Genomic DNA, 115343 nt, shown 5'->3' on the forward strand with positions numbered 1-115343 from the left:
GGGGATCAGGATACCGGGGTCCGCCGATCCCGACCGGGCGGGCGATACACGCCGAGCGAGACGTCGGACACCTTCGCGCCGCCGGAAATCGTTACGATCCGTACTTCCTGTCACCAACGAAACTGAGGTACCACCAGTGCTGGGCGTAATCATCGATATCGTCATCTACGCGGCCAAGATCGTCTCGTACGCCGGCTCACTCGGCTGACGGAATCCATGCGAAACGGGTTCGGCCCGGCACCGAGAGGTGCCGGGCCGAACCCGTTATTGCTGGTCTCACGCGTAAGGCGTGGTTCCCGGCGGTGCCAGCAGGGTCTGGATCAGACCGATACCTGCAATGGCCAGAGTCGGACCGCCGACCACGATCGTGCCGATGACGCCACCGATACCCGCGCCCGCGACAGTACCCACAGCGGGCATCACGAACGTACCGACGACAGCGCCGACGATGGTGCCGAGCAAGCCGCCGACGGCAGTCGCGATACCCAGCTGGGAGGAGAAGTTGTTCTGGGCCTTCATGTTCTCGTCGGGCGACGCGACGTCCTGCAGCTTGAGGCTGACCGGCGTCAGGCCGGGAGCGACCTTGTCCTCGGGCGCAACCGGGGTGGCCTTGGACGGATCGGTGACCGGGGTCAGCGTGAGGGTCTTGCCGTCCTCGCTGATCTCCCGCTCCAGCGGGAGCTGGAGGTCGCCGAGCTGGATCGCGAGCGGCAGGCTGACGACGGCGTTGCCGTCGGCATCCTGAAGCTCGACGCTCTCCCCGTCGCCGGAGACCTTGAACGCACCCGCGTCGATGACGGTCACGACCGAGGTGCCGTCGATCTTCGACTCGTAGTTGATTTCGTCCTGCGCAGCTTCGGCGGGCGCCGCGTACGAGGTACCCGCCGTGATCCCCATCGCCGCGATGGTAATGGTGGCCACCGCTGCAAGCTTCCTGAGCTTCATTTGTTCCCGTTCTGTGACATGTGGCGCACGCCCCCGACGGACGCCCCCCTGGATGGATCAGCTTTGCACCGCAAAGTTCCACTCCCCATAGCGCGAAACCCCAGCGTGCAGGCTGTTGCTGATCATATCCGAAATCACACCCGACTTCGTTACCGGGTAGTGCCACAAATGTGCGCGAAAAGCCATGTGACGGTCGCCGATTCGAGACCGGAGAGGGACTTAGGTCATCCTGAGCAGTTGGGGTGAACGGTGCGACCTCTACCTTGTGGCAGAGAACCTCGGCAGTTCCGTCACAAGTTACCGGCGAGTAACTAGAATCAGCGAAGTTACCGGCGGGTAACTTGTGACGCGCTACGATGCTGGGGCTGATACCAGGCGGCCCGGAGCCGCCCCCGACACGAAAGGCCACGTATGAATGCCCTGACGATCACGTTGGGCACGATCGGCGTGCTGCTGAGCCTCGTGTGTTGGTACTCGTTCATCGGCGGCGCACTGAAGATGGTCAACACCGTCCGGATCGGCCAACCGGCCCCGGATCGGTGGCGTCCGTTCTTCCCGCGCTTCAAGCAGATGATCGTCGAGTTCCTCGCGCACACGCGAATGAACAAGTTCCGCACGGTCGGCTGGGCCCACTGGCTGGTGATGGTGGGCTTCCTGCTCGGCGCCATCGTCTGGTTCGAGGCATACGGACAGACCTTCAACCCCGAGTTCCACTGGCCGCTCATCGGTGGCACCGCCGTCTACCACTTCATCGACGAGATCCTCGGTCTCGGCACGGTGATCGGCATCGTCACGCTGATCATCATCCGTCAGCTGAACCACCCGCGTCAGCCTGGCCGGTTGTCGCGTTTCGGCGGCTCCGACTTCAAGGCCGCCTACTTCGTCGAGACCGTCGTCCTCATCGAGGGCCTCGGCATGATCTTCGTGAAGGCCGGCAAGATCGCCACCTACGGCCACGCGAATCCGTGGACCGACTTCTTCACGATGAACCTCGCGAAGCTGCTTCCGGCGAGCGCCGTGATGGTGTCGATCTTCGCGTTCGTCAAGCTGATGTCCGGCATGATCTGGCTGTACGTCGTGGGCCGCAACATCAACTGGGGTGTGGCCTGGCACCGGTTCGCCGCGTTCTTCAACATCTACTTCAAGCGTGAGGACGACGGCGGCGTCGCGCTCGGCGCCCTCAAGCCGATGATGTCCGGCGGCAAGCCCGTGGACATGGAAGACGCCGACCCGGACAAGGACACCTTCGGCGCCGGCCGCATCGAGGACTTCTCCTGGAAGGGCTGGCTGGACTTCTCGACCTGCACCGAGTGCGGTCGCTGCCAGTCCCAGTGCCCCGCCTGGAACACCGGTAAGCCGCTGTCTCCGAAGCTGCTGGTGATGTCGCTGCGCGACCACGGCTACGCCAAGGCCCCCTACCTGCTGGCCGGTGGCCGCAAGGACCTCGGCGGCGACGAGGTCGGCCTGGTCGACGGCGAAGGCAACGTGCTGGAGGAGAAGATCGCCGCAATCCCAGCGGCCGCCCGCGCCGAAGCCGACCGCAAGCTCGTCGGTGAAACCGCCGAACTCGTCGAAGCGGGCGAGCTCGCGCCGGTCATCGACACCGAAACGCTGTGGTCGTGCACGAACTGCGGTGCGTGCGTCGAGCAGTGCCCGGTCGATATCGAACACGTCGACCACATCATCGACATGCGCCGCTACCAGGTGCTGATCGAATCGGACTTCCCGTCCGAGCTCGCGGGTCTGTTCAAGAACCTCGAGAACAAGGGCAACCCGTGGGGCCAGAACTCCAAGGACCGCCTGAACTGGATCTCCGAGATGGACTTCGACATCCCGGTCTTCGGTCAGGACGCGGACAGCTTCGACGGCTACGAGTACCTGTTCTGGGTCGGTTGCGCCGGTGCCTACGAGGACCGCGCGAAGAAGACCACCAAGGCCGTCGCCGAACTCCTCGCCACCGCCGGCACCAAGTTCATGGTGCTCGGCGCCGAGGAGACCTGCACCGGTGACTCGGCTCGCCGCGCCGGCAACGAGTTCTTGTTCCAGCAGCTGGCGCAGCAGAACATCGCGGTCATCGACTCGGTGTTCGAGGGCACCGAGAAGTCCAAGCGCAAGATCGTCGTGACCTGTGCGCACTGCTTCAACGCGCTGAACAACGAGTACCCGGAGGTCGGCGGCCACTACGAGGTCGTTCACCACACCCAGCTGCTCAACCGCCTGGTGCGGCAGAAGAAGCTGGTGCCGGTTGCGCGTCTGGGCGAGGACGTCACCTACCACGACCCGTGCTTCCTCGGTCGCCACAACAAGGTGTACAACGCGCCGCGTGAGCTGATGGAAGCCTCCGGTGCCACGCTGCGCGAGATGCCGCGTCACGGCGAACGCTCCATGTGCTGTGGTGCCGGTGGTGCCCGCATGTGGATGGAAGAGCGCATCGGTAAGCGCATCAACATCGACCGCGTCGACGAGGCACTGACGACCGCGCCGTCGAAGATCGCGACGGGCTGCCCGTTCTGCCGAGTGATGCTCACCGACGGTGTCACCGCTCGCCAGGAACAGGGCCAGGGTGAAGGTGTCGAGGTTGTCGACGTCGCGCAGCTGATGCTGTCGTCGATCTCGCGGCTCGAGCCCAGCCAGCTCAGCGCGAACCTCGAGGTCGTGCAGGCCGAGAAGCGGGAGACCCCGGTCACCGCCGAGGTCGAGGCCGAGGAACTCGAGGCCGAACGTGTCGCCGAGGTCGAGGCAGCCGCCGTTGCGGCTGCTCCGGCAGCCACGGCAGCCCCGAAGGGTGGCGGCCTGCAGATGAAGGGCGGTCTGAAGGCTCCGGGTGGCAAGCCCGGTGGTCTGCAGATGAAGGGCGGCCTCAAGGCTCCCGGCGCGAAGGCCGAGGCCCCTGCTGCTCCGGCAGCCGAGGCACCTGCGGCTCCGGCAGCGCCTGCTGCCAAGCCGGGTGGGCTGGCGATGAAGGGTGGCCTGAAGGCTCCCGGCGCCAAGAAGGCCGCGGCTCCGGCCGCTGCCGCACCGGCGGCGGAAGTACCGGCCGCCGAGGCTCCGGCGACCCCGGCCGCACCGAAGGCCAAGCCCGGCGGACTGGCCATGAAGGGCGGCCTGAAGGCTCCCGGCGCCAAGAAGGCCGCAGCCCCGGCTGCACCGGCCGCACCGGCACCGGCTGCCGAAGCCCCCGCAGCCGAGGCTCCGGCCGCAGCCGCACCCGCCGCGACGGAACCGCCGAAGGCGAAGCCGGGCGGACTTCAGATGAAGAGCGGGTTCAAGGCTCCGGGCGCCAAGAAGGCAGCGGCACCTGCCGCTCCGGCTGCTTCGGCTGCTCCGGCACCGGCTGCCGAAGCTCCCGCCGCCGAGGCTCCCGCTGCTGAGGCCCCGGCCGCCGCGGCACCCACGGTGACAGAACCGCCGAAGGCGAAGCCGGGCGGACTTCAGATGAAGAGTGGCTTCAAGGCTCCGGGCGCCAAGAAGGCAGCGGCACCTGCCGCTGCGGCTGCTCCGGCACCTGCGGCGGAAGCGCCCCAGGCCGCCGAGCCCGAGGTCGCCGAGGCTCCCGCCGCCGAGGAGACCCCGGCTCCCGCCAAGCCGGCCGCGGACGTCCCGCCGCCGCCGAAGGCGAAGCCGGGCGGCCTGCAGATCAAGGGTGGCATCAAGCCGCCTGGCCGCAGGTAATCTCTCGACATCGAATGGCCCCCTCCGATTCAGGAGGGGGCCATTCGACATTCAGGGATCCTCAGCGTCCGGCAGCCGGAGAACCTTTCGAGCGTCGGCAGAGTGCGCCGATCGCACCGCCGATCACAGGCCGGAACTTGTGCAGACCCTCTCGGACAGCGCATCCAGCGCTCGGCGTACGACCGGTCCCACCGTCGCGAGCGCCTCGGGCGAGGTCATCTCCCAATGGGTCACGGGCAATACGTGATCGTGGACTTCGCCCGTGGTGGTGTCGGTCCAGCCTGTAACTCCCTGCCGACCGTCGGCCCCCGCGGTGAAATACAGAATGTCGCCGTCGAACACTCCGGGGCGGTGATGTTTCTGCAGCCTCAGGTTGTGTTCGGCCGAGGCAAGCAGTCGGCGCACCAACTGTTCGGCGCGTTCGACAGGACTCCCCGTCAGTTCGGCGACCGTCGTGACCAGACCCGGGATGTCCTGCGGTGCGCCGTCGGCAAAACCGAAGCCGGCGAGCACATCACTCAGGGACACCTCGGCACGTTCGGACGAACCACCACCGGCGAAACTGTCGAGCATCGCGAGCAGTTCGACCGACTCGCCCGCGGCCTGGAGTCGAACCGCCATTGCATGGGCGATCACGCCACCGAGCGACCAGCCGAGCAGACGATACGGGCCGTGCGGTTGCACCCTCCGGAGTTCGTCGACGTAACGCTCGGCCAGATCGTCGAGCGAAGCGGGCGCGAAGTCCGGTTCGGCGATGCCCGGTGACTGGAGACCGTGGATCTCCGTGTCCAGATGCTGAGCCAGACCCGAGTAGCACCAAGACAATCCGACGATGGGGTGCACACAGAACAACGGGGTCCCCGGGCCCTGGCTGCGCAGCGTTATCACCGGATCGAGGGCATTCCCGGTCCCGGCTACAGCACCCTGGTCCACCAGGCGAGCGAGCCCTTCGACCGTCGACTCCTGGAAAAGCCACTGCAGCGGTACCGGCGCATCGAACTCGGCGCGAAGCCTCGACACGACCTTGGTGGCGACGAGAGACGTGCCACCGAGCGTGAAGAAGTCGTCGTCCAGACCCACCCGCTCGGCACCGAGGACCTCGGCGAACACCGCCGCCACCACTTGCTCGACCGGGCTGACCGGAGCCCGGAACTCGCGCGCCTCGAACACCGGCTCCGGCAACGCCTTCCGATCCAGCTTCCCCGACGCATTGAGCGGCAGCGCCTCGAGCAGCACCACCTGCGAGGGCACCATGTACGACGGCAAGACCCCGCGAACGGCGTCACGCACGCCCACCGCATCGAGATCCATACCCGCAGCAGGAACGACGTACCCGACGAGATGCTCACCCAGATCACCGCCGCGTACCACCGCCACCGCCTGCGTGACACCGGCGACGCCGAGCAGAGCCGACTCGATCTCGCCCAGCTCGATCCGCTGACCACGGAACTTCACCTGGAAATCGGTGCGCCCCAGGTATTCCAGCTCACCGGACGCGCTCCACCGCACGAGGTCACCCGTGCGGTACATCCGGCCACCCGAACCGAACGGATCGGCCACGAACCGCTCCGCCGTCAGGTCCACCCGGCCGTGATAGCCCCGCGCCAACTGGACACCGGCCAGATACAACTCCCCCGCGACACCCACCGGCACCGGACGAAGCCGGGCATCGAGGACGACCACTCGCGAATTCCACTGCGGAAGACCGATCGGGACCGTCCGCCCCATCGCATCACCCGCGACGACCCGGCGATAGGTGATGCTCACCGCCGCCTCGGTCGGCCCGTACAGATTGTGCAGCGGCGCCGACGACAGGCGCGTCCACGCACGCACCGTCTCCGGTGGCAATGCCTCACCGATGACGAACACATCACGCAGCGTGATCAGATCCTCGGATGCAGCCTGCTCGGCGAACACCGTCAACATCGACGGCACGAAATCGGTGAGCGTCACTCGCTCCCGCGCCACCGTCCGGGCCACATACCCGGGGTCCCGGTGACCGTCCGGCGTGGCGACCACCAGATGCGCACCGACCTGCAACGGCATGAAGAAGCCCCACAACGACACGTCGAAGGTCGTCGCGGTCTTCTGCAGATAGACATCCGATACGGTGGGTGCGTAGCGATCCCGCATCCACGCCATCTGATTCGCGATCGCACGATGCGGAACCGCGACACCCTTGGGCCGACCGGTGGACCCGGACGTGTAGATCACGTACGCCGTGTTCTCCGGCCGCAGCGGCGACACCCGATCGGCATCGGTCACCGGCCGATCGGAGTAGGACGACAGATCCACCTCGTCGACGAACACCACGGGGGCCGCTCCCCCGCCGGCGAAGCCGTCTCGCGAAGTCGACAGAACCGCAACGGGCCGAGCCGAATCCAGCACGTATCCGGTGCGCTCGAGTGGATGGTCCGGATCCACCGGAACGTAGGCGCCGCCCGCTTCGAGCACCGCATAGATCGCGACCACCAGATCCAGACTCCGCCGGATCGCCAGCGCCACACGAGATTCCGGACCCACACCGATCGAGATCAAATGCCGCGCCAAGGCCGACACCCGAGAATCGAACTCGGCATAGGTGAGCCGGTCACCCTCGAAACTCACCGCGACCGCATCCGGCGTGAGCGCCACCTGCTGCCGATAGCGCTGCAACAGCAACTCGTCCTCGACCCGATGATCGGTGTCGTTGACCTCGACGACGAGCCGATCCCGTTCGGCGTCGTCGAGCAAGACCACATCACCGATCGACATCGTGGTATCCGCGACGAATGCCCGCAGCACCCGCAGATACCGTTGCGCGAACCCGGCGATCGTGCTGTCGTCGAACAGATCGGTGGCATAGGCGAAATCCACTGTCATTCCACCGAACTCGGAATCGCTACCAGGACGTTCCGCGACCGTGAGCTGCAGATCGAACTTCGCCACCGAGAAGTTCGGCTCGACCGCGCCGATGGTCAGGCCGGGCAACTCGAACGCGGTCGGGGCGAAGTTCTGGAAGAACAACGCCACCTGGAACAGCGGATGCCGCGCCTGCGACCGAACCGGATTGAGCACCTCGACCAGCCGCTCGAACGGCACATCGGCATGACCGAACGCCGCGACGTCCACCGAACGTGTCTGCCCGAGCAACTCCGCGAAGGACTGCCCCGGATCGACCTGCGTCCGCAGCACCAGTGTGTTGACGAACATCCCGACGATGTCGTCGAGCGCGCGCTCACCACGACCGGCAACCGGTGTCCCCACCGCGATGTCGCCGGTGCCGGACAACCGCGCCAGCAACACCGCGAGCGCTGCATGCATCACCATGAACACCGTGGCATCGTGCTTGCCGGACAGAACGGCCAACGCCTCGTGCAGGTCCGCAGGAACCTCCACCGTCAGGTTCGCCCCGCGATGGGACGCCACCTGCGGGCGGACCCGATCGGCCGGGAGATCGAGCTGCTCCGGAAGCCCGGCGAGCTGCCGCGTCCAGTACCCGAGCTGACGGGAGATCACCGACTCCGGATCATCCTCCGACCCCAGAACCTCCCGCTGCCACAACGCGAAATCCGCATACTGGACCTCGAGCGGCACCCACCCCGGCGCCTCACCCCGGCACCGAGACTCATACGCCACCATCACATCCCGTGCCAAGGGCCCCATCGACACACCGTCACCGGCGATGTGGTGCACCACGAACGCCAACACGAACTCGTCCACCGCATCCGAGATCCGGAACAACCGCGCCCGCACCGGCACCTCGACCGCCACATCGAACCCCGCCGAGATCACCTCCGACACCGCCGGCACCACATCCGCCGACGCGACATCGACCGGCACCAGATCCACCGGCACGTCCTCCACCCGGAGAACCTGCTGCCACCCGACACCGTCGAGCTCCGGATACACCGTCCGCAACGACTCGTGCCGCGCCAACACATCCCCGACCGCCGCGGCCAACGCCGCCACATCCAACGCACCCGTCAACCGCAGCGCCAACGGAATGTTGTTCACCGCCGACCCCGGATCCAAACGGTTCAGGAACCACATCCGCTGCTGCGCATACGACAACGGAACATGCTCCGGACGCTCCCGCGCCACCAACGCCACCCGACCGCCGGAGCCGACATGCTCCGATGCCCGTGCCGCCAATCCCTCCACCGACGACGCCTCGAACAACACCCGCACCGGAACCGATGCATCCAACGCCGCGCCCAGCCGCGCGACCACCTGCGTCGCCGACAACGAATTACCACCCAGAGCAAAGAAGTCGTCGTCCAGACCGACCCGCTCCACGCCCAGCACCTCGGAGAAAACCGACGCCACCGCCTGCTGCACCGACGTCACCGGCGCACGGAACGCCTGCGCCTCGAACACCGGCTCCGGCAACGCCTTCCGATCCAGCTTGCCGGACGCATTGAGCGGCAGCGCGTCCATCACGACGAACTGCGTCGGCACCATATAGCCCGGCAGCACATCGCTCATCTCGGCCCGCAACGTCGAGGACGACACGTCGCCGTTCGGGACGACATAGCCGACGAGCTGACCGGAACGCACCGCAACCGCAGCCGCGGCCACGTCGTCGAGGCTGTGCAGTACCGCCTCGATTTCACCGAGCTCGATGCGCAGTCCCCGCAGCTTCACCTGATGGTCGATTCGCGCGATGAAGTCCAGGCGTCCGTCCGGTCGGCGGTACACCAGGTCGCCCGTCCGATACATGCGTCCGGGCGCCACCGGGTTCGCGACGAACCGTTCCGCGGTGAGACGCTGCGCCCCCAGGTAGCCGCGGGCAAGACCCTCGCCCGCGAGGTACAGCTCACCGATCCCGCCGAGCGGAACGGACCGCAGGCGGTTGTCGAGAACGAGAGCGGTCGTGCCGGGGATCGGGCTGCCGATCGTGACCTGCTCGCCGACTTCCTCCGCCGTAGCCACGATGGTCGACTCCGTCGGTCCGTACGCGTTGATCATCGAACGGTCGGGCACCTCGGGATGGGACGCCCACTGCGCTGCGAGATCGGACGGCAGGGCCTCACCGCCCACCGCGACGACACGCAAGCCGTCGGATCGCGCGGGATCGAGGGACGCGAGAACCGTGGGGGTGGACAGGAAATGCGTCACCCGCTGGTCGATGAGGAACCGCTGCAGGTCCTCGCCTGCGAACGTGTCGTGCGGCGCGACGACGAGGCAGGCGCCGGAAGCGAAAGCAAGCAGCATCTCCAGCTGCGCCGCATCGAATGCCGGGTTGTAACTTTGCAGCACACGGGAATTCGGAGTCACTCGATAGGCATTCACAGCCCAGGTCGCGAGGGGCCCGAGGCCCCGGTGGGTGACGACGACGCCCTTGGGTTTCCCGGTGGAACCCGACGTGTAGATGACATAGGCCGCGTCGTCGACCGAAATCTGCGCATTCACCGGCTCCGCGGAACCGCCGAGCGAGTCCGCCGTGACCCAGTGGACCCACGAGCCCACGCCCGCGGGAGGCGAGTTCTCGCAGATCGCGACACCGACACCCGCTCCGCGAATTTCGTCGTCGACGCGGTGGTGCGGCTGGTTCGGATCCAGCGGCAGGTAGGCGGCGCCGGTCTTCGCGACAGCCCAGATGGCCGTCACGAGGCCGACCGAGCGTGGCATCATCAGCGCGACCACATCCCCGCGGGTGACACCGGCCGCAACGAGATCCTGCGCCAGCCGGTTCGATCGCTCGTCCAGCTCCCGGTAGGTCAAGGTGGCGTGGGTATCGGCCACCGCCGGCCGTTCGGGATGACGCGCCGCCGTCTCGGCGAGGATCCGAGCCAACGTTCTGGGGGCGTCCGGAGCGTCCCCTTCGAGGGGCGCACCGGATTCCAGCGGGATGTCCCGGACCTCGATCGTCGGATTCACAGCGACGGATTCGAGAATGCCCCCGAGCTGCCGCGCGATCGACGCTGCGAGGGATTCACCGAAAAGCTCTCGAACGAAGCGGATTTCGATGTCGATCCCCGCAGCCTCGGCACCCGACGACATTTCACGGAACGCGACGATCAGGTCGAGGTCCGCCGACGGGGACTCGTCACCGATGCCCGATATCAGCCCGACCTGGAGATGCCGTCCACCCAGGAGATCCGCGAGCTCGTCGTAGGGAACGTCCGGAGCTCGAAATGCCTGGGAGTCGAAATCCTTTGCCGCCCGCACCAACTCACCGAACCGATGCGCCGATTCGACCACGGTCCGAAGTGGGATCACGTTGCTGCCGGTTCCGGATTCGATCGGTGCTCCGATGACGACGTCGTCATCCTGCCCGAGTCGCGACAACAGCACCGCGAGCGCTGCGTGCACGAGAACGAACGTCGAGGCGCGCTCCTGCCGAGCGAGTACGAGGAGCGCACGATGAATCTCCGCCGGTACGTGGGCTGTGGTCGTGCCGAATGTCCGGGTCGAGCCGGACGCGGATGTGCGCTCGACCTGCAGCGGCGCAGGGGTTTCGACACCGTCGAGCGCGCGTCGGCGTTCGGCCGAGGCCGCTGATGCCGCGTCCTCGGGCTCGACCGGGCGGAGCCGATGTTCGTGATCCCAGTAGCCGAACCTGCCCTGGCGGTACATCCGGCTGCCGGGAGGACCCGCGGGGTTCGCAACGAATGTCGCTGCCGTCCAGCCGGCCCGTCCTTCGAAGCCCCGGGTCCACGCCGACGTCACCAAATAGATCTCGCCCATCGAATCGAGCGGTACCGGCCTGAGCCGCGTGTCCAGCAGGATCGCCGAGACGGGACTGTCCGACAGACCGGACCATTCCACCGCATCGGACGGATCGAGGCGACCGCCTATCTGGTCGATCAGAGCCGGACCGGGTCCGATGCGCTGCCGAGCGCCGTCGTCGTCGGGGCTGTTCGCGATCGCGAGGGTCCGGGTCAGATTGGCGGCGCCGAGCTGAGTCATTGTCAGGCTCGCCGGCGGTCCGAACGGGGTGGATACGTAGCCGACACAGGCCGCATGGTCGAGGCGGATCGCATGCCGACGCTCCGGGTCCGGCGGCGTGTCGGCATCGCGGGTTTCGTCCACGTCGATCCGGAGCACTCCGGCCGGGACGAGGAGCGGATCGGAGGCGATCGCGGCGACCACGCCGGCGTCCGCGAAGAAGAGGGCACGAACCGGTTCGGGAAGTTCCGGGTCGATCGGGACGAGGGTGGCGCCGCTGCGGATCACACCCCACGTCGCCGCGATCCGCTCGTTCGAGGGCGGCAGGACCACCGCGACCCGATCTTCCGCACCGAACCCGCGCTCGACGAGGTTCGCGGCGATCTGCCGGGAACGTTCCTCCAGGTCGTACCCGTCGGCGGTGCGCAGTCGGTTCGTGCGGTCGTCGGTGTCGTAGTCGTCCAGCACGTCGATCAGGGTTTGTTCGACGCCCGCTGCCGGTGTGGCGATCCGGGAGACGACGGCGTGCTCGGCTGCGGTGAGAATTTGGTAGTCGCCGATCGCGACGGTCGGCCCGGCAGTGACGAATGTCTCCAAATATCGCAGGAAACGTTCGTGGTGGCGTTCCAGTTCGTCCGGTTCGTAACGCGTGGGATTTGCTTCGAAGTCGATTCGTAGTCTGTTCGGATGAATTCCGGGGTAGATCGAAACGGACAAATCTTCGACCGGTCCGGTGCTGAGGACGTTGTATTCGCCGGTCACTTCGCCGAGCACAATTTCCCGGTGGAAGAGCATGATATTGACGAGGGGTCCGAAACCGGCGCTGCCGGCGGTGAGTCCGGACATTTCGCGGTACATGTCTTCGTATCGGTACCGCTGGTGCCGCAACGCCCCGGTGATCTCGGCCTGGATCGTCCGGACGAGGTCCTGCGGGGTGGCAGTGGGTTCGACGCGCATTCGTAGCGGCACCACGTTGGCGAGAGTTCCACCGGACCGCTTCGCGGCGGCCGTGGTGCGAACCGCGACAGGCAGGCCCAGCACGATGTCGCTCTGTCCGGTCATGCGGGCGAGAAACGCCGCGAACGCGGCGAGCACGATGGGCACGGCAGTGGTGCCCCAGTCCGCCGCTGCCGCGTCCACGTACCCCAACAGATCCGGGCTCATCTCGTGCCGTACGAGGCGGGACGGCATGCGCGGGGGTCCGGATCGGTCGGTCAGGCGCGCCGGGCGGGGCAGGTCCGCGACCCGCTCCGCCCAATAGGCCCGATCGTCCTCGAATCGGGCAGCGGTCCGGTACGCGTCCTCCATTGCGTACAGTTTCCGCAGGTCGACGGCCTTCGACGGGGGCGCCTCGGTGCCCTGTATCGCATGCGTGTACAGCTCGGCCACTCGATTCATCAGCGTCATCGCGCCGTGGCCGTCGAGCACGAGGTGATGGGCCACGCTCAGCCAGAAGTAGCGGTCTTCGGCGATGTGGAGCAGCTCGGTGGCGATCAGCCGATCCCGGTACAGATCGATCGGTCGGCTATACCGCTCGACCATGTAGTTCCGAGCCGCCTTTACCGGATCGTTGTCTTCCCGGAAGTCCCGATACCGAAGCGCGTCCTCGATGGTCGGATCCACGACCTGGTAGGGCTCGCCGTCCCGGTCGAGGATCAGCAGCCCGGGCGACAGCAACTCACGGGACGCCCGGTCCGCCGCAGCGACGAGCACATCGAATTTCAGAGGGCCGCGAACGTCCACGTACTGGGCAATTGTGTACGGAACATCGGGAGAAATCTGCTGAGCGACGAAGAGTCCCCGCTGTGAGGGTGCCAGCGGAAACGGCGACAATGATGTTGATTCGCCGTCGCCCGACTTCGGCACGCCCGACCCCTTTTCGACACTCGGTGATCCCCGTACGCCACTGCGTACGTACAAAGACTTATCCTAGCGGGGAAAGAATCGTTACCTTTCGTATACATGACTGCACCCAGAGAGCGGTCGCATGTGTTCGACATCCGGTTACCGATCGGCGGAGACGGAAGCCTAGGAGTTGCATTTCATGGATGATCGGCCCAGCACTGAGCCGACCGGCGCAGGCGCCCTCCGGGAGGGAAGGAACCTGCGACGCCCACTGCTCGTGGCCGGCGGTGTTGTCGGGGCTGCAGTGATCCTGTGGTTCGGCTTCTCCACCTGGAGGGTGTACGACGGCCTGCAGGACGCGAAGGCCAGCGCCGAGTCTGCCATCGACGCCGCACTCGGCGGGGACATGAGTGCCGCCGGCGACGCTGTTGACGCCGCAGAGTCGTCGGCAGCGAGCGCAGTCGACTCCTCCGAATCGGTTCCCTGGCGAGTCCTCCGCCTCATCCCTCGCGCCGGCGCGCCGTTCGAGACGGTGCACCAGATCGCGAAGGTGACCCAGGGGCTCACCGCAAATGTCGCAAGACCGACTGTCGAGGCCGGCAGCGCATTCTCCCTCGACACGCTGGTCGCCCCCGGCGGTCGGATCGACGTCGCCCTGCTGCGCGACGCGGAGCCGATCCTCGCCGACGCAGCGATCGCGACGCGCCCGCTCGCCGAGCAGGCGGCACGCATCCCCGAGGCCGGCTTGTCTCCGGTCGACAACGCCCGGGTCCAGGTGCGGGATCTGACCGCCCGACTCGCCGATGCGCTCGACGAAGGTGCCGACGTCGCCCAGGTTCTGCCTGCGATGCTCGGAGCCGACGGACCCCGCAACTACTTCATGGCCTTCCAGACGCCCGCCGAAGCACGCGGTACCGGCGGCCTGGTCGGCGGCTTCGGCGTCGTCAAGGCCGAGAACGGCGTGGTCGGGATCGACACCCTCGCATCGAACAACGACGTCCCCTACTGGGAGAGCTTCGAACCCCTGGATCTCGGTCCCGATTTCGCGGCTACGTACGCGTTCTCCGACTCCGTCACCACCGACATCCGCAACAGCAACTTCAGCTCCCACTTCCCGTACACCGGCCGGATCTGGCAATCCCTGTGGGAACAGCAGTCCGGTCAGCGCGTCGACGGTGCCATCGCCACCGATCCGATCGCCTTGAGCTACGTCCTCGAAGCGATCGGGCCCGTCACGCTGCCCAACGGGGACGTGATCGATGCCGGCAACATCGTCGACGTCACGCTCTCTTCCAACTACCTGCGCTTCGCCGACGACAACAACGCCCGCAAGCAGTACCTCCAGGACATCGCCGCCGCGGTCGTCGCGAAGATGACCGGTTCCATCGAGTCGCCCAAAGCGCTGATGGACGCGCTGTCGCGGGCGGTGAGCGAGAACCGCATCGCGGTGTGGAGCGACCGTCCCGAGGAGCAGGAGGTTCTCGCCGACAGCGCCATCGGCCACACGGTTGCGGACACCCCGGCGCCCTACGCCGAAGTCGTGATCAACAACCACGCCGGCAACAAGATGGACTACTACCTGCGCCGCGAGATCGAGTACCGGGCGGAGACCTGCACGGGTGACACCCGCAAGTCGACCGTCACGGTCCGCCTGCACAACGACGCGCCCGAAGAAGTGGTCGGCTATCCGCGCTACGTCGCCGGGATCATGGAGACCCGAACCGAGAAGGTTCCCATGGGATCCAACCTCCCGATGGTCAGCCTGGTCGCCACGCAAGGTGCCCGGCTCGACAAGGTCACCGTCGACGGCAACTCGGCGTTCCCGCTCCGCGGAACCGAAGTGGGGCATCCGGTTTTCCATATCCGCACAGCCGTCCCTCGGGGCGAGACCGTGGAGGTCGTGTTCGAAATGACCGAGCCGAGCGCACCCGGCGTCGCGCAGACGCCGATACAACCACTGGTCGACACCCCGACCGTGACCGTCGACGTCCCGGTGTGCAATGCGTGACCATTTGATGACCGAAGAAGGACGTTCGGTCGCAATCCTCGGCACGCGCGGCTATCCCAGCTACTACGGTGGTTTCGAGACCCTCGTGCGGAAGCTCTCCCCCTATCTCGTGGATCGCGGATGGGACGTGACCGTGTACGGACGCAACGGCACCACCGTGGTCGACGATCCGGGGCGCGATCGGCGCGTCAAGACGGTCACGACCGCCGGCGTCGAGTCCAAGGCACTGAGCACCCTGTCCTACGGGTTGACCTCGGTCGCTCATGCCACGCGGCGACGACCGGACGTCGCACTGATCATGAACGTGGCCAACGGTTATTGGCTGCCGCTGCTCAAGGCTCGCGGGATTCCCACCGTCCTCAACGTCGACGGCATCGAATGGGAACGTGACAAGTGGAGCACCTCGGCCAAGACGGTGTTCAAGGGCGGTGCTCATCTCACCGCCCGGTTCGCCGACTGTCTGATCTACGACTCGCACGAGATCGCCCGCCGCTGGCAGCGTGAATGGAAGCGGGACGGAATCTTCATCCCCTACGGCGGCGCCGTTCCCCCGCAACTGGCACCCGTGGACGGACTGCCGTCACGGTCGTACGCCCTCATGGTGGCCCGCTTCGTGCCCGAAAATTCGGTGCGCGAATTCTTCGCTGCGGCAGAGAAACTCAGTCGCGATTGGGATGTCGTGATCGTCGGATCGTCAGGGTACGGCGACGAACTCGACGCCGAGGCGGATCGGCTGTCCCGTTCCTCGGACCGCATCCACTGGCTCGGGCACGTCAGCGACGACGACAAGCTGTTCGCCCTGTGGCAGCACGCCGGCGTCTACTTCCACGGACACAGCGTGGGCGGCACCAACCCGGCCTTGGTGCAGGCAATGGCGTGCGGCGCGCCGATCGTGGCGCGGGACACGGTGTTCAACCGGGAGGTTCTCGCCGACTCCGCCCGCTTCGTTCGACCGGACGGCGACGCCATCGCAACGGAACTCGCAGCGGTCATGTCGGATCCCGAGCTCCAGTCGAATCTCGGTCGGCGCAGTCGCGAACGTCAGGCGAGCCACTACACCTGGGACGGTGTGTGCGCGGCGTACGAGAAGGCGATGATCTCGCAGATCGACGCTCGAGCAGCAACCGGCCGAAATGCCCACCTCTGAGAACGATGGACGAAGAATGAATCGACGAACCCTGTCACCCAAGGTCCGCGCGGCCGCACTGTCCTCGCTGCTCACCGTCGGCGTCGCACTCGCCAGCCACACCGCGGCGGTCGCGGATCCCGTCGGCGAGACCGGAACCGACGTGGCCTCCTCGACCTCCGCTGCCGATTCGAGACTCGAATCGGTCACCGACATCGACGACCGCCACCTCGTCCTCGAGGTCTATTCGGCGTCGATGCAGCGTGTGGTCCCGGTGCACGTGCAACGGCCCGCGGACACCAGCGTCGCCCGTCCCACCCTTTACTTCCTGGACGGCGCCACCCGCAGCGAGAAGACCGACGTCGAGGAGTTCCTCGCCGACGAGAACGTCAACATCGTCTCCCCCATCGGCGGCGAGAACGCCTACTGGACGGACTGGAAGAATCCCGACCCCAATCTCGGGGTGAACAAGTGGCGCACGTTCATGACGGAAGAGCTTCCCCCGATCGTCGATACGGCCTTGAGCACCAACGGGATCAACGCAATCGCCGGCATGTCGCGTGTGGGCACGGCCGCGCTGCAGCTCGCGATCGCGAAGCCGGGGCTCTACAAGGGCGTCGCGCTCTACAGCGGTTGCGCCAACATCAGCGACCCGCTCGGCTACGCGATCGTGACCCTGTCGATGGACGAGTACGGCCAGGGTGATCCCGCCAATATGTACGGTCCCGCAAACGATCCGGAATGGGCGGCAAACGATCCGTATGTGAACGCCGAAAAACTCCGGGGCACTGAGCTGTTCATCTCCACCGGCAACGGGCTCCCCGGCAGGTACGAAACCCTCGACGGCCCCCACATCGACGGCAGCGCAGCAACGCTGTTCCGTCAGGTCTACGCAGGTGGTTCGATCGAGGCGGTCACCAACTACTGCACCCACCGTCTCGCAGATCGCTTGAACGAACTGGAAATCCCGGCGACCTACAGCTTCCGCAACAGCGGAACCCATTCGTGGGGTTACTGGAACGATGACTTCCACGATTCGTGGCCGGTCCTGGCGCGGGCACTCGGAATCTAGGTAGTTGCACACCCAAGACGATGGATTGCGCGTCTACCCGTTACGACTTCTCCGTTCATGACTCGAAGTAGGAAACGTTGAGTACCAAACAAGCCCACGGCGAACTGACCGTACAACTGATCGTTTACCAGAACCCCACCCAGCCAATGATTCGGGCAATCGACGCGCTGACCCGATCCATCGAACTTGCGCGTCTCGAGGGACTCGTCTCACGCGTCGTCGTTCGTATGGGGGACTGTTCACCATCTGCTGTGTTCGACGGACCTACTATCGACAAGGTCACGACCATTCTCTCAACAGTCGAGGCTGAGTTCGACTACATCTTCTTCAACGAGAACATGGGCCACGGCGGAGGCCAGAACAGACTCTTCAAGAGTCTGGACACCGACCTCGTCCTGGTCTGCAACCCAGATGTCATTGTCTCGCCAGATACATTGAGCGCCCTGCTACGCGCCAAGAAGCCCGAAATCGGAATCGTAGACGCACGGCAGATCCCTCTCGAACACCCGAAAGACTACGATTCGGAGACCGGCGAAACGGGTTGGGCTTCTGGGGCCTGCATGCTCACCTCCGCCGAAGTCGTCGACGCCGTACAGGGATTCGATTCGGACTCGTTCTTTCTCTACTGCGACGATGTCGACTTCTCCTGGCGTGTGCGACTCGCCGGGTACAGGATCGTGACCGAACCCGCTGCTCGAGTCTTCCATGACAAGCGACTGGCCGCAGACGGAACCATCGAGGTGTCTCCGGCTGAGGAATACTATTCTGCCGAGGCTGCCATGATCTTGGCACACAAGTACTCGCGGCCCCGCCTCGCCTCAGACATCGCCGACAGCTTGACAGATTCGAAGGTCAGCGCGCATCGCCGGGCAGCCGCAGAGTTTCGCCGACGGAAACTGGCCGACGACTTGCCCACGCCAATTGACCCTGATCATCTGGTCGGCACGTTCATTGACGGCAACTACGCCGTTCACAAGTTCTAGCCAGCGCATCCAGATTCAAAGCGAGAGTCAAATGAACGCTCCCCAGCCAGAAATCGACGCCTTTATGGACGCCCTCGACACCGGTGCGCACCTCGACAGATCCCAGTCGGATGAGATCGAGCCCGATGCGCCATTCCTCAGCGTCCTGTTGCGCACTCAGGGCCGCCGACCACACACACTTCGCGACGCACTCCTGTGCCTCCTCGCCCAGACCGATCAAGACTTCGAACTCCTTGTCCTGTCGCACACATCCGACTCGGCACAGCATGAGTCGGTGGAATCAGCTGTCACGGATCTGCCTGCCAGCCTGCAGGACCGAACGCGGATCCTTCAAGTCACTGGAGGTGGACGCGCCCGCCCACTGAATTGCGGCTTGGACGAGGCGCGCGGCACTTACATCGTTGTCCTCGACGACGACGATACTGTGTTCGGGAACTGGATCGAGGTGTTCCATCAGCTTTCGAACAAGGCGCCCGGCCGGATTCTTCGTACGGTCACCGCATCGCAAGCGATCGAGCCCGAACAGTGGTCCGACGACAGGCCGGGAGTCCGGACGGTAGGACCGATCCTGAAGGAATGGCCCGATCATTTCAACCTGCTCCACCACATCGCCGCTAACCGAACGCCGTTCATGAGCTGGGCCTTTCCTCGCCGCCTCGTAACCGAATTCGGCATTCGCTTCGACGAATCCCTCGCCGTGTGTGAAGACTGGGATGTTCTCCTCAGGGGCGCAACCCTCTGCGGCGTCATAGATTCCCCCGAGACCACAGCCCTCTACAGACGATGGCAATCCGGAGACGGATCGTTTCGCGCACATACGGAGTCCGAGTGGGTCCAGGCGGCTCAGGACGTCATCGAGTCCATCGACAAGACCCCCACTCTGCTCCCCGCAGGGTCCCTTGCCCAGTTGCAGGAAATGCAACGTCGACTCGACAAGCTCGAAGCCGAAAAAGCGGCACGGTTCCATCCGCTGAAGTGGGTTCGAAATCAGAATATTGGTCCAGTGATAGTCGAGAAGACCACTCGAATTGCCCGACACCTCCGCAATGGAGAGTTCGACGAAATTGTCGCGAAGACGAGCGGGCACATTCACAGGTTCCGAGCGGCGCGGGATACCCGGGGTGACAAGTAAAAGCTAACGAGCGGACAACTCGGATCTATCTGTATCGGGCCCGTACCAGAGGTCACTGTACCTCCGAAGTGACGCGACGCCGGCACAAGATGAAGCTGTCGCCTCCTAAAGTGAGTTGCGTTGCGGCCGCCCGGAGTACGTCGCCGACTCTACGTGGTGACCGCCCGCCGCGATCGGATCACCTTGTAGATGCGGCGCAATCGATAGAACAACGCAGGATTTCGCGACTTAACTCGCGTGACCAGCAATCTCTGCACCTCGGTCTTCATACCGAATGCCGGGTACTCGGATATCCGTGCGAGATAGCGCCATCGCCATCGAAGATGGGAAATATCAACATCTTCGCGCGCTGTTTCGATGAGCAACTTGATTACGTCTCGGTTGTAGTCGTCCATTGTTCGCAGGCCTGAACCTTCAGCGCAACCGTCGGATGCCAGTGCAGCCTCGATGACAAGCGGTACTTCATCGAGCGTGCCGAAGTACCCGATGGAAACGGCCGATTCATAAAGTTCACCGATTTCCCGCGCCACTTCGGTATCGGCGAGCACGAGCGGCTTTCCGTGCCTGGCCGCCTCCGCAATAGGCAGACCGAATCCTTCGTATACGGACGGGAAGAGTACGAGCTTGCTGTTGGAGATCAACTCGTCGACAGCTTGATCCGAAAACCCGCCGGTCGGCAGTACATGAATATTCTGCTGGTCTCCACAGGAAAGCGAAGCAGGCCCCAAGATCAAGAATCGCTCTCCGAGTCCCTCCAGGTAGGGGACGATCTCTCGGATCATCTTGTGTGAGAAATCGTTCCCGATCAGGAGTACGTATTTCCCATCCTTCACGACTTCGGCAACCTGGCCCTGCAGATCAGATATTTCAGAGCCTCCGAACACGGGATCAGACTGAAATCCCTGGTGAAGTACAACTGTTTTCCCGGAAATCTCACCGACAGTATCACCGAAATAGTCAACCATGTCCTTCAGCGAGAAGTCGCTGATTGCAACGACTTTGTCGGCCATAGCAAGGGAGTCCTCGATTACGCTTCGGACCGCATAGTCGCGGGCCAGCATTTCGTTGCATCTCAGCGAAATAATGTCGAGGTGAGAATATGCGATTTTCAGACAGTACCTATTCATCACAGACAAGGACTCGCGGTGGAATATCTGACTGGGACAATACCCAACGTGAAACAGCTCGTCCACATCTCGCAGCTTGGTGACCTCGAATCCATAGGAAGCTAGATCGTGAAACCGTGCAGCATCGGGTTCGGCGGCAACGACAAACTGTACACCCTGATACTCGTCACGATTTTCTTTCAGATGCGCGAGCAGACTGACGGCGTTCCTCGAGGTTCCGTTGTAAATTGTCGGCAGATGGTGGAGATTGATCAGAACCTTGAGAGCAGACTGTGGCCGCGCGATTATGTCGGCGAACCAGTCGACAGGGTCTATGCGTGCTTCGATGTAATTCTCGACGTGGTGAAGATAATACGGGAAGCGCTCGAGGAGGATCTTCTCATTGCGCTTCTGCAGTCGAGCCTTCCTCTGGGATGAAAAACTCTTGCTCTCCATGTGGAGCACCATGGCGTGGTTCGCCATCACCGAAGAGAACCCGTATCTATTGATTCGGAGGCAAAAATCGTTCTCTTCGTTGTAGCCCGCGCCGTAGACTTCGTCGAATAGACCGAAGTTGTCGATTACGCGCCGCTTCACGAGAAAGCAGAATCCGGGCGTAACCGGCACCACGGTATACCAAGGAAGGTCGTCCCGGACGCGCTCGTAGACCTGCAGTGCATACTCGGGAGCCCGGTCAACCTGTCCGTTGCCTGAAAACCGGAAGGGGACCGACGCAATCGTCGCGTTGTTGCTGCGGGGACACACGCTGCCGTGTTTTTCAGACGCGTACAACACGGCGAGCATTTCCTCTGCGAAGCCGCTGGTGACCACCGTGTCGCTATTGAGCAGAAGGATGTCGTTACCGGTCCGGTCCAGTTCGAAGACTGCGCGATTGCACGTACGAACGAAGCCGAGATTCTCCGAGTTGCGCTGGTAAGAGAAATTGGACCACCCTGCGATGGCGTGCTCGATATTCGTCTCCAACAGTTCGACGTCGGGACCACAATCGTTGATCAGCAGCACAGAATGACGCGGATCAAGGTGCTCCTGTAGCGATTCGATGCATGCAGACAAAGACGCCCAGTCAGCGTAGACGGGAACGACGACGGTGATTCGCTTGTCCTGCAACGGCGCCTGACCCACTATTGCGCATCCTCTCGAGTCATGCGATACGGAGCACGCCGGGGTGACTGCCCCACCAGATTCGAACCACAGAAGCCAAGGTCAGACCCGAGGACGAACATCGGCACGCGAGGAACCCCAGGTCCCGCCCATCGCAACGTATCCGCCGGTGTCTCCGTGCCCCTCCCGGGCCACCGAAATCGACGCGACTGCGCGAACATGATCGAAGACGTGCTGCATCGTCGCATCTGAGATCGAGGCACTCAGCGAGAATTCGGCAGCTGCCAGAGGCAGCGCTGGTACCGTAAAGTCCACCGTTCCGGAACCACTGATTTCGTCCATGACGAAGTGTTCATCCCGGGTGTTGCCAGCCCAGAGAACGATGCCTTCCTTCGTTTCCAACGAGAATCCGAAGACCGGGCGCTCGATGCGTTCGGTTGCCTTGTAGTGCAACCGGAATGTCACCTGAGCTCCAGGGGGAATCGACCCGACGAACTTGTTCTTCGATTCGTCCAACACTTCGACCGTTTCCACCCGTACCTGACCTGAGCCCCAATGCACGTGGCCCTCGGCAACATATATGTCGTTGCGGGTGGAGTCGTGGTACTTCTCGATCACTACGTCGGCCGGGCCGACCTCCTTGAGCTGTCCGTGTTCGAGCCACGCGGCGTGATCCGACATGTTGCGAAGTTGCCCGAGCGAATGGGAGACGACGACCACTGTCCGACCCTCACGTCGGAATTGCGCGAACTTCTCCGCGCACTTCTCCTGGAACGCGGCATCACCGACGGCGAGCACCTCGTCGACGAGGAGCACCTCCGGGTCGACGTTGATGGCGACGGAAAAGCCGAGGCGCACATACATGCCGGAGGAGTAGTTCTTCACTGGCTGGTCGATGAACTCCTCGACGCCCGAGAACGCGACGATCTCGTCGAACTTGCGCTCGACTTCCTTTCGCGTCATACCGAGGATCGAGGCGTTGAGATAGATGTTCTCTCGTCCGGAAAGCTCCGGATGGAACCCCGATCCCACCTCCAGCAGAGCCGCCATCCGGCCGTGCGCAGTGATCTTGCCGGAGTTCGGATACAGGATCTTCGCGAGACACTTGAGCAGCGTCGACTTGCCGGAGCCGTTGTCCCCCACCAATGCAAATGTGGAGGACGCCGGGACCTCGAGGGATACGTTCTTCAACGCCCAGAAGTCTTCGTGCACGGACAGTCGCCGCCGCATCACCGCACTCTTGAGTGACTGGTTGCGCTCGTGATAGATCCTGAACTTCTTGGAAACGTCGTCGACCACTACCGCCGGCGTGCTCATAGCGCCTCCGCCAATCCCTTTTCGTGCCGCTTGAAGATCCAATACCCCACCGCGAAAGTGCCTACCCCCCAGGCCACACACGCCATGCTGGTCGAGAGGTCGGGCCACCGGTTGTCGTAGAGCAGGTTGCGGAACACCTCGACGAAGTGCCCGATCGGATTGAGCTGATACAGGTCCAGTACGGTGACCGACCCGAAGAGCGGACCGATCCGGTCGGACTGTTCGGCGACGAGCGAAACGGGGTAGACGATCGGCGTCAGATAGAACATCAACTGCAGTACGACCGTCATGATGTGGTGCGTGTCGCGGAAGTAGACGTTCGCGATCGAGAGCATCATCGAAATTCCGGTGGTGAACAACCACATGAACACCATGGCGACCAGAACAACAGGGATCCATGGCAACGGATTCGCGCCGATGATGAGCAGAACGACCAGCAGTACCAGCATTTCGATCGCCCACGTATAGAGCCATGCGATCGAGTTCGATACCACGAGTGCGATGCGGGGGAAGTAGACCTTCTTGACCAGGTTCTCGTTGCCGACGAACGCGATCATCCCGCCGTTGGCGACGTTGGTGAAGAACGTCCACGGAAGCAGCGCGCACAGCAGCCACACAGCGAAGACGTCGACGCCACTCGGATCACCGGGTTCCGGCTGGATGCGGATGATGAAGGCGAACACCACCGTATAGATGACCATCGCCGTGAGCGGATTCGCCAACGACCACAGCTGACCGAGCGCCGTCGCCTTGTACTTGCCCTTCACCTCGCGGCGAACGAGGTTGAGCACCAACTCGCGTGAGTCGACCAATTCACTGACTATCGACAACGGCAAGCGCCTCCTGCATCGGTGTTTTCTGCCGCGACCAGGACTTGAACGTCCCACTGGGCATGGCCCCCACCACCCTGCGCGTCGTCCGACTCTATCGGAGCGGCTGCTCCCCCGAATGACGTGGTGGTCATGCGGCCTCCCGTCCGCGGTTCCCCAGATAGCTGCGCAGCACCCGCTGGACCGACAGTTCGGCGCGGATCTGTTCACTGTCGGCGAGAGCGCGCAACCGCCCCGACAAGTGGCCGATCTTGCGGACCGCGAGCGAGGGCCGCGACCCGCCGTCGGTCAGGTACTCCCAACCGGACTTGTCGACCTGTCCCCGCGTCCCCACGACCTGCGAGGGCGAAATCCGGTATCGCACAACCACACGGTCGTCGACGTCGATCGAATCGATCGCTGCGCCGACGAGAGAGAGCCACCGATCGTGCAGCCATCCGGCCGGCACGGGCGTCGCACACTGCACGAGGCGCGAGTCGATCATCATCGCGGCCCCGGTGGCCATCGGGTGACGCAGCAGCATTCGCATCCGCTCGGCAGATGTCGCCTCGCGCCACGCGGCCGGCACCGGAAAGCGATCACGCAGCTTCGCTCCGGTGAGCACGCCGCCCTGATCGATCAGCATCCCGTCACCGACCGTGAGGAGAACACGGCCCGACGCCAGACGGTCGCGCTGCATCGCCAATCGATCGGCTTCCCAGACGTCGTCCTGATCGGACAGCGCGATGTACCGGTATTTCGACGCGGCCCGCAAGCCTGCTTCGAAGTTCGCGGCGATCCGTGTGTACAGATCGCTCGTGCGGATCTCGGGAGCGCGAACGACCACCACCGGGATCGGTCCGTGGGTAGCGAAGTAGTCGACGACGAATTCGCTCGATCCGTCGGACGAGCGATCGTCCACGAGGTAGATCGCATCCGGTGTCGTCGACTGACCCGCAATCGAGGCGAGCTGCTGCTCGAGGAACTGCATCCCGTTGTGGGTCACCAGCACCACTGCGATGCCGTCGACGACCTCGGCATCGATCGACGAGCGGAGAGGGCTCGGAGCCGGACCGCTGTGGCCGAGAAGGAAGTCCCGTATGCCGGCGCCCACCGCACGGAACTTCGCCCCGCGCGCATCTTCGATCGTCAACGCCAGGAGGGTCGCGATCACCAGCCGACGCAGCGTCACAAGGAACCATCGCCCTTCCCGCCGGCCGTACCGCCGGAACATCACGAGGCGATTCCGGGTGATGTAGTACCGCCGCAGGGGGCTGTGGTGGGTCACCGAGACCCGGCGACCGAGGATACGGACGGATCCTCCGCTGCCGATCGGATGCGCGATCTGCACTCGATCGTCCGCGAACACCTGATACCCGTGAACCCTCAACCGCAAGCACAGATCCGTGTCGACCGAATCGATCACGAGCGATTCGTCCGTCAATCCGGCCGAACGCAACCCCTCCGAGTTGAAGACCGCTGCGGACTGGATGATCTCGGGTGTCGGCCGCAGTCTCTCGGGGGAGTCACGGTGGTACCGCATGCCACTGACCACCCCGGGACCGACGGCACCCCAGGCATGCGGTCGTGTCCTCTCCAGCTCGTCGACCGCAGAGTTCATGGCATCGAACAGGGCCTCGTCGACCACGGTGTCCTGATCCAGCGTCATCACGAACCGCGCGCCCGCCGCCAGAGCCGCAGAGAATCCCAGGTTCAGGCTGTGCGCGATTCCACGATTCTCGGGCTTCATCATCACCGTGACGTTCGGGCATGCATCCAAGTACCGGTAGAACGACGGATCGAGGGTGCGGCTGCCGTCGTCCACGACGTAGACCCGGTCCACGAGACGCGCCACCGTGGCGACTCGATCCAGGAGTTCGGTCGGGGGTTCGTAGCAGGCGAAGACGACAGCGTCGATCAGGGAAGTGTGCATCGGAGATCAGTACGCGCCTGCCCCGGCGACAACGGCCCGGACGGTCTTGACGACGATGAGCAGGTCCCCAACCATCGACCAGTTCTCCACATACGACAGGTCGAGCCGCACCGACTCCTCCCACGACAGGTCCGACCGTCCGCTCACCTGCCACAGCCCGGTCATCCCGGGCTTGACGAGCAATCGACGACGCACCGTTCCGTCGTATTCCGCCACCTCGCGCCGTAAGGGCGGACGTGGGCCGACCACGCTCATCTCCCTGCGCAGCACATTGATGAACTGCGGCAGTTCGTCGATGCTGTACCGGCGCAACATTCGGCCCACGGGCGTGACGCGTGGATCTTCTCGCAGCTTGAACAGGACCCCGGCGCCTTCGTTCCTGTCCATCAGCGCCGCTACATTTCGGTCGGCACCGTCCACCATGGACCGGAATTTCAACATCATGAACGGTTGTCCGTCGAGACCGATGCGTACGGATTTGTAGAAGACCGGGCCTTTGCTGGTGAGTTTGATCGCGATCGCCACCGCAATCATCAGCGGACTCGCGACGAGCAGCACGAGAGCGGAAAACACCACATCGAATGCGGTCTTCGCGAAGCTCTTGGCGCCGTGATATTGGGGTTTCTCCACGTGGATGAGCGGGAGACCGGCGACCGGGCGCATTTCGAGGCGGGGCCCGGAAACATCGATGATTCCCGGAGCGACCACGAGGTCGATCTCGGAATCCTCCAATTCCCACAGCAGATCCCGAATACCGCGATGGCCCACCCTCTCGGTGTCGGTGATCACGACGGTGTCGGCACCGGTCTGCTCCAGCGCGGCGACCACGTCGATTTCGCTGCCGAGCACGGGGACCTCGGTGCCGGCCGAGCGGATCGTTCCGCCTCTACGGCCGTCGGAACCGGGGATGCAGGCCCCCACCACGTGGTATCCGTCGGCGGTCCCCCTCGAGAAGGATTCGATCAGGTCACGGATGGAGCGCTCGCCACCGACGACCAGCACCGCGGTCTGCAACTGACCGCGTTCGCGCCAGCGCGTCACTCGCCTGCGCCAGAGCCAACGGCCGAGAAGCAGGCCCCCCAATCCCGTCGGGAGGGCGATTGCGAGATAGAGGCGGGCCAGATCGAGCCCCGCGAGCAGCGCCACGATGGCGATGACGCCGAACATCCAGAACGTCGACGAGATGATCCGGCGGTACTCCTCGTCCCCGCTTCCCACCACGCGCGGGGACCGGGTGCGGAAGATCGCCAGGACGGACAACCACAGGGCAATCAGAACAACGGTCACGAGGCCGTAACCGACGAAACTGACGGCCTTGGACTGGACCTGCACATCGAAAGTCCCGAATCGGACCCACTGCGCCGCCAGGACCGCCACCGCCACGATCAACGTGTCGGTGATGACCAACCGCTTCACGTACGTCGCCACCCACAGTCGACGCGCGACGGCACCCCGGTGGGATACGGCGATCGCATCTTCCGCGGATGCGTGCGTGGGCAGTGCCACGAACCCTCCTGGCACTCGAATTCTTGAACTCACGGAGCGTACAGAATCCGGATCGTTATCAAGTTGAAATCCGTTACTTAACACGGCAAAGTGTGTCCCGTTACACACATTGCATCGGGATTCCACCGTGCGCAGGACGCAGCACAGCGTTTTCCGTTATTCCACGTAACGAGCACCTACCGCGTCGTTCGAACGGTCGAATTTCATTCCGCCGGCAGCGCGTAAGCAATTCGAAGTGATGTAATTCCGTGGTGCATAACGGAACCGACGTCCGGGGAACCGACAGGGCCCGCGCCGGGAACAAATGCACTGCCCCATCTCGTCGAGGAGTATGCGAGCGAATGCAGATTTTCGATCTTGCTATCCGTCGGCACCCATTGCCGCCGCCAGCTGCGGCCACGACTCGTGCAACTCGTCCTGCCAGTAACCCCACGAGTGCGTCCCGAGATCACGGAACCGGACGGTCGCGGGGATGTCCAGTTCCCGCAGGCGGTCGGCGAGCCGGTGCGTGCAGACGTTGGTGGCCGCCTCGAGGAGACCACCCCACACGATCTGCTCGATCAGCCACGGTGCCTGCGGGGACCGGGGCAGGAACGGACTGTCGTGGGGGCCGGGGAGCCCGCTGCCGTTGGAAATGTACAGAGACAGGCCTCGCAGCTTCTCGGCGTTGAGGTAGGGGTCGTGTGCCTCCCACCCCGGGCCGTCGTAGGGCCCCCACATGTCCGTGGCGTCCTTCGCGCCGGCCACCTCGACGACGGACCGGACGTATGCCTGACCGAGGGGGTCGCTGGTCTGTGCGCACCCGCTGTACGACGCGACCGCCCGATACAAGCCTGGTGCCTGTATCGCCAGATCGAGCACGGAGGTTGCGGCCATGGACAGGCCCGCGATCGCGTTGACGCCCGAGGCTCCGAGCGTGCGGTCCAGCACAGGAGGCAACTCCCGGGTGAGGAACGTGCCCCACTTGTTCGTGCCGGATGCGGGATCGTCGCGCAACCAGTCGGTGTAGTAGCTGATCATGCCCTCGGCAGGGATGACGACGTTGACGTTCTTGTCCGCGGTGAAGTCGAGGATGTCGGTCTGATTGAGCCAGGTCATCGCGTCCTCGCCGCCGCCGGCCCCGTTGAACAGGTACAGCGTCGGCCGCGGCACGCTCGGATCGGCGGGACGGATCACATTCAGGGTGATGGTGCGGTCCATCGCCGGGGAGTGCACGAACACATCCCAGCGCCGGTCCCCGACCTTCTCGATCCGCTCGACGACCGCGAGGCCGCCACCCGGTTCCACCACGGATCCCGGCGCAGCCCCGGCGGGAACATGGACGAGCGTCGCGAGCACGACACCGGCGAGCACCACTCCGGAAAGCCACGCCCGACGAAGCGCCGCGCTACCGGCACCGCCCTTCCGAAGAGTCTTCACGTCCGACAACCCCCGCAACCCGCCCCGACACGGACGGACGCACCGCATCCGTGTGATCAGGATTACGTAACGGAGGGGTAACGCGCAAGGATTTCGGCTTCTTTGCGCGGCTCGATGTTGATTCGCGTCAGGTCGTAGCCGTAGTGCTCGAGCACGCGACGATCCATGACGCGGCGCCACAGGGGCGGCACGAGCGAGACGAGGACGAGCACCGCGTACCCGGCGGGCAGCTGCGGCGCCTCCGGCATGCTGCGCAACGTCTGATAGCGGCGCATCGGGTTCGCATGATGGTCGCTGTGTCGCTGCAGGTTGTAGAGGAACAGGTTGCTGCACACGTGGTCGCTGTTCCAGCTGTGAGGCGCGGCGACCCGCACGTAACGGCCGTCGGGCCGCTTCTCCCGCAGCAGACCGTAGTGCTCGAGATAGTTCACGGCCTCGAGGAACATCACGGCCATCACGGCCTGCACGACGAGCCACGGTGCGATCTGCCAGCCGAAGGCCGCGACGAGGGCCGCGTACAGCACGACACTCATCGCCCACGCGTTGAGGATGTTGTTGCGAACCGGATTCCACGGCGACCGTCCGCGGCGACGCAGCCGCGCGCTCTCGTAGCTCCAGGCCGAGCGCAGGCTGCCGATCACGGTCCGCGGCAGGAAGCGCCAGTAGCTCTCTCCGAAACGAGCGGTCGCAGGATCGTCGGGCGTCGCCACCCGCAGATGGTGACCGTGATTGTGCTCGACGTAGAAGTGCCCGTAGAAGGACTGGGCGAGCGCGACTTTCGCGAGGCGTCGTTCGAGCGTCGTCCGTTTGTGTCCGAGTTCGTGGGCTGCGTTGATACCGACCCCGCCGACGACGCCGAGCGTCGCGGCCATCGCGAACTTCTCGAACGGCCCCATCGGGCAGTTCACCCAGGTCCAGCAGCCGAAGACCAGTCCCGCGTACTGCAGCGGCAGGTACAGGTACGTGCACCGGCGGTAGTACTTGTCGCGCTCGAGGGACTTCATGACCGCCTCGGGCGGATTGGTCCGGTCCTGGTCGACGAACCGATCGACGAGCGGCGCGATCACGGCGATGACGATCGCCCCGGCCGCCCAGAAGACACCGAGGTGCAGGTAGCGCACGAGAACCCATGCCATGAACGGGCTCAGCGGAACGGCCAGTCCGAACAGCCAGAGATGGCGTTTCGGGTCCCTCCATCGCGAACCGATCTCGTCGTCCATCGGCATTGCCGACCCCCCGGACACACCCAATTCCACCACATACTTCCAGCCGCATTGCTACGCGCCGGCTGTCCTCGCCCCCGAACACAGCCCCCATCGCCTCGAAGAGTAATGCACGGAGGTTGGGCCCTCGGTGGTCCGTGACAGAGGCCACAAACAGCACAACGGTGGTGCCGGGTCACAATACCTGGGCACCACCGTTGTGAACGGGGAACGCGAATTCAGATGGCGCGGACGCCCTGCGCCTGCGGACCCTTCTGACCCTGACCGATCTCGAACTCGACGCGGGCACCCTCATCGAGAGTCTTGAACCCGGTGCCCTGGATCTCGGAGTAGTGGACGAAGACGTCCGGCCCCCCACCGTCCTGTTCGATGAACCCGAACCCCTTCTCCGCGTTGAACCACTTCACAGTTCCCTGCGCCATTTCCGCTGACTCCCTCTACATCCACACCCGGACGTCACCCCGACGCCGCGGTCAAGTGGCCATCATCGCACTGATTGTGACGATCGTCGCGGCAGACGCGTCGGAGGTTTCGGAAAATCCGGTTGAAATGGAGTTGCGCGCCGGTGGCACCATGGACGCCGTGACTATCGGAGAGCAAGGCCACCTTCACCACCGCATCACCCGCCCGCTCGAGCAGTCCTCGAAGCTGCAGAACGTGCTGTACGAGATCCGCGGGCCGGTGCACGCCCACGCCGCGCGACTGGAGGCGGAAGGTCACCGCATCCTGAAGCTGAACATCGGCAATCCCGCCCCGTTCGGATTCGAGGCGCCCGAGACGATCGTGCAGGACATGATCGCTGCTCTCCCGCACGCCCAGGGCTACTCGGAGTCCAAGGGCATCGCGTCGGCGCGCCGCGCGATCGTCACACGCTACGAACTGGTGCCGGGCTTCCCCAAGCTCGACATCAACGACGTCTACCTGGGCAACGGCGTCTCCGAGCTCATCACCATCACGATGCAGGCGCTGCTGGACGACGGCGACGAGGTCCTCATCCCCGCACCGGACTATCCGCTGTGGACTGCGATGACCTCTCTCGCCGGTGGCACTCCCGTGCACTATCTGTGCGATGAGTCCAACGACTGGAATCCGGACATCTCCGATATCGAGTCGAAGATCACCGATCGCACCAAGGCCCTGCTGGTCATCAACCCGAACAATCCCACGGGCGCGGTGTACTCCCTCGAGGTCCTGACGCAGCTGGTCGAGCTGGCCCGCAAGCATCAGCTGCTGCTGCTCGCCGACGAGATCTACGACAAGATCCTCTACGACGACGCGAAGCACATCTCGCTCGCGACGCTGGCACCCGACCTGCTCTGCCTGACCTACAACGGCCTGTCGAAGGCGTACCGGGTCGCCGGCTACCGCTCCGGTTGGATGACCATCACCGGCCCGAAGGAACACGCTGCCGGCTTCCTCGAGGGCGTCGATCTCCTCGCCTCGACGCGCCTGTGCCCGAACGTCCCGGCGCAGCATGCGATCCAGGTCGCGCTCGGCGGTTACCAGAGCATCGAGGACCTGATCCTGCCCGGCGGCAGGCTGCTCGAACAGCGCGATGTCGCGTGGGAACGGCTCAACGCGATTCCGGGCGTCAGCTGCGTGAAGCCGCGCGGCGCCCTGTACGCCTTCCCGCGGCTGGATCCGGAGGTGTACGAGATCCACGACGACGAGAAGCTCGTGCAGGATCTGCTGCTGCAGGAGAAGATCCTCATGGTCCAGGGCACCGGCTTCAACTGGCCGAACCACGATCACCTTCGGATCGTCACGCTGCCGTGGGCCCGCGACCTCGCCGTCGCCATCGAACGGTTCGGCAACTTCCTGTCGAGCTACAAGCAGTAGCGTTCACGCAGGTCACCGGCTCGGTCCGCGCGTCGGGCCGGGCCGCACCCGGCGTTCGCGGTGGGGTTCGCTCCGAATTTCCGGACACCGAAGCCCGCCGTGACACGCCCGAGACGCACGACACGCCGATCGTTGTGGAATGTATTTTTCGAGTCCTGCGGACGCATTTCCGCAGGTAGAAGGTCCCTAATAGGTCCCGAATCGGACAATCGGACCAAGCGGTGAGGCGAGACACACCTCAGAAGACTTTCCCGAACACGGACATAGGAAGTAAGTTTGTCCATGGCACGGCGCGACCGTGCCGGGCTCCCTGACCGACGCCATCCCCCCTGTGCGAGGTCAGGTGAAGGTGGCGGGGACACCCCCCCTGCTCCCCGCCACCACCAGCCCAACTCTTTCTCCTCCGGCCCCGAGCACATCGAACGCTCAGTCGCCACGGCCCGTGAATCTCGGCGGGAAACTCACTCGCGGTCACGATTGAACCACAGATTTTCTGGGTAAGCCACACAGAAGGCTCGTTCCGGGCCTATTTTTTCGTGCCTGTGGCACGATCTTGACGCATCAACTTGTGCGCAGAGCACAAATGAATCCCCCAATGGAGCCTGGACGGCCGTGCCCCCGTCCGGACATCCCGCAGAGGGTGGCTAGCCTGTCCCGGTGAGTCACGGACACGGACACGGGCACGGGCACGGGCACGACGGTCCGGTCCCGCTCGGCCCTACTGCGGCCCGGGTGGTCGTCGGACTGCTGACAGCCATCGGCATCGTCGTTCTGCTGGGCACGGCCGCCCTGTGGCCCAGCAGCAGGTCCATCGACATTCCCGCGCCCTTCCAGACATCGGGCGGCGGCGCCGTGGTCACCGAGGCGGGCACTGTCGTCACCCAGGACACCGGCTCGTGCGGGAGCACCTCCTCCGGCCGCGTGTTCACCGGCAACCCGGTGCCGCCCGCGACCGACGCCTACCAATGTGCCCGCAGCGTGATCGCCATCGAATCGGGTCCCAACGAGGGCACCCGGACCCTGCTCGAGATCGCCCCGGGCCCGGGACAACCGGAGTTGCACGCCGGGGAGAAGATCCGGCTGGTCCGGCAGACCGATCCGTCGGGCGCAACCCAGTACTCCTTCTACGACTACGCCCGCGGACTGCCCATCACCCTGATCATCGTCGCGTTCGCCGTCGTGATCGTCGTGGTCGCACGGTGGCGGGGGCTGAGGGCCCTGCTCGGTCTGCTCGTCGCGTTCGGCGTACTCGTCGGTTTCATGCTGCCGGCACTACTCGACGGAAAACCGGCCGTGCCGGTCGCGCTCGTCGGCGGGTCGCTCATCCTCTACGCCGTGTTGTACCTCGCGCACGGAGTGAACCTGCGTACGAGTTCGGCGCTGCTGGGCACCCTGGCGTCGATGGGCCTCGCGGCGCTGCTGTCCTATCTGGCGATCCGGCTGACCAATCTGACGGGCCTGTCGGAGGAACAGAACACCGACGTGCAGTTGTACCTCGAGCACGTGAGCATCACGGGTCTGCTGCTCGCCGGATTCATCATCGGATCGCTCGGTGTCCTCAACGACGTCACGATCACGCAGGCGTCGTCGGCGTTCGAACTCGCGGCGATCGACCCGTCCGCGAGCCGCCGCGAGGTGTTCACCTCCGCGATGCGGGTCGGTCGCGACCACATCGCGAGCACCGTCTACACGCTGGTGCTCGCGTACGCCGGCGGCGCGCTGCCGCTGCTGCTGTTCTTCAGCATCGCCGGACGATCGATCTCCGACGTCCTCACCGGCGACGCGGTCGCCATCGAAATCGTGCGGGCCTGCGTGGGCGGCATCGCCCTGACCCTGTCGGTGCCGCTGACCACCGCGATCGCGGCGCTGCTCGCCCGGCCCGTCGGATCGGGTGGCGGGGCCGCGCCCGTCGTCGAACGACCCCGTCGGGAACCGACCCGCGGGCGGCACGCCCGCTGATCACTGCCCGGACATCACCGTGCGGGCAGCTCGAGCCTGGGCAGCTCGATCCGCGGCAGCTCCACCGTCGGCAGGACGGGGACCGGGATGTTCAGCCCCGGGATCATCGGCGGGGGCGGCGGCGTCTCGGGAGCTACCGGCACCTGCCGCTGCGTGGTCGGTTCGGGTTCCGGCTCTTCGGTGGTCGTGGTGACCGGTGCCGGCGCCACCGCGGGCCTCGGTGACGGCTTCGACGACGGCGGCGTCGTCACCACCGTCTCCGCGGGAGCGGACTCGTCGACCGGATCCGAACCGAAGACGCTGTTGCCGGCTCCGAGCGCGACACCGATCAGGGCCACCACCATCAGAGCGGTTCCCGCGAGGCCCGCGCCGCTGATCTGCTTGCCGCTGACCCGGGGTCCGCGGGCTGTGAGCATCCCCAGCCAGGACCGCGATTCGTCCGCGTCCGCGGCATTCGCGGGCTTCTCCTTGGGACGGGCGATCCGATCGGTGCGCTGCTCGGTGCGCCGGTCCGTGGCTGCGAATCCGCTGACACCGGCCTGCGCCCCGGCCGGGCGCGCGATGCGCTCGGTCGCCGCCGGCGGCGGGACGATGCGCGTGGTCATGCCCGGTATCGAGTCCTTCGGCCGACCGGCAAGGAGAGCGCCGCCCTTCGCGAGGACCAGCTCCGGCTCGTGCGGCACCACCAGCGGCAGCCGCAGCCAGGACCGCAGGACCTCCTGGACGAGGGGGATGTGCGCGCCGCCACCGAGCAGCACGATCGCCTCCGGATCCCGGCCGGCACGCTCGACGATGTCGCGGACGAACCGCGCGGACGACTCGACACACTGCGCGATCAGCGGGTCGAACGTGTCCCGCGACATGAGAATGAGCCCGGCAGCGCCCGGCACCGCGACCGCGTCGCTCGCGGACAGCTGTTCCTTCGCCTCGCGGCACTGCGCGTCGAACTCGGTGACGGTCGCCGGATCGTCGGGCAGCCACACCCCGTTCGTGCCGAGCTGGTGTTCGCGGATCGCAGCGTCGAACACCCGTCCCCCGACGGTGTCGGTGCGTCCCGCGAGGACCTCGCCGGACGGAAGGTCGACGACGGTCACGGTGAGGCCCGAATCACCCAGGTCGTAGAACACCGCCGTGTCGGTGCAGAGCTCACCGCTGGCACGCAGATACGCCAGCGCCGCCTCGGACTCGGAGACCAGGTCGAACCTGTCGAGACCCTGTTCCGCCATGGCCTTGCGGATCCGGTCCGCCTGCGCCGCGTCGCGGTACACCACACCGAGAGCGTCGATCGGCTCCCCCGCCACCCCCGTCTGGAACAACACGCCCAAGGTCTGTGCGGCGAGACGGGCGGGGTCGTCGCGACCTGTGTCCACCACCTGGAACTGAAATCCCGCCGAGGGCGTGGTCCGGTCGATCGGACGCACGATCCGGACGGCGCTCTCCCCAACGGTCACCCCGAGTACCGAACTCATCAGCCGCCTTCTGCAATTCCGGCGCCGCTCCAGTGCTCACCCCCGGCGCCCCAAGACGCCCCGATGTTACCCAACGGTCTCGATACGGCATACGGGCAATTGAGGGGACTCGATTCCACCGCTGTGGTACGGCTCCGCGCGGCGGGCCGGGCGGTGCATAGGATCAGGCGATGCGGGTCCTCTTCGTATGCACGGGAAACATCTGCCGATCGCCCACGGCCGAGCTTCTGACCACGGCGTTCGCCGCCGAGGCCGGGCGACCGGATCTCACCGCGCACAGCGCCGGCACCCGCGCCCTGGTCGGTCACGGTATGGAATCGACGGCCGCGCTGGTGCTGCAGCAACTCGGCGGCGACCCGCACGGATTCACCGCCCGCCGGTTGACCCCGGCCATCGCGGAGGACGCCGACCTCGTCCTGACCATGTCCGAAGCCCATCGCTCGGCGGTGATCACCGCGGCCCCGCGGATGATGCGCGTCACGTTCACCCTTCGCGAGGCAGCCCGGCTGCAGCAGGCCAGTGGCGCCTCGACCGTCGCAGAACTGTCGGCGGCCCGGGTGCACGCGACGGCACCCGGGCTCGACGACATCACCGATCCGATCGGCTGCGACGAAGAGACCTTCGCCACGGTCGGAAGCGAGATCGCAGATCTTCTACTGCCCCTGCTGACCCGGATCCGCGACTGAGCTTCCGTTGAGCGGCCGCATCCGCGCCTGCACCACCGGCCGCTCCCCTGCCCGGGGAAGCACCACCTCCGGATAACTCGGCGCCACCGTGTAGGCGGGGACCGGGTTGGGGACCGGTGCCGCCTCCGACTCGACGCGCGGGGCCGCCACGACCGTGGCTGGGGTCGTCGCCTTGCCGGAATCGTCGGACTCGTAGAAGTACCGGTATTCGTAGGCGCCGGGCCCCTTCGACGGGGTCATCGTGATGATGGTGCCGAGCACCCGCACACCGGCACTATCGAGGTTGCCGACGGCGCGGACCATCTGTTCGCGCGTGGTCTTGCCGTGTCGTGCGATGACGAGTGCGCCGTCCGCGGCGGCACTGAGCACGACCGCGTCGGTCACCGGCAACAGCGGCGACGCGTCGATGATCACGTAGTCGAATCGTGCGCGGAGTTCCGCGATGACATGCTTCGCGGTTGCGGATCCGAGGAGTTCGCTCGGGTTGGGAGGCAGCGTCCCCGCGGCGAGCACCGTCAGATTCTCGAACCGAGTCGGCTGCAGCACATCGTCGAGCCCGGCCCGGCCGGACAATACGGTGCTGAACCCGGCATCGCCGAGCACACCGAGGTACTTCGAGACCCGCGGCCGGCGCAGATCGCCCTCCACCAGCACCACCGAATGCCCCGCCTCGGCGAGCACCAGGGCGGTGTTGATGGCCGTGGTGGTCTTGCCTTCGGCCGGGAGGGCGCTGGTGACGACGAGAACACGGGGCGGGTTGTCCACGTCGAGGAACTGAAGATTGGTGCGCAGCTCGCGATATGCCTCGGCGCTACCGGAATTCGCGTCCCGGAAGACGATCGCCGCCTCGTTCTGACGCTCCTTGTCGAGCGGGATCGTCCCGACCAGGCCGGCACCGGCGATGTCCTCGGCCGTCTTGCGATCCTTGACCGTGTTGTCGAGACGGTCACGCAGGACGGCGGCACCGATGCCGAGCAGAAGACCGACCAGAAGCCCGAGCACCAGATTGCGTTTCGTGTTCGGGGACACCGCAGCGGCCGGGGTGGTCGCGTACTGCTCGACGACGACGCGTGCCGCGGGCGCGCCCCCGTTCTCCGGGGTCTCCAGTTCACGTGCCATCATGACGAATTCGTCGGACAGGGCGTTCGCCAGATCGCGGGCGCGCTCCGGGGACGTGTCCGTGAGCGTGGTGTCGATGAGCACGGTGTCCGGCGCCGACGACGCCTTGACCTTGGCCGCGAGCCCGGCCGGAGTCAGATCGGTGATCCCGAGAGCGTCGAGCGTCCGTCCCGCCACGGTCGTGCCGGTGAGCAGCTTGGTGTACGAGGCGACGCGTTCCTGCGAAAACCGGTTGCCCTGGTAGATCTCGCTGACCGACGCGCCGGACGAGGTCGACACGAACAGCCGCGTCGATGCCTGGTACTGCGGTGTCGCGAGGAGCGAGGCGCCGAGTGCGCCGAGCAACACCACGACCGTCGTCACGGCGATGATCTTCCATCGTGCCTGCAGAATTCGCAGGTAGTCGTGTACTTCCATCAGGGTGTCTCCCTCGTTCCGATGACACTGCTACTACGCCCGGCGGGCGTGAATTGGTGGCAATTACTGTGAAACTGCCCGTGCTGCATCAGCGCGGGCGCGATCCGGCGAAGCGCGTCCGGCGTCGTCAGATCCGAATGTGCGAACGGCAGTGGATGTTCCACCACACCATCGGTTGCGTGGCGGTTCCACGCCGCGGCGAGCGCGGCCGGCCCGCGGTGCTCGGATTCGGCCGTGAAGAGATGGATCTCGCCGTCGTGGACGCCCGGAACATGCTGGCGCAGGGCGGTTTCGACGGTCACCGCGGCGGTGTCCGCACGCTCGCAAACCCGGGCGACGAGAGCGTCCGGCAATCCGGTGGTGTCGATCTCGGATTCACCGTAGGCAGGCTCGGGCACGTCCGGCACCAACTCCGCCGGGAACGTGTCGAGCAGCGCGAGCAGTGCGACGCGGTGTCCCGCCGCGCGCAGCTGCACCGCGATCTCGTGCGTGATCGTGCCGCCGGCGGACCATCCGAGGAGATGATAGGGACCGTCGGGTTGCACGGCGCGGATCCGGTCGACGTAGTGCGCGGCCAACTCCGAGATCGAGCCGGGGATCGGATCGAGTCCGACCGCCTGCAGCCCGTACACGGGTACACCGTCCAGATGCGCAGCCAAACCGGCGTAGCACCAGGCCAATCCGCTGATCGGATGCACGCAGAACAGGGGCCGCACGTCCGGGTCACCCGCCCCGAGAGGCACCAGCACCGCAAGGGGGTCCGGATTCGCGGTCGCGGTGGCGTCGCAATCGATCCGGCGGGCGAGCTCGTCGACAGACCGGGCGTCGAACAACCAGCCGACCGGAACGGTGCGCCCGAGCGCCTCGGACAACTCCCCCGCGACCGCGACGGTGCCGAGCGAACTGCCACCGAGATCGAAGAATCCGCGGTCGGCCGATACCGCACCGACCGGGATGCCGAGGTGCTGCGCGTAGACGGCGGCGACGGTGCGCGCGGTCGGTCCGCTCGGTGGAACGTGGTTCGCGGCGGACCACGAGGGGTCCGGTGCCGGTAGTGCCGCGCGGTCGACCTTGCCGGACGGCTGCAGGGGCAGTGCGTCGACGACGGTGACGGTGGCCGGTCGCAGATGACGCGGCAGGTGCGTGGCGAGCCGGCGGCGCAGACGGTCCGGATCGGGACGGCCCTGGACATACGAGGCGAGACAGATGTTTCCGTCCGCCGCGGGCACCGCGACGGTGACCGCGGCGTCGACGTCCTCGGCGGCGAGCAGCACCGCGTCGACCTCGGCGGGTTCGGTCCGGATACCGTGGATCTGCACCTGGTCGTCGACCCGTCCGACGTGTTCGAACTCGCCGGTGGCGCCGACCCGCACCAAGTCTCCGGTGCGGTACATCCGGCCGCCGGGTTTACCGAAGGGATCGGCGACGAATCGCGTTGCGGTGAGGCCGGTCCGACGGTGGTATCCGCGGGCGAGCCCGGCGCCGGTGACGTACAGCTCCCCCACCGTTCCGCGCGAAACCGGGTGCAGCCGCGCGTCGAGAACGTAACCGGTCGTCCCCGGAACGGGAAGGCCGACAGCCGGTTTCGCCGGGGTATCGGTCAGCGGCCCGGCACACGAGACCATGACGGTCAGCTCGGTCGGCCCGTACCCGTTGAAGAGGCGGTGCCGCGACCAGCGCCGGGCGAGCGCCGGATGCAGGGTCTCGCCGCCCGCCATCACCGTGGCGGGTGGCAGCGTGTCCGGGTCGAGGGTGGCGAGCACGGTCGGCGTGAGGCAGAAGTGATCGACGCGCGATTCGATCAGGAGGCGCTGCAGTGCGGGACCGGCGAACGATTCGTCGTCGGCGATCACCAGCGTGCCGCCGTGCGCGTGCGCGCCGAGCAGTTCCAGAACAGCGGCATCGAATGTGGTCGACGCCGCCTGCAATACGCGGTCGCCGGGGAAGATCCCGAGCCGTCGGCGGTGGACGTCGACGAGCGCGGTGATTCCGCGATGCGGCACCGTCACACCCTTCGGAGTGCCGGTGGTGCCCGAGGTGTAGATGACGTACGCGAGGTCGTCGACCGTCTGCTGCGGTTCCGGCGGCGGGGACCCGGCGTACGAGCCGGTCATGTCGATCCATTCCACCGCCTCGCGGCCCAACCGGCCGGCCGGGGCGGCTTGCGGCACGGTCAGGCCGACGGTCGCACCCGAATCGGCGAGGATCGCCTCGCTCCGCGCGGGCGGCTGGTGGACGTCGACCGACACCCAGGCCGCCCCGGCCCGCGTGACGGCCCAGACGGCGAGCGGCCAGTACGCACCGCGCGGCACCGCGACGGCGACGAGGTCGCCGCGGCCGACCCCGCGCGCCACCAGTTCGGATGCGATCCTCCCGGCGCGCGCGTCGAGTTCGGCGTAGGTCCATGCGACCGATCCGGCCTGCACGGCGATCGCTCGAGGATGGGCGACGGCCGTACCGGCCAGGATCTCCCGCAGGGTTCTCGGGGTCACCTCGGCCGCGCCGATCGGCTCGACGTCGGGGACGGCGAGGTCGCCGACGGGTCGGCCGGGGGTGGCCAGCGCCGCGTCCAGCAGCGCCACGTACTCCGCGAGGAGGGTCTCGACGGTCGTGGCGTCGAAGAGGTCGGTGGCGTAGACGACGCGCAGGTCGAGTCCGTGCGCCTCGTCGCCGGTGTGGTCCTCGACGATCTCCCAGGACAGGTCGAACAGTGCCGGTGGGGTTCCCAGCTCGGTGTCGCGAATGTGCATGCCGGGCAGCTGGGGCACGGGGTTCTCGGCTCCACCGGGGCGATGGGTGAGCATCACCTGGAACAGCGGATGGTGTGCGCTGTCGCGGTGCGGGGCCAGCCGCTCGACGACCTGCTCGAACGGGACGTCGGCGTGGGCGAGCGCACCGAGGTCGGCGGCACGCACCTTGCGCAGCAGGTCGGTGACGGTGGCGGCCGGGTCGACGGGGGTGCGCAGCGCGACGGTGCCGACGAACATGCCGACGAGTGCGGACAGCCGCGGATCGCTGCGTCCCGCGACCGCCGTGCCGACGACGATGTCCGATCGACCGCTGCGGCGGGCGAGCAGCGCCGCGAGGACCGCGTGGAGCAGCATGAAGGTGGTCACGTCGTGGGCGCGGGCGACGGTGCGCAACCGGGTGTGGAACTCCGCGTCGAGGTGTACTGCGGTCGCATCCCCCTCGAACGTCGGCCGGGCCGGGCGGGGACGGTCGGTGGGCAGCGGGAGCGGCGTGTCCGGTACCCCTGCCAGGGTCGTCGCCCAGTAGTCGAGCTGACGGTGCGCCGCCGAGCCGGGTTCGGTGTGGTCTCCGAGGAACTCGTGCTGCCGGCGTGCATAGTCGCGGTAGGTCACCGGCAGCGGTTGCCAGGTCGGCGTCGTTCCGCCCACGCGAGCCCGGTAGGCGGTCTGCAGGTCGGCGAGCAGGGGCCCGACGGAGGCACCGTCGAAGGCGATGTGATGGACCGCAGCGACGAGGATGCGATCGTCGCGGGCGACGTCGAGCAGGCGGATGCGCAGCGGTGGTTCGGTATCGAGGTCGAACGGCGCGGTGAGCGTCTCGGTGACGGCCCGATCCGGGTCCGATGTCGAAATATGTTCGAGGACAGGATAATCCACGAGTGCGAAATTGCCGTCGGGATAGGCGGTGCGCAGGATCTCGTGACGGTCGCACAGATCGCGCACGGCCGTAGCGAGGGCATCGACATCGAGGTCGCCGGTCACGCGCAGGACCACCGGGACGATGTAGCGCGCGTCGGGTTCGGTACGCGACAGCAGCCACAGGCGTCGCTGGGCGGGGGCGATCGGCACCGGGCCGGTCGTGTCGGCGCGCCGCAGCGGCGGCGGCACCGGTCCGGTGGTGACGTGGGCGGCGAGCGCGGCGAGGGACGGCGCCTCGAGGACCGCCCGCGTCGGCACCTCGGTCCCGAACGCGTCCGACAGGCGGGCGGCGAGAACGACCGCGCCGAGGGAATCGCCTCCGGCGGCGATGAATCCGCGGTGCGCGGCCGGACGGATGCCGAGCACGTCCTCGGTGATCGTGACGACCAACTTCTCGGCGGCGGTCAATTCGGGTTCCGCGACCTCGGCTGCTGCCGTGTCGAGCCCGGCCAACGCGTCGAGATCGAGTTTGCCGTTGGGGGTGACGGGCAGCTGCGGCACCACCCGCACTCGTGACGGCATACGGTGCGGCGGAACGATTTCCGCGATCGCGGCGGTGACCTCGTCGGCGGTGACGCCGGTGGCGGCGAACGCGACGAGCGCGTCGTCGACCGCGACGACGGCAGCCTGCCGGACGCCGTCCACGCCGAGCAGCGCAGCCTCGAGCTCGCCGGGTTCGATACGGACCCCACGGATCTTCAGCTGCCGGTCGGTCCGGCCGAGATACGCGAGGGTTCCGTCGGTGCGGCGGTGCACGCGGTCCCCGGTGCGGTACATCCGTTGCCCGCCGGCCGCCGCGACGAACCGTTCCGCGGTGAGAGCCGGGGCGTCGAGGTAGCCGAGCGCCAGCCCGGCGCCCGCGAGATAGAGCTCACCGACCGCGCCATCGGGCACCGGGCGCAGGCGCGCGTCCAGGACGTGTGCGGTCGTGCCGGGAATCGGCTCGCCGATCCCGGCCGCCCCGTGACCGTCGATTTCCGTGAGGGTCGCGACGATCGTCGACTCGGTCGGCCCGTACGCGTCGAGCATCAGCCGGCCCGCGGCCCAGCGTTCGGCGAGCCGGGCGGGAAGGGCTTCACCGCCGGATGCAACGACCCGCAGGTCGGACAAACCGGCCGGATCGAGGGTGCCCAGCACCGTCGGCGTCGACAGGTAATGGGTGATGCTTTCCTCGCGCAACAGCCGGTGCAGGTCCTGCCCGGCGTACACGTCCGACGGTGCCACGACGAGGGTGGCGCCGGTGGTGTGCGCGAGCAGCACCTCGAGCAGCGCCGCGTCGAACGCCGGGTGGTATCCCTGCAGCACCCGGTCGCCGGGGCCGACGCGGTAGCGAGCCGCGGCCTCGGCCGCCAGCGGTGCGAGTCCCACGTGGGTGACGGCGACCAGTTTGGGGGCGCCCGTCGAACCCGACGTCGCCACGATGTACGCGACGTTCGGCGGGCAGGTGGTGGCGGCCGCGGATCCCGTGAAGGCCGCGCCGGTCTTGGTCGCCGCCCACAGGGCGCGGATACGGTCGGCACTGCGTGTCTCGCCGAGCGTGACGACGCTGCCGGGACCGATTCCCGCGGCACACCATTCGGCGGCGAGTGCATCGGACGCGGCGTCCAATTCCCGGTACGTGAGCGCGATTCCGTCTCCGCGCACGGCCTCTCGTGCGGGGTGGGCCGCGGCCGCCGCGCGCAGGAGGTCGGCGAGGAGGCGCGGCGCAACCGGCGCGCCACCGGTCAGTGGCGCGGCGGCGACGTCGAACGGTACGTCGCCGACAGATGCGTGCGGATCGTCCACGAGCCCGGCGAGCACGGCGGTGAACCGCCGGGCCAGCGTCCGGGCCGTGGCGGCGGCGAACCGGGATCGATCGAACCGCAGCGCCGCGAGGTATCCGTCACCGCTCGGGGCGAAGGTGAACTGGAGGTCGAATTTCGGTGTGTCGTCCACGATTTCGCGCGCTGCGATGGTGAGATCCCCGAGCTGCGCGTGGCCGGGATCGAAGTCCTGCATCGCCAGCGCCACCTGCGGCGGCGGTCCCGTGAGCATTCCGGCGAGTTGCTCGTAGGGCACCGTCGCGTGATCGAGGGCCGCGACGTCGAAGGCACGGACCGCTTCGACGAGTTCGGTGAACGACCGGTCGGGAGCCACTGCGGTGCGCAGGATCAGGGTCTCGACGAACGGTCCGACGAGGTCGTCGAGTTGCGCCCAGCGGCGGGTCGACACGACGGCGGCGACCGCGACGTCGTGCTGGGCACCGACGCGGGCCAGCAGCACCGACAGCGCGGCGTGCACGACCATGAACTCGGTGGCACCCGTCGTGCGGGCGAGCGACGCGACCGCGTCGCGGACGGGGGCCGGAACGGCGAATTCGATCGTCCCCGCGACCGGCTCGCCGCCGGTGTGGTCGGTGGGGAGTTCGGTAACGGTCAGTCCGTCGAGGGCCCGCTGCCAGTGGTCGACGTCCGCGGCGGGAATTCCGCGCGCGTGCTCCCAGAGCGCGTAGTCGGCGTACTGCAACGGCAGCGGTAGCCACCGGGGCGCGTGCCCGGCGGTGCGCGCGAGATAGGCCTCGGCCAGATCCCCGAGCAGCGGTCGCAGCGACGCACCGTCCGCCAGGGAATGGTCGACGTCGAGATGCAGGACGTGCAGGTCGTCGCCGAGCCGTTCGAGCTCCACCCGGATCGGGGTGTCGGATCGGCCCGCGGTCGTCGGCGCGCGGCCGGAATCGCGGGATCGCACGACCACCGAGGGACGTTCGTGTACCTCCTGATGCACGTCCGTGCCGGCCACGACGTATCGGGTCCGGAGGATCTCGTGCCGGTCCAGCACGTCGCCGATCGCGGCGTCGAGAGCGACCGGGTCGAGCGGGCCGCCGAGCCGGATCTCGGCCCGTAACCGGTACGCCCCCGGGTCGAGGCGGCCGAGTCCCCACAGGCGTCTTTGGGCGCGGCTCAACGGGATGAGCGACGGCCGGGGCGCCACCGCGACCGGTCCGGCAGCGACGTCGAACCCTCCCGCATCGATCGCCGCGGCGAGCGCCTCGACGGTGGGATGGTCGAACACGGTGCGCAGCGGCACGGCGATGCCGGTCTCCTCACGCAGCCGTCCCACCAGGACCGTGGCCAGCAGCGAGTTCCCGCCGACGGCGAAGAAGTCGTCGTCACGTCCCACCGGCGCGCTGCCCCCGAGGACGTCGGCGCAGACACGGGCCACGAGGGATTCGGTTCCGGTCCGCGGCGCGGAGCCACCGCGGCGGGCCGACGCCGGAAGCGCGGCCACGTCGAGCTTGCCGTGCGAGGTGAGCGGCAGCGCGTCGAGGGTGACGACGACGGACGGAATCAGGTGACCGGGCAACGTCCGAGACAACCGGGACCTGGCCTGCCCGGCGTCGACGTCCGCCGGTACGACGTACGACACGAGCGCCCCGTCGCGCACCACGGTCGCGGCCTGTTCGACCCCCGCGAGGCGACGCAGCGCGGCATCCACCTCGCCGGGTTCGATGCGGACACCCCGCAGCTTGACCTGGCCGTCGCTGCGGCCGCGGTACTCGAGGGTGCCGTCGCGGCGCCACCGTGCCCGGTCGCCCGTGCGGTACATCCGACCGTGGTCGGTCGCAACGAAACGCTCCGCGGTCCGCCCCGGTGCCCCGCGATAGCCCTGGGCGAGCCGCTCCCCCGACAGATACAACTCACCCACCACTCCGACGGGCACCGGCCGCAGCCGGTCGTCCAGCACCACGGCCGCGACACCGCGCACGGGGTGACCGATCACCGGTGTGTCCCCGGGCGTCAGCGGCGCCGAACAGGTCGCGAAGACCGTGGCCTCGGCGGGACCGTAGCCGTTGTAGAGCGCACGGCCGGTACCCCACCGGGCGACCGCTTCGGCGGGGACCGTCTCGCCGCCGAGCATGAGCACCCGAAGATCCGGGAGGTCACGGGCGGGCAGGCTCGCGAGCACGGACGGCGTGAGGCACGCATGCGTGATGCGTTCGCGGGCGAGCAGATCGCCGAGACCCGCGCCGCCGTAGCTGTCCGGGCCGGCCACCACCAGCGTCGCACCGGCCGTGCCCGCAACGAGCAGTTCGAGCACTGCGGCATCGAAACTCGGTGCGGCGACCTGCAACACGCGATCGCCCGGTCCCGCCGCGAAACGCTCGGTGAGGTCCGCGACGAGTGCCGCGACCGCGCGGTGGCCGATCGTGACTCCCTTGGGATTCCCGGTGGTACCCGAGGTGAACACGAGGTAGGCGGGCGCGTCCGGGTGCGGCTCCGGAACCTCGGCGGGTTCGGCCGCGACCGCGCCGGTCTCGTGGATGTCGAGCCACTGCACCGATGACGGCAACGAGTCCTTCTGTGCTGCAACCCCGTACATCACGCCGTCGAGCATCGCGGCGAGCCGTCCGGTGGGTTGTGCCGGATCGACGAACATCGGCGCGGCACCGAGGCGGGCGATGCCCCATGTCGCGACGACCGTTTCGAGCGACCTGGGCAGGGCGCACACGACGACGTCCCCGGTTCGCGCTCCGGCTGCCCGGAGCCGGGCCGCGAGATCTTCGGCTCGGTCGAGCAGCTGGGGGTAGGTCAGCTCCCGCGACCCGTCGCGCACCGCGCCGCCGGCGCCCGCGCGCGCGGCGCCGGCGGCGAACAACTGCCACAGCGAGTGCGGCTGCGGCGCAGCCGGTCCCACCGCCGGGGCCGACGCGGCGCGTTCCCGGGCGGAGAGCAGGTCGATGTCGTCGATCCGCGTCTCCGGATCCGCGACGACCGCACGCAGGATCGTGTCGAAGCGCTCCGCGAACGTCGCGACCGTATCGTCGTCGTAACAGTCTGCTGCGCAGGCGAATTCCAGCTCGATACCGCTCGCGGTCTCCGTGACCGTGAGCTGCACGTCGAACTTCGCGTGGTCGTCCGGACCCGGCGCGACCGTCACGGCGACACCGGGCAGGACGACACCCGCGACGGCCGGGCGGCGGTGCGACAGTGCCACCTGGAACAGCGGGTGACGTGCCGCCGTGCGCGGCGGATCGAGCCGCTCGACGAGTGTCTCGAACGGCGCGTCCGGGTGGGTGTAGGCGTCGACATCGACGGCACGGACCTGGGCAAGCAGATCCGCGAACCGCACCCCGGGCTCGACCCGGGTGCGCAGCACGAGGGTGCCCGCGAACATCCCGACGACGTCGTCGAGCCGCGGATCCGACCGCCCCGCGACGACGGTGCCGATCGGGATGTCGCGACCGGCACCGTGCCGGACCAGCAACGTCGCGAGGGCCGCGTGCACCACCATGAACACGGTGGCGTCGTGGTCGCGTCCCAGCCGGACCAGCTGCCCGCTCAGGTCCCTGTCCAGGAGCAGCCGGTGAACGGCGGCACGGCCGCTCGCATGGGCGGGGCGCGGACGGTCGCCGGGCAGGGTGACCTCGTCGGGCAGATCGGCCAGGACACGTAGCCAGTGCTCGACCTCGCCGTCGGCGATCGCGTGCTGCCATCGCGCGAAATCGGTGTACTGCAGGGGCAGCGGCTCGAACCGCGGGTGGTGACCGTCGTCGCGCGCGGTGTAGGCGGTGACGAGATCGCGCAGCAGCGGCGTGAGCGACCATTCGTCGGCGGCGATGTGGTGGACGACGACGACGAGCACGTGCCGCTCGGCCGCGAGGCGCAGCAGCCGCATCCGCACCGGCAGGTCGATGGTGAGGTTGAATCCGGCAGAGCAGAATTCGTGTATCAGCCGCTCCGATTCCCCGCCCGGGGCGTCGATCGTCTCGAAGGGCGGACGCGGTACCGGCGACAGAATCTGCCGGTCGGCCTCGGGATGGACCGTGCGCAGCGTGCGGTGCCGATCGAGGACGTCGGACACCGCGGCGGCCAACGCGTCCACGTCGAGCGGCCCGTCGAGGTGCAACACGAACGGCAGGTTGTACGCCGCCGAAGCAGGATCGAACCGGTTGACGAACCACAGCCTCCGCTGCGCCGGTGAGAGAGGCGCCGGAGCGTCACCACCCGCAGTCATCGGGATCCGTGTGCGTCCCCGGCCGGCACGCTCGGCGACGCACTCGGCGAGACCCGCGACGGTCGGGTCGTCGAAGACGTCGCGGACGGTGACGTCGGCGTCGGCGATGCCGCTGAGGCGCCCGGCGAGACGGCTCGCGAGCAGGGAGTTGCCGCCGAGGTGGAAGAAGTTGTCGTCGGCGGCCGGGACGACCTCGGATCCGGTGTCGCGCAGCAGTTCCCGGATCACCCCTGCCACGAGTTCCTCGACCGGTCCGCGCACCGCCCGGCCGCAGGAAGAGGAAGCACCGGGTTCCGGCAGGGCCGCGCGATCGAGCTTCCCGTTTCCGGTGAGCGGCAGCGCGTCCAGCACGACCGCGGCGGACGGAACCAGGTACTCGGGCAGGGTGCGGCGGACCTCGCGCAGCGCATCGGCAGCGGATCCGCCGACCAGATAGGCGACGAGCCGATCGTCGCGCAGGATCACCGCGGCCGCCGTGACGCCCGGGCAGCGCAGCAGGGCCGCTTCGATCTCACCGGGTTCGATGCGGTAGCCGCGCAGCGTGATCTGCTGGTCGGCGCGTCCGAGGTGGTGCACGACGCTCCCGGTCCGGCGGGCCAGGTCTCCGGTCCGGTAACGGCGCGTGCCGCCGGGGCCGGCGACGAATCTGGCTGCGGTCGCTCCCGGACGGCCGCGATAGCCGCGTGCGAGCTGGTCACCGGCGATGTAGATCTCGCCGGCACTGCCGGGAAGTACCGGGCGCAGGGCCGCGTCGAGCAGGTGCATCCCGACCCCGGGCAGCGGTGCACCGACACCCGGCGTCACGGCCGGACCGCACGTGACGTGGACGGCGGTTTCGGTGATGCCGTACATGTTCACCATCACGAGTTCGGGCCGCTGCTGTTGCCAGGATCGGGGCAGCTCGGGGTCGAGCGGCTCCCCACCGAAGACGACCACGCGCAGCGATTCCGGAGGCGCGGTGGCCGCGCTCAGCTGAACGAAAGCCGTCGGTGTCTGGTTGAGCACGGTGACCCCGTGCCGCTCGAGCAGGGCCGCGAACACCGCGGGATCCCGGGCGGTGAGGTGGTCGACCACGACGAGACGTCCGCCGGTGATCAAAGCGCCCCACATCTCCCACACGGAGAAGTCGAAGGCCGGTGAGTGGAACATCGTCCACACGTCCGACTCGCCGAATCCGAAGCGGGAGATCGTCGCAGCGAACACGCTCAGCACGCTGCGGTGGGTGACGAGCACTCCCTTGGGGGCGCCCGTGGACCCGGAGGTGTAGATCAGGTAGGCACCGTGGTCCGGATCCGCGGATGCGTCGTGGTCGCCGTCCTGCACGAGGGCGGCGGACGGGTCGAGCGTCGGAATGCCTCCGGCCGCGCGGAAATCACTGTCGCACACCACCAATTCGGGACGGGCATCGTCCAGCAGTGCGCGCAGCCGGGCGTCGGGATGGGTGACGTCGATCGGCAGGTACACCGCCCCGCACCGGGCGACCGCGACGATCGCGACGACCAGGTCGACGGTTCGGGGCAGGGCGACCGCGACCACGTCCTCCGGTCCGATGCCGCGCTCGGCGAGCAGCGCAGCCAGTGCACCGGATCGCGCCCGCAGTCGGGCGTAGGTCAGTGCGGCGCCCTCGTCCACGACCGCGACCGCCTCCGGTGTCGCGGCGGCACGGCGGAGGAAGAGTTCGGGCAGCGACCGGCCGTCCGGACGCGGAGCCCGTTCGCTCTCCGGTTCGGCGACCGGACCTCGCGGATCGACCGCTCCGACGGCCGTCGTCGGGTCCGCCGTCACGATCTCGAGGATGCACACCAACCACGCCGCCCACGCCGTGACGGTACCGGCGTCGAACAGGCCGGACGCGTAGGTGAGCGTGCCGTTCAACCCCGCGGGAGCCCCGGTCTCGGACGACGTCTCGCGCAGGGTGATCTCCACGTCCACCCGTGCGGTGTCGGGGAGGATCTCGCGCACGGTCGCGAGGCCCGGAACGGTGCGGGTGCCGGTGTCGAAGGACTCGTAGGCGAGGATCACCTGGATCAGGGGATGGTGGCCGGTCGCGGAGTGGCCGACCGTGTCGACGATGCGATCGAACGGGACGTCGGCGTGGGCGAATGCCTCCAGATCGACGCGGCGCACCTCGGTCAGCAACCCGGCGAACGTCTCCCGTGGATCGACGGTCAGCCGCAGTGGGACCGTGTTCACGAACATGCCGACGACGTCGTCGAGCGCCGCGTCGGTGCGGCCGGAGACAGGGGTGCCGACGACGACGTCGTCGGTGGCGGCGAGTGACGCCAGCAGCAGTGCCAGGGCCGCGTGCACGATCATGAAGGGCGTGACATCGTGGGCGCGAGCGAGTTTCGCCACCGCGGAATGCAATTCGATGGGGACGTCGAATTCGATGTGGCCGGCACCGGTGTCGGCGCCGATCCGAGGGCGGTCGGTGGGCAGTGGGAGCAGGGGCGGGACACCGCCGAGGGTTCGCGCCCAGTAGGCGAGTTGTCGTGCGCCGAGGCCGTCCGGGTCCGTGGGTGCGCCCAGCGTCCGGTGCTGCCAGCGCGCGTAGTCGGCGTAGGTCACCGGTAGGGGCGTCCAACCGGGGGCGACTCCCGCGCGGCGTGCCGTGTAGGCGGCGACGGCGTCGCGTCCCAGCGGTCGCAGGGACAGCCCGTCGGCGGCGATGTGGTGCAGCACCACGACCAGTCGATGCCGGGTGCCGGTGCGGTACAGGCGGATACGAACCGGCGGTTCGGCCGTCAGGTCGAAGGGGCGCCGCGCGAAGTCGGCGATCTCGTGGTCCGGGTCTGCCGCCTCCACGGGAGCGAGGTCGACCGGGATCTCGGGCAGCACGTGCATGCGCGGGCCGTCCGGTCCGTCGGGGTGGACGGTCCGCAGGGTCGCGTGCCGGTCGACGACATCGGCGACGGCGGCCTGCAGGGCACCGAGGTCGACGTCGCCGTCGAGTTCGGCGACGAACGCTATGTGGTCGCCGCCGGCACCGGCTGCGGTGTCGACACGGTTGACCAGCCACATGCGTTGCTGTGCGGGGGCGAGTGGTTGTGGGGCGTCGTCGATCTCGTTGACCAGCGGGACGCGCTGTTCCGCTGCGGTGTTCGTGATGGCCTCGGCGAGGTCCGCGACGACCGGGTTCTCCAGAATTTCCCGTACTCCGATGCGCCGTCCGACGATGCCGGCGAGCCGCGCCGCCAACTGGGTCGCGATCAGCGAGTTCCCGCCGAGCGCGAAGAAGTCGTCGCCCGGTGCGACGGTCGGCACGTCGAGCACGTCCGCGACGACCGTCGCGACGAGATGCTCGGTGACCGTGCGGTATCCGTCGCCGTCGGAGGTGACCAAGATGTCCGCGACCGGCAGAGCCGCGCGGTCGATCTTGCCGGTCGAGGTCAGCGGCATCGCGTCGAGGACGGTGACCGTGGTCGGCACCATGTGCCGCGGCAGCCGTGCCGCGACGTACTTCCGGATCGCCTCCGGGTCGACGTCGCCGGACCCCGTCACGAATGCGGCGAGCCGTCCCTCGTGTGCGATCGTGACGGCTGTGGTGATCTGCGGATGCGCGGCCAGGACTGCGTCGATCTCGCCGGGTTCGATGCGGAATCCGCGGATCTTGATCTGCTGGTCGGCGCGCCCGACGAACTCCAGCACCGGTCCCGGGTCGCCGTGTGGGGACCAGCGGACGAGGTCACCGGTGCGATACATGCGTCCGCCGCCGAAGGGATCGGCCGTGAACCGTTCCGCCGTCAGGGCGGGCGCATCGAGATAGCCGCGGGCCAGGCCCGCCCCGACCAGGTACAGCTCGCCGGTGACACCGATCGGGACGGGCCGCAGACGCCGGTCCAGCACGATCGGGGTGACGCCTTCGAGCCCTGTCCCGAGGTTCAGCGGTTCACCGGGCGTCAGCGGCGTGCTGGCGGTGGCCAGCACAGTGGTCTCGGTCGGTCCGTAGACGTTCAACACGGTGCGGCCCGGTGCCCAGCGCGCCGCGGTCTCCGTCTGCCACGCTTCGCCGCCGACGGCGAGGACCCGCAGGTCGTCGAGACCGGCCGGGTCGACGCGGGCCGGCACGGACGGTGTCGTGAACCAGTGCGTGATCCGCTCTGCCCGAAGCAGTTCCAGGAGTTCGTTACCACCGAATACGTCGTCCGGTGCGACCACGAGGGTTCCGCCGGAGGCGAGCGCGAGAAGGTACTCGAGCACCGAGGCGTCGAATGCGGGGGCCGCGAAGTGCAGCACCCGTGCGTCCGGCGCCGGCCGGAACCGCTCGACCAGCGACCGTGCCAGCGGCGCCAGTCCGCGGTGGGTGATCACGACGCCTTTCGGCCGACCCGTGGACCCCGAGGTGTACACCAGGTAGGCGGCGTGGTCGGGATGCACGGGGCGTGTCCGGTCCGCGTCGGTGATCTCGCGCATGCATCCGTGCGTGACGAACGGGATCGATTCGATCCCCGCCGGGACCGGGGTGCCCGGGTCGCTGATCGCGTGCCGGACGCCGGAAGCGGCGAGGAGTTCGGCGATCCGCGGGGCGGGCTGGCCCGGGTCTACGGGTACGAACGCGGCACCCGTCAGCGCGATCGCGGCGATCGCGAGCACCGACTCGATCGAGCGGGGCAGCAGCACCGCCACACGGTCCTCCGGCCCGATTCCCCGGCCGAGCAGTTCCCATGCCAGCGGTCGTGCCGCGGAACGGATTTCGACCGGTACTCCACCGGGAGCTGCCACCCGCGCCGGGTTGTCGCCGAGCAGTTGCGCCAGGGTTGCGACGGGACCGGCCGGTGCGAGCACGACCGGTACGGCACCGAGGTCGATGTCGCCGACGGCCTCCGTGGGGTCGGCGGCCACTGCACTGATCACGGTGCCCAGTCGCTGCACCCATCGCGTGACCGTGTCCGGTTCGAACAAGGCGCTGTCGTACACGAGACGCCCGGCGAGCGCACCGTCGCCGGTTTCGCGGACGTCGAGTTCGATGTCGAAACGTGCTCGTACGGAGGGGAATTCCTGCACTCTCACGTCGAGTCCGGGAAGCACCGGGTCGGTGTGCGGCAGACTGTTGTAGCTCAGCATCACCCCGAGCGGACCGAACCCGACACTCTCGACGACCTGATCGAACGGCACGTTCGCGTGGGTGAATGCCTCGACGTCGGTGGCACGGACATCGGCGAGCAGGGCGGTGAAGGGCGCCTCGGGGTCGACGGTGACGCGCAGGGCGACGGTACCGACGAACATCCCGACCAGACCGGCGAGGTCGGGATGATCGCGGCCGGCGACACCGGTACCGACGACGACTTCTCGCTCCCCCGTCCACGCGGACAACCACACGGCGACAGCGGCGTGCACGGCCATGAAGGTCGTCGCGTCGTACCGGGCCGCGAGCGTCCGGAGCGCGGCGACCCGGCGGGCGGGCACGGTGAACTCGACGGAGGCCGGAGCTCCGGGCGTTCCGGTACGGGGACGGTCGGTGGGCACCGAAGGCGCGGAATCGAGCCCGGCCAGAGCGTCTTTCCAGTACTCGAGTTCGCGATATGCGAGAGCGGCCGGGTCGGCGGGGTCTCCGAGCCGGTCCCGGTGCCGGCGCGCGTGGTCGTGGTAGTGCAGCGGCAACGGGGCCCACGGCGGGGCGTCACCGCAGCGCCGCGCGGAATACGCGGTGGCGAGATCCACCGTCAGGGGAAGGAACGATGCACCGTCCACCGCGACGTGGTGCGCGACGACGACGAGCACGTGCCGGTCCGGACCCGTTCGCAGCAACCGCATGCGCAGCGGCACGTCGCCGGCCAGGTCGAACGGCGCCGCGGTCCACTGCCGGACCAGCGCCTCCACGTGGTCCGGAGCCGCCTGGACCGGAACGATGCGGAAGGCGGCAAGCGCCTCGGCGATCGGCAGGACCCGCTGCACGGGCCCAGCCGACGACAGCGGCAGGACGGTGCGCAGCACCCGGTGGCGGATCACCACATCGGTCAGCGCGACCTGCAGGGCCGGGACGTCCAGATCCCCGTCGAGATGCAGAACGAACGGCAGGTGGTACGCGCCGGTGTCACCGTGTGCGCGGGCCTGCAGCCACAACCGGTACTGGGCGGGTGCGAGCGGCGCCGGCCCCGGTTCCTCGGACCGGACATCCGGATCGACCGCGCGCGGTCGCTCGGCGGCGGCCGCAGCGAGACGAGCGACGGTCGGATGGTCGAAGACGTCCCGCAACCGCACGTCGCGCCCCAGCGCGGAAGCCAGGTCCGCAGCGAGTTGTGTTGCGGTGAGCGAATGTCCGCCGACGACGAAGAAGTCGGTGTCGGCCCCCACGTCCTCGACCCCGGTGATCTCGGTGAACAACCGGGCGACGAGCGTCTCGTTCGGTCCGGCCGGGGGTCGATGTCCGATCGCGGGTTCGATGGTGGGGGCGGGCAGCGCACGCCGGTCGATCTTGCCGCCGGGCGTCAGCGGCAACGCCTCGAGGACCGTCGTCGTCGCCGGCCTGAGGTGGGCAGGCAGCCGCCGGGCGAGCCGTGCCGTCACCTCGGCCACGTCGACGACCGCCGATTCGGCAGGAACGACGTACGCGGCGAGGCGATCACCGTGCACGACGACCACTGCCGCGGTGATCTCGGCGAACGAGGTGAGCACCGCTTCGATCTCGCCGGGTTCGATCCGCCGACCGCGGATCTGCACCTGGCGATCGGCGCGTCCGAGGAAGTCGAGGCGTCGTTCGCCGGTGTCGGGGTCCCGGGTCCAGCGCACGAGGTCGCCGGTGCGGTAGACCCGCTCCCCCTGCGGTCCCGCGACGAACCGCTCGGCGGTGCGAGCCGGAGCATCCAGATAACCTCGGGCGACCCCCGGTCCCGCGACATACAGTTCGCCCACCACACCGGCAGGGACGGGGTGGAGCCTGGTGTCGAGCACGTAGGCAGCCGTGCCGGCGATCGGACGCCCGATCGGCACTCCGGAACCGGGTCGCAGCGGGTCACTGACCGTCGCCAGCACCGTGGTCTCCGTGGGCCCGTAGGCGTTGAGCAGGATCCGGCCGGGCGACCAGCGGTCGGCGACCGCCGCAGACAGGGCCTCGCCGCCCGAGTCGACGACCCGGAGGTGGGGCAGGTCCGCTTCCGGGGTGGCGGCCAGGATCGCGGGGGCCGTGATCGTGTGGGTGATCGCCTCCCGTCGGAGCAGATCTGCGAGCGCGGGACCGGCGACCGCGTCGGCCGGGCAGATCACCACGGTCGCGCCCGCGTCGAAGGCGAGCAGCAGTTCCTGCAGTGACGCGTCGACCGTGGGCGCGGCCAGGTGGAGCACGCGCGATTCGCGATCGGCGCAATACTTCTCGCGCAGGGTCGCGACGAGCGAGGCCACTCCCCTGTGGGTGACGGCGACCGCCTTCGGCACACCGGTGGACCCGGACGTGTGGATGACCCAGGCGGGATGGTCGAGGTGCAGGTCGCGGAGCCGGTCCGCCGGAGTGAAGGGAGCGGCGCGTCCGGTGGACGGCGCTACGAGGGTGACGTGCGCGGGCAGCACGACGTCCGGCCCGGCGACCACGATCTCGGCGGAACGCAGCAGTTCGTTCAGGCGCGCCCCGGGCAGATCCGGGTCGATCGGCGTATAGGCCGCGCCGGTCTTCGCAACGGCCCACAGTGCCACCACCGACTCCACCGAGCGGTGCAGGATCACCGCGACCCTGTCTTCGGGTCCGGCTCCGGCTGCGACGAGCCGTCGCGCCAGGTCGTTCGAACGGGCATCGAGCTCGCGATAGGTCAGGGACGACGTGGCATCGCGCACCGCGATCGCGTCGCTGTCGGCATGGGCTGTGAGCAGATCCGGCAGCAGTTCCGGTGCCGCTGCCTCGGGGCCGTGCGCGGGAACCAGCCCGGCCAGGTCCGCCGCATCCCCGAACGGTAGGTCGCCCAGTGCGCGATCGGGATTCGCGACGAACCGGGCCAGGTGATCGAGGAACAACCGGTGGTGCCGAGCGAGTGATTCCTCGCTGTAGAGCGCGGGATCGGCTTCGAAATCCACCCGGACGGTGCGGCCGGCGACGCCCGGATACACATTGACGGACAGATCCTCGATCGGCCCGGTGGACTGTACGTGGAAGTCGCCGACGATCTCACCGAAAGTGATCTGCGGGTGGAACATCATCAGGTTGACGACCGGGCCGAACGCGCTGCGGGTATCTCCGTGCTCCCGGCCGAGCTCTCGCAGGTCCGCGAGCATGTCCTCGTACCGGTAACGCTGGTGCCGCAGGGCTCCCGTCAGCTCCACCTGCACCCGCCGGATCAGCTCGGTGGGTGTCAGGCCGGGATCGACCTGCAGCCGCAGCGGCACGACGTTGGACAGCGTTCCACCGGACCGGCGCAGCGACGCGGTGGTCCGCGCCGAGACCGGAAGGCTCAGTACCACATCCGACGTTCCGGTGGTTCTCGCCAGATAGGCGGCGAAGGCGGAAACGACGACGGGCACATCCGTCGAGTTCACCTCGTGTGCAAGGGCGGCGACGGCCCGGGCCGTGGCGGGCTCGAGCAGTGCTCCGGTGTGCCGGCACGGCATCCGTGGCGGCGCCGATCCTTCCGGCCGAGACGACCCGTCCGCAAGCGACAGCGGATCGGGCAGATCGGCGAGTCGCTGCATCCAGTGCACCCGGTCCCGCAGGCGCCGATCCGAAACCTCGTACGCGGCATCCATCTCGCGCAATCGGGCGACGGTGAGGCCGCGGAAAGGTGGTGGCTCGGCACCGTCGACCCAGGCCGTGTACAGCTCGGCGCTGCGCTCGAGCATCACCATGGCGCCGTGCCCGTCGAGTGCGATGTGGTGGGCGTAGCTCGACAGGAAGAACCTCTCGTCGGCCAACTGCAACAGTGTCGTTCCGATGAGCCTGTCGCGCAACGGATCGAGACGACGGGAGTACGTCCGGGTCATCCACCGGTGCGCAGCGCCCTCCGGATCCTCGGATTCGCGGAGATCGACGTAGCCGACCGAATCCGGGACGTCCGGACGGACCGTCTGATAAGTGCGGTTTCCGATTCTCTCGAGGAAGAGAAAGCCGGACTCGACGTCCCGCGCGGCCTGCTCACACGCCGCGCGGATCAGCCGTGTATCGAGATCGCCTCTCAGTTCGAGATATTGGGCGATGGTGTAGGGAATCTCCGGCTGCAACTCCTGGGCGTACCAGAGACCGCGCTGGACCGAAGACAGCAGAATACGACGCACTGTCCTCCCCTCACATCGCCCGACAACGACAAACCACGGACGAGTGGAACCACGAAGAGACCTCCCCGACCGAGATCGCGACGAAGCCTCCCAACAACGTCGACGACCGATAGTTCGCAAGTGTACTTACCGTAGGCCGTCGACACCACTTGAACGACCGGCGATTCGAAACTCGGTTATGGTCTGCGACGAGGATTCTGAAGGGGTTGTGTTCGCATGAGCGATATTACCGATGGGTCACATTCACCCGGGCGACAACGGCGCAAGGTGAGACGCAAACGCACCGAGGAGGAGATCGCTCGATACCGCCGACGGCGTGCCACGGTCCGAATCTACTGCGGGGCAGCAGTCTGCATCGCGCTCGGCTCGGCAGCATGGCTGGGATACGAGGCACTGCAGGCCAAATCGAGCCTGGAGCAGGCGCGAGATTTCGCTGTCCGGTCCAAAGATGCTCTTCTGTCCGGTGATTCGGAAACAGCGATTCTTGCGGCGGAGGACGCGAACCGGTACGCACAGCGCGCCCGGGATGCCACGCATTCGCCACCGTGGCGGATCGCCGCCACCGTGCCGTGGCTCGGAAGTCCGCTTTCGGCGACCGCGCAGATGTCGGAAGTGGTGACAGGCCTCACATCCGAGGTATTGCGACCGGTCGTCGACGCGGGAGCAGCCGTCTCCCCCGATCGCCTCTTTCTGGACGGCGCCCGAATCGATTTCACCGCTCTCGGGGCTGCCGCGCCGATCCTGGCATCGACCTCCGAGGCGATGACGGACCTAGATGTCCAGGCCCGGAGCGTCGACGGCACCTACGTGGGGGCGGTCGACCGCGCCCGCATCCAGCTGCAGGAACAGACCGCGGAACTGCGTGGCCTTCTGGAGAACACGGCAATCGCGGCACGGATCGCACCGGCGATGCTCAGCGCCGAGGGACCTCGCAGCTATTTCCTCGGTTTTCAAACCAATGTCGAAGCGCGCGGGTCGGGCGGCCTGCTGGGAGGATTCGCGATCGTCCGCGCCGAGGACGGCCGTGTCCGCGTCGACGACGTGGCGAGTAACCGCGAGCTTCGCCGGGACTATGCACCGATCGACCTCGGCCCGGACTTCACCCGGCTCTACGGTCAGAGCCGGCCGACGCAGGACTTCCGAAACAGCAACGTCAGCTCGCATTTTCCCTACTCAGCCCGGATCTGGCAGTCGATCTGGCAGCAGGAATCGGGAGAGCTCGTCGACGGAGTGATCGCGACCGACCCCGTCGCCTTGAGTTACGTCCTCGAGGTCGTCGGCGCCGTCACGATGCCGGACGGCGAGAAGATCACCGCCGAAAACGTCGTCGAACTCACCGGATCCACCGCATACGCGCGATTCGGCGATGATCAGAAGGCCCGCAAGGAGTACCTCGAAACCGTCGCCGGGAAGGTCGTCCGGAAACTCACCGGTGACATCGCCCGCCCGCGCGCACTGCTCCAGGCTCTCGGTCGCGCAGCCGGTGAAGGCAGACTCGCCGTGTGGAGTTCACACGGTGCGGAACAGGACGTACTGGCGGCCACAGCACTCGGACACACCGTGCCCGACGATCCGGCGCCGTATGCCGGCGTCGTGGTGAACAACCTGGGTGGCAACAAGCTCGACTACTACCTGGAACGGGAGATCTACTACACCGCCGGCACCTGTGACGGGAAGACCCGCACGTCGACGGTCACCGTTCGGCTGACGAACGCTCTGCCGGCCGGCGAGTACACCACCTATGTGGCAGGGATGTTCGACAATCCGATCGGCGCACCTGTCGGTACCAACCTGACCGATCTGTCGTTGCTGGCGACCCACGGTGCCCGGCTGAACAGGGTCACCGTCGACGGCAGGCCGACGTTCGCTTTCACCGGAAGCGAACTGGGACATCCCGTTTTCGGCGTCCAGGTTCCCGTCCTGCAGGGCGCGACGTCCGAGGTCGTCTACGAGCTGACCGAACCGGCCGTTGCGGGCGAGGCGAGAGTCCCCGTGCAGCCCCTCGTCGACGATCCGGCCGTGACCGTGTCGGTACCGGACTGCGGGTAGGAGCTGGCGCGATCCGAGTGTGCCCCGGCCTCGGCAAGAGACGGGGCACACTCGGCGCGCCCGGCCGGGTGCGTCCACGGCCGGTCGCAGAGCGCGGACGGTCTGCCCTCCGCCGCACTCAGAGTTCGATGCGCTTTTCGATATCGTCCCACATCTGTTCGGTCTCCGCCTTTTTCACGATTGCGAGCTCCGACACAGATTCCCTGATGCGCTGGATCTCCCCGAGCCGCCGGCTCAGGAAGGTGTCGACCGAGTTCGGGTTCTCGTACGGGTCCATCACCAGCCCGGAGACATCGTATTCCTCCGAGAGCCACTTGTACTTGTGGCTCCACCCGTGGACGAGCCCGGGAACTCCTTGGCTCAAAGCACTGACGAGGGCGTGAAATCGTCCGGAGACGATGAACGGCGCTTGCCCCAGAAGCCATTTCGACTGCCGGCCGTCCAGGCCCTCGATCACCGGCATCCCTCCGCACGTCCCGGCGAGCGTGTGCAGAAGGTCGGCGTCGCCGCCGCCCTCGTGGCACAGCCCGTACACCTCGTAGTCGTGCGCACGAAGCACCCGGACGATCTCCTGGAGATTGCGCATGTAGTCGTCCTTCGAGCCACCGCGCGCAGCCGCCCGTTTCGCGATGTTCCAGTTGGGAACGATCGGCACCATCCCGCGTAGATGCGAGAGACCACGCGGCTCCTCCGGCGCGAGCGCGGTCGTGAAGTCCGTTGCCACCGCGATCTTCTCGTAGGCAGACCGGGATCGAGCGGCTCCCTTCAGGAACCGGGCGGAGTCCGGGTCCCGCGCATAGACGAGCTCGCAGGAATCCAACAGGTCGGCGACGGGCTCGGTCACCTGCTCGAGCGGGCCGAACGCCTGCGGCAGCAGTACGACCGGGACACCTCGGTCGGACCATCGGATCAGATCGTCGGCCCGGCGCCGCAGATCGAGGTGGGCCCACTCGTCGCTGAACACGAAACCGGACACGTCGAAGACCGCGTCGATTTCCGACCCGACCACGAACGGCATCCGGTGCCGCAGTCCGCTCAGTCGTTCGGGGTTTCCTCCCCACACGCGGATTCGCAGCTTGGGGAACTCGAGCAGTGAATCGAGCCCCACCCATCGCTTCGCACGTTCGGATCCGGTCTGCATCGCGATGACGGGCTGGGCGCCCCACCTCGACCGAATCTGCTCGGCGGCGGCGCAGAGCATCAGGTAGGCACCCTGATTGGTGAAATTGCCGCCCGTAATCAGGATGTTCTTGCGTCGCTTGCTCATCGCGGATCTCCTTCGACGTTGCCCACGTACTGTCGGATCGAGTCCAGGTCCCGCTTGCCGGAACCGGGCACAACGGTGTTCGGGAGTGCGCGGCCGTACGCGATCAGCATCACGGTCCGCTCGTAGCGCTGCAGGCCCAGGATCTGTGCGATGCGCGCGTCCGCATCCGCCGAGTCCGGCCAGTTGATGCAGCAGGTCGAGACACCCTGCGCCTGCATCGCCATGAGGAAGCCCATGGACGCCAGCGCGGAGTCCACGTAGATCAGGTGACGATCCCGGGTGTGCGCGTACGCCGACAGGTCACCGACCACGACCACCAGCCCGACGAGATTCTGCGCGTATCCGGCTGTACCGCCGGGAATCTCCGCGATCCTGCGGACCGTGTCGCGGTCGTCCACCACGACGAATCGGTAGGGCAGGCGGTTGCACGCGGACGGCGCCTGCATGCCCAGGGTGATCGCCCGATCGACGAGGGAACGATCCACGGTCTTCGAGTCGAACCATCGCACCGACTGGCGGGCATGTGCGAGCGAGAGCAGTTCGTCGTAGGTCGGCAGCCGCTCGGAGCCTGCGCGTTCGGCATCCAGGACCGGCACGGGGCCGGCGTAGTTCCGGGAGCGCGGGCCCACGTTCAGTTGCTTGTACGTCTCGCGTGCGCGGCGGATCTCGGGTGACGGGCTCTCCTCCGTCGCGGCGAAGTACGCGTCGAGCGTGTCTGCCACCCACGCGCAGGTCACGGTGTCGAGCAGATCGGCCGCCGTGCACGCTTCCACCGCGGCGACGAGATCCTCGATGTATCCGGCCGCGAAGGTCTCCCGCCGCGGAATCATCGAGATGCCCTTCTCGAGCATGTGAATGTGCCGTCGCACGTAGTAGACCTCGCGACCGGAGCGACGTGCGCTGTGGTGCTTGCGCATCCCGGCGTAGACTGCCACGATCTCGCGCGCGAAGGCACGTCGTCCGAAGAAGTCCGCCAGTGCCACCGCGAGAAAGAAGCGCTGGGCAACGGTACGCCGGAGCGAGCGGAACACGGTCACCGATCGATCGAACATTTCAAGACTCCACTCTCTGCGAACCGGCACGGGCGAGGACGCGGCTGACCGGTGCCATCCAGGCGCGGGACATCTGGACCGCCACCGGCCAGGTCGATCGGGACAGGAAGGTGAACAGGTACACGGACATCACGTAGGACGCGGTACTCGCCCAGGCAGCACCGACGGCCCCCCACTTCGGAACGAGCAGCAGGCACAACGCGACGGTCGCCACCGCCCCGAGCCAGTGCCTCCCCACCGAGATCCAGAGGTTCCCCTCCGCGATGATCCACTTACTCAGCACCGAGGACATGAACATGAACGGCACAGCCAGCGCCTGGATCCTCAGCAATGCCGCCGCATCCTCGTACTCGGCGCCGAACGCGGTCACGACGACGACGTCCGCGAGGACGTACAGGAGCACGGCGATGGCGATGCCCGCCCACAGCGCGCCGTCGAACGAGCGCTGCAGCCTGTCCCGGTATGCGGAACCGCCACCACTGTCACGATCCTTCCGGCGCGCTTCGAGCAGGGCGGGGAAGGTCGCGGTCATATAGGCCATGGGCAGGGCCAGGCACACGTCCATCACACGCTGCGACACCGCGAACATCGCCACACCGGTCGCGCCGACGAGGATCTGGACGACGATCAGGGAAGCCCGCAGGTTCACCTGCTGGGCGATACCGGAGATCAGCAGCGGAGAGGACCGCTTCCACAGGTCCACCACGTCGCGGGCACCGGGCACTGCGAACGCTCGCCCGCTGGTCACATCCCGGCGATAGCAGACCAGAACGGCGACGCTGCCGGCGAACAGTTCGGCCACGTACAGTGCCACGATCACGGTGACACCGGATCCGAGCCACAGCGCAGTACATTTCGCGGCGAAGAAGACTGCTGCCACGATGATCTTGGCGAGGGCCGGTTTCCGTGCGTTCAGCCGGGCCTGGTACCAGAGTTCGGGCGCATCGAGCACACGGCCGAACACCGCCACCGCCGCCAGCGCGACGAGAAGGAACTCGTCGACACTCGTCGCGGTGCTGCCCATGAAGCCCAGCAGGGCAACGAAATAGAACGCCACCGTGGCCTCGCGCACGATGATGATCGAGCACGTGACGGTTCCGGGCTCCCGGCTTTCGCTGTACCTCTTGATCGCCAGGCCGTACAGGCCCGCGAGTCCGATCGCGATGCCGAGACCGGCCAGGGACATGGCGTAGCTGTAGACGCCGAAGTCCTCGACCGGCAGTGTCCGGGCCAGGATCACACTCAGCAATCCGACGAACAGCAGGTTGCACACCTGCTGCAACGAGGCCCAGATTCCGTTGGAGGCAGCGCCGTCCCGCAAGCGATCACGGATTCTGCGCATCTTCGTGGCGGGGTTCGCTGCCTCCGCGTCGACGGTGTTCATCTCGTCGGATGCCGTTCAGCGCACACCGGACAGACCCACGATCACGGCTGCGCCGTGCGGCGCGCCGGATCGTGCGATCACGGACAGGCTGCGGCCCACACCGCGGAGTGATCGTTCGGCCAGCGCAGCACGCAGTACGTGGGTGCACGCGAAGTCGGCCCGGGCACGACCGGACATTCCGGGACCGTGCACGTCGAGCCAGCGGAGCGAGGCACGGTGGTCGGCCTTCTTCGAGATCGACCCGCGACTGTCCTGCTGGACATGGACGAGCGCTTCCGGTACCCAGACGAATTCGCATCCGGGTATCTGCATCGCGCGGGCGATGTAGTCCCAGTCCTGATGCTTGGGCAGCGAGTCGTCCCATCGCACGCGCTCGTGCAGTTCCCGGGAGATCAGCAGACCGCTCGTCTGGAGCGCGTGGGTGCCGAACCGAAGGCGAGGCCGGGTCACCAGATACGACGCGACGTCACCTCGCCCCTCGTACGGGCGCGACGGAATTTCGGTGACCGAACCGGCACGGTGGAAATACATACCGGTGGCGACGAGTACGCGGCCTCCGGCGGCGCGGCTCCGTGCTGCCGTCAACTGCTTCTCGATCTTCTCCGGCTCCCACCAGTCATCGTCGTCCAGGTAGGCGATGTACTCGCCCCGAGAGGCATCGGCGCCGAGATTGCGCGCGGCCGATCCGCCGATGCGCCCGGGAGTTCCGATCACCGTGACACCCCTGGCGCCGACCCGTTCCGTGACGGTGTCCAACGCCGACGGGTCGTCGACGACCACCGTGACGGTGACGGGCACGGTCTGCGCGAGAGCGCTCTCCACGGCGCGGACGACGGACTCCCGGCCGATGGTCGGTATCACCACCGAGACAGGCATGTTCACGACTTCTCCTTCTCTCCTCCGGCCACGCGATGCCGTTCGCCCGTCGCGAGCACGTTCACGACGAGGACCATCAGAAGCACGGGTTCGACGAGATAGCGGAACGCGAGGCGTCGCGGTGATCGCGCGAGCCGGTACAGCCATTCCACTCCGCAGCGTCCCGTCCAGCGCGGCGCGAGATCCTGTGCCCCGGAAAGGTAGTCGATGCATCCGCCGACGTTCGCGACGACCTTGCCGGCGAACTCGTCGTTTCCGATGTTCTCGGCGATCCAGTACTCCTGGGTGGGCATACCGCGGCCGACCAGCACGACGTCGGCCTTGCGGACCGCCTCCTGCCAGGTCAGTCCCGTCGCCATCGAGCTCTGCGGCTCGAGCCGATATCCGTCGAATCCCATCCATACCACGTTCGGGTGGTTCGCTTCGACCTGTTCGGCGGCGAACCGGGCGGATTCCGGTGACGCACCGATCGACACGATGGTGCGGCGCTCCCCCGACTCCAGCAGGACGTCGAGCCAGTCGGAGCTGCCGACGCGGCGGTCACCCCCGAGTTTCCGCCGTGAGGCGATCCGTGCCAGCTGCAGGATCGGCCAGCCGTCCACCAGGAAGACGCCGGCCTTCCGATACGCCTCGCGGAACCGAGAGTCCTTGAGATGCAGATACAGCGCATGGAGGTTGTAGTTGGCGATCCACAGCGGCTCACCCGCCCGGCTCGCCGATCCGATCAGATCCGCGACCTCGGCGGCGTTCATCGGATGCAGCCTGATCCCGAGCAGATCGATACGAACTTCCGGTGAATCAGTCATTGTTCGTCCCCGTTTCGGTCGTGCGACGGTCGTGGTGGGTATCCGCGGGTGCCGCGCCGTCGCCGGGACGGGCGGCGTCCGCTGTCATGAACAGCGCGGCGGCGACGACGACGAGCCCCGCGGTCTGAGGTCCGAAGAGCGCCTCGGCGAACATCGCCGCGCTCGTCCATGCCGAGAGCAGCACCGCCGAACGCTTGCCCAGGTACTTGCACAGACTCGCCACTGTCGCGGCGAACAGCGCGATCCCGAGTATCCCGGTCTGGTAAGCGAGTACGCCCCAACTGCTTTCGCCGCCGGTGAGGATCCACCTGGAGACCGGTGCGCCGGCGATCCGCGCGAAGTTTCCCCCGTTGCCGACACCCGCGCCGACGAATTCGGTCAGCGCGTGCTTCATGCCCGCGACGAATCCGGCGAGGTGGTAGGTGGTGCTGTCGCCGCCGATGATGCCGAGCGGGTCGGCGAAGACGGACAACGCCTTACCGGGTCCCTTCGCCGCCGCGACGTAGGCCAGGACGAGGAGCACGGAGATCGACCATCCGGCGAGCAGACCGCCCCACACGCGCTTGGACCGCGCGTACGCGATGCCGCTGATCGATGCGATCAGAAGCATGAGGAACCCGCTCTTGGCCCCGCTCGAAATCAGGACCCACACGCACAGGGCGATGCACACGTACATGCCGGCTCGTACGGACCGGGGTCCCTGGATCGCGACGAGCGCGGCGATGATGACGACCGCGGCCGCGATGTATCCGGCATTCGTCGGCTCGACGACGAACCCGCCGGTGCGGTCGAACTGCAGGCCGAGGAACGACGTCACCGACGACAGCGAGTTGAGTGCGCCGTTCTTGTCCACGTTGACGATCGACCGCCAGACGGTCGATCCGACGAGGGTCTCCGCGAGCGTTCCGATCGCCAGCACCGCGGTGCTGTACCGAACGACGGCACCGAGCAGAGCGGATCGGCGTTCGTCGCTCCACTGCGCGGTCATCGCCACGATCAGCAGCACCGTGGCGAGCGGAATGAGAAAGTTCCGCAGATACGGCAGGGTGGCACCGCCGAGGGACGTCACGTGCGCGACCACCACCAGCGCGAAGAGGCCGTACCAGATCACGGGCCGCCGGTAGGTCTTCAGGTTCGTCATCGCGGTGGGGAACATCAGCGCGATGGCAGTGACGATCGCGACCGTCTTGCTCTCGCTGATGTAGACCGGCACGAGGTCGATGTGCTCGGGCACGAACATGCCGACCGCGAAGTTCTGGAAGAACGCGAGTGCGAGCCAGAAGACGACGAACAGCTCCGCCCCGACAGCCATCGTCAGCACGGTCGCCACGACGACACAGCCCACCGCGAGGCCCATCAATGCCGTCGGGCGGAACTGGCCGACGAAGGACAGGGGTACCGCGTAGACGGCGAAGGCCGCCAGCGTCACGAACAGCAGATAGGCGAGGTTCGTCGGCACGCCGGCGTCGGCCGCGCCGCCGACACGCGCACGATGGAGCGACACGAATGGGGCTGCGGCCTCGCGTGAGCGCGGGGCCGCACCGCGCCGGAGGTCGTCGCGACGACCGATCGTCGTGGTCATTGCGGCTGCCTTCCGTTCGTCGCTGTCGTTCCGGATCCGGTCCATGTCGCCGCCACTCACGAACCGACGCCGATGTGGAGCTGCATCTCGTCCGGCCCGGTGTTCGCGAGTACCACGGTCAGCTCGGCACCGGCGGCGTCGGTCCGGAACGCCACAGCGATGGCGCCGGCACGGTCGCCGAAGCAGTCACCGACCGTGTTCTCCACACCGTCCGTGATGACGACCGCATCGCCCTTCTCCCGCGCGACGAGCACAACGGCCGTTGCGGCACCCCGGGATCCGTCCTGCGGATTTCGCGCCAGCAAGGACACCGAGTGCACGCGACCGATGGCGAACTTGTCCAACGGGAGGTTCGTGAACGTCTCCGCCGCTTCCTGTCCCGCGGCCAGAGTCACCTTGCGCGGGCCGGAACCGGCACCGCTCACGAATCCGGCACGTGTCGACTTCCCCAGGTTCGCCGCCAGTTGCACACCGGAGCCGGAGGCCTGTGTGCCGTCGCCGCCCGGACCGGTGTGACCGGTCAGGTCGTTGCCGACGACGATGCCGGTCGATTCCGGATCCGCGACGAGGCACGCAGCGGGAGAGTCGTATCCCTGGCCGTCGTCGTTCGGGCCCGAGTGTGTCACGTTGCCCAGAACCAATGTTGCGGTGCCGCCGGTGGAGTGGATGTGCGTGTCGTCGCCGGCGATCCCCTCCGAGCGTGCGCCGTTGCGCCGCAGAACGTTCGCGGTCACGACCGTCCGCTCGCAACCGGACAGCCGGATCCCGGATCGGCCGTTCCGATCGATGTTGTTGCCGGACAGAATGTTGTGCTTGGCACCTTCCGCGTGGATGCCGTAGCCCAGATTCCACTCCACCTTGTTCTGCGTGACGATGTTGTCGTTCGCTCCCGGCGGCAGGTGGATTCCGCCGGTGCCGTTCACGTTGACGTAGTTGAGCGAGACGATCGAATCGACGCACCTGGCGATCCCGTATTCCGCGTTGTCGTGGACGTTGCAGCACTCGATCCGGTTGACCCCGGAATAGCCGCAGTCGATCCCGGTACGGCAGTGCAGGATGTTGACGTCGCGGACGAGGTTCCTGCCCTCCAGCACGACGCCCTCGTGCCGGGGTTCGTGCTCGGTCCCGCGGACCGCGAGGGACAGCAGGCCGGCACCCTCCCGGAGCCGCACCACGGGATCGGTGCGTCCGTCCCCGGTGGCGATGAGACGGGTTCCCTCCTGCGGCACCCCGGTGTAGGCGAACGACCAGCTTCCGGCAAGTTGCCGCCCGGCAGGCACCACGACGGTCCCCGCCACCCGGAACCGCCCCGCGGGAAGGACCAGCGAACTCGTCGAGTGCAGCGCCTCGTTGATGGCATCGGTGTCGTCGGTCTCTCCGTCCCCGGCGATACCGAGTTCGGCGATGTCGTCCGGTTCGACCGGCAGCGGGCGCACGACGGCGGCGTCGCCGTCCCGGAATGTACGAGAGCATGTCGGGACAGTCGCGATCGCGGCTACAGCAGCGGTCAGCGCTGTACCGGAGATGGCCTGCCGACGGCTCAGACGCACGGGACTTCCTTCCTTCCTTCCTTCGGATCGCGGTGACGGTCAGCCGACGACGGCTTCCGAGACGGCCCGGCCGAGTCCGCGGTACTGCCACCCCGCACGACGCCACCTGTCGACGTCGAGGCAGTTGCGGCCGTCCAGAACGACCTTTCGGCGCACCACGGACGCGACCACGTCGGGGTTCAGCTCACGGAACTCCCTCCACTCCGTGAGAACCAGCACCACGTCCGCGCCGGCACACGCCTCCATCGTGCTCGTCGCGTAGTTCAGGGTCGGGAACAAGCGTCGCGAGTTGTCCATCGCCTGCGGGTCGAACACGGTGACGGCAGCGCCCTGCAGCTGGATCTGCCCGGCGACATTGAGGGCGGGCGAATCCCGTACGTCGTCGGAATCCGGCTTGAACGCGGCGCCGAGCACCGAGATCCGTGCGCCGAGCAGCGAGCCTCCCGCCGCTTCCCGGGCGAGTTCCACCATGCGACCGCGGCGTCGCATGTTGATGTTGTCGACCTCGCGCAGGAACGTGAGGGCCTGGTCGGCTCCGAGCTCACCGGCTCGGGCCATGAAGGCTCGAATGTCCTTCGGGAGACATCCTCCACCGAAACCGATTCCCGCATTGAGGAATCGGCGCCCGATCCGGGCATCGTGCCCGATCGCGTCGGCGAGGACGGTGACGTCGGCACCGGACGCCTCGCACACCTCCGCCATCGCGTTGATGAACGAGATCTTCGTCGCCAGAAACGCATTCGCCGAAGTCTTGACCAGCTCTGCCGTCGCCAGGTCGGTAACGATGAACGGGACGTCCTCGTCCAGGAGCTGCGCGTACACCTCCTTGGCGACCTCGAGCGCCCTCCCGGGACGCGCAGCGCCGACGCCCAGGACCACGCGGTCCGGATGCAGAGTGTCCTGTACCGCATAGCCTTCCCGCAGGAACTCCGGGTTCCATGCGAGATCGACATCGTCGCCGGCCGGAGCGAGCTGACGTGCCCGCGCTCGCAGTCGTTCGGCGGTGCCGACCGGCACCGTGGACTTCCCGAAGATGACGGCCGGCTCGGTGAGCAACGGCGCCAGCTGTTCGATCACCGAATCGACATAGGTCAGATCGGCCGCGAATTCCCCCTTCTTCTGGGGTGTTCCGACACCGATGAAGTGCACGTCGGCGAACTCCGCGGCCTCGGCGTACGACGAGGTGAACCGAAGCCGCCCGGCCGCGATGTTGCGCGCGAGGACCTCCTCGAGGCCGGGTTCGTAGAACGGAACCTGACCGGCTTCGAGCTTCGCGAGCTTACCGGCGTCGACGTCGACACCCAGTACCTGGTGGCCCAATTCGGCCATGCACGCGGCGTGAGTGGCACCCAGATAGCCGGTTCCGAACACGGCGATACGACAAGTCATGGCAGATACCCGACTCTTTCTGTTTCGTTCTCGAGGGATGCGGTGGGCTAGTACGCGCCGTCGCTCGCGACGACCGCCTTGACGGTCCGCGCGATGATCAGGACATCGCTCACCATCGACCAGTTCTCGACGTAGGACAGATCCAGACGCACGGACTCGTCCCACGACAGGTCGGAGCGTCCGCTGACCTGCCACAACCCGGTGACGCCCGGCCGCACGAGAAGCCGGCGCTGGACGCGACCGTCGTAGTTCTCGACCTCTCGCCGCAAGGGCGGACGCGGACCCACGACACTCATCTCGCGTCGAACGACATTGATGAACTGCGGCAGCTCGTCGATGCTGTAGCGCCGGAGGAATTTTCCGACCCGGGTGACCCGCGGGTCCTCACGCATCTTGAACAGCAGGCCCGCGCCCTCGTTGTTCTTCATCAACGCCGCGACCTGCCGGTCGGCTCCGGTCACCATCGACCGGAACTTGATCATTCCGAACGGTTTTCCGTCGAGCCCGATCCGCTCCGAGCGATAGAAGACCGGTCCCTTGCTGTCCAGCTTCACGGCCAGCGCGACGAGCGCGAACACCGGGGCCAGCACGAGCAACGCGGTCGACGCGAAGACCAGATCGAACGCGCGCTTTCCGCTGCGCTTCGCACCGTGGTAGCTGGGCTTCTCGACGTGGATGAGCGGTAGTCCGGCGACCGGGCGCATCTCCAGCCGAGGCGCCGAGACATCCACGACTCCGGTGGCGACCACCAGGTCGGCGTCGTGCGGATCCATCTCCCACAGCAGGTCGCGAATGCCGTCCGGGCCCAGTGTCTCGGTCGCGGCGACCGCGACGGTGTCGGAACCGGACGCTCGGAGCGCGTCCACGATCGAGTGCTCGTCCCCATAGACGGGAATTTGCTTGCCCGCGACCTCCATGTGATCGCCGGCGATTCCCGAGTACCGGGGCACGCAGACACCGGCGACGTGGTACCCGTCCGTCGAGTTGCGTTCGAACGTCTCGACCATCAACCGCACCGAACGCGCGCCGCCCACGACGAGGACCGAGGTCCGGAACTCGCCCCGATTGCGCTTGGCGGCGACCACCTTCCGCCACAACCAACGTCCGACGAGAAGCCCGGCGAGGCCGGTCGGGAACGCGATCGCCAGATATCCACGAGCGAGCTCGAGCCGGAACACGAGCGCGATGATGGCCACCAGCCCGAACATCCGGAACGTGGCCGAGAGAATCCGCTGGTATTCGTCGTATCCGGAACCGATCACCCGACGCGAGCGGGTCCGGAACGCAGCGAGGAACGCGAGCCACAGCGCTGCGAGGCAGATCGAGATGACGACGTAATTCCATTCGGCTGCAGTCGCATTCACGAGCATGTCGCTCTGACCGAAGCGAACGACGTGCGCCAGCGTGACCGCCAGCACGACGACGAGGCTGTCGGTGACGATCAGCCTTCGTACATAGATCCGCTGCCAGGCCCGTCGCGTGCTCGCGCCGGCGGCGTGAGTCGGCGGCTGCGCCACGCCACGAGGGCCCGACCGGACAGGCTCGAGAGCCAGTCCGGTCCGCCCTTCGGGCGGTTGTTCTACCACTGTCATTGATTTGTGTCCTCCCCGTACCGGTAAGCCGTCGCCGGTTGGGCACGAGCCCACGCAACTCGCGCGACCGCCGGACTCCGCGCAACTGTTCCTCCCCAGGAATTGCACGAAATCGACGACCGGCACCAATTGCCTTACGCAGGTAATGAGTCTCAACTATTTGTGTGCAGATTGCATCCTCTTGCGACACGACCGGCGTTTCACGTTTTGTTGCGCAGCAGATTCCAATTTGCGAGTCGGTGGCGGTGCGGGGCCGTCGGCCCTGGTCAGCCGACGACGGACAGTTGCGCAGTTCGCTTACCGACCAGTAGTTTTCGTCGGCGGAGAATGTCGCTTATGAGATAGATCACACGGGAGGAATGGATTTCGAACGACACTTCTTGATCTGGACATTCGACCAGTTCGACTGCACTCTCCGCGGCGCGACCGAAAATCGTCCCGCCGGGCCGGACCTTCGTGGACGACGCCAGCGCCGGCAGGAGGCCCCGTCGAAGGGACCGGAGGCCGGCTACTCCACCGGACCGGGATCGGGTGGTCCGATCCGGCGAGAGATGAATGTGACTGTCGGACAGAAGCCGTCGAGGACCGACCCCGACACGCGGAGGTCGCGCGACCGCCCCGGACTCTCTATACTCCGATTCGACTCCATGCCTCCCTACGATCGCCGGTTCGATCGTCGCTTCTGCCGGAGTTTTCCAATCACCGCACGAGGACGTGCACTTCGTGCTCGGCGCAGCGCGCCGGGCATCGGGCGTTCGTCGCTCGTTCCTGCGAGTTCAGTTATGAGGTAATGCCATGGGGAGTAACTACACCCACGCCCACAACACCTTCAGGACCGCCGTCGTCCCCGCCGCCGGGATGGGCACTCGTTTCCTGCCCGCCACCAAGACGGTGCCGAAAGAACTCCTGCCCGTGGTGGATACACCGGGAATCGAGCTCGTCGCGTCCGAGGCAGCAGGATCCGGCGCGAGCCGGCTCGTCATCGTCACCGCTCCCGGCAAGGACGGTGTGGTGTCCCACTTCGTCGACGATCTCGCACTCGAGAGCAGACTGGAGGAGAGCGGAAAGTCACATCTTCTCGAAAAAGTCCGGCGTGCACCGAATCTCATCGATGTGGAGCCGGTGGTCCAGGAACGACCCCTCGGGCTCGGACACGCCGTCGGCTGCGCCGAACAGGCCCTCGACGACGACGAGGATGCCATTGCCGTCCTGTTACCCGACGATCTGGTGCAGCCCTGCGGAATTCTCGATCTGATGTCCCGGGTGCGGGCGGAACGCGGAGGTAGCGTGCTGTGCGCGATCGACGTTCCGAAGAGTCAGGTCGGTTCGTACGGAGTCTTCCACGTCGAAGAGGTTCCGGGCGTGGCCGAACCGGATGTTCTGCGGGTGCTCGGAATGGTGGAGAAGCCCGCGCTTGCCGACGCTCCGTCCACTCTCGCTGCGGCCGGCCGGTATCTGCTGGACCGCGCCGTCTTCGATGCTCTTCGCCGCATCGAACCCGGCGCGGGTGGTGAACTCCAGCTCACCGACGCCATCGCCCTGCTCATCGACGAGGGGCACCCCGTCCACGTCGTCGTCCATCGCGGGACACGGCATGACCTCGGCAATCCGGGCGGATACCTGCGGGCGTCCGTCGACTCGGCGTTGGGCAACCCCGACTACGGTCCGGGGCTTCGCCGGTGGCTCGCCGAGCGTCTCGGGCTCGAGGATTCCGCCGACCGGGTCCGGACCGCATGACGAGCGGGTCCGGATGCACGACACGACTTCCGATCGGTGGCGTGCATCCGGACCCGAGGGTCGGGTCTTCCACGTGCACGCACGCGAAAGGAGGCCCGCAGCACGTTCTACGGACCTGTTCGTGACACCGACGGGCACCTCCGGTAGGAGTCCGCTAAACTGTCGGACGTCGCCGCAAGGTGACGGGTGCGTCTCCGTATGTCCTCCCCGACAACATGGAGTTACTGCACAGCCCCGCCCGGCTCCTCCCCTTTTGCCGGCGGGGCTTTCCCGTCTTCCGGCACCGCCGTGCTCACACGACGCCGAGCGCACTCAGCACGAATGCAACCACCCAGTCGAAGATCTCCTGGGGCCCAATGACACTCGATCCGGTGGACGGCACCCGAGGAGACTCCTCGGCCGCATGAGCGGGAGCCGCCGCCGCGGTGATGGCCGCGAGGACGACCGCGGAGACGACCGCGGTTCTCATTCGACCAGATGTCACTTCGACCTCCGTTGCATTCACTTTCGTTGTCGCCGGGGCCCGTTCGACGAACCCCGGTCTGTGACGACCGGGGTTACCCCTCGCAAGCCCGGTCGGCACAGCCCGGGAGCGGCGAGACCGACTCGGCCGGATCGTTGATCGATCCGGCCGAGGGATCCCGCCACCCTGTCCCCGACTGGGACTACCGTAGCACAAAACCGGTCAAACGGTTTTTTACCATCATGTGACATTTTTTTCGGCATCTTTCGGGCTTTTCGGACACCACAAGTGTCGGCGAGCCGTAACGCCCCTGTTCGGCGGGCTGTTCTATAGTCGCCGCCGAGCGGCTTCGAAGATTCGTTCACAGGACAACAAGGGAGGCCCAGACGATGGCCGGGGGTACGCATGCGGGCGAGGCACGTCCCGTTCTGGGATTCGAGTCGACTGTGCCGCGCCGCTTCGTGCACCGCCGGTCGGTCGCGGAAGTCTTCCTCACCGACTGCGTAGCCACGGACACGGTCGATCACTTCACCCTCGGTGCGCAATGGCCACGATCGCACAGCTTCTATCGGTCGCACAACGGTCGCTACGACACGATGCTGATGGTCGAAACCCTGCGCCAAGCGACGATCTACCTGGCGCACACCAGGTATCGAGTGCCCCTCGGTCACCCGTTCGTGATGCACACCCTGCGCGTGGACGCCACACCACACGCTCTGTCGATCGACGACCGGCCGGCCGAAGTGACGATCGAGGCGCAGGTCGGCGACCACTTCTACCGGGGCAACATGCTCGCGCGCTTCTCGGTCACCTACGTCTGCCGCATCGGCGACACCGAAATCGGGCGCGGTTTCGGCACCGCGAGTGTATTCACTCCCGCTGCGTACGCCCAACTTCGTTGGGGTGGTTCGGGTCCCCGAGCAATCGGCATGCCGGTCCGTCCCGAGCCGATGTCCGGCAAGATGGTCGGGCAGTTCCGTTCGGAGGACGTGGTCCTCGGAACGGAGCACGGCCCGAACCGGTGGACACTGCGCGTGGACGACGAGCATCCCATCCTCTTCGACCACCCGAGCGACCACGTTCCGGGCATGCTCGTTCTCGAAGCTTTCCGGCAGGGGGCTCGCGCGGCGCTCGCCCTGCCGCACGCGGACATCGAGTCCGTCGAGGTCACGTACCACCGATTCGCCGAGAACGACGCGAACGCCACGGTGTCCGCCGAGCCCGATCCGGATGACCCTTACACAGTTCGTATTTCGGTCGAGCAGTGGGGACAGCACATCGCCAGCGGCCGGGTGCGCCTCCTATCGGACGGTTTCCGGTGACGGCACGATCGTCGTCACGACGCGGCTGCGGACCACCGTGCGTTGCGGATGGTTGCGATCTTCCAGTGCCTGTCGGCCGGCATGAGGCCCGGCAGCATCAGCGACCACATCTCGTCCAGTCGCTGCTCGAGGTCCTCCCGCCCGGTCAGGACGTTCGAGACCAGCTGCACTCCGGTGAACGCACCGATTCCGAAACGTGCGAGAACGTCGGGCTCGATGGTGTCGAGAAGGTCACCTTCGGCGCGGGCTCGGTCGGAAAGTCCCTCGTACGCTCTGATCCAACCGAGATACGGCTCTGCCGGTCCGGCGACCGCACTCAGTTCCAGGGTCAGCCGGATACCGGCTCGCACGATGGGGTCGTGCACCATCTGATGCCCGAATTCGTAGCTGAGCATGACCATCTGCTCGAGGGCGGAACTGCCGGTGGCAGCGATCGCGTCGACGGAGGCGATGGAGATGCGGTGCTGTTCTCCGATGATGGCCTGCGCCAATTCTTCTTTCGACTTGAAGTGGAAGTAGAGGGCGCCCTTGGTGGTGCCGGCGATCTCGACGATTGTGCCCAGCGTCGATCCTTCGAAGCCTTTCTGTTCGAAAGCCTTTGCCGCACCCATCAGGATCTGTTGTCTGGTTGCCTTCGCCCGAGCCTGCCTGACCACGTTCGCTCTGCCCCTAACCGACAAGTGAGATGAATAGTGACGGAATTTGCTGACAACCCCGCTTCCGACCGGTCACAGAACACCATAGCCCGATCCGACCCCCCCGGATCGGTACCGCCTGCGCCGCGAATCGTACTCTTCGGCGCGACCGGATTCATCGGGAGCGCAGTACTCGAGGCCCTGACCAGTGCGGGGGCAGACTTTACCGCAGTGGCACGGCGGCCGGACGCGGTTGCCGAGTCGGCTCCGCGTGTCGTCGCGGCGGATCTCACCGATCCGGCGAGCCTGCCGGGCGCGTTGACCGGCGCGGATGTGGTCGTGCACGCCGTCTCCTACACCGGTGGCGACCCCGAACAGGCCGACGCGGTCAACCGGATCGGAACCGAGCACCTGGTCGCCGCCGCCCGCGAGCGCCGCGTGCCGCTGATCTACGTCAGCACGGTCGGCGTGTACGGATCCGGACCGCACCGCGGGATCGTCGAGGGCACTCTGGACCCGAACCCGGTATCCGTTCTCAGTATCAGCCGGCTCGCTGCCGAGAAGGCCGTGCTCGACTACGGGGGGACGGTGGTCCGGGTCGGTTTCGTGTACGGACCCGGCGACCGCTGGTTCGCCCCCGGCCTGGCGTACATCCTCGCCCGTCTCGGTGCGTGGGTCGACGAGGGCCGGTCGGTGCTCTCGCTCATCGGCGTCGGCGACCTCGGCCGACTGCTCGCGGCACTCGCGCGGCAGGTACCGCCGCTCCGGCTCGGCGGCACCGTGCTGCACGCGGCGTATCCCGAGCCGCGGCCGGTGCGGGAGATCGCGGCCGAACTCGCGGCCGGCGGCGCGTTCCCCCTACCGGAGGCGAGCCTGACTTTCGACGAGGCCGTCGCACGCGCACCCGAACTCGGGCTGTCCGAACGCAACATCGATCTGGCCGGGCACGACCACCACTACGACTCGACTCGTATCTGGGAGACGACCGGGCTCCCCGTTCCGGACGAACGTCCCCGGCTGAGCTTCTGACGGACGCCGCCACTCCCGCCCCGTGCGCGATTTTGGTAGCGGCCGCTACCGAAATCGCGCACGGGAGGGGCTGCGCGCCGGTCAGTACGCGCCGTCGCTCGCGAGGACCGCCTTGACGGTCTTCCCCACGATCAGCAGATCCTGCACCATCGACCAGTTCGACACGTAGAACAGATCGAGCCGGATCCGGTCGGTCTCGGACAGGTCGGATCGTCCCGAGACCTGCCACAACCCGGTGATGCCGGGGCGGACGAGCATCCGGCGTTCGACGAAGCCTGGCACGTCACCGCCCTCGCCGGGTGTCAGTGGGCGGGGACCGACCATGCTCATCTCGCGCCGGAGGACGTTGAACAGCTGCGGCAGCTCGTCGAGGCTGGTACGGCGGATGAAGCGTCCGACACGGGTGATCCGGGGATCGGCCGAGGACTTGAAGAAGGTCGCGTCGTCCTGGCCGACGTCCGCGCGGATCTCGTCCTGCAGCCGGTCCGCGCCGACCACCATCGAACGGAACTTCCACATCCCGAACATCTCTCCGTTCAGGCCCACCCGCTGCTGACGGTAGAAGACGGGACCGCCGTCGCCGAGTTTGATCGCCACCGCCACGGCCAGCATGACCGGTGAGAACACGAGGAGCGCGATCGTCGCGGACACGAGGTCGAACACCGTCTTCGCAGCCCGGTTGGAACCACGGAACTGCGGTTCCTCGACGTGCATCAGGGGAAGACCACCGACAGGCTTGATCGCCAGACGCGGCGCGGCGACGTCCATCACCGCCGGCGCGACCGCAAGGTCGACGCCGTAGGGCTCGAGTTCCCACGCGAGGTCGCCGAGATCGGCGCTGCCCCACTGGCCGCTCGCCGCGACCGCGACGGTGTCCGCGCCGGTGAGTTTGACCGCGCGGAGCACTTCGGTTTCGTCGCCGAGCAGCGGGATCTCGCGGCCCCCGATGGTGACCGTCTGGCCGTGCTCTCCGGAGTAGCCGGGAGTGCACACACCGACGACGCGGTAGCCGGCGTCGGCGTCACGGTCGAAGGACTCCACCATGGCCTGCGCGGCACGCTCGCAACCGACCACCAGGACCGAACTCTGGAACCGGCCGCGCTCGCGCAGCCGCTCGAGGTGCTGCCGCCACCACCAACGGGAGGCCAGCAGTCCGAACAGGCCCACAGGCAGGGCGACCGCGAGATAGGCACGTACCAGGTCGAGTTCGACGAGAAGCGCGAGGATTGCGAGACCACCGAAGAACTGCATCGTGGCGTAGGTGACGAGTCGGTACTCCTCGAGGCCACTACCGGTCACGTTCTGGTCGCGGGTGCGGTGGAACGACAGGGCGAGAAGCCAGATCGCTGCAACCGCGACGGACAGGATGGTCTCGTCGAGGACTTCGGACGCCGTGAACGACGTCCGAAAATCCGAGTTCCCGCATCGAATCCATTGCGCCAGTGCGACCACCGCGATGACGACGCCGACGTCGGACAGTCGCAGCCATCTCGCGTAGGCCACCTTCCACTGGCGCCGGTTGCTTCGCCAGCCGGGGTCCGATGCCTCCGCGGTCGGTCGGATCGCGATCGGATCCGTCAGTTCACCGGGACCGGCGTCATTCGTAACGTCCATCTTCGGTTATTCCCCCACGCACTCCCCTTCAGGCCCCCGACGCGATCGAACAGAACAGTTGCCGCACCCCTCGGTGCGGCGGGCGGTAGCTCTTCCGAGCCACCGCGGCACGAATGCTTGCATGCTTAGGTGCACGAAAAACCGTACAGTGCAGGAGATCACACGCTCTCGCTGCCGATCACCCCGGTTTTCACCCCCTATTCCCGCGCAGGACGCCCATCCGCTCCCCACGCGCCCCGGGTGAATTCACCCTCGAATCACCCTTGACACCCCGCATTTTCGACCGCCGATTCGAACGAGGACACGCCGGAGCAGACGTCGAACTACGACGCGATAGAGAATCGAGATCCTTCGGTACCGGGCGTCGGAGATGCGGAACGACCGGGAGAAAACTAGGTGTGGTGTCGAAATTCCTTGCTCGCCAAGGGTACCGGGATCATCCGAGCGCGAGCATCAACACTCGAACCGGACGCTCCCGATACCCCGGCTGCCATCCCCCAGACCCATCGGCGTGCGTGCGATCCACCAGAAGAGGAGAACCTGCACAAATCCGCACCCCCGGACTCACCCCATCACCAATGGGACGAAGCTACCCCACCAACTGTGTGCAATCAAGGTGCAAAAACATCGGCAATCGTGACCCACGTCACCGATGATTCGGCGGGTGTTCGTCGTCAGTTTCCGACCCATGCAACGATTTCGGCACGGAACCGTTCCGACGAGAGGTCCGCGGTCGAACCTGCCGACGGGCGCGGAACCCGATCGATCTCCAGAATGCAGTCGGCAACCGCCTCCCAGCGGTCCTCGCGGAAGCACAGGCCGTCGACTCCCTCGGTCAACCACTCCGACGCACCCCCGAGGCTGTTCACGATCACCCGGGCGCCGGCGGCGCGGGCCTCGACCGGCATGATCCCGAAGTCTTCGATCGCCGGGAAGACGTACACGAGCGCCCGTTGATACAGGGTGTACAGCAACGCATCCGACGGACGGCGCAGCACCCGTACCGAAACCCGCGCCGATTCGGCGAGCTCGCGCAGCCGTGCTTCCTCCGGCCCCGATCCGGCGATCACCGCGGGCAGCCCGGCCCGCTCCGCGGCACGGATCACCCAATCCAGTCGCTTGTACGGAACGAACCGGGACGCTCCGAGGACGAACGAGTCCGGCAAGCTCGCCACCAGCGCCGATTCCTCGTCGTCGAGTTCCGTACGCCAATCCGCGACGGCGGTGATCCGCCGCGTGTCCACCGGCGGGAACACGACCCGCGCGTCCACGTCCCACGCCTTCTCGATCCGGCGGCGCACGAAGTCGCTGTTCGCCGCGAAACGCGCACCCTCACGGGCACGGCGTCGATCGATCCCACGGAGGACCGGCGATGCCAGCCGCGCCGCGGGCGACGTGCCACGTTCGTCGAGTTCCGGGGTCCACAGGTAGCGCGCCGGCGTGTGAACGTAGACGTACTTGCGGAATTCGGCGGGCGGCGTGCGGAACGAGACGTGGTGCGCGAAACAGTGCGAGCTGACCAGGGCGAAGTCGTAGTCGCCCGGACGGCCGCGCCACACGAACGGCATGGCCGGCAGCGCCAGGGCCTTGCTCCGCCGCAGCGGGGTGCGCGCGAGCGCGCTCTCGACGACGGTGCGGCCCGGGTATCGGTCGGCGTTGTCCCACAGGCACAGCACGTCCGCGTCGGGGAAGCAGCGAACGAACTCGTCCAGAACCTTCTCCGAACCGCCGTCGCGCTCGATCCATTCGTGCACCAGAACTCCAGGCATGGCAAATCCCTTCGGGGCCGACGACGCGGCCACGGCCGGTTACCTTAGGCCGAGACAACCCCGATCCGGTAACGCCGGAGGTCCCGGGCCCGATCGAATACATCGTGAGATCAACAGGATTCGCCCCGACGCCGCGATCGGGCATGGAGATTTCACCCCTGGAATCACCCTCGGAGGACTTGGAGAATCACCATGGGCGTGCAATATCCGACCTGGTTCGGTCCGGACGATCTGCCTCTGCTGGGGACCGTCCACGTTCCGGACTCGGGCCGTGCACGTGCCGCGGTGGTGCTGTGCCCACCGCTCGGGAAGGAACACGTCGACACCTACCGCGGCATCAAGGCCCTCGCCGAGTCCCTCGCCGACCGCGGTCTGCTCGCGGTACGGTTCGACTACGCCGGAGCCGGTGACTCGGCGGGTGCACAGGACGACCCGGACGCGGTCACGGGGTGGCTGCGCAGTGTCGTCGAAGCGGTCGGGTCGGCCCGTGCCACCGGTGCCTCGTCGATATGCCTCGTCGGGTTGCGGTCCGGGGCGTTGATCGCCGCCGCGGCAGCTGCGACGGAGGCGATCGACTCGATGGTGCTGTGGGACCCGATCCTGTCCGGCCGCAGCTACCTGCGTGAGCAGCGCGCCCAGTACACGTTGAGCATCGGCGCGGACGATCCGTCCGATCCGCGGGTGTCGATCCTCGGTGGTGTTCTCGACCCGGGCGCCGTGTCCGCGCTCGGCGCACTGAAGATCGACCCGGCGCGCCTCGCCGGCGTCCGCACGCTGCTGGCGGTCCGTACCGCCGTGGCCGACACCCCGGCCGTGCGCACGCTCGCCGGCGCCCTCGACGGTGACGAGATCACCCTCGTCGACCACGAGGCGTTCACCACCCCGGCCAGCTTCCATGTCGCCCTGCCCACCGGACACATCCGTGAGATCGCGGACTGGATCGCCGAGGGCGCCCCCGCCGCCGACACCGAGGTCCGACTGGAGGTGCGCGACCGGGCACAGGTCGCGTCGACCCCCGACGGCCGCCCTGTCGTCGAGACCCTCGAGGAACTGGGGCCGAACGGTCTCTTCGCGATCCGCACCCACGCTGCCGGTGAAAACGGGCCGGCGAGGCCCACCGTTCTCTTCCACGCGACCGCGTACGAGCATCGCGTCGGACCGGGCAGGTTGTGGGTCGAGATCGCGCGGTCGCTCGCCGCGGACGGGGTGTCGTCGGTGCGGTACGACCGGCGCGGCACGGGCAACACCGGCGTCGTCGACCCCGACCATCCCGTGGCCCTGTACTCCGACGACTCGGACCGGGACGCCCGCGACGCCGCCGACGCGGCGGTCGCCGACCCGCGCGATCTGGTGATGACCGGGTTGTGTTCCGGCGCCTGGTATTCCGCGGCCGTCGCGTTGCGGGTGCGGCCGCGCGCGGTGATCCTCACCGACCTGATCCTGTGGTCGGTGTATCGGCGGCGGTCGCTGCGCGAACAGCTGGCTCCCGGGATGCCCGCGAGCGATGGGGCCGGTGGCGACGCGTCGGCGCGGGCACGGATCAAGGCGCTGCTGCAGCGGCACCTGCCGTACCCGGCGTGGCGGCTGCTCGGCCGGTTCGGCATCACGCAGGTCCCGGAGGTGCTGCTCGAGGCGCTGCGCAAGGCGGGGGTTCCGACCACTGTGATCCTGTCCGCCGAGGACCGCGCGTGGTTCGTCGGCCAGCGCGGCGAGGAAGGGCTGCGTCGGCTGCGTCGGCGCGGCGGTGATCCGGAGATCCACGCCGTCGGGTTCGGTGACCATCCCGCGCTCCACCGCGACCTGCGCGAGCGGATCCGGACGGTGACCACCGAGACGGTGCTGCGCCGCTTCGGGATCCCCGTGGACACCGAACGCACCGCGGACACCGGACGCACCGCGGAGGCACTCCGGTGATCGGTCTGCTCGCCGTCGGGGTTCCCGCCGCGGCGGTGCTGTTCGCGCTGCTGTACCGGCGGCCGCAGAACGGGCTGTTGCTCGTCGCCGCGTTGACGCCGCTGCACGGCCTGCTGACGATTCTGCCCGGTGGACCGTCCCTGACGGGATGGAAAGAAGGTGTGCTCGTCCTGACGTTGCTCGCCACGTTCGTCACCCCGAACCGCGGCCGGACGATGCCGCCGTCGATGCCGTGGTGGCCTGCCGCGGTCGTGTGGGTGGCGATCGGAACACTGTCGGCGCTGCTCGTGTCCGGTCCGGCCGCCGTCACCGCGCTGAAGGTCACCTACTTCTACCTGATCATCCCGATCATCCTGTGGCGCGCACCCTTCGACGCCCGCGACCGCGACCGGCTCGTCACGATCCTGATGGGCACGGCGGCGGTCGGCGCGGTCGTCGGCCTCGCGCAGCAGGTCGTCGGGGCGGACCGGCTGGTCGCGCTCGGCTACTCGTACGACGAGCACATCCGCACGACCGGGGGCATCCTGCGCAGCTTCGGCACGTTCACCGGACCGTTCGCGTTGGGGCTGTTCGTGATGATCGGCCTCATCGTGGGCGGCGCGGTCGCGCTCGCGGATCCGCGGCGGCTGCGCAACTCCCTGTTCCTGTGGGCGACGCCGGTGATGTTGCTCGGCATGGGCGTGACGATCGTGCGCGCCTCCTACATCGGGTTGGCGGCGGCGTTGCTGTGGCTGGCGATTCATCGCCACCGAGTGTTGTTGGTGCTCTTCGGTGCCGGTGCCGTCGCGCTTCCGGTCGCGCTGCTGTTCGTGCCGGGTTCGGTGACGTCCGCGTTGTTCTCGTCGTCGAGTCTGGGTGAGCGCGGGGACGGCTGGGCCGACACCGTCTCGTCCTTGTTCGTGCATCCCTTCGGGCAGGGTCTGGGTGCCACCGGGGCCGCCGCGGACAAGGCCGCCGAACTCGCCGATCCGCTGTATTCGACGCTGTCGCTCGACGCGGCGATCGCGCTCGGCCGGATCCCGTACCAGCCGGACAACTACTACATGAAACTCATGGTCGAACTCGGGCCGATCGGGCTGTGGATCTTCGGCCTGCTGCTGGTGTCCGCGGCCGTGTCGACGCTGCGGGCCTCGCGACTGCTGCGCGGCCAGGACTCGGCGCTGGCACTGGGCGTCAGCGCGTCGGTGATCGCTGCCGCGGTGGCGTCGACCGTGTCGACCTATTTCGAAATCTTCCCGCTGGACGTCTACTTCTGGCTACTTCTAGGAACTGTCGGATGCGCTCTTACACAACAACTCTCGTCTCGGACGGAACCCGGATCGGATTCGGGGCCCTCGCGCTGCGCCCCGGCGGCAGCGGGGTCCAGACGTACGCTCGCGAGCTCTTGAACGCGCTCGCCCCGAAGCTCGGGGCGGCCGGCCTGCGGGCGGTGGTGCAGAGCGATGCCCGCGCCGAGCTGCCCCGGCAGGTCAGGCCCGTCGAACGCCCGGTGTGCGACGGGGCGCAGCGTGTCGCCTGGGGTCTGGTCCCGCTGCGCGACGTCGACGTGTTCCACGCGCTCGACGTCGATCTTCCGCTCGCCCAGCGCGGCCCGACCGTGTCGACGTTCCACGACCTGTCCGTCTTCGACGTGCCGTGGGCGTTCGGCCGCGGACGCGCCGTCGGGGAGCGGCGTCTGCTGCGCCGGGCGATGCGTCGCGCCGACGTCCTCGTCGCCGTCTCCGAGTTCACCGCGGACCGGCTGCGCGCCCACTGCGGACGCGAAGCCCGCGTCACTCCCCTCGCGCCCGCGCCCTGGGCGGTCCCGCCCGGTGCCGCGGAGGTCGCCGAGGTCCGCGCGCGGTTCGGGCTGCCCGAGCGGTTCGTGCTGCAGGTCGGCACCGTCGAACCCCGCAAAGACGTCGCGCTGGTCGCCGCCGCGTGCCGGCGGCTCGACGTGCCCTTCGTGCTCGCCGGTTCCGGATCGACCGGGCCCGGCAAGCCCGCCGGCGCTCACGGTCTCGGCTACGTCGCCACCACCGACCTGCCCGCGCTGTACGCGGCGGCGACCGCCGTCACCTATGCCTCCACGTACGAGGGGTTCGGGTTACCACCGCTCGAGGCGATGGCGTGCGGAGGCGCTGTCGTCGCGAGTGCCGTCGGCGGGTTGCCGCAGGCTGCACGCGACGGCGCGGTGCTGGTCACCGAACACACCGAGGACGCGTGGGTCCGGGGCCTGCGCGAGGTGCTCCTCGATCGCGACACCCGCCACGCGCTGCGCAGCAGGGCGGTCGTCACCGCCGCGGCCTCGACCTGGGACCGCACCGCGGAGCTGACCCTCGACGCCTACCGCCACGCCGGGCTGCGGATCTGAGGTAGCGATGGGCAGGCACACACGACCGGACGACCTCGGCGAGCCCGGGGTCGCGCAGAGCTTCGCGACAGAGTCGGGTGTCGGACGCCATGCCCGGCTCTGGGACACCGCATCGTGGTCCGCGCTGGGCAGCCCCAGCTACGGGACCGGCCAGGGCAGTGTCCACGGCGACGTCGCCGCCGAGACGGTCGTGCTGCAGCGGATCGCCGCGAAGATTCGCGAGGACACGATCCACGAACCGCAGACCCCCGAACTCGACGCGCGCGACGCCCGCCGCAACACGATCACGATGCTGGGCAGCCGCGTCGCGGTCGCCGCGATGGGCTGGACCGGATCGATGATCGTCGCCCGCGCGCTGTCACCCGACGACTTCGGCAAGTTCTCGTTCGTCTTCGGTCTGCTCGGCCTGCTGTCGGTCGTCACCGATCTCGGTGTCGGCCGCGTGGTCCTCGCGAAGCTCGTCGAGTGCAACCCGTGGGAAGTGTCCTACGTGACGACGGCGTTCATCGCGCTGCGCGCCGCGCTGGGCATGCTCGGTCACCTGCTGGCGATCGCCTACGTGCTGGTGATGGGTTATCCGTCGGATGTGGTGTGGGCGACCGTGATCGCCGGTCTCGTCGTCGTGGTCGCGACACCCAGTCACGCACTGACGGTGATGTACCAGAGCCGATTACGGATGGCGTACGTCGCTGTCGCCGAGACACTCGGCCAGCTCGTGCAGCTCCTCTGCACCGTCGCCGCCGTACTGTTCGCCCCCGTACTGCTGGTGCTCGTCGTGCCGGCGGTGATCAACGAGATCGTCGCGATCGTCGTCAAGATCCGCGGCGTGCGAAACGGTATCGCCGGTCCTGTACCCGCGGCCCGCGCCCAGTTGTGGCGATGGCGCGAGATGCTCGCCGAGGCCGTGCCGCTGAGTATCGGCTTCGCGCTCATCACGATCCTGTCGAAGATCGACGTGCTGATGCTCGGCCGCATGGACTCGTTCGACGCCGTGGGGCTCTACACCGTCGGCTACAAGTTCGCCGACCTCCTCGGGATCGTCGCCTCGACCGTCGTCGGTCCCGTCACCACCCTGCTCGTCGCGACGTGGCCCGGGGACACCGAGCGATTCCGCGGCCGCACCCGCGAGGCGGCGATCCTCCTCACCGTGCTCGGTGCGGTCGCCGTCGCCGCGTTCTGGCCTGTTGCACCGGCATTGATGGATCTGCTCTACGGTTCCCGTTTCGCCGAAGCCGCCGACGCCGGCCGGTTCCTCGTGCTCGGCAGCGCCCTGTCCATGCTCACCGAACTCGGATTGATGGTGCTCGTCTCCACGTCCCGCCACCGCGTCTATCCGTGGGTCGCGCTCGCCGGCCTGGCCGCGAACGTGGCGCTCAATCTGGTCATGATCCCGCGGTGGTCGTACTTCGGGGCGTCGATCGCGACACTCGTCACCGATCTGGTTCTGCTGGCCGCCATCTGGATCGTCGTCGCCCGCACGGTCCCGGTCCGTCGGCTGTTCCCGGCCGGTGCGGTCGTCGGCGTCGCGATCCTCGGCTTCGCGGTGACCGTGTGGGCGACGCTGCTGACCGACCGCTTCCACATCCCGTGGATCGTGACCGCCGCGGTCGCGCCCACGCTCGTCCTCGCGGGCATGCAGTTCCTGCCCGTTGCCGGAAGAATCCGGCTCGTCCATCTCCTGAAGTCCAGGTAGCACACGTGAATTACCGACCCACTTCCACGCGACGCCGCGTCGTCTTCGTCACCCACACCGCCCAGGTGTCCGGCGCCGAACTGGTCATGCTGCAACTGGTGCGGCGCGCCCTCGACGAGGGTTGCGCGGTCGCCGTCGCCTGCCCCGACGGCCCGCTGCGATCGCGACTGCCGGCCGAGGTCGACATCTTGGCGATCCCCCTGCTCGGACCGCAGGGCGAACGCGGACTCGCCAAGGCCGCAACGGTCGCCCGGATCGCTGCCGACTGGCTGCGTACCGGCCGGATCCTCCGGGCGGCACTGCGCGGACGGGAGGACACGGTGATCGTGAACTCGCTGTTCGCGTTGCCCGCCGTCGCGGTCGCGCGGATACCCGGCGCGGTGTGGCTCGTGCACGACACCCTGTCGAGTGCCGAGCAACGAGGGATCGTGTGGTTGTCGCGCCGCGGAATCGCCCGCGCCGTCGCGGTTTCGGAGCCGACGGCCCGGCCGCCCCGAGAGCTGGGGATTCACGTGACGGTCGCGCATCTCGGCGTCGAGGTTCCCGACTTCAGGGTCTCCCCGGACGTCGCGGCGACCCCGGTGATCGGCATGATGGGTGCGCTCACCCCGTGGAAAGGACATCGGGTGCTCCTCGACGCGGTGTCCCGCATGCCGGGGGTTCGGCTCGAGATCGCCGGCGAACCCTTTCCCGGCGACGAACCGTACGCCGAGGAACTTCGCAGGCGTGCAAGCGAACCCGACCTCGACGGCCGCGTCGCCTTCCTCGGCCGCGTCGAACCCCTTCCGACGCTGCGCACCTGGGACGTCGCCGTGTCCGCCAGCATCTCCCCCGAAGCGGGCCCGCTGGTGGCGCTCGAGGCGATGAGCGTGGGCGTGCCGATGGTCGGCACCGATCACGGCGGCACGTCGATGTTGCTGGGGGGCGGTGCGGGACTTCTGGTTCCGCCCGGTGACCCCGCGGCGCTCGCCGCGGCGCTCCACCGGATACTCACCGACGACGACCTACGCCGGTCGGTCACGGAGACCGCCCGCCGCCGCGTCGAGGAGAACTACGACCGCACGACCACCGTCCCCCGGATGCTCGAGGAGTTGCTGCGTGCCTGAGTCGTTCCCCCGCCGCGCCGTCGCCGGGACGATCGCCGCTCTGACCACGGTGGTGCTCACCGCGACGGCCTGCTCCCCGGACCCGCTGCCGTGCGACCCGACGGTCACCGCCGACAGTCTCGGGATCGCCACCGGGTCCGGCCTCGACGCGATGCCCGCCGACCGTCTCGAGCGGTATCTCGACCTCGTCGAGGCGTCCGGCGCCCGCTGGATCCGCTTCGACGTGGACTGGTCGACGATCGAACCGGAACGCGGCCGGAGCGATTGGAACGGTGTCGATCGGGTCGTGGCCGCGGCCACCGAACGCGGATTGCAGGTGCTCGGTCTGATCACCAACACCCCCGCGTGGGCACGCGTCGACGAGGCGGGGAACGACTCGCACGGCCGTCCCTCCGATCCCGCCGAGTTCGGCCGCTTCGCCGGGGATGCCGCGGCCCGGTACGCGGGTACGGTGCGCCACTGGGAGATCTGGAACGAGCCGAACCTGACGCAGTTCTTCACGCCCGCACCGGATGTCGAACAGTATGCGAGGCTTCTCTCCGCCGCGGCGGCCACGATCCGGGCCGCAGCACCGGAGGCGGTGATCGTCACCGGCGGGTTGTCCCCCGCCACCGACGACGGCACCGACATCAGCCCCACAACGTTCCTCGACGAGCTGTACGGCCTGGGCGTCGAAGACGACTTCGATGCCGTGGGCATGCATCCGTACAGCTATCCGGCACTGCCCTCCGACGCCGGAACGCGGCGCTGGAACGCCTACTACCGCATGCGGAACCTGCACGCCGTCATGGCGGATCACGACGACGGGGACACCCGGATCTGGGCCACCGAGTTCGGGGCGCCGACCGGTTCGGGCGAGGACAGCGTGTCCCCCGGCGAGCAGGCCGAGATCCTGCGCGACGGCATCAACGAGCAGCGGCGGCTGCCGTTCGTCGACAAACTGTTCGTCTACAGTCTCGTCGATCGCGGGACCGATGCCGCCGACCGCGAGCAGAACTTCGGCATCGTCGACCACGATCTCGATCCGAAACCCGCGATGGCCGTGGTGCAGCGCGCCGCATCGACCCCGGGATGCATCTGAAGCCGTTGACGGTCAGTGTATTTCGATTACGGATCGAAGCGGGCGGATCCGGTCGGCGGCGCGGTCGGCGACGTCGAGCGTCCACCGGTGCAACGGCCGGCCCCGCGGGGTGGCGGTGACCGTGACCGCGTCGTATCCCCCGTTGGCCCAACGGGATTTGAATTCCGACGTTCCGAGCAGGTAATCGAATCGGGTGATGCCCAGGTCGTCGTGGTGATCGGCGAGCCACCGATGCAGCAGGTGTCCTGGTCGCAGGTGCGCAACGTCGGGATCGAACCGGGCCATCCACATCTCCGCGGTGCTACCGGTGCGGAACATGATCTCGTGCGCGACCCAGCGGTCGCCGACGATCAGACCCGCGACGAGCAGCGACCCGGCGCGCGCTTCTGCCTCCAGGAACGGCCGGGTGAACGCTGCGATCGGCGGGGCACAGAAGTCGACGCGGCCGCTGTCGGCGTCGGCGCGGGCGGCGACGCCGGCGATGTCCGGCCATCGCCGGGCAAGATCCGCCGGTTCCGTGACCACCTCGACGGACGCCGGGGTGCCGGCCTTCTCCAGCGATCGTTCGATGCGCCGGAGCGCCTTGAGGGTTTTCTTTCCGCGCAACGCAGCCGCAGTCTGTCCGGGTTCGAGATCGATGGTCAGGCAGTGATCGTCGATGTATGCGTCGACGTGCCAGCAGTTCGATCTGCGGAGGGCCACGATGAGGGGGTCCGTCGATTCCAGATGTGTCAGTTGCAGCGGAATCCGCCGGGTGGCGAGGGCATCGACCAATTCGTTCAGCGCGTCGTCGTCCTCGGCGAGCACCCCACCGATGGTCGCGAGACCGTGCCCGAGAACCCGGTACGCACGGACACCGAGACGACTCCGGCTGTGCAGCGGTGCCACCGCGACGAGACGTCCGTGGCGGCGGACGGCGCACACCGCGAGGCGTCCGCGGCCGAGGGCGCGGAACCACGTCAATGCGTAGGACGGACGGGTCGCCACCCGGTGCGGGATGCGCGCGGTCAGGTCGTGCCAGTCGTCCAGGATCGTCTCGATCGTGGACTCGTCGTGGATCGCGAACGTCATCGAATCATCCCGACGAGGGTCGCTGCACTGCCGCCGGTTCGCGTCTGCCGACAGCCGTGTACGAAAATCGTCGGCAAATACCGGCGGCACGGCCCCTCATGTCGATACATTCTTCCCGATGGCTCTGTTACTGCTGTTACCACTGTGACGGGTGGTAACCGTTGTCACCGATGCCCTCGCCGGGGTATCGGTCCGGGACGCTCGTAGGTTACAGGCCGCGGCTCATGCCTGCGCACGCCCGGGTACCGCCAGACGTCCGGACACCGGACGTGACCGGAAGAAGGTATCGCCGTGCGACATTCACGCCTGTTCCGATCCGCAGTGCCGGTGCTCGTCGCCGGATTCCTCGCCGCCACCGTCGCCTGCGCTCCGCCCGCACCGCCTCCACCGACCGGCTGCACCACCTCCGACCTCGGCATTTCCGGTGGCGCACCCATGCTGGGTCTCTCGGATGCCGACCTCAGCCGGGAACTCGACACCATGTGGAACACGGGAATCCGCTGGCTGAGATTCGACATCGACTGGTCCGTCGTGGAAGCCACCCGAGGACAACAGAACTGGTCTGCGATCGATCGGCTCGTCGACCGGGCCCGTGCCCGCGGACTGAATCTGCTCGGCATCGTCACCTACACCCCGGCCTGGGCCCGGGTGGCCGGCACCTCCGATTCGCACGGCCGGCCCGCGGATCCGGCGGCTTTCGCGACCTTCGCGAAGCAGGCCGCGGAGCGCTACAACGGCAGGATCGCCACGTGGGAGATCTGGAACGAACCGAATCTGGTGAACTTCTTCCGGCCCGCCCCGAACCCGGATGCCTACGTGCAGTTGCTGTCCGCCGCAGCGCAGGCCATCCGTTCGGTGCAGCCCGGCGCGATGATCCTCAACGGAGGCCTCGCACCGGCGGTCGACGACGGCACGAACATCGCGCCCACCACCTATGTGCAGCAGCTCTATCAGCGTGGAGCACAACAGTATTTCGACGCACTGTCCGTCCACCCCTACAGCTGGCCGGCGCTACCGTCCGACGCGAGCACCCAGAGTTGGAACACCTTCTACCGCATGCGGTTCATGCGGGACACGATGGTGCAGTACGGCGACTCGGCCACCGAGATCTGGGCGACCGAATTCGGCGCACCGACGGGCCGGGCGAGCGACGCGGTGAGCGCACAACGGCAGGCGGACATCATCCGCGACGGCATCGCGGAGGCACGCCGGCTCGGGTACGTCGACAAGGTGTTCGTGTACACGCTGCGCAACCACGGCACCAACCTGTCCGACCGCGAACAGAACTTCGGTTTGCTCGAGTACAACTTCACCGCGAAACCGTCTCTGGCTGTGGTGCAATCGGCCGCAACCGCATGCACCGGGGTTTCCGACATCCTCGACTCGGAGCCCACGACGCCACCCCCGGTCGTGTCGTAACCGTCAGCGGCCCCACGAGTCCGGGGGCGTACCCGGTCCGCGCGGATCGTCGTGCACGATCTGTGCACCGAGTTCGGCCCTGTCCTGCTGTGTAGGGTGTCCGTTGCCCTGACCCGGGTACGGCATCGGAATCTGCTGGCCGTAGGGCGCAGGGGCCCTCCAGGTCTCGGGAGGCCGGGACGTGCGCCAGACCTGTTCGACGCTCGCGGGCGTGCTCGGCGGACGGCTCTCTGCCCAACCCGGTGCGGCCGGCGCCACGGGGGAAGCCGGGACGTTCCGTGCCGCCGGTTCCGCCGGGGTCGGCGTCGGAACCGGGGTCGGGGTCGGCGTCGGAACCGGGGTCGGGGCGACGGACGTGTCTGTGGCACGCCGAGCACCTGAGGAGCGGAGAGAACCTGGGGCGCGCAGTGAACCCAGTGCACCGAACAGGCTTCCGCGCGGTCCCGCCGCGAGCAGCACGAGTCGGGTGGGCACCTCGATCTCGGCCAGGGCGCGCACTGCGTCCTCGACGGCTGCGCGCTCGCTCTCGGCGGCTGCGACCACGACCACCGCGAGCGCCAGTTCGTCGGTCGGGACCGACTGCCACCAGCGGTCGGTCAACGCGGCCCGCGTGATCCGGTCCGCGGCGGCACCGGTGAAGCTCCGCGGGTCCGACTGCACTCCGGCGCCCGCGAGGATCAGGATCGACTCACTCAGGGAGGCACGCTGATTCACCATGACGGTGGTGTCCAGCGGCAGGCCGAGGGCGTCGGTGTGTTCGATCTGCAGTGCGGTCCGGTAGCGGCGGGACAGCCGCCGCGCCCATTCCGGGCTGTTGGTGGTGCCGCGGCGACCGCTCAGCGCCACCAGGGCCTCGGCGGCGGCGAGGAACAACGCGAGGAACGCGACCATCGCCTCGGCGGCCGGCTTCGGTGACACCTTCTCGCCGCTGCTGTTCGGCGACGCCAGCAGTTGCAGCTGGGTACTTCCGAAGCTGGCGCGGAGCTGACGCTGTTCGTCGATTCGCGCGTCGATCTCACCCTGCAACGCCGCATACGCCGGGGACTCCGGGTCGAGGCTCGCGAGTTCGGCACGCCGGTCCGCGATGGTCGTGTCGAGCCCGGCCACGCTCGCGTCGACGGCGGCCCGGTTCCGCCCGGACTGCACCCGGTCGAGCGAGGTCACGACGATTCCGGTGAGCTCGTCGGCCTCGGCCTGGGAGTCCGCAGTGGCGTTCACGATCAGCAGTGTGGGCGACGGACCGGGCGAAACCTCGATGTGGCCCTCGACGGTCGCCGCATCCCAGCCCTCACCCATCGCCTCCCCGATGAGCGCGACCACCTCGGAGTCCGAGGACAGTGCGACGTAGGGCGCGGTGAGCTGCCCGAGGTTCGCGTCGCCGCCGTACATCGGGGAGGTGCTGCGGATCTCCGCCACCACCCGGGACTCGTAGACGCCCGGTCCGCTGTCGCGCACGACGAAGACGAGCGCGGCGCCGACCGCTGCGATCAGGAACGCGGGCAGGGCAACGCGAGCGAGATCCCGGAGGTGCCCCAGCAGGTCGAACGATGGGGGAACACCGAGTTCACGACGCAACTGTGCGTCGCGGATGCTTCCTTCTGACACTGGGGACCTCTCCCGCACCGATCCGGACAAACCATGCCAACGCTACGTCGGGCGACGTTCGCCGAATGTTACGTGGCCGGGATCGGCGCGGTACCGGGGATCAGGCGATCCCGACGAGGGTGGACAGCGCCTGCAGACCCTCCGTCACCAGTGCCACCGGGCCGGCCGGCGCCTGCGGAGCAGCAGGTGCCGGCGGCACGGCCGGTGCTGCGCCTCCCGAGGCCGGACTGCTCTGCGACGGCGAGGTCGCGGCAGATTCGCCGGGCACCGTCACGGTGATCGGGGAGACGAACGGCCGTCCCGACGGGCCGAAGATGTTCTCCCACCTTTTGCCCTCGGCGTCCTGGCAACCCCAGAAGACGTCGTAGGTCCCGGGCGTGATGGCACGCGGACCCGCCGAAACCGGACCGTTCTCACCGACGTACGTGGCAGCCGAGGTGCTGGTGTTCGTGATCGAGAAACTCGAGCCTGCCGGCTGGGCATCACGGCGTCCCGACGGCTCCGCCGCGTCCAGAGTGCCCTGCTGGGCGACGACGTAGGTGATGCAAGTGACGCCGAGCGCGACGTCGACGCCGCGGAAATCGAAATCGACCCGCACCGCGCCGGGCTGCGCGGATACCGAGACGTCGGGTGCGCCCGCTGCGGTCGCTGTGGCGGGTGCGAGCACCGCAATCGTCGCGGCTCCCAGCGCTGTCACAGCAGCACTCTTCGCGAACATGGTCATGGGTATGTCCTCCCCTTGCTTCCCTGTGCATGTCGGTGGCCGCACCGCGATTCGCGGTCTCCCTGAACGGCCCACCTGATGGATGGTGCGTACCCACGCTAACGGTCTCGGGGCGGAACAGCCGGGAGGCTCTAGGCGCGCGTCGGCCGGTCCCCGTGCCCGAGATCACGATCGGGATCGACGACGTCACGCACCCGCTGCTTCAGGGTGACGATGTCGGGAAAGCCCCCGTCCCGTTTGCGATCCCACACGAGCTGCGTGTCCGCGGTCACCTGGAAGATTCCACCCGTGCCGGGAATCAGTGCTACCTCACCGAGATCGCAACCGAAGGTGTTCAGGAGTTCCTGCGCCATCCATCCGGCACGCAGCAGCCATTGACACTGCGTGCAGTACGTGATGGTGATCCGCGGTCCCGTCGTCATGTCGCGAGGATATCGACCCGAACGGTCGTTACGCGCGCCGGAAAGGCGAAACCCCGCCGACAGTGGTGGGGGGTCGGCGGGGTCTCTGCAGACCGGTGATGGGGGGACGACCAGCCTGCGCGGCCGCCCACGCAGGGGGGTTGGAGGACGACCGCAGTGGACAGTAGCGATAAAGATCGTTACTCGCTAGTACAAACGATTTCGGCGTGTCAGCTCAATTCCGTATGTGAGCCGTCCCGCTGGCTGCGCTGAATCTCGACGATCTGCTCCTCCACGTCGGCACGGCGGAGAATGCGCCCGATGATCAGCGCGGCGGCCACCGCCACCATCACCCACACCGCGACGCCTATGGCGATCCACCACCACATGACCGATATTGTCCCCGATAACCGGAACCGGGCCAACCATTGCCCCGTCGCAGCGGAGCGACGGGGCAATGATCGGGCGGTCGGTCACAGACCGCACTCCCGGATCGGGGTCACAGGATCAGATCCTGGGGTCGCAGCAGTTCGCGGGCCGAGACACCCGCCTCGATGCGCTCGAGAGGGTCACCGGCGACGTAGGCGTCCAGGCCCAGACCGGTCATCGACGCGATACGCCGCACCGGAACCTGGAAGGTGCGGTAGGCACCGAACGAGAACTCCTCCGGGCCCGCGAGGAACTCGTCGAGCAGCGCGGCCTGGCTGAGCAGATATCCGGTGGCGGACAACGTGCCGTCGGACTTCGTCATCGCCACCACCTTCCAGTACTGGCGGGGCAGGGCGACACCCCGATACAGCGGATCGTCGTCCGCGAGGATCGGCCCTGTCACCACGCTCACCTTCAGATCCCGATTGTCGGCGTTGCCGAGCACGTAGTCCTCGAGCCCGAGCCACAGCGTGCTGCCGGCGTTGAAATCGTGATGCTGCGGGGTGCAGTTGGTGAAATGGAAGGTGTCGTCGTTCGCGGCCTTCGCAAGCGGACCCCACGCCGGATCGAGGCGACGCACGAGATGACCACGGTCGAGCGGATTGTCGCGATAGACCTCCTCCCCCGTCTGTTCGTCGGCGGGGAGACGCGGATCGCGGATCCACCGGTCGCTGTCCCGTCGCGGTTTCTGCGCGAGCCCACCGTCGATGTTGACCGCGGTGAAGAGAGCCAACCGGCGCTGCCGGTGCATGACGACGCTGAAGTGGTGGTAGCGAAGCTCATCGGATGTCACCGAGACCGTGTCACCGGTCACGACCGGAAGCGGCAGCGCCGCGCCGAGGAAGCCGGGGTCGTATCCGTCGCGCCGGCTGTAGTCGGGATCGATGGAGATGGCCTCGGTTATGGACGGTGGAATCGTCGCGTCCGCCCCGGTCGCGCCGACCCGCACAGTGATCTCCACGGCCCGGTCGCGCGGAATCTGCACTGTTACTGCACCATCCGACGATTCCACGGCACCGGGGCGCGACTGCGGGACCGGCCGATCGGTGAGCAGCTCCGGACGTTCGGCGGTGGTCAGCTCCTCGACCAGCGCCCGCTGCTCGGGCGGCAGATCACGGTCGCGGAGGAACTGCAGGATCCGGCTGATCCGCACGCCCTCGTTGAGGAATCCGCCGAACTGGGTCTGCTGCGGTGCCCGCACACTCGCGTGGTGCAACGCGACGACCTCCCACTGGTCGTTGAACACCGGGGAACCGGAGGATCCGGGTTCGGTATCCGCGGAGTAGTGCACGAACATCTCGGGGATGTCGACGATCTTGTTCTCCCGCAACGCAATTTGCTTCTTCTCGCCGCGCGGATGCTGCACGATGGTCACGAACTCGCCGATGACCACCGTGCCCTGGGCCTCGGTCAGGCGGTTGAAGCCGTACTGCGCGAGGACATCCGGCGGCGCGTCGACCGCGACGAGCGCGAAATCCCGTTCCCGGTCGGCGACGAAGAACCGGCCCGGATCCAGCGGCACCGATCGGGGAGTCAGGGGGCGGCCGGCGATGCCGTCCTGGAAGTCGAACTCGACGACGCTCGCCGCCGCGATGACCGCGTCGGGCAGCACGTGATGATTGGTGAGCAGCAGGTGCGGGGAGACCAGGAAGCCGGTGCCGAAGCCGAGCCGTGATCCGTCCGCGCCGAGGATGTGGACGCGGCCGATCGCGCGCGCGGCCGCCACCCCCTCGTCGAGATAGCGCACACCCACGAAATCCGCTGTGTTGATGATCTTTTCGAGCATCGACTCCACGTCCTCGGTCCCGGATCCCAGGATCGCGGGGGCGCGTTCGAGCGCAGATTCGACCAACGCGGCAGGATCGGCACCCGCCGGCGCATCGGCGGGATCGCCGCCGAGGTAGTAGCGGCTCACCCGGTCGAGACGCTTCGCGATGCGCGCGGGGTCGTCGGCGCGGGCGATCCCGCCGGGTTCCCCGAGTACCTGCTCGTTGCCGACCCGTACATCGGACCGGTCGACGATGCGCCGGGCCGCGGCGCGGCGCTGGTGTTCGCGTTCGGTGAGATAGGCCGCGGCGTTGTCGCCGGAGCCGTGGGCCCTGGTGTTGGAGATGATCGTCATGGCATCACCTTCGGGCGAGAAATGGATTCGGATCGTCTTCAGCGTCGCCCGGTACGGGGCTGCGGTCACGAGTAGTGCACTACGCGAATCCGGCCGCCGTCAGATCTCCACGGACACCGAGTACGACTGCGGTTCGAGAACGCCCGGGGCGCGTCCCTCGTCGAGAGCGTCGAGGACCCCGGCCGGGTCGACGTCCCACTCGACCACCGTGGACGTCCCGAACAGCGCCGCGCGCAACAGGGCGGTCTCGAACTCGAGAACCTGCCGCAGGTGCGGCACCGCGTCGATCAGGCCGGGGCGCGAGGCCAGGTACGTCGCGAACCTGTATCCCTCGACCCCGGGTGTCATCTCGGGCGGATGCGCCGATAGGTGTTCGGCGATCACCGCTTCCGTGGCCGCCGCGCCTAGCGTGGTGAGCAGTGCCGTCGTCGTGTAGCGCAGCGCCTGGGCGAGATGTGCGCGGCGCTGTTCGTCGACGAGCCTGCGGTAGAGAAGCACACCGGGTTCGGCCAGTTCCGAACCGCGCAGTGCCGCGACCAGGTTCCGTTCCGCCCGGTGCACCGTCGCGCGCTCGGCGGCGGAAGCGCGGGTCGTGATCGCGGTCGGAAACGGTTCCGGTGCGGCATCCGGTCGCAGATCCCAGATCTGCCACAACCGTTCCAACTGGGCGTGCACGCCGTCGAGTCCGAGGTGGGGCACGTGGGACGGCATGATCTCGAACGTCAATGCCCGCAGATTCGGCAGGCGCGGCACGACGTCGGCGGTGAGGTCGAGCAGTTCGCCCGGCACCGCGCCGCTGTGGGCGTCGAGCCGGTATCCGTCCAGGTCGTCGCCGCCGGCGACGTGCACCTCCCACACCCGATCGAGCGGGATGCGGGACAGGACGTCGCGCACCGCACCGCGACCGTTGACCTCGTTGCACCACAGGTTGTGCAGGTCCAGCACGATCCCGCTGCCGGAGCGTGCGGCGACGTCCCGGAAGAAGACGCCGTCGTCGAGTTCGTCCTCGCGTGGTGCCCGGTAGTCGACCCCGGTCTCGAACGCGACCGGCCTGCCCACCACCCGCCGGTAGTCGTCGATGTTCTCCGCGGCGACGGCAACCTGCTCCGGGGTCTGCGCCGGCGGCAACAGAAATCCGGCGTGCTCGATCCCCGAGGCACCGGCGGTACGCACGAAGCTGAGGTGTTCGCTGACCCACGGCGGGTCGAGCAGATCGACGACGCCGCGCAACGGGGTCCGGTAGTCCAGCGGATCGTCGATGCTTCCGGCGAGCGGCTGTCCTACCCCGTGGACGAGCTTGCGTTGCGGCAGCACTGCCACGGCGTCGAGCGCCCACCCGTCGACACGATAACGCCATTTGCCTTCGGAACAGACTGTGCGCCAGAGTGTTTGCGGCTCGAGTTCGGCGACGGCCACGACGTCCGGGCCGGCCTCGAAGACCGGTCCGAGCGCCGGGCAGTAGACCATGCCGACGCCGAGAACGGAGCCGTCAGTATCTCGGTGCACCGGGGATCTCCCGGACGTCGAGACTGTCGGGGTCCACCGCGAAGTCCCGCAACTCGATGAACCGGATGTCGAACCCGGATGTGCAGCCAGGGCAACCGAGTCGATCGAGCACCTGCCGGGAGATCTTCGCGACCGCGTCGAGGTCGTGTGCGGCGTGGTGCGGCAGGTACACCCGCACCGTGTCCGGTGAACGTGGACTGCGTTGTTCGATCTCTGTCATCGGGGTGCTCCCCTCGTCGTCGGATCGTGTGACGTATCCGAACGTACGAGCGGGGACCGCGGTGCACACGAGTAGCGGACTACCCGAATCTGCGGGGATCACGGCGCAGTGAGCTCGGCCGGACGGGCGATCGGATCGCGTCGAACGTCAACCGTCACGATCGGGTCGGATGATCGTGCTGAGTATGTGGACGTCGTCGTGCGCATGCATGCGTGCACTCCGCGACGGGAGGGTGTCCTCATCGTCGAGCAGGCCGCGCCGCGCGGCACGGGTAGTGGGAAGCGTCAGCTCGGGCGAGCGTCCGGGTGGTTGTGCGCGAAGTTCAGGTACGCCTTCGACGGGGTCGGCCCGCGCTGCCCCTGATATTTGGACCCGACCTTCGCGCTGCCGTACGGATGCTCGGCGGGGCTGGTCAGGCGGAACAGGCACAACTGGCCGATCTTCATGCCCGGCCACAGCGTGATCGGCAGGTTCGCGACGTTCGACAGCTCGAGGGTGATGTGCCCGTCGAAACCCGGGTCGATGAATCCGGCGGTCGAGTGCGTGAGCAGTCCGAGGCGTCCGAGCGACGACTTGCCCTCGAGACGACCGGCGAGGTCGTCGGGCAGCGTGCAGCGTTCCATCGTCGAGCCGAGCACGAACTCGCCCGGGTGGAGCACGAACGGTTCGCCGGGCGGGGCCTGCACGAGAGAGGTCAGCTCGTCCTGGCGCTGAGCAGGGTCGATGTGCGTGTAGCGCGTGTTGTTGAAGACGCGGAACAGGCTGTCGAGGCGGACGTCCACACTCGATGGCTGCACCATCTCCGGGTCGAAGGGGTCGATGCCCAGATGCCCGGAGGCGAGCTGGGCGCGGATGTCACGATCGGAGAGCAGCACGCGTAGAGGTTAACAATGTGCCTCTTGACCTCGAGTCGGCTGGAGGTTGTTCGCTGGGACCACACCCGACGAACGGAGGCGGCCATGCACCCGATTGCCCGGCGCGAGTTCGGTTCGCGTTTCGAACACCCCCGGCTTCCCGAGCGAGCGGTACACCCGACTCCTTCAACAGACGGAATTTACCGTTCGCTCGGGCGAGGCGTGGACGAGGTGACGGCATGACGGTCGTCTCCGCGCCCCCACTGTGGTCGGGCCGGTTCCGCACGACGACGGTCGGGCTGTTCTTCCTGTCTGCGCTGTTCGCGTTCGAATCGTTCGCCGTCGCGACGGTCATGCCCGTCGTCGGCCACGAGTTCGGGGCGCTCACCTCGTATGCGCTGGCGTTCGCCGCCCCGATCGCGATGTCGGTGTTCGCGATCTGCGTCGCCGGGGTGTGGATCGACCGGTCAGGCCCCGGACCCGCCCTCTACACCGGGGTGGCGGTGTTCTCGGCCGGCCTGATCGAGGTGGCCGCAGCCCCCGATATCGCCGTGTTCCTCGCGGGCCGGGCCGTGCAGGGATTCGGGTCCGGGCTCGCCGGGGTCGCGCTGTACGTGCTGGTCGCCGTCGCCTATCCCGAGGAGTTCCGGGCGCGGGTGTTCACGGTCCTTACCAGCGCGTGGGTGCTGCCGGCCCTGATCGGACCGCCCGTGGCCGGTGCGCTGGCCGACGCCGTCGGGTGGCGGTGGGTGTTCGCGCTCGCGCCGCTGCCCGCCGTCGTCGCCGTGGTCGCGCTGGCCCCCGAGTTGCGGCGGGCGTCACCGTCGGACGATCCGGCCCGTACCGCGCCGTCGCTGCGGTGGGCGGCGGTCGCGGCGATCGCGGTGCTCGCCGTCGGGGTCGCCGGGCAACGGGAGGTCGCGGGGTGGCCGCTGCTGCTGGCCGCGGCGGTCGCGGCTGTGTGCTGGTCCGTTCCGCGGCTGGTGCCCGCCGGGACGTGGCGTTTCGCCGCGGGCCTGCCCGCCGTGCTGTCTGCGCGCTCGCTGACGGGCGCGGCGTTCTTCGGTGCCGAGGTGTATGTGCCGCTGGCGTTGGTGCAGTTCCACGGATTCACGCCCGCGCATGCCGGGATGTTCCTGACTGTGTCGGCGCTCGCGTGGTTCGCCGGGTCGTGGATCGCGGCGCACGTGTCGGCGCTGTCGGATGCGGCGGTGCGTGTGCGGTGGGGAACGGCGGCGCTCGCGGTCGGGATCGGCGCATCGACCAGCGTGCTCTGGTCGGAGGTGTGGCCCGCGATCGCGCTGGCCGGCTGGTCGGTAACGAGCCTCGGGATCGGGATGGTGTTCGCGTCGACGTCGGTGCTGTTGCTCGACTACTCGCCGCCGGAGCAGACGGGCACGAACTCGGCGGCGATGCAGGTCAATGATGCTGCGGCGCAATCGGTGTGGCTGTGCGCGGGGACGGTGGTGTTCGCAGCATCCGCGGCCACCGCGTGGGGGTTCGCGGCGATGTTCGCGGGCGCGACGGTGGTCGCGGTCGGGGCGTGCGCGGCCGCCGCCCGGATCACCGCATCATCGTCGATGCCGTGAGCAGCAGTTCGGTGCACGCCTCGACGACCTCGTCCTCCTCGAGCGGGACCGTGCCGTCGAGCCAGGACGTGAGCGCCTGCGCCAGCCCGCCGACGACGAAGTGCGCGGCGAGGTCGAGGGTGGGGCTGAGTTTCGCCTGGTAGAAGTCCTCGGCCTGCATCGTCACCAGCCCGGCGAACATGCGCGCGGATTCGAGGCGGCGCCGCGCGAGCTGCGGGTCGGCCTGGCTGACGGAGAACAGCACGCGTCCCAGGCGGGGATCCGCAGCGATCTCGCGGACGATGTTCGCGACGGCCGCGTGCACGATGCCGCGTTCGTCGCGGGGCGCGGCGGCCACCGCCGCGAGGGTGCTCTGCGCGATCTGCTGCACGACGTGGTCGTACACGGCACCGGTCAGCGCGTCGCGGTCGGCGAAGCTCTCGTAGAAGTAGCGCGAGGCCAGGCCGGAGCGCTTGCACACGCCGCGCACCGACAGGGTGGGTTCTCCGTCGGGTGCGCCGAGCAGGTCGAGACCTGCCTCGATGAGCTGGGCGCGGCGATCCGCCTGCCGTTCCTCGCCGCCGCGTCCCCCGTAGAGCCGTCCTGTTGCCATGCGGCCATCTTGTCAGCCCCGCCGCTTTACGAGCGTCATATATCTGCGTACATTCGTACCCAGATACTGTTCGGATGGAGGGTGGAGCGTGACGACGACGGAGAAACCGGCAGGACTCGACGACACGATGGACGGCATCGGCCTCGCCGCCGGAGCCGCGAACATCATCATGCAGTTGTCGTGGCCCGGCGTCGGCTACGGCGTGTTCGAGAGCCGCGTCGAATCGGGACGTCTCTTCGATCACCCGTTCAAGCGCACCCGCACCACCCTCGGCTACCTCGCGGTCGCCGCGCGCGGCACCGAGGAGGAACGAAAGTTGTTCCGCGACGCCGTGAATCGCTCGCATCGGCAGGTCCGCTCCACCGCCGAGAGCCCGGTGAAGTACAACGCATTCGATCCGGAACTGCAGCTGTGGGTCGCGTCGTGCATCTACCGCGGATTCGAGGACGTCCACCGGGCGCTGTACGGGCCGATCGCCGACGAGCACGTCGACTACTTCTACCAAAACGGCGCCCGGTTCGGCACCACCCTGCAGGTCAAGCCGGACATGTGGCCGGTCGACCGCGAGGCGTTCGAGGAGTACTGGAACGAGGGCCTGAAGAAGGTCCACATCGACGACAGGATCCGCGAGCACCTGCTGTCCATCACGAAGCTCGAATTCGTGCCCGGGCCGGCGTCGCGGCTGTTCGGCCGGATGAATCTGTTCTTCACCGCCGGGTTCCTCCCGCCGCTGTTCCGCGACCAGATGCGTCTGGCGTGGAGCCCGCGCGACCAGCGTCGCTTCGACCGGGTCATGCGCGCGATCGGCAAGGTCAACAAACGCCTCCCCGTTCCCGTCCGCGAAGCCCCCTACCGGCTGCTCCTGGCCGACATGCGGTGGCGGATCCGGACCGGCCGCGCCCTCATGTGAGCGGCCGGCGACACACGTCGCAGACATGGTGACAGAGGTCGCGGGGAGTCTGATACAGTGTGCGACGAGCTAGGGACGAGCCGGTGAAAATCGGCAAAAGCCCAGCGTGCCGATGTAGTTCAATGGTAGAACATCAGCTTCCCAAGCTGAATACGCGGGTTCGATTCCCGTCATCGGCTCCACCATGACGCGATTCCCCTACAGACTGAGCCGAGTCGTGCTCTCGCGGCGTCGACGCGATGGCAATTTCACCAGGTGGCCGAAGTCGAACCGCGGAACCCGTGGATTTCGCTACCGGGGCAGGGGTCGCTATCTGCCGGATCGGATCCTCACCGGGGACTCTTCGCGCGATCGCGTTGCGAGACGACGCCTACCGATTGCGCGCACCGGTTCCGGCTCACCGAGGAACCGGCCCCGCGGATCGAGACGCACACGCTTGCAGAACCAGTCGTGCAGCTCGAGCACGTCAGCGCAGCAAATGTGAAGCCGACAAGCACCGTGTACCGGCCGATCCCGAAACCGCGGAAGTACCCGCGATGCACATGCAGCCGGTTCTGCTTCAGATCGGCGAACACACTCTCGATCCCGACCCTGCGGTGATACGACATCTCACACGCAAGGGTGCCGTGCTGGAACTGCATCCGCATATCCGGGTAGTCCGAGTCGTACAAGGTGATCGTGTGTCCGCACCCGCATTCCTCGCCGCGAGTGCACGAGGTCGTCGGGACGCTCTGCGGCGCCCTCATCGACTTCGGGTTGTTCGGGCAGCGGAGCCGCCCAGGCTGGGCAGCGGGCCCGCGATAGCTGCGTGATTCATCGGGGTGGCGCGCGTCGTGCGGAATGTACGCGTACGCCTGCCGCGCCTGGTGCCGGCGCTCGACCCGCTCACGGTCGTCTTTCGACACGTCGATGGCGATCGGGTCGAGGTCGTACAGTCCTTCCGGGAGGCTGTCCGCGTACAGGACCCCGTCGATCCAGAAGGTGTGCGTGCCTTCGGGTCCGGGATGCATGCCACACCGGTTCGGGTGCAGGTCGTAGATCGTGGTGTACCCGAGCTTCCAGACCGGAAGCGCGAACGTGTCGTTGCGGACGTTGTTGTAGGCGCGATCGGCGATCAACTGGCGGCTTCGGGATCGTTTCCCCCGGCGCCCCGCACCGCGGGAGAGTCCTCCGGTGCCCTTGCGTGAACCCGCCGGCGTCATAGACCGGGAGACGCATCACCGGGCCGAGCCGGGAGCGGACGGTCGGTATCGGCCCAGAACCCAGGCCGGCACGCCCGACGGTTGCATCGCAAACCGCGCGTCCGCCGAACTCATACCATTGGTTAATATACTAACCAATGGTATGGTATCCGGGTGCCATCGGTTGACGACGGTCCATCGTGGCCCCCCGTTGCCTACGAGCAACGTCCGTGGGTCAGCTCGGTGGGCAACTACGGGGCCCGACGCGAGCGCCACCTCACCTCGGGCCCCTACCGTGCGGCAGTGCCAGCTTTCATTGCGCACCAATCGATCTCACTGAACGACGAGTTGCAGGCGCTTGCAGAGGAAGCAGCGACGGAACTCACCCGTTTCGACGTCGAGGTCGGTCACATCACCGCTCCGTTCGCATCCATCCTGCTCCGCACCGAGAGTGCGTCTAGTTCGGAAATCGAAAATCTCACGAGCGGAGCGCGGCAGATCGCGCTGGCTGAACTCGGCGAGCATGCTTCCCGCAATGCCCGTCTGATAGTCGGAAACGTCAGAGCGACGCAAGCCGCGTTGGAGTTGTCCGATTCCATCGACACCCAGGCGGTCTTGCGGATGCATCGGGCACTGCTCGAGCACGACGATCCGAACATCGCCGGTCGATGGCGACGGGAACAGGTGTGGATCGGCGGGCGGAGTCTCGGGCCACACACCGCACAGTTCGTGCCCCCGCACCATGACCATATTTCGGGACTGATCGACGACTTGATCGTCTTCTCCAATCGGGTCGATCTGCCGGTAATGGCGCAGATCGCGATCGCGCATGCGCAGTTCGAAACCATCCACCCCTTCATTGACGGGAACGGGCGTGTCGGTCGCGCACTGATTCAGGCAATGCTTCGCGGTGGACGGCTCACGCGCAGCGTTACCGTTCCGGTCTCCGCGGGTCTACTCCACAACACTGCAGAGTATTTCGAGGCGCTCGGCGAGTACCGCTCGGGTAACGTCGAGCCGATCGTGCGTTCGATCGTGGACGCGTCATCTGCTGCGATCGCCAATGGTCGTCACCTCGTCCGAGACCTGGAATCGGTTCGTGCCGACTGGCGCACCCGCGTAAAGGCGCGGCGAGACTCAGCGGCGCACCGACTGGTCGACCTCCTTCTTCGTCAACCGGTCGTGGACAGCAAGCTTGTCGCTTCGACCCTCGAGGTCACCGGCGCCAACGCGCAGATCGCGATCGATCGGTTGGTAGACGCGGAGATACTCGCCCAGATCACCGATGGCCGGCGGAACCGGATTTGGCAAGCCAAAGACGTGGTCCGCGTCCTGGACGAGTTTGCTGCTCGCGCCAAACACCGCAGAGGATAGTGGGCACAGTTGCGCGCCGAGGTGTCGAGCGTCTGCAAGTCTCCCGCAACACCACCGGAGTAGGTCCAGGAGATGGCGACCGATCTACTGGGAGTGCCGTTCCTGCGCGTCCGCCGGCTCATGAGCTCTCGACCGACCGGACTGCGACGACAGCGTTCGGATCCGCGTGATCGGCGGGTGTGGCTCGTTGTGATTACCGACTGGTCAGCTTCGCGAACCCGTGTTCGGGCCGGGGCAAGACGGAATAGGTGAACACCCCTCCATCCACTCCTCATCCGCCGGAGTGCTCCCTTCTCGGGTATCCGCTCGATCGCCAACCATTCGCTGGTTCGATCGTCACAGCGTGTGACCGACGGCCAAGCGGATCCGCTCATACATGTGCCTCCACGGTCGAGCACCGGTCGTGCGTCACGAATCTCCTTGGGCACGAACGTGAGTCCGCGTCGCGTTTCCTCGGGGGGTCGCACGGCGTCGGGTCGGAGAACGGTCGATGCGACCCGAGTGTGATCGCCGACCGGTCACCAACCCAATCCGCGTGCAGCCCAGCACGAACCGCCATCGGTGAACACCTCTCCCCACCTGAGCACCGACTTCGAAATGCATTTCTCCCACGCCCCACTTCTTCCCTGAAGCGTGTGATGGTGCCGCCGGTCGGCTACCGTCCCTGCTGTGACGCAGGCGAACGACAACAGCTTCGGTGCCGTCCTGCAGCGTCTGCGCAAGTCCCGCAGCCTGACCCAGGAGGAGCTCGCCGAACGAGCCGGTCTCTCGGTCAAGGCCGTGAGCGCGCTCGAGCGTGGGGAGCGGCAGCGTCCCTACCCGCACACGGTCCGGGCACTGGCCGCCGCGCTCGACCTCGACGACGCCGACCGCGACCGTCTCAGCGCTGCGATTCCCGCTTCCGCGCGTCCCGCGCCGCGCCGCACAGGCACCTGGTCGGTGGCCGCGCCGGCCACCGACCTGATCGGCCGGGACGGGGACATCGAACGCATCGCTGCACTGGTGTCGTCGGGCAGGCGCCTGGTCACGGTCACCGGGCCGGGCGGCGTCGGCAAGACCCGCGTGGCGTTCGCGGTGCTGGAGCAGTTGGCTCCTTCGTACGACGTCACCGTCGCCGTGGACCTGGCACCGGTCCGCGATCCGGCACAGGTCCTGCCGCAACTCGCCGCCGCGGTCGACCTGCCCGAGCGCGGCGCGGGCGGAGTCACCGAACGGCTGGTCGCCGCGTTCGCGGGTCGTCGTGCGCTGGTTTTCCTGGACAACTTCGAGCACCTCCTCGACGCGGGCCCCGACGTGGCCGATCTGCTGACCCGGTGCCCGGGGCTCATGCTGCTGGTGACGAGTCGTGCGGCGTTGCGCGTCCGGGCCGAGTACGAGGTCGGTCTCGGCCCGCTGCATCTCCCCCGATCCGACCTGTACGACGACGTGAAAGCGTCTGCGGCCGTGCAGCTTCTTCTCGACCGCGCTGCCGCCGCGGGAGCCGAGCTGGTGCTCGACTCGGATAACGCTCCGGTCGTGGCCGCCATCTGCCGTCACCTCGAGGGGCTGCCCTTGGCACTCGAGCTCGCCGCGGCGGGCGCCCGCCTGCTGCCACCGGCGGCGCTGCTCGCTCGCCTCGAAGTCCACGAGGTACCCCCCGGTCCCCGTGATCTCGCCGAACGCCAGCGCACGATGACGGCCACGCTCGACTGGAGTCTCGACCTCGTCGACGACACCGACGCTGCGGTGTTCGAGCAGCTCGCGGTCTTCTCCGGCGGCTTCACCCTCGACGCCGCTGCCGCGGTGACCGGCCTCGACGACGTGCTCGCCCCGCTCACCGTGCTCGTCGCCCACTCGCTGGTCGCCCCCAGCCCGATCTCTCTCAGCACGCCGCCCGAGGACGAACCACGCTTCCGGCTGCTCGAGCCGGTCCGCCAGTACGCCGGACAGCGACTCGTCGCCGCCGGAGGGTCGGCGGCTGCCGCTGATCGTCATGCCCGGTGGTATCGGTCCTTCGCCCTCGACGCGGGACCGCGGCTGCGCGGTCCGGGCCTGTGCACCGAGCTCGATCGCCTGGAGGCAGACCACGCCAATCTGCGCTCGGCCTTCCTGCGCCTGCTCGAGCTGGGCCACAGCGACGATGCCGCAGAGCTGGCGGCCACCGTGTGGATCTACCTCGCCCTGCGGGGCCATGCCCGTGAAGGGCTCGAGTGGCTGGACCGGGCGAGGGTGCAGGGATCCGACGCGGTCCGCGCCCGAGCTCTGGTCGGCCGGCTGGGTCTGCTGTTCGCCACCGGCGACATCGCCGGCATGCGGGAGGTGGCCTGGACTGCGGTGCCGCTGGCACGCCGTGTCGGCGACGCCCCCCTGGCAGTCGAGGCGGCGATCCTGGCCGGGCACGCCGCGATCTTCGCCGGTGACCTCGACCGGGCCCGCGACCTGCTCGACGAAGCGCTGGTGGGCGCGTCGGGAGCCGGGTTGCGGTGGGAGGAGGCGCACACGCTGGTCGCGTTCGGACAGCTCGCGCTGGTTCGCGGAGATCTCGACGAGGCAGACCGGGTGCTCGGCCGTGCGCTCGAGATCGGGCGAAGCATCGGCAACGACTTCACCCTCGCTACCAGCCTGAATCGCCGGGCCACGGTCACCGCTCTCCGAGGTGACACCGCCGGCACGGCTGCGCTGCTCGCGGAGTCCACTACCCGGTCGCTGGATTCGCGGATGAGCTGGACGCTGAGCTATGCGCTGCCCGCCCTGGCCGGAGTGGCCGTGCAGCTGGGCGAACCGCGGGCCGCCGCCATGCTCTTCGCTGCGTCGGCGTCCCTGTCGGTGACCGACGCGATAGACCCTCGGTTCCCGGTGTCCCGTGAGCTCGCGGCGCAGGACCTGGCCACCGCGCGCAGCCTCCTCGGCGAGGCCGCCTTCCAGGAAGCCTGGGATGCCGGCCGCACCGCGACAGCGCCCGAGCTCGCCGACCTGGCAGACGAACTCACGCGGCGCGCACGCGCGTGATGTAGCGCCGGTACAGGCGGGCACCGACGGTGCGCAGGAACAGACGCACCGGGATCGGGAACTGTCCCAGCATCCGGGCCCGCTCGTCGTCGTCGGCCTCTTCGAGGATGGCGCCGAACATCAGCGGGAGTTGCCGGGGAGACATCGCGTCACGACCGTGGTCTCCGAGGCTCTGCCACTCCTCGACGGTGATGTGGCACGACACGAGCGGCAGGATCTCCCGTTCCTCGAGCTCGAGGTGCTCGAACAGCGCGGCCGCCAGGCCTTCGACCGTCCGCGCGAGCTGCTCGCCGCCGATCGGTGTCGGCGCCTGTGCCCAGGCCGCATTCTGCGCCCGGACCCCCTCGGTGCGACTCTCGACGATCCCGTGCTGGTGCTGCATCGTCTCGACGAGTGCCGTCGACGGAGCGGCACGCACCTGGAGCAGCGGCCACAGCACCGCGTCCTCGCCGGTGTGATGCATGTGCAGCCCGTCGAGAAGCAGTGTGAGGTGCTCCGCGACCAGCCGAGCGCGTGTGGTGTCGCCCTCGGCAACGGCCCGGATCAGCTTCGGCAGCGCGGTGAACTCACGCCGGAAGACGCGGTGGATGACGAACATTTCGTTGACATCGGGGAGAGACGGGGAAGCAGGGCTGATGGCGGTCATGTGAACCTCCGAAGTGGTTGTGATCGGTACGCATTCAGCCTGCGCGGCGCAGCGTCCGACTCCCATCCACGTCACCCCCACACTGCCCCCACACTTCGCCGCTGTGGCTGTCACCCGCCGGCCGTTCGACCGAGTGTCGATGCACACGGCGACCACAAGAGCCGCCCGACACGAGGAGCCGTCCATGGCAACCGCCACCACCACATCCCCCGCCACCGCGACCACCAACGCCGTCCCGTGGGTGCTCGCCACTGCGTTCACACTGTCCGCGGTCCACACCGTGTACGCAGCGGCCGCGGGCATCGAAGACCCGACCTTCACCGTGACGACACCTGCCGCCTGGCTGTTCTACGCCGTCGGATTCGGCTCGGTGTGGCTCGCGCGCCGACAGGAAGCCTGGGCCCGGATCGGCGTGCTCGCCTACCTCGTCGTGCTGCTGGCGATCAGCGTCTTCTACTACCCGACCACGTTCACCGCGGAAAAGCAGACCGTGTTCGGCTGGTTCGAGAACGACGTCTACGTCGGATTGCTGATGATCGCCGCGTATTCGATGGTGGGCCGGGTCCGATCGTCGCTCTCGGTGCACTGATCCGCGAACTCCGCCCTTCCGGGGTATCCGCTCGTGGAAACAGGAAAGACGAAAGCGCCCGGCGTCAGCCCTCGATGATGCGCTTGATCGCGTCCAATGTCGCGGGAATACCGCTGCGGGCGGCCTGTTCCCGTCCGGCGATCTCGCGGGGCGCATCGGCGCCGAACCGCTCGTGGAAGAACTTCAGCCCGGCCTCGGTGAACTCCCAGGTCTCCGTCAGCTCCGTGCCGGCGTCCGCGGGCTTCATCAGATAGCTCCAGCGCACGAAACCGGGACCGACCGACCACGCGAACTCACGACCCGGGGATGCGACGACCACCTCCGACCGTGTCTCCCAGGTACGTTCGGGAGTCACGTTCCGCCCGGTGAAGAAGGCACCGACCTCGGGACCCTGACCTTCGTCCCACCAGCACTCCGCGCAGACGGGAGACCACTCCCCCGTGCGGGTGACATCGGAGACGAGGGCGTACACCTCGTCCGGTGTTGCGGAAACGACGACGGAGGACTCGAAGGTCAAGGGTGCAGTCTGCATGGCCACCATCCTGCCTTACGAGGCGAGTCCGAATTCGCGGGTATCCGCTTGGCCACCAGTCATCCTCCTGCTCGATCGTCGCAGTGTACGACTGGCGGCCGAGCGGATCCGTTTCCCGGCTACAGGTGGGCGGTGCCTCCGAAACGGGGTACTCGGGACTCGTCGGAGTGGTCTCCTCGGCTACCGAGGTATGAGGGAAGAGGTGGCGTCATCATCGAGTCGTTGATCTTCGGAGTGATCGCCTCGAGCGCCCTGGTCCTCGGCGCGCTGGTCGGCGGACGGTTCACCATCCCCAAGCGTGCACTCGCCGCCATGCTGGCGTTCGCCGCAGGCGCACTGATCACCGCGTTGACCTTCGAACTGTTCGAAGAGTCGTACGAGAAGGGCGGCATCTGGCGCGCCGCGCTCGGACTCGCGGTCGGCGCGATCGTCTTCACCCTCCTCAACCGGCAACTGGACCGGCTGGCCGAGGCAGACACCGCCAGTCGCAAGGCAGCGAGAAGCTCGACCTCGACGCCGCGACGGAGAAGGCACCCTCCACCGCCTCCGTCAGCGGAGCCGCCCCGAAGCACTGGTCGGGAGCGCGTCCATGCGCGCGCAGGGCCGATCCCAGACCTTCATCCTCGGCACGTGGGTGATCTGCGCCGTGCTGCTCACTCTGGCCGTCGTCGTGGGCGCCGGACCCCTCGCCTCGAGTGCACCCGAGACGATCTCGTTGCCGCTCGCCTTCGCCGCCGGTGCGGTGCTCGCGTCCCTGGCGGACACCCTCATGCCCGAGGCCTACGAAAAAGGCGGCCCGACGGTCGCATTGAGCACTGCCGCCGGATTCGTCCTCTCGTACGTCCTTGCCACGGTGTGATGTGGCGGGGTAGGAAACGCCGAGGTCGACCCGACTGCGAGACGCGCGAACCGCATTCGCCTGCCGGGGTCGTGCGAAGATACCCGGATGCCCCGGAACCTGATTCGAGCAACGGTAGGGACCGAGCTGCATCGACTCGGCGTACTCGCGCGCCGCGTTTCGTCGGTGTTCGACCGATCCAGCTTCGCACTGACGGGACGCCGTGAGCATTTCGATCCGGCCCATCCCTGGTTTCTCAGCGGCGAGGAACGGGGCAACAGCGACACCCGGATTCGGCTATGGACCGACGGCAACGACGTCATTCCGCTGGTCCACGGCAAGGTGTACTTCGCGGCGCTGGCGGACGCCCTGCACCGCGCCGGACCGAATGACCTGGTGCTGTTCACGGATTGGCGCGGCGACCCCGATCAACAGCTCGTCGACGGCGTGACGGTGGCCGACGCATTCGCCGCCGCCGCCCGCCGCGGCGCGATCGTCAAGGGCATGATGTGGCGCTCGCACATCGAGACGCTGGGCTATCCCGGCCGCCGCAACCGCAAGCTCGCGGAGATACTCGAGGCGGCCGGTGGCGAGGTGATCCTCGACCAACGAGTTCCCACCTTCGGCAGTCACCACCAGAAACTCGTCGTGGTGCGCTACGCCGACCCGGACACGCCGGACGTCGCGTTCGTCGGCGGTATCGACCTCGCGCGGGCACGACGCGACGACGCCGACCACTTCGGCGATCCGATGAGCCGACCGTTTCCACCCGAGTACGGCGAGACCCCGGCATGGCACGACGCACAGCTGCAGATCCACGGACCCGCCGTCCGCGATGTCGAGGACGTCTTCCGTGAGCGCTGGGAAGACCCCGCCGCGTTGTCCCGATTGCCGTGGCACGCCTTGCCCGACATTCTGCGAGGCGTCACCCGCTCCCCGTCCGAACTGCCTCCTCCCGCTGCACCACCCGCTCCGTGCGGAACCTGTTCGGTGCAGTTGCTGCGAACCTATCCGCGTCGCCGGCCTGCGTATCCGTTTGCGAGGGACGGGGAGCGGAGCGCTGCCCAGGCCTACGCGAAGGCGCTGCACCGGGCCCGAAGTCTGGTGTACGTGGAGGATCAGTACCTGTGGTCGGAGGATGTGGCGCGCGTGTTCGCCGAGGCACTGCGCCGCGAACCGGGACTGCGCCTGGTGGCGGTCGTCCCGAAATTCCTCGACGAAGACAGCCCCATCACCATCCCGTCCGCGCTGTTGGGGCACTCGTCGGCGCTCGAGACCATCCGTGACGCGGGCGGCGATCGCGTGCTGGTCCTCGACCTCGAGAACGACCGGGGCATCCCCGTGTACGTGCACTCCAAAGTGTGCATCGTCGACGACACGTGGGCGGCGGTCGGCAGCGACAATTTCAACCGGCGTTCCTGGACCCATGATTCGGAACTGACTGCCGCTGTGCTGGACACCGCGCGGGACACGCGCGCGCCCGTCGACCCGTCGGGACTCGGTGACGGCGCCCGTCGATTCGCTCGCGATCTGCGTCTCGAGCTGGCCCGGGAGCATCTCGGCAGGAAGGACGGTGACGACGCCGATCTGATCGATCTGGACGAGTTCTTCGACGTCGTCCGAACCAGCGTCGATGCCCTGGACCGTTGGCACAAGGCACCGTCGGCGGGTACGAGGCCGGCGGGCCGGCTGCGCCGCCACCACATCGATGTGCCGCCGCAGTGGCAACAGGTTGCCGCCTCCCTGGTCTACCGGCTGATCGTCGACCCGGACGGGCGGCCGATCCGGATGCGGCTGCGCCGTACCTACTGACCGACGATTGGCCCACCCCTCGACCGGGTACGCGGACTCCACAATCCGACACCGGTGAGGAGTACCCAGCATGGCGGTCACCGTCTCCGACCGATTCGACATCGACGCCGCACCCGAGCAGGTGATGCGCGCGCTCGAGGATGTCGAACACATTCCCGAATGGTCGTCGGCCCACAAGAACGTCGAGGTCCTCACCCGGGATCCCGAGGGCCGCCCACGCCGGATACGGATGACGTTGTCGCTGTTCGGGTTCTCCGACACCCAGACGATCGAACACGACTGGACCGAACGGTCGACGTCCTGGACTCTGGTCGACAGCACGATGCAGCGCAGCCAGGACGGGATGTATGCACTGGAACCGAGCGAACACGGCACCCGCGTGCAGGTCACCATGTCACTGGATCCGAAGGTGCCGGTCCCCGGTTTCGTTCTTCGGCGCGGCCAGAAACATGCCCTCGACGCGATCCGTAGGGGGCTGACCGACTTCGTCCTCGCCCGCTACACCTGATCTCGGAGCAACTCACGGATTCCGCACACCGGCACATGAATCCAGCCCTCCCGGACGGCGACCGCGCGCTGCGTCGCATCGGGGCGGGTGGTTCTCCCGAGCGCTGCGGCCCGTGCGGCAAGGCACGCGACAACCGCATCGAACGCGTCGTCCGAGTCGATACAGAGGTCCCGGAAGCCACCGAGATCCAGTTCCGGAAGGGCTCGTTCCAGTGCAGCCACCGACGCCGCCCGCGCCTCGCGGTTCTTCGCGCTCTTGTAACCCTTGAACGGCAGGTCCCAGCCCCGTAACGCCGCGGCGGGATAGACCTCGACCACGGCACCGTCGACGCGGTCGACATCGACCCCGACCGCCTCGAGTTCGGCGAGCAGTCCCGCGCACCGGAGCGCCACATGCGCGATGAGGTCCGCGGACACGCTCAGCGGGACGATCCCCGTCTCGGCATGCACCAAACGGTCGGTCAACCGCCGGACCAACGGGAGGCGTCCGGAGCGGCTGCTCAGGGCGCGTTCGCGCGAGTACTCGAGGCGGTGGTGTGCGGCGACGAAGTCGACGAACGCGTCGGGCCATCCGAACGGCGCGTCGATGCCGCTCCGGTCCGCCGCGACCACCGCGTTCACGACCTCCCGGTCGGTCGCGCCGAGCCGCAATTCCCGAACCGTCGCGGTGCCACCTTCCCAGACGACGCTGGCGACCGCCGTCTTCCCCGGTTCCGCCGCGAGGTCGACCCCTACCGTCTGCACCTCCGCCACGGTATCCGCTGCCTGCGCTGCGTGCCCCCGTGGATTACCTTCCGTATTCGTGCCACGGTGGAGGCGGTTCCTTTCCAGGAGGTGCATCGCCATGGAGCACACCCAGCACACCGGCCCGGCGCAGGAATGCCCGGACTGTCACGCGCTCGCCGCAGATCTCGAGGCGCACAAGCAATGGCACTCCAGGGTCGTCCACGACCTCGCCGTCGCCGTCGAGAAGGAAGTGGACAGACGGACGAAGACCCCCTGACCGGAGCCGGTCCGCGATCCGGCTCGCGCCGCAAGGGACGCTGGTGGCCGCTCGCGGCGACGGCGGCGTTCGTCGTGCTGCTCGCCGCGACGGGCGCGATCCCGACCTGGCCCGGCCTGATCCACCTGGTGGCGCTGCCGCCGCTGGATCAGTTCACCGACCTGCGGCTCCTGCTGTCGCGGGCGTCGTCGTGGCCGGTGTTCCTGGCATTGCTCGCCGTCGTGACCGCGGTCCGGGTGGTGCTCATGGCGTGGCTGCTGGGTGGCCTCGACGCCCGGCGCCTGCGGTTCGCCGCCCTGTTCTACGCGGTTGCGTTCGGGCCGGTGCTGGTGGCGGCGTTCGCCGATGCCGTCGCCTACGCGGTCCTGTACTCGCGGTTGTTCTGGCCCGCAGTCGCCCTGATCGGGATGCTGGTACTCACCCTCGGCCCGGTGCCGTGGCAGGGCCGTCCCCGGTTGCGCGAGGCCGTCGCACTGACGTGGCGGCGTGGGCTGCGGGTCGAGGTGATGCTGCCGTACTGTGCGGTGGTCCTGGCGCTGGGTGCGGTGGCCGATCGAATCCCGGTCCTGACCGTGCCGCTCGTGCCGGTCTCGGCCGTCGCGACCGGGCTGACGATCGCGATGATGGACCGCCCGGCATCGCGGCGACCGGGAGCAGCCCTGACCGCGCTCGTCGCGGTGCTCACCGCCGTGTCGATCGTGTTCGTCGCGACCCGCGGGTACGACGAACCGGAACCCGGTCCGCCGCAACCGGGTTCGCTGTTGATCGTGGCCGGAATCAACTCGGCGTCGGGACGGAGCGTGATCCATGCGACGGACGTGCACCGCCTCGGCTACCGCTGCGAGCAGGTGTACTACTTCTCGTATGCCGGTCCGGGTGACGGGCAGCCGCAGGAAGACGCGACGTGTCCGATCCGCACCGGTGCCCCCTACGGGCCGATCGACACCGAGAGGCCGTTCCGGGAGCAGGTCGATCTGTTCGTCGAGCAGGCGTCCGCGTTGCCTCGCCCTCTGGTGGTTGCCGCACATTCGCACGCCGTCTGGGTGGTGTGGGAAGCCGCCGCCACCGGCCGGGTCGACGTCGACGCGTTGCTGCTGGTCGGCGCCTTTTCGAGCACCCCGACCGGTTACCCTCCACCGCACGTGGACGAACCCGGCCGCGTCCTGGGCGACCTGCTGCGGGTCGCGGCATCGTCCGCCGGCCTGGCCGACTTCCACTTCGACCCGGACTCCCCCGCGGCGCGGGACCTGCTCGGTACGGCGGGAACAGCGGAATCGATTCTCGCTCAGCGACTTCCGAAGAATGTACGTGCCATGAGCCCGCCTTCGGCCGCCGATCTGCCCTTGATGACGGACCACCGACTGGATGTCGAACGAAACGGGTGCCCGGCGCGCGTCGCCCATGCGAACCTGCCCGCATCGGCGGCGTTCGAGGACGCGACGATCCGCTTCCTGAACGGCCGCACTCCCCCACCGTGCCCGCCGTGGCGGGACTGGGGCGCCGTGGCCTTCCGGCCGTTCGGGATGCCCTCGGGGCAAGCATTGCGATGATTCCGACGGCCGTGTCGAGGATTGTCATCGAGGCGGGTCTTCGAAGGAGCATGATGGAAGGGTGAGCCAGGGGCGCCGGAAGCCTCCAACCAATGGCCGGGATGTAAGGCGTTGCTCCACAACGTCTTTACGCACCTGCGCGCACCGCACTATGAGGAGTGACCGCCATGACATCGATCCAACCCGGCGGTAATGGAGGCGGCGGGACGATGGCCCGACCGAACTCGTCCGGCCTGGCGGAGGTCATCGACACCATTCTGGACAAGGGCCTCGTCATCGACGCGTTCGTGCGAGTGTCGCTCGTCGGCATCGAGCTCGTGACCATCGACGCCCGCATCGTGGTCGCCAGCGTCGACACCTACCTGCGCTTCGCCGAGGCCGTGAACCGGCTCGAGATCTCCCAGACCGAACCGAAGGGCCTGCCCGACATCGTCGGCGACATCGGCGGCAAGGCCATCGAAAGCGCCGCCAAGAAGAAGACCAACAGCGCTCTGGACTCGGCGGCCGAAAAGATCCTCGGGTTCCTCGACGACGTCGCCGAGCAACGCCGGCGGAAGTAACGATCGTTGTGCAGTGAGGTGCCTGCGTGAGCCGATGACCTACGGCGAGCGCAGCGATGATTCTGCCGAGGCCCGAAGGTCTACCCCTCTTACCGAGACAACCAACCTACGGGAGTACGGAATGGGACTCATCGACATCGAACTGTTCGCAACCCTCGACCTCGTCGGGCAGGCACCCGGCGGTCCCGACGAGGACCCAGTGGGGTTCCAGTTCGGCGGCTGGCAGGCACCCCTGATCGACGAGGTCACCGGAGCACAGGTCGGTGCCGCGTACGAGGGCACGGACGCTCTCCTGCTCGGCCGGCGGACCTACGACCTCTTCGCCGCCTACTGGCCGCATCAGGAGGGCGGCGAGGACAACGCCATCGCCACGCTCTTCAACAGCGTCCCCAAATACGTGGCCTCCCGCGGCAGACCCGACCTCTCGTGGGCCGGGTCCACGCAACTCGGCCCGGATCTGGCGGCCGCAGTGCGCGAGATCCGTGACCGGCACGAGCACATCAAGGTCGTCGGGAGTCTCAACCTGGTGCAGACACTCCTGCGCGAGAAACTCTTCGACCGGCTCGACCTGTGGGTGCACCCGATCGTGCTCGGCGTCGGGAAGAAGGTGTTCGACGGGGGCGCGGTGCCCACGAACCTCACCCTCCTCGAACCACCGGCAGCGAGCGGGAAGGGCACCGTGTACCTGCGCTACGGACTCGCCGCCGGCACGCCGGAGACCGGGGACATGAGCGCACCTGCTCGCGGCGTCGGACGCGACGACTGAAGTCCGCCCACAGCCGAGTTGTCTGTGACCTGCAGTTTCTTCAAGTTTATGCGTAACGAGCCGGACATTCCGGTCGATCACGTGGCAGCGGAAACATGCACTGCGGGTGTTCCGCGCCGAGATCTCAGTGCCGATTCAGGAGAAACATTGCATACCAGGCCGGGCCCGACGCACACGACCGACAAATTAGTGCCCGACGCGAACGAGATCGCGGAACGAATCATTCGAGGCCTGGCATGACCGTCCGTACCTACGGCCCGGCCCACCGTTGGTTCGCCTGGCGACCGGTGGACACCACCGACGGCGGTCGTGTGTGGATGCGCGTCGTCTGGAGACGACGCGCATACATCGACCTGGGCACCGCTCCCGGTTCCATGCAGTACTGGACGTACTGGGAGCACGAACCGCACGACCGGTGACGACGCCCGGCGGCTTCCCTACCGGGCTGCCTGAGCGGTCGCCCACCGGTAGTCCGCCTTGCCGGCCGGCGTCCTCTTCACCTCGTCGACGACGACGATCGAACGCGGGATCTTGTAGCCCGCCAACGACTTGCGGCAGTGCTCCTGCACCTCTTCCAGCGTCAACTCGCCCGTGTCCGGGTAGGTGGCGATGACCGCGGCGACAGCCTGCCCCATGCGCTCGTCCGGCACGGGCACGACGAGGGCGTCCGCGACGGCCGGGTGCGCATGCAGTGCGGCCTCGACCTCCTCGGCGAAGACCTTCTCGCCACCGGTGTTGATGCACTGCGAGCCACGCCCGAGGAAGACGATGGTGCCGTCGGCCTCCACGCGACCCATGTCGCCGAGGATCGACAGGCGGGTACCGTCGGCGCGGGTCGGGAACGTCCTGGCGGTCTTC

Annotated in this window: 74 protein-coding genes and 1 tRNA gene (1 of these 75 cut by a window edge); 34 read left to right on the forward strand and 41 right to left on the reverse strand. The window is 67.6% G+C overall.

The genetic code is table 11. The annotated features are described in order from the left end of the window. Positions 1 to 276: 276 nt before the first annotated feature. Entirely contained in the window at positions 277 to 945 is a 669-nt protein-coding gene (locus ACWDTS_RS04485; protein ID WP_450117661.1) for an ammonium transporter, read from the reverse strand. Positions 946 to 1356: 411 nt separating this feature from the next. On the opposite strand from ACWDTS_RS04485, the gene ACWDTS_RS04490 reads away from it, so the two are divergent. After that, entirely contained in the window at positions 1357 to 4617 is a 3261-nt protein-coding gene (locus ACWDTS_RS04490; protein WP_450117662.1) for a (Fe-S)-binding protein, read from the forward strand. A gap of 123 nt (positions 4618 to 4740) precedes the next feature. Here the strand turns inward: ACWDTS_RS04490 and ACWDTS_RS04495 are convergent, their stop codons facing one another. Further along, on the reverse strand, positions 4741 to 13356 hold the full coding sequence (locus ACWDTS_RS04495) for an amino acid adenylation domain-containing protein (protein WP_450117663.1): 8616 nt from the start codon (positions 13354 to 13356) through the stop codon (positions 4741 to 4743). A 178-nt stretch (positions 13357 to 13534) separates the two neighbouring features. On the opposite strand from ACWDTS_RS04495, the gene ACWDTS_RS04500 reads away from it, so the two are divergent. The 5 genes from ACWDTS_RS04500 to ACWDTS_RS04520 all read left to right on the forward strand — a co-directional run bounded on the left by ACWDTS_RS04500 (position 13535) and on the right by ACWDTS_RS04520 (position 19656). Continuing rightward, complete coding sequence (locus ACWDTS_RS04500) at positions 13535 to 15343, forward strand: DUF4012 domain-containing protein (RefSeq protein WP_450117664.1); 1809 nt, start codon at positions 13535 to 13537, stop codon at positions 15341 to 15343. A 7-nt stretch (positions 15344 to 15350) separates the two neighbouring features. Beyond that, positions 15351 to 16490: a glycosyltransferase gene (locus tag ACWDTS_RS04505; RefSeq protein WP_450117665.1), complete on the forward strand. Its 1140-nt coding sequence runs from the start codon at positions 15351 to 15353 to the stop codon at positions 16488 to 16490. A gap of 16 nt (positions 16491 to 16506) precedes the next feature. After that, positions 16507 to 17541 (forward strand): alpha/beta hydrolase, encoded by a 1035-nt coding sequence (locus ACWDTS_RS04510; RefSeq protein WP_450117666.1) that lies wholly within the window; start codon positions 16507 to 16509, stop codon positions 17539 to 17541. Positions 17542 to 17618: 77 nt separating this feature from the next. Then, entirely contained in the window at positions 17619 to 18524 is a 906-nt protein-coding gene (locus tag ACWDTS_RS04515; protein ID WP_450117667.1) for a hypothetical protein, read from the forward strand. Between the two features lie 31 nt (positions 18525 to 18555). After that, the gene (locus tag ACWDTS_RS04520; RefSeq protein WP_450117668.1) at positions 18556 to 19656 is read left to right on the forward strand and encodes a glycosyltransferase family A protein; all 1101 of its coding nucleotides are present in this window, start codon (positions 18556 to 18558) and stop codon (positions 19654 to 19656) included. Positions 19657 to 19805: 149 nt separating this feature from the next. On the opposite strand, the gene ACWDTS_RS04525 is transcribed toward ACWDTS_RS04520, so the two are convergent. The 8 genes from ACWDTS_RS04525 to ACWDTS_RS04560 form a co-directional block, all read right to left on the reverse strand. Next, a complete protein-coding gene (locus ACWDTS_RS04525; RefSeq protein WP_450117669.1) occupies positions 19806 to 21905 on the reverse strand; it encodes a glycosyltransferase in 2100 nt (699 codons plus the stop codon). A gap of 81 nt (positions 21906 to 21986) precedes the next feature. Next, entirely contained in the window at positions 21987 to 23201 is a 1215-nt protein-coding gene (locus ACWDTS_RS04530; RefSeq protein ID WP_450117670.1) for an ABC transporter ATP-binding protein, read from the reverse strand. Beyond that, the gene (locus tag ACWDTS_RS04535; protein WP_450108410.1) at positions 23198 to 24013 is read right to left on the reverse strand and encodes an ABC transporter permease; all 816 of its coding nucleotides are present in this window, start codon (positions 24011 to 24013) and stop codon (positions 23198 to 23200) included. The genes ACWDTS_RS04530 and ACWDTS_RS04535 overlap by 4 nt, the downstream gene beginning before the upstream one ends. Before the next feature lie 148 nt (positions 24014 to 24161). Then, positions 24162 to 25943, reverse strand: coding sequence for a glycosyltransferase (locus ACWDTS_RS04540; RefSeq protein WP_450117671.1), 1782 nt, complete (start codon positions 25941 to 25943; stop codon positions 24162 to 24164). A 6-nt stretch (positions 25944 to 25949) separates the two neighbouring features. After that, the gene (locus tag ACWDTS_RS04545; RefSeq protein WP_450108445.1) at positions 25950 to 27443 is read right to left on the reverse strand and encodes a sugar transferase; all 1494 of its coding nucleotides are present in this window, start codon (positions 27441 to 27443) and stop codon (positions 25950 to 25952) included. A 366-nt stretch (positions 27444 to 27809) separates the two neighbouring features. Continuing rightward, complete coding sequence (locus tag ACWDTS_RS04550; RefSeq protein WP_450117672.1) at positions 27810 to 28868, reverse strand: alpha/beta hydrolase; 1059 nt, start codon at positions 28866 to 28868, stop codon at positions 27810 to 27812. A 62-nt stretch (positions 28869 to 28930) separates the two neighbouring features. Then, complete coding sequence (locus ACWDTS_RS04555; protein WP_450117673.1) at positions 28931 to 30094, reverse strand: alkane 1-monooxygenase; 1164 nt, start codon at positions 30092 to 30094, stop codon at positions 28931 to 28933. Positions 30095 to 30309: 215 nt separating this feature from the next. After that, positions 30310 to 30513 (reverse strand): cold-shock protein, encoded by a 204-nt coding sequence (locus tag ACWDTS_RS04560; RefSeq protein ID WP_197255165.1) that lies wholly within the window; start codon positions 30511 to 30513, stop codon positions 30310 to 30312. Positions 30514 to 30664: 151 nt separating this feature from the next. Between ACWDTS_RS04560 and ACWDTS_RS04565 the strand changes: the two genes are divergently transcribed. After that, a complete protein-coding gene (locus ACWDTS_RS04565; RefSeq protein WP_248674340.1) occupies positions 30665 to 31930 on the forward strand; it encodes a pyridoxal phosphate-dependent aminotransferase in 1266 nt (421 codons plus the stop codon). 657 nt (positions 31931 to 32587) lie between these two features. Further along, positions 32588 to 33889, forward strand: coding sequence for a YibE/F family protein (locus ACWDTS_RS04570; protein WP_450117674.1), 1302 nt, complete (start codon positions 32588 to 32590; stop codon positions 33887 to 33889). Positions 33890 to 33903: 14 nt separating this feature from the next. Here ACWDTS_RS04570 and ACWDTS_RS04575 read toward each other — a convergent pair whose 3' ends face one another. Further along, on the reverse strand, positions 33904 to 35358 hold the full coding sequence (locus ACWDTS_RS04575; protein WP_248674342.1) for an Hsp70 family protein: 1455 nt from the start codon (positions 35356 to 35358) through the stop codon (positions 33904 to 33906). A 170-nt stretch (positions 35359 to 35528) separates the two neighbouring features. Here ACWDTS_RS04575 and ACWDTS_RS04580 point away from each other — a divergent pair, with 170 nt between their 5' ends. After that, the gene (locus ACWDTS_RS04580; RefSeq protein WP_450108405.1) at positions 35529 to 36044 is read left to right on the forward strand and encodes an arsenate reductase/protein-tyrosine-phosphatase family protein; all 516 of its coding nucleotides are present in this window, start codon (positions 35529 to 35531) and stop codon (positions 36042 to 36044) included. On the opposite strand, the gene ACWDTS_RS04585 is transcribed toward ACWDTS_RS04580, so the two are convergent. Both ACWDTS_RS04585 and ACWDTS_RS04590 read right to left on the reverse strand, forming a co-directional pair. Continuing rightward, on the reverse strand, positions 36012 to 37580 hold the full coding sequence (locus ACWDTS_RS04585) for a polysaccharide biosynthesis tyrosine autokinase (protein WP_248674344.1): 1569 nt from the start codon (positions 37578 to 37580) through the stop codon (positions 36012 to 36014). The two genes, ACWDTS_RS04580 and ACWDTS_RS04585, sit on opposite strands and share 33 nt — an antisense overlap. Next, positions 37580 to 56434: an amino acid adenylation domain-containing protein gene (locus ACWDTS_RS04590; RefSeq protein WP_450117675.1), complete on the reverse strand. Its 18855-nt coding sequence runs from the start codon at positions 56432 to 56434 to the stop codon at positions 37580 to 37582. The genes ACWDTS_RS04585 and ACWDTS_RS04590 overlap by 1 nt, the downstream gene beginning before the upstream one ends. A 267-nt stretch (positions 56435 to 56701) precedes the next feature. Between ACWDTS_RS04590 and ACWDTS_RS04595 the strand changes: the two genes are divergently transcribed. After that, on the forward strand, positions 56702 to 58483 hold the full coding sequence (locus ACWDTS_RS04595) for a DUF4012 domain-containing protein (RefSeq protein WP_450117676.1): 1782 nt from the start codon (positions 56702 to 56704) through the stop codon (positions 58481 to 58483). Positions 58484 to 58601: 118 nt separating this feature from the next. Here the strand turns inward: ACWDTS_RS04595 and ACWDTS_RS04600 are convergent, their stop codons facing one another. From ACWDTS_RS04600 to ACWDTS_RS04640, 9 genes are read right to left on the reverse strand one after another with little or no spacing between them, the layout of a single operon-like run. Then, positions 58602 to 59750 (reverse strand): polysaccharide pyruvyl transferase family protein, encoded by a 1149-nt coding sequence (locus tag ACWDTS_RS04600; protein ID WP_197256518.1) that lies wholly within the window; start codon positions 59748 to 59750, stop codon positions 58602 to 58604. After that, on the reverse strand, positions 59747 to 60802 hold the full coding sequence (locus tag ACWDTS_RS04605; protein ID WP_450117677.1) for a nitroreductase family protein: 1056 nt from the start codon (positions 60800 to 60802) through the stop codon (positions 59747 to 59749). The genes ACWDTS_RS04600 and ACWDTS_RS04605 overlap by 4 nt, the downstream gene beginning before the upstream one ends. Position 60803: 1 nt before the next feature. Beyond that, on the reverse strand, positions 60804 to 62186 hold the full coding sequence (locus ACWDTS_RS04610; protein ID WP_197256513.1) for a flippase: 1383 nt from the start codon (positions 62184 to 62186) through the stop codon (positions 60804 to 60806). A 15-nt stretch (positions 62187 to 62201) separates the two neighbouring features. Then, positions 62202 to 63062 (reverse strand): glycosyltransferase family 2 protein, encoded by an 861-nt coding sequence (locus tag ACWDTS_RS04615; protein ID WP_450117711.1) that lies wholly within the window; start codon positions 63060 to 63062, stop codon positions 62202 to 62204. Positions 63063 to 63064: 2 nt separating this feature from the next. Further along, the gene (locus tag ACWDTS_RS04620; protein ID WP_450117678.1) at positions 63065 to 63868 is read right to left on the reverse strand and encodes a WecB/TagA/CpsF family glycosyltransferase; all 804 of its coding nucleotides are present in this window, start codon (positions 63866 to 63868) and stop codon (positions 63065 to 63067) included. Beyond that, on the reverse strand, positions 63861 to 65450 hold the full coding sequence (locus ACWDTS_RS04625) for a hypothetical protein (protein WP_450117679.1): 1590 nt from the start codon (positions 65448 to 65450) through the stop codon (positions 63861 to 63863). The genes ACWDTS_RS04620 and ACWDTS_RS04625 overlap by 8 nt, the downstream gene beginning before the upstream one ends. A gap of 56 nt (positions 65451 to 65506) precedes the next feature. After that, positions 65507 to 67000: a right-handed parallel beta-helix repeat-containing protein gene (locus tag ACWDTS_RS04630; RefSeq protein ID WP_248674352.1), complete on the reverse strand. Its 1494-nt coding sequence runs from the start codon at positions 66998 to 67000 to the stop codon at positions 65507 to 65509. 39 nt (positions 67001 to 67039) lie between these two features. Beyond that, positions 67040 to 68389 carry a UDP-glucose dehydrogenase family protein gene (locus tag ACWDTS_RS04635; RefSeq protein ID WP_248674353.1) on the reverse strand — a complete coding sequence of 450 codons (1350 nt, stop codon included), beginning with the start codon at positions 68387 to 68389 and terminating at the stop codon, positions 67040 to 67042. Positions 68390 to 68436: 47 nt separating this feature from the next. Further along, the gene (locus ACWDTS_RS04640) at positions 68437 to 69981 is read right to left on the reverse strand and encodes a sugar transferase (protein ID WP_450108396.1); all 1545 of its coding nucleotides are present in this window, start codon (positions 69979 to 69981) and stop codon (positions 68437 to 68439) included. 795 nt (positions 69982 to 70776) lie between these two features. Between ACWDTS_RS04640 and ACWDTS_RS04645 the strand changes: the two genes are divergently transcribed. Continuing rightward, positions 70777 to 71718 carry a UTP--glucose-1-phosphate uridylyltransferase gene (locus ACWDTS_RS04645; RefSeq protein ID WP_450117680.1) on the forward strand — a complete coding sequence of 314 codons (942 nt, stop codon included), beginning with the start codon at positions 70777 to 70779 and terminating at the stop codon, positions 71716 to 71718. 292 nt (positions 71719 to 72010) lie between these two features. Here ACWDTS_RS04645 and ACWDTS_RS04650 read toward each other — a convergent pair whose 3' ends face one another. Beyond that, positions 72011 to 72187, reverse strand: a complete 177-nt coding sequence (locus ACWDTS_RS04650) for a hypothetical protein (protein WP_248674356.1) — start codon at positions 72185 to 72187, stop codon at positions 72011 to 72013. Positions 72188 to 72570: 383 nt separating this feature from the next. Here ACWDTS_RS04650 and ACWDTS_RS04655 point away from each other — a divergent pair, with 383 nt between their 5' ends. After that, complete coding sequence (locus ACWDTS_RS04655) at positions 72571 to 73503, forward strand: ScbA/BarX family gamma-butyrolactone biosynthesis protein (protein WP_450117681.1); 933 nt, start codon at positions 72571 to 72573, stop codon at positions 73501 to 73503. Between the two features lie 14 nt (positions 73504 to 73517). On the opposite strand, the gene ACWDTS_RS04660 is transcribed toward ACWDTS_RS04655, so the two are convergent. After that, complete coding sequence (locus ACWDTS_RS04660; protein WP_248674358.1) at positions 73518 to 74159, reverse strand: ScbR family autoregulator-binding transcription factor; 642 nt, start codon at positions 74157 to 74159, stop codon at positions 73518 to 73520. A 36-nt stretch (positions 74160 to 74195) separates the two neighbouring features. On the opposite strand from ACWDTS_RS04660, the gene ACWDTS_RS04665 reads away from it, so the two are divergent. Beyond that, a complete protein-coding gene (locus ACWDTS_RS04665) occupies positions 74196 to 75167 on the forward strand; it encodes an NAD-dependent epimerase/dehydratase family protein (RefSeq protein ID WP_374068804.1) in 972 nt (323 codons plus the stop codon). Positions 75168 to 75248: 81 nt separating this feature from the next. On the opposite strand, the gene ACWDTS_RS04670 is transcribed toward ACWDTS_RS04665, so the two are convergent. Together ACWDTS_RS04670 and ACWDTS_RS04675 are read right to left on the reverse strand one after the other, a co-directional pair. Next, positions 75249 to 76781: a sugar transferase gene (locus ACWDTS_RS04670; RefSeq protein WP_450117682.1), complete on the reverse strand. Its 1533-nt coding sequence runs from the start codon at positions 76779 to 76781 to the stop codon at positions 75249 to 75251. Positions 76782 to 77455: 674 nt separating this feature from the next. Further along, positions 77456 to 78550 (reverse strand): glycosyltransferase, encoded by a 1095-nt coding sequence (locus ACWDTS_RS04675; RefSeq protein WP_197256495.1) that lies wholly within the window; start codon positions 78548 to 78550, stop codon positions 77456 to 77458. Between the two features lie 192 nt (positions 78551 to 78742). On the opposite strand from ACWDTS_RS04675, the gene ACWDTS_RS04680 reads away from it, so the two are divergent. From ACWDTS_RS04680 to ACWDTS_RS04705, 6 genes are read left to right on the forward strand one after another with little or no spacing between them, the layout of a single operon-like run. Continuing rightward, entirely contained in the window at positions 78743 to 80464 is a 1722-nt protein-coding gene (locus ACWDTS_RS04680; RefSeq protein ID WP_450117683.1) for a serine aminopeptidase domain-containing protein, read from the forward strand. Next, positions 80461 to 81852, forward strand: a complete 1392-nt coding sequence (locus tag ACWDTS_RS04685) for an O-antigen ligase family protein (RefSeq protein ID WP_450117684.1) — start codon at positions 80461 to 80463, stop codon at positions 81850 to 81852. Before ACWDTS_RS04680 ends, ACWDTS_RS04685 begins: the two co-directional genes overlap by 4 nt. After that, positions 81741 to 82817: a glycosyltransferase family 4 protein gene (locus ACWDTS_RS04690; RefSeq protein ID WP_450117685.1), complete on the forward strand. Its 1077-nt coding sequence runs from the start codon at positions 81741 to 81743 to the stop codon at positions 82815 to 82817. Before ACWDTS_RS04685 ends, ACWDTS_RS04690 begins: the two co-directional genes overlap by 112 nt. Positions 82818 to 82824: 7 nt before the next feature. Continuing rightward, complete coding sequence (locus ACWDTS_RS04695) at positions 82825 to 84510, forward strand: flippase (RefSeq protein WP_197256492.1); 1686 nt, start codon at positions 82825 to 82827, stop codon at positions 84508 to 84510. A 5-nt stretch (positions 84511 to 84515) separates the two neighbouring features. After that, positions 84516 to 85616 carry a glycosyltransferase family 4 protein gene (locus ACWDTS_RS04700; RefSeq protein WP_307846562.1) on the forward strand — a complete coding sequence of 367 codons (1101 nt, stop codon included), beginning with the start codon at positions 84516 to 84518 and terminating at the stop codon, positions 85614 to 85616. Next, positions 85609 to 86697: a cellulase family glycosylhydrolase gene (locus tag ACWDTS_RS04705; protein WP_450117686.1), complete on the forward strand. Its 1089-nt coding sequence runs from the start codon at positions 85609 to 85611 to the stop codon at positions 86695 to 86697. Before ACWDTS_RS04700 ends, ACWDTS_RS04705 begins: the two co-directional genes overlap by 8 nt. A 12-nt stretch (positions 86698 to 86709) precedes the next feature. Here the strand turns inward: ACWDTS_RS04705 and ACWDTS_RS04710 are convergent, their stop codons facing one another. Beyond that, positions 86710 to 87768, reverse strand: coding sequence for a GNAT family N-acetyltransferase (locus ACWDTS_RS04710; protein ID WP_197256489.1), 1059 nt, complete (start codon positions 87766 to 87768; stop codon positions 86710 to 86712). Between the two features lie 291 nt (positions 87769 to 88059). Here ACWDTS_RS04710 and ACWDTS_RS04715 point away from each other — a divergent pair, with 291 nt between their 5' ends. After that, positions 88060 to 89187 carry a cellulase family glycosylhydrolase gene (locus ACWDTS_RS04715; protein ID WP_197256488.1) on the forward strand — a complete coding sequence of 376 codons (1128 nt, stop codon included), beginning with the start codon at positions 88060 to 88062 and terminating at the stop codon, positions 89185 to 89187. A gap of 3 nt (positions 89188 to 89190) precedes the next feature. On the opposite strand, the gene ACWDTS_RS04720 is transcribed toward ACWDTS_RS04715, so the two are convergent. From ACWDTS_RS04720 to dcd, 8 genes are all read right to left on the reverse strand, one after another. After that, positions 89191 to 90792 (reverse strand): hypothetical protein, encoded by a 1602-nt coding sequence (locus tag ACWDTS_RS04720; protein WP_197256487.1) that lies wholly within the window; start codon positions 90790 to 90792, stop codon positions 89191 to 89193. 100 nt (positions 90793 to 90892) lie between these two features. Beyond that, a complete protein-coding gene (locus ACWDTS_RS04725) occupies positions 90893 to 91516 on the reverse strand; it encodes a hypothetical protein (RefSeq protein WP_197256486.1) in 624 nt (207 codons plus the stop codon). A gap of 131 nt (positions 91517 to 91647) precedes the next feature. Next, positions 91648 to 91938 (reverse strand): SelT/SelW/SelH family protein, encoded by a 291-nt coding sequence (locus ACWDTS_RS04730; RefSeq protein WP_197256485.1) that lies wholly within the window; start codon positions 91936 to 91938, stop codon positions 91648 to 91650. 209 nt (positions 91939 to 92147) lie between these two features. Next, the gene (locus tag ACWDTS_RS04735) at positions 92148 to 92306 is read right to left on the reverse strand and encodes a hypothetical protein (protein ID WP_197256484.1); all 159 of its coding nucleotides are present in this window, start codon (positions 92304 to 92306) and stop codon (positions 92148 to 92150) included. Between the two features lie 110 nt (positions 92307 to 92416). Then, the gene (locus ACWDTS_RS04740) at positions 92417 to 94468 is read right to left on the reverse strand and encodes a DNA/RNA non-specific endonuclease (RefSeq protein ID WP_450117687.1); all 2052 of its coding nucleotides are present in this window, start codon (positions 94466 to 94468) and stop codon (positions 92417 to 92419) included. 99 nt (positions 94469 to 94567) lie between these two features. Then, the gene (locus tag ACWDTS_RS04745; protein WP_197256482.1) at positions 94568 to 95974 is read right to left on the reverse strand and encodes a DUF692 domain-containing protein; all 1407 of its coding nucleotides are present in this window, start codon (positions 95972 to 95974) and stop codon (positions 94568 to 94570) included. Further along, positions 95958 to 96194 carry a hypothetical protein gene (locus tag ACWDTS_RS04750; protein WP_197256480.1) on the reverse strand — a complete coding sequence of 79 codons (237 nt, stop codon included), beginning with the start codon at positions 96192 to 96194 and terminating at the stop codon, positions 95958 to 95960. Before ACWDTS_RS04750 ends, ACWDTS_RS04745 begins: the two co-directional genes overlap by 17 nt. 284 nt (positions 96195 to 96478) lie before the next feature. Further along, entirely contained in the window at positions 96479 to 97069 is a 591-nt protein-coding gene (gene dcd, locus ACWDTS_RS04755) for a dCTP deaminase (protein ID WP_197256478.1), read from the reverse strand. Positions 97070 to 97287: 218 nt separating this feature from the next. Here dcd and ACWDTS_RS04760 point away from each other — a divergent pair, with 218 nt between their 5' ends. Next, positions 97288 to 98637, forward strand: a complete 1350-nt coding sequence (locus tag ACWDTS_RS04760) for an MFS transporter (protein ID WP_197256476.1) — start codon at positions 97288 to 97290, stop codon at positions 98635 to 98637. Here the strand turns inward: ACWDTS_RS04760 and ACWDTS_RS04765 are convergent. Beyond that, positions 98612 to 99229, reverse strand: a complete 618-nt coding sequence (locus tag ACWDTS_RS04765; RefSeq protein ID WP_248676298.1) for a TetR/AcrR family transcriptional regulator — start codon at positions 99227 to 99229, stop codon at positions 98612 to 98614. The two genes, ACWDTS_RS04760 and ACWDTS_RS04765, sit on opposite strands and share 26 nt — an antisense overlap. Before the next feature lie 88 nt (positions 99230 to 99317). Here ACWDTS_RS04765 and ACWDTS_RS04770 point away from each other — a divergent pair, with 88 nt between their 5' ends. Beyond that, positions 99318 to 100139, forward strand: a complete 822-nt coding sequence (locus ACWDTS_RS04770; protein WP_450108381.1) for an oxygenase MpaB family protein — start codon at positions 99318 to 99320, stop codon at positions 100137 to 100139. 108 nt (positions 100140 to 100247) lie between these two features. Next, a tRNA-Gly gene (locus tag ACWDTS_RS04775) sits at positions 100248 to 100321 on the forward strand. Positions 100322 to 100468: 147 nt separating this feature from the next. Here ACWDTS_RS04775 and ACWDTS_RS04780 read toward each other — a convergent pair. Beyond that, the gene (locus ACWDTS_RS04780) at positions 100469 to 101257 is read right to left on the reverse strand and encodes a hypothetical protein (protein WP_450108380.1); all 789 of its coding nucleotides are present in this window, start codon (positions 101255 to 101257) and stop codon (positions 100469 to 100471) included. Positions 101258 to 101494: 237 nt separating this feature from the next. Between ACWDTS_RS04780 and ACWDTS_RS04785 the strand changes: the two genes are divergently transcribed. Further along, a complete protein-coding gene (locus ACWDTS_RS04785) occupies positions 101495 to 102694 on the forward strand; it encodes a Fic family protein (RefSeq protein WP_450108379.1) in 1200 nt (399 codons plus the stop codon). A gap of 669 nt (positions 102695 to 103363) precedes the next feature. Further along, entirely contained in the window at positions 103364 to 105682 is a 2319-nt protein-coding gene (locus tag ACWDTS_RS04790) for an ATP-binding protein (protein WP_450117688.1), read from the forward strand. Here ACWDTS_RS04790 and ACWDTS_RS04795 read toward each other — a convergent pair. Then, on the reverse strand, positions 105660 to 106328 hold the full coding sequence (locus ACWDTS_RS04795) for a hemerythrin domain-containing protein (RefSeq protein ID WP_450108377.1): 669 nt from the start codon (positions 106326 to 106328) through the stop codon (positions 105660 to 105662). The genes ACWDTS_RS04790 and ACWDTS_RS04795 overlap by 23 nt on opposite strands. Positions 106329 to 106512: 184 nt before the next feature. On the opposite strand from ACWDTS_RS04795, the gene ACWDTS_RS04800 reads away from it, so the two are divergent. After that, positions 106513 to 106917: a hypothetical protein gene (locus ACWDTS_RS04800; RefSeq protein WP_197256467.1), complete on the forward strand. Its 405-nt coding sequence runs from the start codon at positions 106513 to 106515 to the stop codon at positions 106915 to 106917. A gap of 64 nt (positions 106918 to 106981) precedes the next feature. Here the strand turns inward: ACWDTS_RS04800 and ACWDTS_RS04805 are convergent, their stop codons facing one another. Continuing rightward, entirely contained in the window at positions 106982 to 107458 is a 477-nt protein-coding gene (locus tag ACWDTS_RS04805; RefSeq protein WP_197256465.1) for an SRPBCC family protein, read from the reverse strand. A 580-nt stretch (positions 107459 to 108038) separates the two neighbouring features. Between ACWDTS_RS04805 and ACWDTS_RS04810 the strand changes: the two genes are divergently transcribed. From ACWDTS_RS04810 to ACWDTS_RS04820, 3 genes are all read left to right on the forward strand, one after another. Then, the gene (locus ACWDTS_RS04810; protein WP_450117689.1) at positions 108039 to 108308 is read left to right on the forward strand and encodes a hypothetical protein; all 270 of its coding nucleotides are present in this window, start codon (positions 108039 to 108041) and stop codon (positions 108306 to 108308) included. Positions 108309 to 108395: 87 nt separating this feature from the next. Then, positions 108396 to 110099, forward strand: coding sequence for a phospholipase D-like domain-containing protein (locus ACWDTS_RS04815; RefSeq protein WP_450117690.1), 1704 nt, complete (start codon positions 108396 to 108398; stop codon positions 110097 to 110099). A gap of 70 nt (positions 110100 to 110169) precedes the next feature. Next, a complete protein-coding gene (locus ACWDTS_RS04820; protein ID WP_197256461.1) occupies positions 110170 to 110607 on the forward strand; it encodes an SRPBCC family protein in 438 nt (145 codons plus the stop codon). On the opposite strand, the gene ACWDTS_RS04825 is transcribed toward ACWDTS_RS04820, so the two are convergent. Next, positions 110598 to 111350 carry a DUF429 domain-containing protein gene (locus tag ACWDTS_RS04825; protein ID WP_450117691.1) on the reverse strand — a complete coding sequence of 251 codons (753 nt, stop codon included), beginning with the start codon at positions 111348 to 111350 and terminating at the stop codon, positions 110598 to 110600. The genes ACWDTS_RS04820 and ACWDTS_RS04825 overlap by 10 nt on opposite strands. Positions 111351 to 111450: 100 nt before the next feature. On the opposite strand from ACWDTS_RS04825, the gene ACWDTS_RS04830 reads away from it, so the two are divergent. The 5 genes from ACWDTS_RS04830 (at position 111451) to ACWDTS_RS04850 (ending at position 114904) form a co-directional block, all read left to right on the forward strand. Beyond that, positions 111451 to 111609: a hypothetical protein gene (locus tag ACWDTS_RS04830; protein WP_197256456.1), complete on the forward strand. Its 159-nt coding sequence runs from the start codon at positions 111451 to 111453 to the stop codon at positions 111607 to 111609. Further along, positions 111606 to 113159: a hypothetical protein gene (locus tag ACWDTS_RS04835; RefSeq protein WP_450117712.1), complete on the forward strand. Its 1554-nt coding sequence runs from the start codon at positions 111606 to 111608 to the stop codon at positions 113157 to 113159. The genes ACWDTS_RS04830 and ACWDTS_RS04835 overlap by 4 nt, the downstream gene beginning before the upstream one ends. A gap of 167 nt (positions 113160 to 113326) precedes the next feature. Further along, positions 113327 to 113719 carry a gas vesicle protein GvpJ gene (gene gvpJ / locus ACWDTS_RS04840; protein ID WP_231611528.1) on the forward strand — a complete coding sequence of 131 codons (393 nt, stop codon included), beginning with the start codon at positions 113327 to 113329 and terminating at the stop codon, positions 113717 to 113719. Positions 113720 to 113840: 121 nt separating this feature from the next. After that, on the forward strand, positions 113841 to 114485 hold the full coding sequence (locus ACWDTS_RS04845) for a dihydrofolate reductase family protein (protein WP_450117692.1): 645 nt from the start codon (positions 113841 to 113843) through the stop codon (positions 114483 to 114485). A 236-nt stretch (positions 114486 to 114721) separates the two neighbouring features. Further along, a complete protein-coding gene (locus tag ACWDTS_RS04850) occupies positions 114722 to 114904 on the forward strand; it encodes a hypothetical protein (RefSeq protein WP_248673702.1) in 183 nt (60 codons plus the stop codon). Positions 114905 to 114922: 18 nt separating this feature from the next. Here ACWDTS_RS04850 and ACWDTS_RS04855 read toward each other — a convergent pair whose 3' ends face one another. Beyond that, positions 114923 to 115343: the 3' portion of an AMP-binding protein gene (locus tag ACWDTS_RS04855; RefSeq protein ID WP_450117693.1), read on the reverse strand. 1187 nt of this gene lie beyond the right edge of the window; the window shows 421 of its 1608 coding nt (coding positions 1188-1608); the start codon falls outside the window, past its right edge; the stop codon is at positions 114923 to 114925.

It is taken from the genome of Rhodococcus sp. NPDC003383, assembly GCF_053589115.1.

Bases quoted from the DNA above. Each gene is read 5' to 3' on its own strand.
- ACWDTS_RS04695 (WP_197256492.1), top strand. From the start codon at position 82,825: ATGGGCAGGCACACACGACCGGACGACCTCGGCGAGCCCGGGGTCGCG.
- ACWDTS_RS04635 (WP_248674353.1), bottom strand. From the start codon at position 68,389: ATGACTTGTCGTATCGCCGTGTTCGGAACCGGCTATCTGGGTGCCACT.
- ACWDTS_RS04850 (WP_248673702.1), top strand. From the start codon at position 114,722: ATGACCGTCCGTACCTACGGCCCGGCCCACCGTTGGTTCGCCTGGCGA.
- ACWDTS_RS04585 (WP_248674344.1), bottom strand. From the start codon at position 37,580: ATGGAAGTACACGACTACCTGCGAATTCTGCAGGCACGATGGAAGATC.
- ACWDTS_RS04575 (WP_248674342.1), bottom strand. From the start codon at position 35,358: ATGAGTTCGGTACTCGGGGTGACCGTTGGGGAGAGCGCCGTCCGGATC.
- ACWDTS_RS04655 (WP_450117681.1), top strand. From the start codon at position 72,571: ATGGCCGGGGGTACGCATGCGGGCGAGGCACGTCCCGTTCTGGGATTC.
- ACWDTS_RS04800 (WP_197256467.1), top strand. From the start codon at position 106,513: ATGGCAACCGCCACCACCACATCCCCCGCCACCGCGACCACCAACGCC.
- ACWDTS_RS04805 (WP_197256465.1), bottom strand. From the start codon at position 107,458: ATGGTGGCCATGCAGACTGCACCCTTGACCTTCGAGTCCTCCGTCGTC.
- ACWDTS_RS04690 (WP_450117685.1), top strand. From the start codon at position 81,741: ATGCGCTCTTACACAACAACTCTCGTCTCGGACGGAACCCGGATCGGA.
- ACWDTS_RS04565 (WP_248674340.1), top strand. From the start codon at position 30,665: ATGGACGCCGTGACTATCGGAGAGCAAGGCCACCTTCACCACCGCATC.
- ACWDTS_RS04645 (WP_450117680.1), top strand. From the start codon at position 70,777: ATGGGGAGTAACTACACCCACGCCCACAACACCTTCAGGACCGCCGTC.
- ACWDTS_RS04650 (WP_248674356.1), bottom strand. From the start codon at position 72,187: ATGAGAACCGCGGTCGTCTCCGCGGTCGTCCTCGCGGCCATCACCGCG.
- ACWDTS_RS04530 (WP_450117670.1), bottom strand. From the start codon at position 23,201: ATGAGCACGCCGGCGGTAGTGGTCGACGACGTTTCCAAGAAGTTCAGG.
- ACWDTS_RS04610 (WP_197256513.1), bottom strand. From the start codon at position 62,186: ATGAACACCGTCGACGCGGAGGCAGCGAACCCCGCCACGAAGATGCGC.
- ACWDTS_RS04730 (WP_197256485.1), bottom strand. From the start codon at position 91,938: ATGACGACGGGACCGCGGATCACCATCACGTACTGCACGCAGTGTCAA.
- ACWDTS_RS04820 (WP_197256461.1), top strand. From the start codon at position 110,170: ATGGCGGTCACCGTCTCCGACCGATTCGACATCGACGCCGCACCCGAG.
- ACWDTS_RS04605 (WP_450117677.1), bottom strand. From the start codon at position 60,802: ATGTTCGATCGATCGGTGACCGTGTTCCGCTCGCTCCGGCGTACCGTT.
- ACWDTS_RS04830 (WP_197256456.1), top strand. From the start codon at position 111,451: ATGGAGCACACCCAGCACACCGGCCCGGCGCAGGAATGCCCGGACTGT.
- ACWDTS_RS04815 (WP_450117690.1), top strand. From the start codon at position 108,396: ATGCCCCGGAACCTGATTCGAGCAACGGTAGGGACCGAGCTGCATCGA.
- ACWDTS_RS04750 (WP_197256480.1), bottom strand. From the start codon at position 96,194: ATGACAGAGATCGAACAACGCAGTCCACGTTCACCGGACACGGTGCGG.
- ACWDTS_RS04795 (WP_450108377.1), bottom strand. From the start codon at position 106,328: ATGACCGCCATCAGCCCTGCTTCCCCGTCTCTCCCCGATGTCAACGAA.
- ACWDTS_RS04740 (WP_450117687.1), bottom strand. From the start codon at position 94,468: ATGACGATCATCTCCAACACCAGGGCCCACGGCTCCGGCGACAACGCC.
- ACWDTS_RS04765 (WP_248676298.1), bottom strand. From the start codon at position 99,229: ATGGCAACAGGACGGCTCTACGGGGGACGCGGCGGCGAGGAACGGCAG.
- ACWDTS_RS04670 (WP_450117682.1), bottom strand. From the start codon at position 76,781: ATGGACGTTACGAATGACGCCGGTCCCGGTGAACTGACGGATCCGATC.
- ACWDTS_RS04580 (WP_450108405.1), top strand. From the start codon at position 35,529: ATGCGGGTCCTCTTCGTATGCACGGGAAACATCTGCCGATCGCCCACG.
- ACWDTS_RS04620 (WP_450117678.1), bottom strand. From the start codon at position 63,868: ATGACTGATTCACCGGAAGTTCGTATCGATCTGCTCGGGATCAGGCTG.
- ACWDTS_RS04560 (WP_197255165.1), bottom strand. From the start codon at position 30,513: ATGGCGCAGGGAACTGTGAAGTGGTTCAACGCGGAGAAGGGGTTCGGG.
- ACWDTS_RS04625 (WP_450117679.1), bottom strand. From the start codon at position 65,450: ATGACCACGACGATCGGTCGTCGCGACGACCTCCGGCGCGGTGCGGCC.
- ACWDTS_RS04680 (WP_450117683.1), top strand. From the start codon at position 78,743: ATGGGCGTGCAATATCCGACCTGGTTCGGTCCGGACGATCTGCCTCTG.
- ACWDTS_RS04485 (WP_450117661.1), bottom strand. From the start codon at position 945: ATGAAGCTCAGGAAGCTTGCAGCGGTGGCCACCATTACCATCGCGGCG.
- ACWDTS_RS04735 (WP_197256484.1), bottom strand. From the start codon at position 92,306: ATGTGGTGGTGGATCGCCATAGGCGTCGCGGTGTGGGTGATGGTGGCG.
- ACWDTS_RS04500 (WP_450117664.1), top strand. From the start codon at position 13,535: ATGGATGATCGGCCCAGCACTGAGCCGACCGGCGCAGGCGCCCTCCGG.
- ACWDTS_RS04520 (WP_450117668.1), top strand. From the start codon at position 18,556: ATGAACGCTCCCCAGCCAGAAATCGACGCCTTTATGGACGCCCTCGAC.
- ACWDTS_RS04540 (WP_450117671.1), bottom strand. From the start codon at position 25,943: ATGCACACTTCCCTGATCGACGCTGTCGTCTTCGCCTGCTACGAACCC.
- ACWDTS_RS04505 (WP_450117665.1), top strand. From the start codon at position 15,351: ATGACCGAAGAAGGACGTTCGGTCGCAATCCTCGGCACGCGCGGCTAT.
- ACWDTS_RS04640 (WP_450108396.1), bottom strand. From the start codon at position 69,981: ATGACAGTGGTAGAACAACCGCCCGAAGGGCGGACCGGACTGGCTCTC.
- ACWDTS_RS04615 (WP_450117711.1), bottom strand. From the start codon at position 63,062: ATGCCTGTCTCGGTGGTGATACCGACCATCGGCCGGGAGTCCGTCGTC.
- ACWDTS_RS04710 (WP_197256489.1), bottom strand. From the start codon at position 87,768: ATGACGTTCGCGATCCACGACGAGTCCACGATCGAGACGATCCTGGAC.
- ACWDTS_RS04845 (WP_450117692.1), top strand. From the start codon at position 113,841: ATGGGACTCATCGACATCGAACTGTTCGCAACCCTCGACCTCGTCGGG.
- ACWDTS_RS04760 (WP_197256476.1), top strand. From the start codon at position 97,288: ATGACGGTCGTCTCCGCGCCCCCACTGTGGTCGGGCCGGTTCCGCACG.
- ACWDTS_RS04510 (WP_450117666.1), top strand. From the start codon at position 16,507: ATGAATCGACGAACCCTGTCACCCAAGGTCCGCGCGGCCGCACTGTCC.
- ACWDTS_RS04810 (WP_450117689.1), top strand. From the start codon at position 108,039: ATGCGCGCGCAGGGCCGATCCCAGACCTTCATCCTCGGCACGTGGGTG.
- gvpJ (WP_231611528.1), top strand. From the start codon at position 113,327: ATGACATCGATCCAACCCGGCGGTAATGGAGGCGGCGGGACGATGGCC.
- ACWDTS_RS04555 (WP_450117673.1), bottom strand. From the start codon at position 30,094: ATGCCGATGGACGACGAGATCGGTTCGCGATGGAGGGACCCGAAACGC.
- ACWDTS_RS04490 (WP_450117662.1), top strand. From the start codon at position 1,357: ATGAATGCCCTGACGATCACGTTGGGCACGATCGGCGTGCTGCTGAGC.
- ACWDTS_RS04600 (WP_197256518.1), bottom strand. From the start codon at position 59,750: ATGAGCAAGCGACGCAAGAACATCCTGATTACGGGCGGCAATTTCACC.
- ACWDTS_RS04675 (WP_197256495.1), bottom strand. From the start codon at position 78,550: ATGCCTGGAGTTCTGGTGCACGAATGGATCGAGCGCGACGGCGGTTCG.
- ACWDTS_RS04725 (WP_197256486.1), bottom strand. From the start codon at position 91,516: ATGACCATGTTCGCGAAGAGTGCTGCTGTGACAGCGCTGGGAGCCGCG.